83 protein-coding genes are annotated in these 87028 nt (G+C 35.9%); 22 read left to right on the top strand and 61 right to left on the bottom strand.

Annotated features, from left to right (window positions below; genetic code table 11):
- Positions 1–340 precede the first annotated feature (340 nt).
- From CD112_RS05740 to CD112_RS05660, 17 genes are all read right to left on the bottom strand, one after another.
- Entirely contained in the window at positions 341–700 is a 360-nt protein-coding gene (locus tag CD112_RS05740; protein WP_061054834.1) for a hypothetical protein, read from the bottom strand.
- An 81-nt stretch (positions 701–781) separates the two neighbouring features.
- Complete coding sequence (locus CD112_RS05735; RefSeq protein WP_060804156.1) at positions 782–1090, bottom strand: phage head closure protein; 309 nt, start codon at positions 1088–1090, stop codon at positions 782–784.
- Between the two features lie 59 nt (positions 1091–1149).
- Complete coding sequence (locus CD112_RS05730) at positions 1150–2793, bottom strand: terminase large subunit (RefSeq protein WP_061054835.1); 1644 nt, start codon at positions 2791–2793, stop codon at positions 1150–1152.
- Complete coding sequence (locus CD112_RS05725) at positions 2786–3106, bottom strand: hypothetical protein (RefSeq protein ID WP_060804154.1); 321 nt, start codon at positions 3104–3106, stop codon at positions 2786–2788. The genes CD112_RS05730 and CD112_RS05725 overlap by 8 nt, the downstream gene beginning before the upstream one ends.
- A 134-nt stretch (positions 3107–3240) precedes the next feature.
- Complete coding sequence (locus CD112_RS05720) at positions 3241–3534, bottom strand: hypothetical protein (RefSeq protein ID WP_060804153.1); 294 nt, start codon at positions 3532–3534, stop codon at positions 3241–3243.
- On the bottom strand, positions 3527–3808 hold the full coding sequence (locus CD112_RS05715) for a head-tail connector protein (protein ID WP_060804152.1): 282 nt from the start codon (positions 3806–3808) through the stop codon (positions 3527–3529). Before CD112_RS05715 ends, CD112_RS05720 begins: the two co-directional genes overlap by 8 nt.
- A 65-nt stretch (positions 3809–3873) precedes the next feature.
- Positions 3874–5106: a phage major capsid protein gene (locus tag CD112_RS05710; RefSeq protein ID WP_060804151.1), complete on the bottom strand. Its 1233-nt coding sequence runs from the start codon at positions 5104–5106 to the stop codon at positions 3874–3876.
- A gap of 1 nt (position 5107) precedes the next feature.
- Positions 5108–5674, bottom strand: coding sequence for an HK97 family phage prohead protease (locus CD112_RS05705; protein ID WP_103363990.1), 567 nt, complete (start codon positions 5672–5674; stop codon positions 5108–5110).
- Positions 5661–6863: a phage portal protein gene (locus CD112_RS05700; RefSeq protein WP_170121960.1), complete on the bottom strand. Its 1203-nt coding sequence runs from the start codon at positions 6861–6863 to the stop codon at positions 5661–5663. Before CD112_RS05700 ends, CD112_RS05705 begins: the two co-directional genes overlap by 14 nt.
- A gap of 122 nt (positions 6864–6985) precedes the next feature.
- On the bottom strand, positions 6986–7327 hold the full coding sequence (locus tag CD112_RS05695) for a pathogenicity island protein (RefSeq protein WP_103363989.1): 342 nt from the start codon (positions 7325–7327) through the stop codon (positions 6986–6988).
- 271 nt (positions 7328–7598) lie between these two features.
- Positions 7599–9077: a virulence-associated E family protein gene (locus tag CD112_RS05690; protein ID WP_103363988.1), complete on the bottom strand. Its 1479-nt coding sequence runs from the start codon at positions 9075–9077 to the stop codon at positions 7599–7601.
- Positions 9078–9995 (bottom strand): primase alpha helix C-terminal domain-containing protein, encoded by a 918-nt coding sequence (locus CD112_RS05685; RefSeq protein ID WP_070724661.1) that lies wholly within the window; start codon positions 9993–9995, stop codon positions 9078–9080.
- Between the two features lie 33 nt (positions 9996–10028).
- Complete coding sequence (tscT, locus tag CD112_RS05680; protein WP_103363987.1) at positions 10029–10325, bottom strand: type II toxin-antitoxin system toxin TscT; 297 nt, start codon at positions 10323–10325, stop codon at positions 10029–10031.
- Entirely contained in the window at positions 10326–10736 is a 411-nt protein-coding gene (locus CD112_RS05675; protein WP_103363986.1) for a TscA family type II toxin-antitoxin system antitoxin, read from the bottom strand.
- On the bottom strand, positions 10726–10941 hold the full coding sequence (locus CD112_RS05670) for a pathogenicity island protein (RefSeq protein ID WP_103363985.1): 216 nt from the start codon (positions 10939–10941) through the stop codon (positions 10726–10728). The genes CD112_RS05675 and CD112_RS05670 overlap by 11 nt, the downstream gene beginning before the upstream one ends.
- Positions 10942–10957: 16 nt before the next feature.
- Positions 10958–11203: a DUF771 domain-containing protein gene (locus tag CD112_RS05665; protein ID WP_103363984.1), complete on the bottom strand. Its 246-nt coding sequence runs from the start codon at positions 11201–11203 to the stop codon at positions 10958–10960.
- Positions 11204–11223: 20 nt separating this feature from the next.
- Positions 11224–11439 (bottom strand): helix-turn-helix transcriptional regulator, encoded by a 216-nt coding sequence (locus tag CD112_RS05660; protein ID WP_103363997.1) that lies wholly within the window; start codon positions 11437–11439, stop codon positions 11224–11226.
- A 58-nt stretch (positions 11440–11497) separates the two neighbouring features.
- On the opposite strand from CD112_RS05660, the gene CD112_RS05655 reads away from it, so the two are divergent.
- The 4 genes from CD112_RS05655 to CD112_RS05640 all read left to right on the top strand — a co-directional run bounded on the left by CD112_RS05655 (position 11498) and on the right by CD112_RS05640 (position 16990).
- A complete protein-coding gene (locus CD112_RS05655; protein WP_159081716.1) occupies positions 11498–12220 on the top strand; it encodes a helix-turn-helix domain-containing protein in 723 nt (240 codons plus the stop codon).
- A gap of 30 nt (positions 12221–12250) precedes the next feature.
- Positions 12251–13300 (top strand): site-specific integrase, encoded by a 1050-nt coding sequence (locus CD112_RS05650; protein WP_103363982.1) that lies wholly within the window; start codon positions 12251–12253, stop codon positions 13298–13300.
- Between the two features lie 936 nt (positions 13301–14236).
- Entirely contained in the window at positions 14237–15550 is a 1314-nt protein-coding gene (gene brnQ, locus CD112_RS05645) for a branched-chain amino acid transport system II carrier protein (RefSeq protein ID WP_002481560.1), read from the top strand.
- 255 nt (positions 15551–15805) lie between these two features.
- Positions 15806–16990: an MFS transporter gene (locus tag CD112_RS05640; protein ID WP_103363981.1), complete on the top strand. Its 1185-nt coding sequence runs from the start codon at positions 15806–15808 to the stop codon at positions 16988–16990.
- A gap of 54 nt (positions 16991–17044) precedes the next feature.
- Here CD112_RS05640 and whiA read toward each other — a convergent pair whose 3' ends face one another.
- The 19 genes from whiA to fakB1 form a co-directional block, all read right to left on the bottom strand.
- Entirely contained in the window at positions 17045–17989 is a 945-nt protein-coding gene (gene whiA / locus CD112_RS05635; RefSeq protein ID WP_103363980.1) for a DNA-binding protein WhiA, read from the bottom strand.
- Positions 17990–18007: 18 nt separating this feature from the next.
- Entirely contained in the window at positions 18008–19006 is a 999-nt protein-coding gene (mgfK, locus tag CD112_RS05630; RefSeq protein ID WP_002481557.1) for a gluconeogenesis morphogenetic factor MgfK, read from the bottom strand.
- On the bottom strand, positions 18993–19916 hold the full coding sequence (gene rapZ, locus CD112_RS05625) for an RNase adapter RapZ (RefSeq protein ID WP_002481556.1): 924 nt from the start codon (positions 19914–19916) through the stop codon (positions 18993–18995). Before rapZ ends, mgfK begins: the two co-directional genes overlap by 14 nt.
- Before the next feature lie 165 nt (positions 19917–20081).
- Positions 20082–21038 (bottom strand): thioredoxin-disulfide reductase, encoded by a 957-nt coding sequence (gene trxB / locus CD112_RS05620; RefSeq protein ID WP_023015366.1) that lies wholly within the window; start codon positions 21036–21038, stop codon positions 20082–20084.
- Between the two features lie 106 nt (positions 21039–21144).
- The gene (locus tag CD112_RS05615; protein WP_002481554.1) at positions 21145–22584 is read right to left on the bottom strand and encodes a tetratricopeptide repeat protein; all 1440 of its coding nucleotides are present in this window, start codon (positions 22582–22584) and stop codon (positions 21145–21147) included.
- A 20-nt stretch (positions 22585–22604) separates the two neighbouring features.
- A complete protein-coding gene (locus tag CD112_RS05610) occupies positions 22605–23087 on the bottom strand; it encodes an acyltransferase (protein ID WP_057510215.1) in 483 nt (160 codons plus the stop codon).
- Positions 23088–23098: 11 nt separating this feature from the next.
- On the bottom strand, positions 23099–23926 hold the full coding sequence (gene lgt, locus CD112_RS05605; protein ID WP_023015369.1) for a prolipoprotein diacylglyceryl transferase: 828 nt from the start codon (positions 23924–23926) through the stop codon (positions 23099–23101).
- A gap of 5 nt (positions 23927–23931) precedes the next feature.
- Positions 23932–24864, bottom strand: coding sequence for an HPr(Ser) kinase/phosphatase (gene hprK / locus CD112_RS05600; RefSeq protein ID WP_002481551.1), 933 nt, complete (start codon positions 24862–24864; stop codon positions 23932–23934).
- 188 nt (positions 24865–25052) lie between these two features.
- Entirely contained in the window at positions 25053–27902 is a 2850-nt protein-coding gene (gene uvrA, locus CD112_RS05595; RefSeq protein WP_002481550.1) for an excinuclease ABC subunit UvrA, read from the bottom strand.
- 10 nt (positions 27903–27912) lie between these two features.
- On the bottom strand, positions 27913–29895 hold the full coding sequence (gene uvrB, locus CD112_RS05590) for an excinuclease ABC subunit UvrB (RefSeq protein WP_002481549.1): 1983 nt from the start codon (positions 29893–29895) through the stop codon (positions 27913–27915).
- A gap of 329 nt (positions 29896–30224) precedes the next feature.
- On the bottom strand, positions 30225–30467 hold the full coding sequence (locus CD112_RS05585) for a CsbA family protein (protein ID WP_002481548.1): 243 nt from the start codon (positions 30465–30467) through the stop codon (positions 30225–30227).
- A gap of 6 nt (positions 30468–30473) precedes the next feature.
- The gene (locus CD112_RS05580) at positions 30474–31115 is read right to left on the bottom strand and encodes a YfbR-like 5'-deoxynucleotidase (protein ID WP_002481547.1); all 642 of its coding nucleotides are present in this window, start codon (positions 31113–31115) and stop codon (positions 30474–30476) included.
- 328 nt (positions 31116–31443) lie between these two features.
- Positions 31444–32379 carry a COG3942 and LysM peptidoglycan-binding domain-containing protein gene (locus CD112_RS05575; RefSeq protein ID WP_002481546.1) on the bottom strand — a complete coding sequence of 312 codons (936 nt, stop codon included), beginning with the start codon at positions 32377–32379 and terminating at the stop codon, positions 31444–31446.
- Between the two features lie 328 nt (positions 32380–32707).
- Positions 32708–33824, bottom strand: a protein-coding gene (prfB, locus tag CD112_RS05570) for a peptide chain release factor 2 (protein WP_096754524.1) whose coding sequence is annotated in 2 segments (ribosomal slippage) — positions 32708–33751 and positions 33753–33824 — 1116 coding nt in all. Because the reading frame shifts where the segments join, the coding sequence is not laid out codon by codon here.
- Between the two features lie 157 nt (positions 33825–33981).
- Entirely contained in the window at positions 33982–36510 is a 2529-nt protein-coding gene (gene secA, locus CD112_RS05565) for a preprotein translocase subunit SecA (RefSeq protein WP_023015375.1), read from the bottom strand.
- A gap of 337 nt (positions 36511–36847) precedes the next feature.
- Positions 36848–37411: a ribosome hibernation-promoting factor, HPF/YfiA family gene (gene hpf, locus CD112_RS05560; protein WP_002481543.1), complete on the bottom strand. Its 564-nt coding sequence runs from the start codon at positions 37409–37411 to the stop codon at positions 36848–36850.
- A 71-nt stretch (positions 37412–37482) separates the two neighbouring features.
- On the bottom strand, positions 37483–38163 hold the full coding sequence (locus tag CD112_RS05555) for a ComF family protein (RefSeq protein WP_103363979.1): 681 nt from the start codon (positions 38161–38163) through the stop codon (positions 37483–37485).
- Positions 38150–39457, bottom strand: coding sequence for a DEAD/DEAH box helicase family protein (locus CD112_RS05550; RefSeq protein ID WP_103363978.1), 1308 nt, complete (start codon positions 39455–39457; stop codon positions 38150–38152). Before CD112_RS05550 ends, CD112_RS05555 begins: the two co-directional genes overlap by 14 nt.
- Before the next feature lie 88 nt (positions 39458–39545).
- Entirely contained in the window at positions 39546–40442 is an 897-nt protein-coding gene (gene fakB1 / locus CD112_RS05545) for a fatty acid kinase binding subunit FakB1 (RefSeq protein WP_002481540.1), read from the bottom strand.
- A 157-nt stretch (positions 40443–40599) separates the two neighbouring features.
- On the opposite strand from fakB1, the gene CD112_RS05540 reads away from it, so the two are divergent.
- Positions 40600–41241 carry a YigZ family protein gene (locus tag CD112_RS05540; RefSeq protein ID WP_002481539.1) on the top strand — a complete coding sequence of 214 codons (642 nt, stop codon included), beginning with the start codon at positions 40600–40602 and terminating at the stop codon, positions 41239–41241.
- A 66-nt stretch (positions 41242–41307) separates the two neighbouring features.
- Here CD112_RS05540 and CD112_RS05535 read toward each other — a convergent pair whose 3' ends face one another.
- Positions 41308–42369 (bottom strand): glycosyltransferase family 4 protein, encoded by a 1062-nt coding sequence (locus tag CD112_RS05535; protein WP_002481538.1) that lies wholly within the window; start codon positions 42367–42369, stop codon positions 41308–41310.
- A 243-nt stretch (positions 42370–42612) separates the two neighbouring features.
- On the opposite strand from CD112_RS05535, the gene gdpS reads away from it, so the two are divergent.
- From gdpS to pepT, 4 genes are all read left to right on the top strand, one after another.
- Positions 42613–43677, top strand: coding sequence for a GGDEF domain-containing protein GdpS (gene gdpS / locus CD112_RS05530; RefSeq protein ID WP_103363977.1), 1065 nt, complete (start codon positions 42613–42615; stop codon positions 43675–43677).
- Between the two features lie 162 nt (positions 43678–43839).
- Complete coding sequence (locus CD112_RS05525) at positions 43840–44604, top strand: threonine/serine exporter family protein (RefSeq protein WP_002481536.1); 765 nt, start codon at positions 43840–43842, stop codon at positions 44602–44604.
- Positions 44605–44625: 21 nt separating this feature from the next.
- Entirely contained in the window at positions 44626–45120 is a 495-nt protein-coding gene (locus CD112_RS05520) for a threonine/serine exporter family protein (protein ID WP_031262607.1), read from the top strand.
- 14 nt (positions 45121–45134) lie between these two features.
- Complete coding sequence (gene pepT / locus CD112_RS05515) at positions 45135–46364, top strand: peptidase T (protein WP_060804128.1); 1230 nt, start codon at positions 45135–45137, stop codon at positions 46362–46364.
- A gap of 117 nt (positions 46365–46481) precedes the next feature.
- On the opposite strand, the gene CD112_RS05510 is transcribed toward pepT, so the two are convergent.
- The 3 genes from CD112_RS05510 to CD112_RS05500 form a co-directional block, all read right to left on the bottom strand.
- Positions 46482–47621, bottom strand: coding sequence for a glycerate kinase (locus CD112_RS05510; RefSeq protein WP_103363976.1), 1140 nt, complete (start codon positions 47619–47621; stop codon positions 46482–46484).
- A gap of 232 nt (positions 47622–47853) precedes the next feature.
- Entirely contained in the window at positions 47854–48174 is a 321-nt protein-coding gene (ytxJ, locus tag CD112_RS05505) for a bacillithiol system redox-active protein YtxJ (RefSeq protein ID WP_002481532.1), read from the bottom strand.
- A 133-nt stretch (positions 48175–48307) separates the two neighbouring features.
- A complete protein-coding gene (locus CD112_RS05500) occupies positions 48308–49210 on the bottom strand; it encodes an EMYY motif lipoprotein (protein ID WP_002481531.1) in 903 nt (300 codons plus the stop codon).
- A 107-nt stretch (positions 49211–49317) separates the two neighbouring features.
- Between CD112_RS05500 and CD112_RS05495 the strand changes: the two genes are divergently transcribed.
- From CD112_RS05495 to CD112_RS05485, 3 genes are all read left to right on the top strand, one after another.
- Positions 49318–49845, top strand: coding sequence for a GrpB family protein (locus CD112_RS05495; protein ID WP_103363975.1), 528 nt, complete (start codon positions 49318–49320; stop codon positions 49843–49845).
- A 76-nt stretch (positions 49846–49921) separates the two neighbouring features.
- The gene (gene murB / locus CD112_RS05490; protein ID WP_023015383.1) at positions 49922–50845 is read left to right on the top strand and encodes a UDP-N-acetylmuramate dehydrogenase; all 924 of its coding nucleotides are present in this window, start codon (positions 49922–49924) and stop codon (positions 50843–50845) included.
- Complete coding sequence (locus tag CD112_RS05485) at positions 50838–51164, top strand: CHY zinc finger protein (protein ID WP_103363974.1); 327 nt, start codon at positions 50838–50840, stop codon at positions 51162–51164. Before murB ends, CD112_RS05485 begins: the two co-directional genes overlap by 8 nt.
- Before the next feature lie 115 nt (positions 51165–51279).
- On the opposite strand, the gene CD112_RS05480 is transcribed toward CD112_RS05485, so the two are convergent.
- From CD112_RS05480 to nrdI, 7 genes are all read right to left on the bottom strand, one after another.
- Positions 51280–52308, bottom strand: a complete 1029-nt coding sequence (locus CD112_RS05480) for a ferrated catecholamine ABC transporter substrate-binding lipoprotein SstD (protein WP_103363973.1) — start codon at positions 52306–52308, stop codon at positions 51280–51282.
- A gap of 85 nt (positions 52309–52393) precedes the next feature.
- Entirely contained in the window at positions 52394–53152 is a 759-nt protein-coding gene (locus CD112_RS05475) for an iron ABC transporter ATP-binding protein (RefSeq protein ID WP_002481527.1), read from the bottom strand.
- On the bottom strand, positions 53152–54111 hold the full coding sequence (locus CD112_RS05470) for an iron chelate uptake ABC transporter family permease subunit (protein WP_002481526.1): 960 nt from the start codon (positions 54109–54111) through the stop codon (positions 53152–53154). The genes CD112_RS05475 and CD112_RS05470 overlap by 1 nt, the downstream gene beginning before the upstream one ends.
- Positions 54101–55057, bottom strand: a complete 957-nt coding sequence (locus tag CD112_RS05465) for an ABC transporter permease (RefSeq protein WP_174165801.1) — start codon at positions 55055–55057, stop codon at positions 54101–54103. The genes CD112_RS05470 and CD112_RS05465 overlap by 11 nt, the downstream gene beginning before the upstream one ends.
- A 317-nt stretch (positions 55058–55374) precedes the next feature.
- Complete coding sequence (gene nrdF / locus CD112_RS05460; RefSeq protein WP_002481524.1) at positions 55375–56349, bottom strand: class 1b ribonucleoside-diphosphate reductase subunit beta; 975 nt, start codon at positions 56347–56349, stop codon at positions 55375–55377.
- A gap of 112 nt (positions 56350–56461) precedes the next feature.
- Positions 56462–58567 carry a class 1b ribonucleoside-diphosphate reductase subunit alpha gene (nrdE, locus tag CD112_RS05455; protein WP_023015386.1) on the bottom strand — a complete coding sequence of 702 codons (2106 nt, stop codon included), beginning with the start codon at positions 58565–58567 and terminating at the stop codon, positions 56462–56464.
- Positions 58530–58931: a class Ib ribonucleoside-diphosphate reductase assembly flavoprotein NrdI gene (gene nrdI, locus CD112_RS05450; RefSeq protein WP_023015387.1), complete on the bottom strand. Its 402-nt coding sequence runs from the start codon at positions 58929–58931 to the stop codon at positions 58530–58532. Before nrdI ends, nrdE begins: the two co-directional genes overlap by 38 nt.
- A gap of 884 nt (positions 58932–59815) precedes the next feature.
- On the opposite strand from nrdI, the gene CD112_RS05445 reads away from it, so the two are divergent.
- From CD112_RS05445 to CD112_RS05430, 4 genes are all read left to right on the top strand, one after another.
- Complete coding sequence (locus tag CD112_RS05445) at positions 59816–60703, top strand: DMT family transporter (protein ID WP_002481521.1); 888 nt, start codon at positions 59816–59818, stop codon at positions 60701–60703.
- Between the two features lie 2 nt (positions 60704–60705).
- A complete protein-coding gene (gene queF, locus CD112_RS05440) occupies positions 60706–61209 on the top strand; it encodes a preQ(1) synthase (RefSeq protein ID WP_002481520.1) in 504 nt (167 codons plus the stop codon).
- A gap of 182 nt (positions 61210–61391) precedes the next feature.
- The gene (locus CD112_RS05435) at positions 61392–62915 is read left to right on the top strand and encodes a peptide MFS transporter (protein WP_103363972.1); all 1524 of its coding nucleotides are present in this window, start codon (positions 61392–61394) and stop codon (positions 62913–62915) included.
- Positions 62916–63209: 294 nt separating this feature from the next.
- Positions 63210–64712, top strand: a complete 1503-nt coding sequence (locus CD112_RS05430) for a peptide MFS transporter (RefSeq protein WP_002481518.1) — start codon at positions 63210–63212, stop codon at positions 64710–64712.
- A 126-nt stretch (positions 64713–64838) separates the two neighbouring features.
- On the opposite strand, the gene CD112_RS05425 is transcribed toward CD112_RS05430, so the two are convergent.
- From CD112_RS05425 to CD112_RS05365, 13 genes are all read right to left on the bottom strand, one after another.
- Positions 64839–65375 carry a 5' nucleotidase, NT5C type gene (locus tag CD112_RS05425; protein ID WP_002481517.1) on the bottom strand — a complete coding sequence of 179 codons (537 nt, stop codon included), beginning with the start codon at positions 65373–65375 and terminating at the stop codon, positions 64839–64841.
- Between the two features lie 141 nt (positions 65376–65516).
- On the bottom strand, positions 65517–66581 hold the full coding sequence (hisC, locus tag CD112_RS05420; RefSeq protein ID WP_060804120.1) for a histidinol-phosphate transaminase: 1065 nt from the start codon (positions 66579–66581) through the stop codon (positions 65517–65519).
- Positions 66582–66744: 163 nt separating this feature from the next.
- A complete protein-coding gene (locus CD112_RS05415; protein WP_103363971.1) occupies positions 66745–68259 on the bottom strand; it encodes an ABC transporter permease/substrate-binding protein in 1515 nt (504 codons plus the stop codon).
- Positions 68256–69212 carry an ABC transporter ATP-binding protein gene (locus tag CD112_RS05410; protein WP_103363970.1) on the bottom strand — a complete coding sequence of 319 codons (957 nt, stop codon included), beginning with the start codon at positions 69210–69212 and terminating at the stop codon, positions 68256–68258. Before CD112_RS05410 ends, CD112_RS05415 begins: the two co-directional genes overlap by 4 nt.
- Before the next feature lie 98 nt (positions 69213–69310).
- Positions 69311–71089 (bottom strand): DNA helicase RecQ, encoded by a 1779-nt coding sequence (recQ, locus tag CD112_RS05405; protein ID WP_103363969.1) that lies wholly within the window; start codon positions 71087–71089, stop codon positions 69311–69313.
- A 12-nt stretch (positions 71090–71101) separates the two neighbouring features.
- Positions 71102–72973, bottom strand: coding sequence for an ABC-F family ATP-binding cassette domain-containing protein (locus CD112_RS05400; RefSeq protein ID WP_103363968.1), 1872 nt, complete (start codon positions 72971–72973; stop codon positions 71102–71104).
- 224 nt (positions 72974–73197) lie between these two features.
- Positions 73198–75144 carry a polyglycerol-phosphate lipoteichoic acid synthase LtaS gene (gene ltaS, locus CD112_RS05395; protein WP_002481511.1) on the bottom strand — a complete coding sequence of 649 codons (1947 nt, stop codon included), beginning with the start codon at positions 75142–75144 and terminating at the stop codon, positions 73198–73200.
- Positions 75145–75709: 565 nt separating this feature from the next.
- Positions 75710–76714, bottom strand: a complete 1005-nt coding sequence (locus tag CD112_RS05390) for a 5-oxoprolinase subunit C family protein (protein ID WP_002481510.1) — start codon at positions 76712–76714, stop codon at positions 75710–75712.
- Entirely contained in the window at positions 76702–77409 is a 708-nt protein-coding gene (pxpB, locus tag CD112_RS05385; protein ID WP_002481509.1) for a 5-oxoprolinase subunit PxpB, read from the bottom strand. The genes CD112_RS05390 and pxpB overlap by 13 nt, the downstream gene beginning before the upstream one ends.
- Positions 77410–77425: 16 nt before the next feature.
- Complete coding sequence (locus CD112_RS05380) at positions 77426–77632, bottom strand: hypothetical protein (RefSeq protein WP_023015399.1); 207 nt, start codon at positions 77630–77632, stop codon at positions 77426–77428.
- Positions 77633–77685: 53 nt separating this feature from the next.
- Complete coding sequence (locus CD112_RS05375) at positions 77686–78294, bottom strand: aminotransferase class IV (protein WP_231911547.1); 609 nt, start codon at positions 78292–78294, stop codon at positions 77686–77688.
- A gap of 5 nt (positions 78295–78299) precedes the next feature.
- Complete coding sequence (locus CD112_RS05370; protein ID WP_037556546.1) at positions 78300–79436, bottom strand: chorismate-binding protein; 1137 nt, start codon at positions 79434–79436, stop codon at positions 78300–78302.
- A complete protein-coding gene (locus tag CD112_RS05365) occupies positions 79420–80013 on the bottom strand; it encodes an anthranilate synthase component II (RefSeq protein WP_023015402.1) in 594 nt (197 codons plus the stop codon). Before CD112_RS05365 ends, CD112_RS05370 begins: the two co-directional genes overlap by 17 nt.
- A gap of 365 nt (positions 80014–80378) precedes the next feature.
- Here CD112_RS05365 and queC point away from each other — a divergent pair, with 365 nt between their 5' ends.
- The 6 genes from queC (at position 80379) to CD112_RS05335 (ending at position 84266) form a co-directional block, all read left to right on the top strand.
- Positions 80379–81050: a 7-cyano-7-deazaguanine synthase QueC gene (gene queC / locus CD112_RS05360; RefSeq protein ID WP_103363966.1), complete on the top strand. Its 672-nt coding sequence runs from the start codon at positions 80379–80381 to the stop codon at positions 81048–81050.
- Between the two features lie 2 nt (positions 81051–81052).
- Entirely contained in the window at positions 81053–81478 is a 426-nt protein-coding gene (gene queD, locus CD112_RS05355) for a 6-carboxytetrahydropterin synthase QueD (RefSeq protein ID WP_023015404.1), read from the top strand.
- Entirely contained in the window at positions 81471–82184 is a 714-nt protein-coding gene (gene queE / locus CD112_RS05350; RefSeq protein ID WP_060804111.1) for a 7-carboxy-7-deazaguanine synthase QueE, read from the top strand. Before queD ends, queE begins: the two co-directional genes overlap by 8 nt.
- A 115-nt stretch (positions 82185–82299) precedes the next feature.
- Positions 82300–82887 (top strand): hypothetical protein, encoded by a 588-nt coding sequence (locus CD112_RS05345; RefSeq protein ID WP_070848287.1) that lies wholly within the window; start codon positions 82300–82302, stop codon positions 82885–82887.
- Between the two features lie 96 nt (positions 82888–82983).
- Complete coding sequence (locus tag CD112_RS05340) at positions 82984–83247, top strand: GlsB/YeaQ/YmgE family stress response membrane protein (RefSeq protein ID WP_103363965.1); 264 nt, start codon at positions 82984–82986, stop codon at positions 83245–83247.
- A gap of 179 nt (positions 83248–83426) precedes the next feature.
- Positions 83427–84266, top strand: coding sequence for an aldo/keto reductase (locus CD112_RS05335; RefSeq protein ID WP_373364857.1), 840 nt, complete (start codon positions 83427–83429; stop codon positions 84264–84266).
- A gap of 104 nt (positions 84267–84370) precedes the next feature.
- Here the strand turns inward: CD112_RS05335 and CD112_RS05330 are convergent, their stop codons facing one another.
- The gene (locus CD112_RS05330; RefSeq protein ID WP_174165802.1) at positions 84371–86674 is read right to left on the bottom strand and encodes a nitric-oxide reductase large subunit; all 2304 of its coding nucleotides are present in this window, start codon (positions 86672–86674) and stop codon (positions 84371–84373) included.
- Between the last annotated feature and the right edge of the window lie 354 nt (positions 86675–87028).

Genomic DNA, 87028 nt, shown 5'->3' with positions numbered 1-87028 from the left:
AAAAAAAAAACCGCCATATAGGCGGTTAAATCACTTTAATATAAAGGATTTTACAATGAATAGAAAAAACATTTTCCCGGGACATGAATCGTCACTGTTCGCTAAGCTACTATTCCCTAAAGTTACTATACTATATTTTAACCATATATACAAGCCCCCCCCATTCACACGAGAGAATAAGGGGGAGTCAATATAGGGATGCATTTACAAACAAATGCGTGTGTTTTGCAGTGTAGATTTGGTCAATATCTACACAATAAATATATTACCACTTATAGTAGAGTTTAAACATAAAAAATACATAACTTTTTAACCCATTTCTTCTGAAAAGTTCCTATAATCATTTAATACTATCTAATAATTCATATGTTTCGTTATACACTTTCGAATACATATTATACTCTTCTGTAATCCATGATATATTATTTTCTTTACCAGTAATAATATCAGCCAGATTATAGTAAAACAATCTTACATGCACAACGTAGTCCTCTATAAACCTATGAAATTGATCATCTGTCATACATAAACCTTCAATGACATCAATGGTTGAGTATAATTCTGATAATTTTAAAGTATCTGATCTACTATATTCTAGTTCTTCAGGTTCCATAATTATATTATACAATTTACCTATAATATAATCGACTTTTTTCACTTTATTTTTTAAATACTTACAATAGTCTATATTTATAGTCATAATTACCTCCTCATTTTAAATTACACTAATAATTGTGAGGCGTTTCTTTCCTCAATGCAACACAGACACTCTCTCAGCACACTATTTATATGCTTTAGCGTATATAGTTAGCGTCCTATTCAAGCCGTTATCATTTTGCACAGATTCAATATTGAAATCTAAATCTTTCCACTTAATACGTTGCTTTGAATTTATCCCCTCTCTATATCTAATAATGAACCTCACGGGGATTTCTGATGCTGTAAGTCCAGAACCCAGAAACTCATTGCCACGAATCGTTTTTATATCTGCCCACGGTTTTGCAATAGTTTTTTCTTCAAATTGATTTGGCATTGGCCCACTGCTGACTCTCTGGAAAATCTTAATTCGATTATTAAAATGATATGCCATTGTTAACCTCCTTAATCTCTCAATCAGACTTTTTTGTCCTTTTCTGACTAACCAATATCCTACATCGCTCTTAAAAAACTTTCATAGTTATCAAACAAACCCACATATGCATCTAATAAAGACGCTGTGCCATCAATACGACGTTTAGGTGATTGATTCTTAACAGGTACAATGTTACCGTTTCTATCGGTCTCTATGCCTGTATTGGTCAAACACCACTTTAATATAGGATGGTTATTATAATTCACTTTATGCTTCTTTAGATCAGCACCTAAATTCTGCATAGGCAAACTTAAGGTTCTAGCACCTTGTGGCGTACGCACCATTTTAAAGCCGTGTCCTTCCATCTCATCCACCCAATACCGTGCTGAATAGTTATCATAATAAATCCACAGTGGCGTTATTTCATAATCCTCAATCATTTCAACAAACCACTCTGTAATGTCGCTATAATTAATCGTATTACCACGACACAGACGCAATAAGCCTTGTTCATGCCATTTGTCATAAGGTATCTTGTCATTGTCCACACGTTCCCTCAGATTGTCCTCAGGCAACCAATACATCTGATGGACATAGCGCATTTCAGTTTCTGGATCTACAAATAACAATGTGGCACAACTAAGGTCAGTGGTAATTGAAAGGTCAGCTCCGCCTATTGCATACCAATCAGCAAAATCTTTAATATCGAATGTAGCTGTATTGTTAATCTGTTCAAAGGTCAACCATGCATTATGGCTAGTTTCACGTACGTTGAAATCTTTGGTGAGTATGCCTGTAAGATTGTTTGCGTCGTTCTCTGCACGTGCTACTTTACGCTCTAAATCTTCAACACGCTTCGATATATTTAGTGAAGGATTAGCTTTTTGCCAACATTCAGGATTTTTATATTCTTTCTTTTCATCCAATTCATACATAATTGGTAAAAAGTTATCATCTTTAAAATTACCATCTACTACATTACACGCATACTCATATAAATCATCAAAGATAGTTCCCCGATGAGTACCTGCTGTGGTAATCATGATAAGTAATGGCTGTGTACGTGCAGATTGTGATTGTTTCATCACTTCATAAAGGTTTCTATCTTGTATAGAATGTAATTCATCAATCACGACCAAATGCGCATTCAAACCATCTAATGAGTTTGAGTTCTTGCCCAGTGACTGCATTTTAGAGAAGTTGTGACTGAAATATAAATCACTCTTGCGTTTTCTGATGTTACGGCTCAAATCAGGGCTTTGCTTAATCATCTCATGTGCTTGGTCAAATAAGATATTCGCTTGGTCTCGTTTAGAGGCCACAGAATAAACTTCTGCTCCGCTTTCTCCGTCTGCTATCATCATGTATAGTGCTATTGCACTAAGCATTGTTGTTTTACCATTCTTACGCGCTACATAGAAGAATGACTCAGTATAACGGCGTTTACCTGTCTCTTTATCTACAAAGCCGAATAGTGCCGAAATATAGGCTTTTTGAAACAAGTCTAGTATTAATGGTTTACCTGCAAGTTCACCCTTTGAATGCCTGCAAAACGTTTCTATGAACTTGATAGGACGTTCTGCTTTAGCATGATCATAAATATATTGAGGGTGGTTGTACATATCATCAATGAGTTTTTCATATTGTTTTGTGATGCGTTTAGATGCCACAATATCCCCGCTTTTGATTTGACGGTAATATTCTTCAATATAATTAAGCATTGTTTACAAAATCCATAAACTCATTGGATTCTTCTACGTTATCAGGTAATAACGTCAGCAGCTGCTTATATGTGGCGTTGTATTTAGTCACAGTGGTATTGTATGCCTTCATTGCGGGGTTTTCTTTAAGATACGACTGTTCACCTTGTGTAAAGATATATGTTGCGCCATGCTCACGTACAGTATGCTTTAATTCTTCCATTGTAGCTTTCATAAAAGTTAACTCTTCTAACAAATCATAAGCGATATGTTTATTATTAACATTATTTTCATCTATATACTTTTTAAGTTTTTCTAAATTAATCGATTTCATATTTAATTACTCCTAACTTTATTTTTAGCCACCCCTAAACTTTGGAAAGTCGGGTGGAGGATAAGTTAACTCCCAGCACCGTTTCCCAAGCGTTCCTTTCATATCAAGGTTATAGGGGGTATCCTATTTTCATTTTATTTAATTTTTATAATGTTTCCTTTTTCATCAAATTGTAATCCTTCACCAATTGCGATACTTCCAAAATGTTCCTGATTATGACACGTTTGACACAATGCTTCCAAATGGTCGTGATTAAGTGATACATATGGATTCTTATAATTCTCAGCATTCAGATATACTTTATGATGGCAAATACTCGCTAGCGCCCCACATCTTTCACAAATATAATTTTGCTTAGCCATATAACTGTTTTTACACTTAATCCATTTAGCAGACTTATAAAAGGACTGCGGAATACTTCTAGCCATCAAAATCACGTCCTAATGCTGTTAAAGATACTAACAAACTATCAATCGTACGCTTCAATCGTTCACTATCTTGTGTCTGTGGATCAAACCATAGTTGTAATATGAACTTAGCTGTTGTCTGTGCTAATGGTTGTACTGATTCATCTAACCAATCACGCCCAGTTGTTAGGTACAAGTAGTTAGGTATCGCCTCGACTAATGGAATGATAATCTCATCGTTAAAGTCTCCATCCACTCTTAAAGTATTGCGCGCATCTTCAATAGATATAATCATTGTGAACACTCCTTTATGAATAAAGGACACCAGCTAATCACTGATGCCCTAACTGGTTTATAATATTATGCTGATGCTGATGATGTTGTAGATGAACCCGATAACTTCACAAATGCTTCATCAACTAATACACGTGTATCTGCAACTGCCATAGCACGATAATCAATCAGACCAGAACGGAATGATGACTCACGTGAACTTTCAAGCATAATACCTTGTGGCAAGTTATAACCGATATAATTAAAGTCACCTAATAGAATTGTACCGTCTTCGATATTGTCATCAATGATAACGGGTTTACCAAAGATATATCCGACATTCTCACGTTGTGCATCTTGGATAAAGATAGGTCTTTGGTTAGCATCCATCACACCGTATACTTGGTTATACAATGTTGCATTACTCATTGCGAACTTAGCATTTTGTGCATAACCACGTGCAAGCATTCCTAGCGCTTGTGTGAAGTCTGTGTACTTGCCTGTTAGTGTTAAGCTGTTTGACTTGTCCCATGTGATACCTGTTAAGATACCTTGACCTTGGTTTTTACCTGTACCATTGATAAGTGCATATTCAATTGCTTCAACAACACAGTTAGTCAATTCTTCAACAAGATATGATTCGAAAGCTGAGATTGACATTGTTTTAGCTTTAACTGAAATGCTGAAGATTTTAATAATCTCATTCGCTTCAAATGACACGGCTGTTGTAACTGCTTTGTCTGCTTCAACATATGCGCCTTCTGTATGCCATTCTGCACGTTCTTGTGGTGTACTAATTGGGATACGGATTTTAGTAGGCATATTGAATGAACGTACATTAGCTAGTAATCCGCCTTGTGTTCTAGCACGACGAATGACTTCATTCAATGTTTGTTCAGGAATCACCGCACTCGCATTTGATGAAGATGTAAACTCATCTGCGCGATGTTCAGTTTTTTGTAAATCCATTGCATGATTGAATGTACGTTGTTCCACGTTAGATAATTCTTGTCCTAACATTGTTTTGAAAAATGCTGATCTATATTCATCTGAACCAAAGATATTTTCTTTTGGTACATCTTGAGTTTTAAATTGTTGTCCTGTAATTGGATTATATGAACGTTGTTCCACTTGTTCCTGCTCCTTTTCTTTGATATTTTCTTTCGCTTGGTTTAATCCTTCAATCTCGATATTTAACTTAGTCACATCTGCCTCAGGGTCATTCTCGATTGTGCCTCTGATTTCCCCAGCGCGTGTTTCAATATCTTCAAGCGACGCATTGCGATAATGGTTAAATGCTTCTTGTACTGTATTGAACATATTATTTTAACTCCTTCATAAATAATTTATTTAAATTGATTTTCGCTTTATTAATTTGCTGTTGTCTCATTTCTGCTTCCTGCATTTGACTTCTGGCTTCAACAGATGTTTCTGAATAAGCAGGGAAATTTACCACAGAAAACTCTAATACTTTATCTATTTTTGTAATTGTACGTGTGCGTGTCTCTACATCGTATCGACTGCCGTCTGATACTGTGAAACCAAATGATACGCCTGACATATCTCCACGTTTGATAGCTTCATAAACTGAGCGAGCTTCTTCGGTATTTGCCAATACTGCCCTGAAATGCATGCCTGCATCATCTCGCCATATTTTCATCGTCTTAGGAGATTTAGCTAATGGTAAACGGTTATGATCATGTGACACTAATAAACGTGTGTCATTGAATTTTAAACCGTCCAGCGCATTACGTTTGATGACTTCAGTATATGAGCCTGTCGGTGTATTAATCAGTGCGGGTTTATCAAAGACGATTGCTGTACCTTCAAGCACCATTTCACCATTTTGGGTATCTGTCTGTATTTCTGCACTTCTAATCTCTTTCATCAGGTGTTGCCTCCTTATCTCCGATTTGATATTGTTTCGCTAATTGTTTTTCTATATAGTTCAATGATTGAATGCGTTCATCACCATCTTCTACACGTGGCAGATTAAGCAGATCTAAAGCTTGATTGATTGTGAGTACACCTAATGGTAACAACTCTTTTATCACAGTAGCTTTTGATTTGGTGCTTGCATACTGTAGACGTGACGCTTCAAAAATAATACGGTTGCTGAATGCCTGTTCACGTTCGGTAAATATCTTATCTGTCAATTCTGAGGATAACTGTATAGCGAATGGTTCAATGATAGATTCATAAAAGGATTGCCATTGGTCTTCACTATAGTTACCAGTCACCATAGCTTCATTAATGCCTAGATAATCATATATCTTTTGTTTGACGGCTTGAATTTGCGGTGTTTCAATATCAGCCTCATTTAAACTCAATGGGACATAATCTAAAGTTGCATCTAATGGAATCACACCACCGTTATTATCCATCGTCATATAATTATTCATGAACTCATCTTTGGCTTCTTTCAGCTTTTTAGGTGCTAATGTCTGATTGTATTTCAACAAACCTCTGATTTGCGCTGAGTTTTTAATGGTATTGCTGAGACCTTCTTGTTGTGTATAAGCAAGATCTAACGTGTTCATGATTGCGTCATTCGTATCGCCTAATAACTCATTTGAATTAAAGTGACGACGCAGCACCGCAATTTCTGAATGATGAAAATGTACAATATCACCACTGTTAAATAGGATTTTCAAATACATTTCACCTGAACCATCAACCACATACTCTACACTTGAAGCTGATAAAGGATATAGTCCGCTGAGATTACCTTTTGAGTCTTTCTGAATTAAGATAAATGCATTGTTATACAAATAGTAATGTGTGGCCACTTTATATAAAAAGTCATATCCGCTCATATAAGGATTCGGACGATTGCTTAATATTCGATTGATTTTTGAATAGTTATCATCACGCATACCATTTGCGACATGCTTTCCGGATAACTTGGCAATGTGTCGGGCGATGGTATCAACTGCACTGCGATATATATCATTACTCCATGCGTCACCGTTGAAACTGCCTAGTGTGCGGAAGTTGCCCGTTAACATTTCATATTGTTTTGTCGCTTGTTGTTCTAATTGTTTGATTCCAAGTATCTTATCTAACCACTTCGGCACTTTTTCACCTGCTTTCTACTAACAAGAACATTTGTTCTGTTTTAGTACATATGTTCGATTTATTTATCTAAATTATACCACACTAGGGTATATAACGCTAGTTGTGGCAAGGGTTTGGGGTATTATACAACTGAAAACGCAACCGGTAACCAATGTTCTGTTTTGATGTTCTTTGACTTTACAATAGGTAACTCTAAACATTTACCATCGATCATATAATATATTGGCGGACATATTGTCATTTCTATATCCCCCTCTCTTTTTAAATCAGAAATTATCTTGAACGCTTCCTCATTCCAACCAATCCAAAATACAACATTGGTATTTTCTTCGCTTAAATATGCTATATCCCCTTTGTAATTGAAGTTATTTTCTTCAAATATCCTTTCTATTTCTACAAATGATGTTTCTTTGTGAGTTTTGATATACTCCAATATTTTATTTTTTAATCTATTTTTGTTCATTTTCAACCTCCATTGTCTTGTTAAGTGTCCCACTGTCTTATGCCATGTTACAGCTATGAGACACCTTTAAACCTTACTGCCACAAAGGATAGAGCTATACTGTCTTACTGTCTTATGATTTCCTCCCAACACTTTGAGAATATATAGTAATTTTTTCTAAAGTTTAGAGGAAAGTTTATAAGACACCGAGACAGTTATAGCGTGGCACTTACTCCCACAAAGTATTGAGGGTGTCTTGTAACTGTCTTATATCTGTCTTACTGTCTCGCTCTTATGACTTTATATTGATTAATTCAGAATAGTACGAAGACATATCAACATCGAATCCATATTGTTTACCGATCCCTTCGCCGTATCGAGATTGTTTTTTACTTATCCCACAATAGCGCGTATTTCTAAGCGCTTCATCAATCTTACGTAAATAATGAGGTTGAGGCTGGTCATCTCTGCCCATCATCACTTTCCATATTTCTTTACTGCAAACCTTATCACGCCATACATATTGACCGGGCTTTGAACCATCTAATGAGAATAAAGTACCGTCGTTATAAAAAGAGAATCTGTGATTATCTGAATTTGTACCATTTACACCATTGAATAAAATCTGTTTATCATGTAAACTTAACGACCAATAATCAGATGGTATAGGTTGCTCTAGGAAGTCCTCTATTTCACCGATAAGTGTATCTTTCTCTGAATGTTCTGCTTGCATTTCTAAAGCAGTTTCTGAGGCTTCTTTGTCTAAAAGCAATGCTTTATCGATAGGATTTTTATCAAAATATACTTTAGCTTCTGCGTACATTTGTTGAACAACCTCAGGTGTTAGATCGTCAAACGGACTTTTAGTTGCTTTATCCTTATCAGTAGTAACCGGTAAGAAACGTCTATTACCTGTCTTATCTTTTAAAAACTCATAGTTGTTCGTTGTACCTACAAAAACACTTTGACGTGGGTGTCTCTCAGTACGTTTGCCGTATGAAGCTCTGTAAATATCAACAACCGCACTGATAAAACTCTTAATATCTTCAATAGTAGATTTTTGAAAGGCTGATAGTTCTTCAATTTCACAAATCCATGAACCTTGTAGCTTTTTGTATGCTTCATCACCTTTGAATGTATTAATACTTTGGTTATACCATTGACCACCCATACGGCTCGCCAGTGTTGATTTACCCCCGCCTTGTTTACCGTATAAAATAACCATTGTGTCATATTTAATACCGGGTTTGTATATTCTGGCAATTGCTCCCATCACCCATTTTTTAGCTACTTCACGATTATAATGTGTATCTTCTGCACCTAAGTAATCAATAAAAAGTGTTTCTATTCTTTTTACGCCGTCCCATTGTTTACTTTCAATAAGTGATTTGATAGGGTGGAATTTGTTTTGATAAGCTTCTTTTTCTATAACACTATCCATAACATCACGGCTGAACTGCACATGATAAACTCTGTCTATATGAGAAATAACATGCGTTGTGTCAATATCAGCCCAATAGTAATTTGTATCGTCTTTTGAACGCCAGTAAGGAAGGCGTTTAAGTTTAGTGACATTTTCAAATACATCATATTGAACTAAATTATTTAAACTTCCATCGTTGCCTAAAATAATCTCTGCGTTAGTTGTTGTCTTTTTTAATGCATTAGTTGTTGCTGTTCGTCTTAATTTACTGCGCCAATCGTCGTTATTGGTCATATAGTTAGTTTTTTCGATTAACTCGAATACATCTTCTTTAGTTACTTCACTCAATCAGAACCCCCCCTTCTTATTTTGATTGTCTCTTTTTAAAATACTTTCGAATGTTTTATTTACTTCTTTTTGTTCAATTGGTGGTGTACATGTCATTGCCCACGCACTTGCCAGACCATAGACCAAATATTGATCTACATATCTACGCAACAAATAACCTATTAATGAAGCTAAGGTTTGATTCCGTTCACCTTCACTAACTCCAAATGCAATATCACGCCAATATGCGCTGTCACGTCTCTTATATTTGACTATAATATTCTGAGATTCGCTCTGAGTTGCATTGAGAGGGAACTTAGCAAGGCATTTATTCAATTGGTCACGTGTGATGAAGGGAGCATCATTGTTATACCAATGATATGGTGCGTCTTTATTACTTATAACGGGTAATGCTGATAATTGAATTGGTTTAAAGCATGATTCATCAATCGGTTCTCCAATATACCTTGATAACGCTCCAGCATACTTTGTGTATTCGTCAGGCTCTAAAATATCGTCTACAGGGATCAATAAACGAAACCTAGGACGTAAGTTTTTATCATTCTCATCATGTATATCACGATGTCTGAATGTGCTATATATAAAATATGCAAAATGTTTCATCTTATCTTTAACGTTATTTAGAAATCGGTTCATATTGTCGATATCGTCATAATCCAAAGAAAACACTTGTCGATACATTACATTTTCATCTTTTCTACGATGGTGTAAAACCTCACCCGTTTTCTCATCTACACCATCGTCAATATCTCCATAAATCGCTAAACCGTTAGCATATTTATTAGGGCTGATAACTGGACGAGTTAAAAACTCGCACCAGTCAGACCATTTTATATTTTTTACGTTATCTGTTCCTTTTGATGTCAAACTTTGATATAATGTTACATGAAGTTCATCATCATAATTCAGATTAAACATAGAGAGGTTTCTCCTTTCTTTTGTGATTCATTTTTACGCGTTATCAGTTTCGTTTCCCGACTTCACTGATGACGCTTTTTCTAATTCATGGAACTTTTGAATGAGTTCGTCGAACCGCTCAATATATGTGTGCATTAAGTCAAATAATTGTTCACAGTGAATACGCTGCTCAACATAACGGAGTCCATGATTTTTTACATCTTTCATATTATCCAGTTGGTTATAAGGAAACGCTTTTGAAATAAACCAACCATGCGTACTTTTTAAATCCTCAAACTTTTCTTTGATCACTTCAATATCACAAATTAAGTCAATAATTCTTACATTCATTTAAATGTCCTCCACTTCGATATTTCCAACGATATAATCTAATGCCCATTCTAAAATCCCAATTACATGACCTTCACGATCTGTTGTATGTTCATGTTCTCCTGTACTGTCTTTGACGGTATAGTGGTAAATTTCTTTATCTTCGTTCATAACGTCGCTTAATGTCATAGTTACTTCATCAATGATTGGAAATGCCTCATCTTCAAAATCCAACTCTGCAAGAATGTTAAACAACTCTTTATGAACTAACTTTAAAATGTGTTCGTAAAATGCTGTATCGCTATATTTATGATAAGTAATTGAATGAAATCTGTCTTTTGCCGATAAAAATACATCTTTATCCTTTTCATCTAATACTTTCTCTAACACTTTAACTACTTTAGACAAATAATACTTTTGCTTAATTTTCAATTTGGTTACCTACCTTTTTCTTATTTTTAAGTTCTAATACTCTGTTAATATCCAACTCCATACATGCGATTGAAATATCTTCGCCCACTTCCGGAAAGTGCTTTTCAAAGACATCTGGTGCAATATTCAGTAATAGATTGTGGTTAGTGTCTTTTATGTTGTACCAACCTACAACTGACTTAGTAATAATCACTTGTTGTTTCATTTCAGTTACCTGCTTTCTAAAATATTTGATTGTGATTTTCTTCGATGTATTGCTTCATATACTTTGCAACAAAAGACCAATGGTCATTTTTATGTGCTGGTGCATGTGTGAAATCTTCAATTTTTGATTGGTGCTTTGGATTCAGCAACAACTTTTTCAATAATGTATTTCTGCTTTTGTTCGTATGTGCCATTAGATCGTACATTGTCCACAGTGTCTTATGTTCAAGCAGTGTGGTTGTGAAATCTTTAGTTTTAATCATTGGTTTATGCCTCCTTTAAATTAACGTACTTTAATTTCTTCACTAAATAATTCATCAATGGATTTGTCATATAAATCACTCAATATCCGTGCTTCTGGCAATGTGAAATTTGCCTTACCACTCTCTTTTAATTGATAACGTTGTGGCGAAATACTTAACTGCTGTGCCACGTATTTTTGAGTATGACTGTGTTCTCTTCTTGTGATGTATAAAATTGGATATGCTAAAGTCATCATTCCCACCTCCCAACAACATATATATATGTTATTATTTAAGTGGAGAGGTGAGAAAACAATGATTAAATTCAAGCTAAAAGAAATAATGGAAAATAAAAACATGAAAATTAGTGACCTAAATAAAAAGACTGGAATATCTAGAAACTCATTAAGTTTACTGATAAACGGTAAGAGTAGAGGAATTCAATTTGAGACTTTAGAAAAAATTATCGGTGCATTAAATGTTGAAATAGGAGATCTTTTTGAAAAAACTTTTGATAAACTAGAAATAGTTTTACATAATAAAACGAAAATTCACTACAATATGAATAACTCTTTTGCGCATAAGCGTGAGCGTCTTTCTAATAAAAAATATAACGCTTTAGAATCTACAATATATGAGGATAGCATTATTAGAAAAGGATACATTCCTTATGAATTACAATTAAATTTTGAAGAGAAACCATATTGGTTGATAGAAATAAAACTTCAATATAGTGAGTTTTATAAAATATTTAAAACATTATTTAAAAACAATAAATATTCACCTATTATTTTTTCACATTATTTTGCCAAGAAAATCATGAAGTATGAAAAAGAAAATATCGATAAAGTTAAAAAACAGTTTGAAGTTAATGATGATTTTCTTTATGTTTCTATACCGCCTAGTGTATACACTGGCCCTAGAATCTTCACTAATATCGAAGGTGAAGAAGAAATAAATAGACTTTTAAATCATATAAATGAATCAGATAATATCAAAGTTGAATATGATGATTCAATGGTCATTATTAACAAATAATATATATCAAAATATTAAGTAGGTGATCACATGGCATCATTCGAAAAACGAAATAAAACATGGCGCTATGTCATTTCATACAAAGATGACGACGGAAAATACAAGAAATATCAAAAAGGTGGTTTCCGTACCAAACAAGAAGCAAAAGCACATGCGAATGATATGGAATATAATTTGAAACATGGCTACAACATCAATAATGATGTGATATTTGAGGAATATTTTAAAAAGTGGTATGAGGTCACTAAAAAACCACATATTAGTGCTAAAACATTAACACGATATGAGGCTATGCATAATCATATAAGAAGGTTTTTCAAAAATACTTTCTTAAAAAACATTACACCGACAGACTACCAGCAGTTTATTAACCACTATGGCAGTAATCACAATATCGACAGTGTAAGAAAATTAAACAGTTCTGTACGTAATTGTTTCCATCAGGCAATTCATGAAGGTTTAGTATTACGAAATCCTACATTCAAAGCACAATTAAGCGGTGGTAATCCTAGTAAAAGCGAAGAATTGAAATATATCAGCCACACCGATTATAAACGCTTGAAACATTACCTTGAACAAAAGGATAGTGTATCATCACTGGTCTTACTGGTTCAGCTTGTAACAGGTGCTAGGTTCTCTGAAGTAGCCAATATGAAACGTGATGACTTTTATGTAGGTGAAAACAAGGTACATTTGCCGGGTACAAAAACTACGACATCAGATCGTACTATCAGTATTGATACGAAGACACTAAATAAGGTTAGAACATTCATTAATGACAGACCGGCTAATATTAACGGTTATGTTTTTACTTATAACGATGCTGTCATTGCTAATGCGTCAGCTAACAAAGCGCTGAAAATAGCTTGTAAGAAATTAGGTATCAAAAGTATTACCACACATGCACTACGTCACACACACGCATCTGTGTTAATACATAATGGTTATAGTGTGCAATACATTTCAAAACGTTTAGGACATTCTTCGACACTAGTCACACAATCCGTTTACCTGCACTTACTCGAAGAAACATACGAACGTGAAGATAAGCAATTTATTCAGTTCATGGATAAGTTATGACACGGGGAAATTTAGGGGAAAATGATTTGATATTCACTATAAACGAGTGATAACGATATACCTAAAAACCTTGATTTCAATCCTTTTTGATACCGAAAGAAAATGAGAAACAACCTGTTTTCTCCCTCCGAGGGGGTTATGTAGTTAATATTAATTAACTTGAAACCTTTGAAACGTTGATGTATCAGCGTTTCTTTTATTTTGCTATTTAAGTCATCGGGCAGTTGTTAAAAAATCAAAATAGCTATTAATAAAAAACACCGCTAATAGCGGCGTAAGTTAAAATATTCAAATAATTATTTTTATGTATATAATTTGAAACAATTAACACATAGTATTACTTAAGTTGTTCAATAGCTTTTAGTAAATTGGGTGCTGACTGAGCTGTAAATTTATATTCAGTTGTAAAACTTTTAGTAGCCATATAACTCACTTCTTTCATAATAAAGTTTAATCAAATCCATGAAATACAAAAGCCTGTTCTTATGATTAGTTTTTTAAATTCAACATTAACTTTTCAACAATACCATTGGTTGCTTGTACAAGCACATTTATATTGCAAGAACTACATCATTTTTGAAATTAAATTCAACTTCCTAATATGAACCTCAAAAGAAATGAACTCTCTTAAAAGCAGAGTAGTAATCCATTACACTAATAATAAACTAGGCTCACTTCTTCAATATATATTTTACACTCCAATTCCAATTTATTAATCATGCAATAAATTATCAATTCTACAATTTTTTAGTTACTCTTTTCCCTTTAACACGATATTTCCAATTAATTTCTTTCATTTCATCTAAAATATCTGAATATATGCTTTTTTAATATTTAGAAATGTGTTAAAGTTTATTTGTTTGAAAGAAATTCATCTACATAAATTGTCAGAAATTTTTGTAAATAGAGAGAAGTTTTCAACACCAGGAGGTTATTATGAAAAAAGTAATTCTAATATCAGGTTTAATGCTCTTCTCGTTATTCTTCGGAGCAGGCAACTTGATTTTTCCACCTATGCTCGGATATACCGCGCAAAGCAATATGTGGACAGGTATGACAGGTTTTGCGATTACAGGTATTTTATTACCTTACATCACAGTTATTGTCATTGCCTATTATGATGGTGGCGTGGAGTTTATCGGGGACCGCGTCCATCCTAAATTCGGGTTTATTTTTGCAGTTTGTATTTATTTATCTATCGGGGCACTATACGGGATTCCACGTGCTGCGAACGTGGCTTATGAAATCGGCGCAAAATCGATTCTGCCTATTCACAACACATGGACATTGGTAGGTTTCTCCCTTGTATTCTTTATTGTTGTAGGGTTAATCGCTTTATACCCAACAAAAATTGTCGATAACTTAGGGAAAATCTTAACACCTGCCTTATTATTGATTATTGGTGCTTTATGTATCGCAGCGATTATTAATCCTGAAGGAAAAGTCGGACAACCACATGATAAATATGCGGAAACACCTTTCATTTCAGGAATCTTAGAAGGTTACTACACAATGGACTTAGTAGCAGCTTTAGCCTTCTCAGTCGTTATCGTACAAAGCTTTAAACTCGCGGGTATTTCAGACAGCAAAAAGATAGTGAGAAACGTTATCTTATCAGGTCTGATTTCAGCGTTATTATTAACAGTGATTTACTTCTCATTAGCATACTTAGGTATCACGACAAGCAAACCAGGCTTTGATAATGGCGCAAGCATTCTAACATATAATTCAGTACGATTATTCGGATCATTCGGTAATATTTTATTCGGTATGATTGTAATTTTAGCTTGTTTAACAACTTGTATCGGCTTGGTGAACGCAAGTTCTGCATTCGGATTGAAGAAGTTCCCACAAATTTCATACAAGACTTATGTACTGTCATTCTCAGTAGTCGGATTCTTAATTTCAATCTTAGGGCTCAACATGATTTTACAAATCGCAGTGCCATTACTGACATTTATTTATCCGATTTCTATTGTGTTGGTACTGATTTCATTTGTCGCAATTGCGATTCCGACAAAATTAAAAATCGCTTATATTTTACCGACGATTTCAACATTAATTATTTCAGTACTTGAAATCTTCAACACATTTAAACTGATCAAACCACTAAATGCAGTCTATCAATTCTTGCCATTATCTGATTTAGGATTGGCTTGGTTACTACCATTTATTATCTTAACTGCAATTGGTATTGCGATAGACTTTATGCGCAATAAGAAACATACACAACAACCCGCAACATCTTAATATTGATTGAAATGCCTTTCTCATTTTACGAGAAAGGCATTTTTATTTGACCAAAGCTTATTGTCACAATATTTCAATAATATTTCTATCTATTTCATTATAATTTGTTTGTGTTAAAATGAATCATGCATTTTTAATTTGAAACAAGCATTGTTTCAATCTTCACACTTCCACAACATATATGCGATACACTTATATTAAGGTTCATCAATATAATCTTTATTAAACAATTCATCATAGAAAGGGAGGATATATTTGAAACAACCGTCGCTCAATTATAATTTAATTACGACTGTATTCTTTATTTCAGGTATTGCGGTTATGTGCAGTCTTTACTCTGCCATTCCTTTAATGCCGATTATGGGGAAAGAATTACATTTAAGCGAAGGTGCCACAACATTAATCGGTGTGGTATTCTCAGTTTCTTATTCAGTCAGCTGTATGTTTTATGGAATCATTGCCGACAAGTTTGGTAAGAAGAAGGTCATATTAATCGGCTTGGCTATGCTCACACTTACAACTTTTGCGATCGGCTTTATTCATAACTTTGCGCTATTACTGATTGTACGTGTTTTACAAGGAATAGCTACCGCAAGCTTCTCACCTGTGTCATTAACATATGTGACAGAAGTGTTCCCTATTCATAAACGTGTTACCGCAATCAGTTTTATTAGTACCAGCTTCATGTTATCTGGTGTTATCGGTCAAAACTTAAGTGATATTATCGCCGCACATATGAGTTGGCGTATCGTTTACTTCGTATTGACTGTTGTTTACTTATTGCTGATTGTTTGGATTTACCGAGCTATTCCGAAAAGTCCTTATCATATGCCTGATACAAAATTCTCAGTGTTCTTTAAAAACATGAGACATATTTTGGATAATAAAGGCATTGTATTATGTTTCTTTGTTTCATTAACTATCTTAACGTCATTTGTTTCTATGTATGCTCTGCTAAATGAATATTTGACATCTGACCCAATCAACGCTGATTTAACGACAATATCATCAGTGAAGCTATTTGGTTTAATTGGTATGTTATTAGCGTTATCTGCAGGTCGCTTAAGTGATTTCATCGGTGTAAAACGTATTATTCTAATCTCATTAATCACTGCAGGTATCTCATTGATACTGATGGGCGTGACGCACAATCTCATTATCATCACATTATTCAGTGTTATCTTTATCGCAGGTATCTCTTTTGTGATTCCTTCTGTGATATCACAAATCGGTCTACTGACTACTAAAGATAAAGGCTTCTTCTTATCTATCAATACCTTTATGTTATTTATCGGTACAGCGATTGCACCTGTATTGTCTATGCAGTTGTTAAACAATATGCAGTCATTTAAAATGATGTTCATTGTATTATCAATCGTGAATTTCATCGGCTTTATTATAGCTTTAGGAATTCCGAAAAAATCAGTCGTAGATCAATAACGATAAAAAGCAGTCACTCATTTCAATTTTCAAATGAGTGACTGCTTTTCTTTATCACATTTCAATATGTTCACCGCTTCTAATCTTATCTGCTAACTCATTCAACTTACGTAAACGATGATTAACACCTGATTTCGAAATTGTGCCTGTAGAAACCATTTCTCCTAATTCTTTTAGAGAGACATCTTGATTTTCCACACGCAATTTCGCAATTTCTCTTAAACGGTCTGGTAAGTTTTCAATGCCGATTTCTTGATCAATCAACTGAATACTTTCAACTTGTTTCATCGCTGCACTAACTGTTTTGTTTAAATTAGCTGTTTCACAGTTTACTAAGCGATTTACTGAATTACGCATATCTCTGACAATACGCACATCTTCAAATTTCAACATCGCTTGATAACCTCCGATTAAACTCAAGAAATCAGAGATTTTCTCCGCTTCTTTCAAATAAACGATATTTCCTTTTTTACGTTCTAAATGTTTCGCATTCAATTCATATTCATTCATTAAAGCAGTTAAGCCTTCTGAATGACTTTCGTATAAAGAAAATATCTCTAAATGATAAGAAGATGTTTCTGGATTATTCACAGAACCGCCAGCTAAGAATGCACCGCGTAAATAACTTCGTCTCATTTCATCGTCACGAATCAAATATAAATCAATAGCGTGTGTAAACACACCGTCTTTTAAGATACCAAGTTCATGTAAGATTTCACGAGACTTCATTTTCGTTCTGCAGATATAAATGTTGTTCTTCTTCAGCTTCATTTTCTTTCGAACAAGAATTTCAACTTCAATATTGAATACTTTCTTAATCAGAGAGTATATACGTCTGGCTGTTGTCGCATTTTCAGTTTGTACATTGATGACAAATTGCTGATTCGACAAACTGAGTGCACCATTCATCCGTATTAATGCGCTAAGTTCCGCTCGCGCATTTTTATCATCGACATCGATTCTTGTCAATTCATTTTTCATGTCTGATGCAAAGCTCATGCCGCGCCATTCCCTTCTTTAAAATTTTCTATTTTTCGGATTAAATTGGATTGTGCTTGTTAAATCAAGTGCCAATTCATAAATCATGCGTGCTAAGCGTGTTGTATTATGGCGCACACGATTTTTCGAAGAAACATGGACTAAATCTTGTGCAGTAATCGGTTCAATACCTGCCGCTTCAATCGATTCTTTATGATAAGTCACAGGTTCTGCCTGTTCTTTATGGTAATTTTCTAAAATGTCTTTACTGTACTGATGATTCTCACAACAAATCACATAATCAATAAAATTTGTTTTCATGTGATTATGCATTGCTTGAATATGATCCATCACATCAAAATGATCTGTTTCGCCATGTTGCGTCATCACGTTTGAAACATAAACTTTAGGTGCCGCACTATCCACAATCGCTTCACCGATACCTGGCACACATAAATTGGAAATTACGCTCGTATACAATGAACCAGGGCCTAATACGATTAAGTCCGCATCTTCTAATGCCTCTACCGCTTCTTCCATCGGCTGCACATCTGCAGGCTCTATAAAGACACGCTTAATTGTTTTTTGACGCTTCGGTATATTAGACTCACCATACACGATTTCTCCATCTTCCATCTCCGCATTTAAACGAATACTAGAATTCGTTGAAGGAATCACGCGTCCTTTGATATTTAAAATTTTACTTAATTCTTTAACCGCATGACCAAAGTCATCCATAATATTTGTCAGTGCCGCAATCAATAGGTTTCCTACTGAATGACCTTCCACTTGATTCTCTTTGAAGCGGTACTGAAACAGCTCCTTTAAAGTCGGTTCTGTATCACTTAAGGCCGCAATAACGTTACGGATGTCCCCAGGAGCGGGAATGTCCATTTCACTTCTGATTTTACCTGTACTTCCCCCATCGTCTGCTACCGTCACAATTGCGGTAATATCGATAGGATAATCTTTTAAACCACGAGCCAATACAGATAAACCTGTACCGCCCCCGATTAATACGATTTTAAGCTTTTTCATTTCTCTCGCCACTTTCGATATGTGCATCTCTATGATGAACGTAAACATTATAGTCGTAACTATCATTCAAGTCTTCGGCTAATCGTTTCGCTAAGGCAACAGAACGATGCTGTCCACCTGTACATCCGATCGCAATCACTAATTGTGTCTTGCCTTCTTTTTTATAGCCCGGAATCATAAATTTCAATAAGTCTAATAACTTATCATAAAAGATGGCTGTTTCTTGCCATTTCATGACATATTGATATACAGCGTCATCATTACCGGTTAAAGGACGTAACTCTTTTACATAAAATGGATTCGGTAAGAATCTCACATCAAAGACTAAATCTGCATCTTGTTGGATGCCATGTTTGAAGCCAAAGCTCGTTACACTAATACTAAATGTTTCGATATCATCTCTATTAAACAATTTGTTTATTTTTGCACGTAATTCTTTTGGATTTAAGTCTGTTGTATCTATGACAAAGTTCGCAAAACTACGGATTTCAGATAATGATTGACGTTCTTCTCTAATAGAATTAATCAATGAATTTTGACCGTTATCACTTAATGGGTGTGCACGGCGTGTTTCTTTATATCTTGAAATTAATTTTGCTTCACTTGCCTCGACAAACATCACGTCTACTATAATGCGATTCTTGCTGCGTAAAAAATCTACTTCTTTTACTAAGGATTTGAAAAATTCGCGACCGCGTAAATCAATCGCAATTGCTACTTTTTGTAAAGATGGTGTGCCTTGCTCCATCAACTCCACAAATTTCGGCAGTAAAATCGGTGGTAAATTGTCTACACAAAAGTACCCTAAATCTTCTAAACTCTGTAAAACTACAGACTTCCCAGCCCCCGACATACCAGTAACCACTAATAATTCACTCTTATTTACGACTTCATTTTCTTCATGTTGCATAACGACACCATCCTGTAATTAATTCGCTCATAATATCCTTATCTTTATCATAGTATCATATTACATTCTAACTTGAACATGATTACTATGGAATATGTAAAAAGGTTTGAATAGATGCATGGTTTAAACCGCTTCATGCACTACTCAAACCTTCTTCGTTTTTTATTATGCTTCTTCTGCTTCTAGTTTATCTTTCAATTCTTCGATATAGCCTTGCGCATTTTGAGCTGCGATACTACCGTCTCCAGTAGCTGTAACGATTTGTCGTAAACCTTTTTCACGCACATCGCCTGCTGCGAAGATACCAGGAACTTTTGTTTCCATTTCTTCGTTTGTTACGATGTAACCTGCTTCGTTTGTGATACCTAAATCAACAATCGGTGCAGTTAAAGGTTTCATACCGATATAAACGAATACACCATCAGCGTCTAATGTTTCTTCTTTACCATCTACTGTAGATTGTAAAGTAACTGAGCCGACTTTACCGTCTTTTTCATTAATAGATGCTAATGTGTGATTCCAGATAAAGTGCATTTTTTCGTTTTTGAATGCACGATCTTGTAAGATTTTTTGTGCACGTAATTTATCTCTACGGTGAACGACAGTAACACTGTCCGCAAATTTAGTTAAGAAGTTACCTTCTTCTACTGCAGAGTCTCCACCGCCGATAACGTATAAGTTTTTGCCTTTGAAGAATGCACCGTCACATACTGCACAGTAACTTACACCGCGGCCGCCAAGTTCTTCTTCACCTGGCACACCGATTTTTTTGTATTCTGCACCTGTTGCGATAATCACCGCATATGCAGTAACAGATTTATCTCCATAAAAGACTTCTTTAATATCGCCTTTATCTTCAATCGCTTTAATATCGCCGTACTGATAAACAGCGCCGAATTTTTGCGCATGATCAAACATTTTTGTTGATAAGTCAGGACCAGAAATTGATTCGAATCCTGGGAAGTTTTCAACATCTTCAGTGTTTGCCATTTGTCCGCCTGGCACACCACGTTCGATCATTACAGTTTTTAAGTCCGCGCGAGAAGCATATACGGCTGCAGTCATACCTGCTGGGCCTGCGCCGATAATTACAACATCATAATCAGGTTGTTGTTTAGTCATTCTTCTTGCCTCCTAGTATTTAATCACACTCATTATAAGATAGAGCTTTCTTGAAATATACTTTTATGCTCAAATTGTGAATTTTACTATTTTACATACACAACTTTTAAACTTCTAGTAGAATTTCAATTGATTTATTCAAACGGTACATAGATATACCGAACCATTCTGTAATAGCTTTTTTCGTATAAGCATCGGGTCGTGTTTTAAAGAAGAGATATACACACGCTGCCACATACCCTTCTACTTTTTCCAAATCATATTCTTGTGCAATGATTCCTTCAGCTCGATCAATCCAATGTACAAATAAAGATTGATATTCTCTTAAAGCCTCTTTCTCATACAAGGTTAACATGCCTCGATGAATGAAATCTAATTTGACTAATTTCAATCCTTTTATCAAATATGTCAGATATAGTTTTTCGTATTCATTCATCGTTTCTAATACATTCCAAATTTCTTCTGTAATTAATAGTTCTCTGCCATTCATCTGTTCTAATAAGAAAATCCCATAAATACGTTCATGGCTGTCTTCACTTATCAATAGCGGCGCAATATGCGAATGGAAATAGAGATTTTTCTCAGAAATCAACCAAGGTGGCGGTCCTGGAGGTGTATCTGTCATTGCTTCAAGCTTTTCCCAAAACACCTTACTTTGCTCTTTATTTCCCAGGTGATAAAAGTTGACGCTTAACGCATGAAACATTTGCATGGAAATGAATTTACCTTTTTTAAACAAAGGATACAATAATTTTTGCGAAGCACTGAACTTTTGTAGATAGCTGAGGACAATACCAAGTTTGAAACTTTCTTCATCATTCATTGGTACAACTTTAGACAATGATTGCAGATAGTTCGGATAAGCTTTGTCATTTGTGTTATAAAGTAATAACGTATAATGACATAATGCATAAACATCCGTCTGATTTTCTTTTAAAAGCTGTTTCAACATATTACGTGCGATATCATAGTTTCCTAAATACAGATGTATCATTGCTAATAAATTGCGTACACTTTCATGCGTACGTACTGTCATTTCTTGGCGTTGAATAAACTTTTTCGCTTCTTCTAGCTTGCCTTGAGAGAAAAGATATTGAAAAATAATCTGAACTGCGAATACTTGGCTCTCTTTTTCAAGTACATCTACATCCTTATAGACAACTTCAAAGGTTTCTTCTAGTTCTTTTCTATAGTCTTCATCCTCTGACAGCAGCACATAATTCATCCCGAAACAAAATGCTTTATTCGGATCTTGTAAATTCGTATATATTTGACTGAGTTGATAATAGGATGATTCTACATGTTCACCTTTCGCAATGAAATCATAATAACGTCCAACAACTTGCTTAGCTTGGCCCACTTCAGTCAGTGCGGTTGTATAATCTTGAAGCGCTTCAAAGTCAGAAGGCGACAATTCAAGGACTTTATGATAGTACTCTGCGGCTTTTTGATAATCTCTATGTTTTAGTTTTGACGCTGCCAGTCGTTTAAAAAGTGATGCATCTTGCGTCATTGGAATCACCTTTTTAGATGGTTCTGATGTCATTGTATTGCCCCTCCTCTCACTTATAATCTGATCTGCATGGGATTGCCGAAAGCTAAAGCGCCATCTGGTACATCTTTATTAACTACCGTACCTGCACCGATTTTGACATGACTACCAATTTTAACCCCAGGTAAAATTGTCACATTGGCACCGATTAATGTATGATGACCGATTTCAACTTTTCCCACTCTCAACTCTGAAACTAAAAATTCATGGGTCAATATTGTTGTATTATACCCTATCACACAATTATCTCCAACTTGAATTAGATGCGGATATAAGATATCCGGCATCACTTTATAGGCAAAAGCTGTGTGCTTTCCAACCTGCATACCTAAACAAGCACGGTAAATCCATCGTTTTAATTTCAACGATGGAATATACCGTGCAATTTCAATCATAATCGTTTGTCTAAACGCTTTTTTCACTGTGATAAAATGATACATTCTCCAAAGCGGATTAATCTGCGATTGACTGCCCGCTACTTTTTTATAACGTCTCATTTAATCTCCTCTTATTTCGGCCATGCCAAGTTTCTGGCATCTTTAAATTTAGGTGGTTGTTTCTTCATTCGACGATAGATAATCATAACGACACTGATAATAATCAAGATAACAGACATCACCTGTGCCACTCTGATATTGCTTGTCAACATTAAACTATCTGTACGCATACCTTCGACAAAGAATCTGCCGATTGAATACCAAATCAAGTATAAGAAGAATGTTTCACCAATTCTTAAGTGCTTACGTAAAAATAGTAATAACGCAAAGCCAAGCACATCCCAAACTGATTCATATAAGAAAGTCGGTTGATAGTACTGGCCATCAATATACATATTATCAATAATAAATCTTGGAATATGAAGGTTCTCTAGGAAACTTTGAGACACAGGTCCCCCATGTGCTTCATGGTTCATAAAGTTCCCCCAACGTCCAATACCTTGCGCTAAGATAATACTTGGTGCGACAATATCTCCAATTTGCCAAGGGTTATGATTGTTCATTTTACACACAATAATGCCTGTGATAAATCCACCAATCAAACCACCATGAATGGCGATACCGCCATGCCATATCATCGGTATCTCTGAAGGATTTGCGGCGTAGTATGGCCATTGGAAAATCACGAAATAAATCCGTGCTGCCACAAAGCCGAAAATAGCACTCCAAAAGATAATATCAATCAATGCATCTTGATGATAGCCTACTTTCTTTGCGGTCGCCTGCGCAATAAAATAACCTAATAAGATCCCGAAGGCAATAATAATCCCATACCATCGCACATCAATCGGGCCTAAGCTGAAGGCCACCGGATCAATATAACCTAAGTTAAACAACATCTAGCTTACTCCTCTTTGTGTTCATTTTTTCTAAGTATTTCGGCATTTAAACGTTCGTTAAATTCTTCAGCTGTATTGATGCCCATAATGTTCAAGCGATAATTCATCGCCGCAACTTCAATAATAACTGCCACATTTCTGCCCGGTCTTACCGGAATTGTTTTCTTTGTGATTTCAGTATCTAAAATACGTAAGGTTTCTTCATTCAAACCTACACGGTCGTATAGCTTATCTTTATCCCAGTTTTCCAAATTGATATTCAAACCGATTTTCTTCTCTGTCAAAATCGAACCTGCACCAAATAACGTCATTACGTTAATAATCCCAAGTCCTCTGATTTCTAATAAATGTTCGATTAATTTCGGCGGTTTACCAATCAATTCATCTTTCGTGATTTCACGAATCTCCACATTATCATCCGCAACAAGACGGTGTCCACGTTTTACTAACTCTAACGCTGTTTCACTTTTACCGATACCAGAATCACCAGTAATTAAAACACCTACACCATATACGTCTACTAATACACCATGTAAAGATGTTGTTTTCGCAAGTTCATGTTCAAGATATGTAGTTAATCGGCTCATTAAACTTGTTGTCGCATCTTTAGATGTGAGTAATGGTACACTGAGCTCTTGTGCCGCATTGACTAATTCTTCTGGCGGCTCAATATCACGTGTAACGATAATTGCCGGTGTATCAGGACGGCATAACTTACGTAATCTGCCTTGTCGTTCTTTATCTGGTAATAAATTATAAAATGATAATTCAGTTGTCCCTAATAATTGAATACGGTCAGACGCATAATGCGAAAAGTACCCCGCCATTTCCAAACCTGGGCGTGAAATATCTGTATTATGAATCGGACGATCCAATCCTTCTTCTCCGGCTACTAAATTTAACTTGAATCTGTTTACTATAGCTCTAGCACTTAACATATTTTCACCTCAATCAACATTCTTTGTTATATGCTCATCTCTATCATATCAAAAAAGAATGCAGAAACGTTATTGGTTTTATCTCTATTCATCTTATCATTTCTTATATGTGTTCAAAAATCAAACTTTTTTCTTTGAAGTCATAAAAAAAGACATTCCACTGCTTTAAGTGAAATGTCTTAATCTGGTTATTGACTTGTTTGTGCTGCATCACGTTCTAATACTGTTTTCAAATATTTGCCTGTATAAGAATCTGGAGATGCGGCGATTTCTTCAGGTGTACCTGTCGCAACGATTGTTCCTCCGCCATCGCCGCCTTCAGGACCTAAATCAATCAAGTAATCTGCTGTTTTTATGACATCCAAGTTATGCTCAATTATCACAACAGTATCTCCGTTATCTACAATACGATTCAATACTTTTAATAAACGACGAATGTCATCCACATGCAGACCTGTTGTTGGTTCATCTAAGATATAGATAGAACGGCCTGTTGAACGTTTATGCAGTTCTGATGCGAGTTTCACACGCTGAGCTTCCCCGCCTGACAATGTCGTCGCAGGTTGGCCGAGCTTCACGTAACCTAAACCAACATCGACTAATGTTTGTAGCTTACGTTTGATTTTAGGGATATTTTCAAAGAAATGTGTCGCATCTTCAGCGGTCATTTCTAATACTTCAGAGATATTTTTACCTTTATAAGTCACTTCTAACGTTTCACGGTTATAGCGTTTACCGCCACATACTTCACAAGGTACATACACATCTGGTAAGAAATGCATTTCAATTTTGATAATCCCGTCACCTTTACATGCTTCACAACGTCCACCTTTAACGTTAAAGCTGAAACGTCCTTTTTGATACCCTCTGATTTTCGCTTCGTTTGTTGATGCGAAAACATCACGGATATCATCAAAAACGCCTGTGTAAGTTGCTGGGTTTGAACGTGGTGTACGTCCAATTGGGGATTGGTCAATATCAATCACTTTATCAAGTTGATCAATACCTTCAATTTTATCCACTTTACCTGGTCTGATTTTCGAACGGTTTAATTTTTGTGCCAATGTTTTATACAGTACTTCGTTCACTAATGAACTTTTACCTGACCCAGAAACACCTGTAACAACAGTCATTGTAGAAAGCGGGAAGTCTACATCTACGTCTTTCAAGTTGTTACTGCTGGCACCGCGTACTTTTAGTTTACGGTCTGTCACAGGTCTGCGATGTTCTGGGACTTCAATACGTTTCTTACCGCTCAGATACTGACCTGTTAATGATTTAGAATTACGCATGACTTGTTTAGGTGTACCTGCTGCGACAATTTCACCACCGTAATCGCCTGCACCAGGGCCTACGTCTACAAGATAATCCGCTTCTCTCATCGTATCATCATCATGTTCAACCACAATCAGCGTATTACCTAAATCACGCATTTCTTTCAATGTGTTGATTAAACGATCATTATCTCTTTGATGCAAACCAATAGAAGGCTCATCTAACACATATAATACACCCGTTAAACGTGAACCGATTTGTGTGGCTAAACGAATACGTTGCGCTTCACCACCAGATAATGTACCTGATGAACGATTTAACGTTAAATAATCTAAACCGACGTTATTTAAGAAATACAATCTTGAGATAATTTCTTTCAAGATTAAATCTGCAATCTTACGGTCTTGTTCAGATAAATCGATATTTTCGAAGAAATGCAATGCTTCTTTAATGGAATACTCTACAACTTCTCCGATATTCAAACCTGAAACATACACAGATAATGCTTCTTGGCTTAAACGTTTACCATGACATGTTTCACAAGGTAATTCCGTCATATATTTCTGCATCATTTCACGAACATATTCTGATGGAGATTCATGATAACGACGTTCAATGTTCGGCACAACGCCTTCAAACTCCATCGTTCTTGTGCGTGATGCACCATTACGTTGTTCGAAAGTAAAAGTAATCTCTTTACCTTTTGAACCGTATAAAATGATGTCTTTTTGACGGTCAGTTAATTTTTTAAACGGTCTGTCCATATCAATTTTATACACTTCTGCGACACGTTTTAATAATGTCGGATAGAAGTCAGAACTTTTTGGTTCCCAAGGTACAATCGCACCTTCACGTAACGATACATTCGGATCTGGAATAACCAAATCTACGTCTACTTTTAATTTTTGTCCTAAACCATCACAAGTTGGACATGCACCGAATGGGCTGTTGAAACTGAACATACGCGGTTCTAATTCACCAATGCTGAATCCGCAAATCGGACAAGCATGATTTTCAGAGAATTTTAAAGGTTCTCCGCCAATCACATCGACTGTTAAGTTCCCTTCTGCCAGTTCTAGCGCTGTTTCAATAGAGTCAGCCAGACGTGATTCAATACCTTCTTTCACCACAAGACGGTCAACAACAACTTCAATCGTATGATTTTTATTTTTATCTAGTTCTGGCACATCATTGATATCATGAATGTCACCATCTACTCTGACACGTACATAACCTTTTTTACTGATATCTTGAAGCAGTTTTTCATGTGAACCTTTACGGTGATTCACAATCGGTGCCATTAACTGAATTTTAGTACGTTCTTCTAACTCTAAAATACGGTCAGCCATTTGTTGTACTGTTTGTGATTCAATTTCAATACCATGATGTGGACAAAATGCTTTTCCGACACGTGCATATAATAAACGAATATAATCATAAATTTCTGTTACCGTCGCAACCGTAGATCTCGGGTTTTTACTTGTCGTTTTTTGGTCAATCGAAATTGCCGGAGATAACCCTTCAATCGTATCAACATCCGGCTTATCCATTTGTCCTAAGAATTGACGTGCGTAAGCACTTAATGATTCTACATAACGGCGTTGTCCTTCTGCATAAATCGTGTCGAAAGCCAAAGATGACTTACCTGAACCTGATAGTCCAGTCATCACAATCAATTTATTTTTAGGCAATTCCACATTGACACTTTTTAAATTATTTTCACGTGCACCTTTGACCACAATAGATGGATCTTTCTTACTCACACATGTCACCTCACCCTTCTGCTTTCAGTTCAAACAACATGTCTCTTAGCTCTGTTGCTCGCTCAAAGTCTAAGTCTTTCGCTGCTTGTTTCATTTCTTTTTCTATATTTTCAATTGTTTTTTCACGTTCTTTTTTCGTTAATTTCTTAGGTACGACTTTTTGTTCTTTTTCATTTTCTTCATCTGTTTCCACTGTCGCACTAATAACGTCATGGATTTTCTTACGAATTGTTTTCGGTGTAATACCATGTTCTTCGTTGTATGCTTGTTGAATTTTACGACGACGTTCTGTTTCATCAATCGCATACTGCATAGAATCTGTAATCTTATCCGCATACATGATTACTTCACCATGCTCATTACGCGCAGCACGGCCGATGGTTTGAATTAATGAACGGTTAGAACGTAAGAAACCTTCTTTATCCGCATCTAAAATTACAACTAAAGAAACTTCTGGGATATCAATACCTTCTCTTAGTAAGTTAATACCGACAACCGCATCATACGTACCCATACGTAAGTCACGAATGATTTCAATTCGTTCTAATGTTTTTATTTCTGAATGCAGGTAATTGACTTTAATTCCCGCTTCTTTCATATAAGTCGTTAAATCTTCACTCATCTTTTTCGTTAACGTTGTAATGAGTACACGTTCATTTTTATCAATTCTATCTTGAATTTCACTTAATAAATCATCAATTTGATTCTTCGTCGGACGGACATCTATTTTAGGGTCTAATAAGCCCGTTGGTCGAATAATTTGCTCAACAACTTCATCTGAATGTTCTAGTTCATAAGGCCCAGGTGTCGCAGTCACATAAACTAATTGATGTGCTTTCTTCTCAAACTCTTCGAATGTTAATGGACGGTTATCCAAAGCACTCGGAAGTCTGAAACCATGGTCAACTAAAACTTGTTTACGTGCTTTATCTCCGTTATACATCCCTCTGACTTGTGGTAATGTAACGTGAGATTCATCAATCATAATTAACCAGTCATCACCGAAATAATCTAATAACGTATACGGTGTTGAACCATAATCTCTTAAACTCAAGTGGACTGAATAGTTCTCAATTCCTGAACAAAAGCCCATCTCTCTCATCATTTCAAGGTCATAGTTCGTACGTTGTTCTAAGCGTTGCGCTTCTAATAATTTATTATTCTCTCTTAAATACTTTAAGCGATCTGCTAATTCTTTTTCGATACGTTGAATCGCTAATTCCAATTTTTCATCTCTAGTTACGAAGTGGGATGCCGGGAAGATAGAGAAGTGTTCTCTTTCACGTAATACTTCACCTGTTAAATAGTTTACTTCGCTGATACGATCAATTTCATCACCGAAGAATTCTACACGGATACACATTTCATCTCGAGACGCCGGGAAGACTTCTACTACATCACCGCGAACTCTGAATGTCCCGCGTTTAAAGTCGATGTCGTTTCTTGAATATTGAATATCTACTAATGCACGTAGAAATTGACTGCGATCCATTTCCATTCCTTGACGGACGTTAACTACTAAACTGCTATATTCAGAAGGATCCCCTAAACCGAAGATACTGCTGACACTGGCAACAACAATGACATCGTCACGCTCAAAGAGTGAACTTGTTGCTGAGTGACGTAATTGGTCAATTTCATCATTGATTGTCGCATCTTTTTCGATAAATGTGTCAGTAGATGGCACATAAGCTTCTGGTTGATAATAATCATAGAAGCTGACAAAGTACTCTACTCTATTTTCTGGGAAAAATTCTTTGAACTCATTATATAATTGACCAGCTAAGGTCTTGTTATGGGCTAATACTAATGTCGGTTTGCCCGCTTGTTGAATGACATTACTCATCGTAAAGGTCTTACCTGTACCTGTTGCTCCGAGTAACGTTTGGTGACGTTTACCTTCTTTAATACCCTTTGAAATTTTTTCGATAGCGGCTGGTTGGTCACCTTGCGGGGTAAACTCAGAAACAATTTTAAATGGATGATGTTCCATAAAATTCGGTATCCTCCTTTATTGACACTTCTATAGAAAAATATGAGTTTTAAAATATAAATAGGTTGAGACACTTGTCGTCTGTCCCAACCATATACTTCATGTTGAGATTGCAATTAAGCTGGTTAATTCGCAACTTCCCAAAATCTCATTTCATCGTTCTATTTAGTCTTTCTATACTCTCAATTACTCTATTTCAAACTTTTTACATCACTATATATTGTAACAGATTCTGTCAAAAAGATACAAACATCTGTTCGTAAAACTACTCTTTTTCCCCAAACAAAAAGCACTTGTCTTTTTTAGACAAGCACCTGTTTCATTTCTATTCAACGATCATCTTCATGCTGTTTATGAAGACGCAATTGATCTACAATCACAAAACCAGCCAGCAGAGATACAACATCTATAAAAATAATCCATTCACTATGAAAGAATCCTTTATATATAGAACCGCCGATCAGCATTAATGTCACAATTGCGCCGACCCATTTATTTTTCGTTACTACACTAAATAGTACAACAAGTATACATGGGAAAAATGAGGCACAAAGATACCAAATGAGATGCATAAGCGGTCACCCGTCTCTTTTATTTAAAATCGACATTGTTAATTCTCGTAACTCTGAACGTGGAATGAAGTTTTCCGTTAACATTTCAGGGATGACGTTCTCGATAAAATCTTGAACGGACACTAAGTGATCAAACTGCATAATAGTTTCTAAAGACATTTCATAAATTTCAAAGAAAAGTGAGTCTGGATTACGCTTTTGAATTTCACCAAATGTTTCATATAACAAGTCGATTTTATCAGCTACTGCCAAAATTTGACCTTCTAAAGAATCATCTTTGCCTTCTTGCAGACGTTCTCTGTAAACATCTTGATATTCTTCCGGAAATTCTTCTCTAATAAAATTATCTACCATCTCTTCTTCCACTTGCGAGAACAATTTCTTCAAATCACGGCTGGCATATTTCACAGGCGTTTTAATATCCCCTGTAAATACTTCCGCAAAGTCATGATTCAAAGCTTTTTCATATAAGCTTTTCCAATCAATTTCATTGCCATGATGTTCTTCTACTGTGGCTAAGTATTGCGCTATTTTCGTTACTTTAAATGAATGTGCTGCTACATTATGCTCAAAATACTTGAATTTACCAGGCAAGCGTATCAGCTTTTCTAAATCAGATAATCTTTTAAAATATTGATGTACACCCACGTTGAGCTCACCCCTTATCTATTTAATCAAATATTATACCCGCATACACGAATATATATCAAGCACTTTATCACGATTACTTTCAATTTTATTAAAACACTTTTCTTTTACTAGCGGAAATATAACGAATAAAGAGTTTATATTTATGAACTTTATAATAATATATGTGGTTTTCCTTCACACAATGTCTGAAGTTGCTTTAACTTTACCATTTTTCTTTCTGTAATTTAAAGCATTTATTTCCGATTTACTTAACCTTTACATTTAACTTGTACCAATAAAAAAAGCACCATCCTCTTAATAGAGAACAGTGCGAATCATTTTTTAATTAGTGAATGAAGTTATAACCGCTTGCTTGACCAGCTGAAATCGTACGTGAAGTTACGACACCTGGACCATAGCCGTAGTTCATTTCAGATACACGAACTGAACCGTCGCTGTTAACACCTTCAACATATGCTACGTGACCGTATGCACCTGCTGAAGATTGCATGATTGAACCTGCTGCTGGAATATTGTTTACTGTGTGTCCCGCTGCTGCCGCTGCGTTTGCCCAGTTATTTGCGTTACCCCAAGTTGAACCTACTTTACCGCCTGCGCGATCGAATGCGTATGAAGTACATTGACCTGCAGTGTAAAGGTTTGCACCTGAATAATAAGATGGTGCACTTGTTTGATATGAAGGTGCACTATAAGAAGTTGTTGGTGCACTATATGATTGTGAATAGTTATAAGATGGTGCTTCATAACTAGTGTAGCTTGTGTTATAAGCTGCATCAGCAGTATAGTTTACAGGAGCTGATGTTGTGTGTGCTGGTGCATCATAGTTTGCTGTTGCTTGACCAGATTTTTGTTCTGTTTGTGGTACAGCTTTACCAGTATGTAACGCTTCTAAATGCGCTGCACCTTTGTCAGAAACTGCTAAAATATCGCCAGGTAAAATGATGTGTGTCACGCCTGGGTTTAATTTGTATAATTGATCTAAAGAGATTTTATGTGCTGCTGCGATTGATTTTAAAGTGTCTCCTGCTTTAACTTCTACAACGTCTGTGTCAGGTAATACTAAAGCAGTGTCTTTTTTAACTTCGTCTTGGCTTAATTTATTAAGTGATTTAATTTCATCAGTAGTAGTGGCAAACAAAGCTGCAACTTCGCTTAACTTAGCATCTTCTTTAACTACATGCGTTTGTTCTGCAGATGCAACACCATTCAATGCTGTTAATAGAGTTAATGATGATGCTGATAGTAATAAAGCTTTCTTCATTTATTATTTCATCCTTTGCTGTCATTTTTTAATCATTAATTGATAAATCCAATATAGCACAACCCTTCCGCTCTAGGTGGAATGTTATAGAGTTGTAATATAAACGTTATACTATCGTTTAATCTCTAAATCAAAGAAACTTTCTGTCAATTAAACTAAATCATTGGCACTAGTACGCTTATTAACCTTTTTAATAGGATTCTTTGTAACATAACAGTAATATTAACTCATGCATTTAACATCTAAATTTACTTTTATCAATAATGTTTTTTGTTTGATAAAAAATAAAAGACCAAAGTATATTATACTCTGGTCTTGATTTGTGACATTACGCGTCACGGTTATCCATTTGTGTACGTAAGTACGCTTCAATGAATGGTCCTATTTCTCCATCCATTACTGCGTTAACGTTACCTGTTTCTTCATTCGTACGGTGATCTTTCACCATTGAATATGGATGGAAAACATAAGAACGAATCTGACTGCCCCAGCCGATGTCTTTTTGTTCGCCTCGGATTTCAGCCATTTCTTTTTCTTGTTCTTCTAATTTCAATTGATACAATTTAGATTTCAACATTTTCATAGCCGCTTCACGGTTCTTAATTTGTGAACGTTCGTTTTGGTTATTTACTACAATACCTGTTGGATGGTGGGTAATACGGATGGCAGACTCTGTTTTGTTGATGTGCTGACCACCGGCACCTGATGCTCTGAACGTATCGACTGTAATATCATCCGGGTTAATATCGATTTCGATTTCATTATTATTGAATTCAGGGATGACATCACAAGAAACGAATGACGTATGACGTCTGCCTGATGAGTCGAACGGTGAAATACGTACTAAACGATGCACACCTTTTTCAGCTTTTAAATAGCCATACGCATTATGACCTTTGATTAACAATGTCACACTTTTAACGCCCGCTTCATCACCAGGTAAATAATCTGCTACTTCTACTTTAAAGTTTTTATCTTCAGCATAGCGTTGATACATACGAAGCAACATGCTCGCCCAGTCTTGTGATTCTGTACCGCCGGCACCTGGATGCAATTCTAAGATTGCATTGTTATCATCATAAGGTCCATTTAATAATAACTGTAATTCAAATTCGTCTAATTTACTTTTAAAGTTTACAGTTTCTTCTTCTAAGTCTGCTTTTAAATCTTCATCATATTCTTCTTGCAGTAATTCGTGCGTCGCGTTCATATCTTCGATTTCTGCTTCTAAATCACGATAGCCTTGCACTACTGACTTTAACGCATTATTTTTATCGATAATTTCTTGCGCTTTATTTTGATCATCCCAGAATGTCGGTTCTGTCATCATTTCTTCATATTCTTGGATGTTTGTCTCTTTTTCTTCTAAGTCAAAGAGACCCCCTAAGTTGTTCTAATTTTTCACTATAGTTCGCGATATTACGCTTAATTTCAGATAGTTCCATCTTTTTTCTCTCCTGTACATTGATTGATTAGTTTGTTCTATACTTTTCCTATTTTAGCATAACTTAGAGATATGCTTGTATGAAAAAAGAACCGACTGCCTGTAAGGAAGAACAAATTTTCTTCCTTACAATACGCAATGGTTCTTAGAAATGCATACTATTTGCCGCAGCAGTTTTTGTATTTCTTGCCGCTTCCGCATGGGCAGGGATCGTTACGGCCGACTTGGTCGCCTTTCACAATCGGTTTCGCTTTGACTTTCTCTTTACCGTCTTCAGCTGAGACATGCTGCCCTTTATACTCCTTTGCTTTATCACGTTCCACATCATCTTCTACTGTGATGACAGACTTAAGGATATATTTGCTGACATCTTCTTCGATATTCATCATCATATTATCGAACAGTTGATGTCCTTCATTTTGATAATCACGAAGTGGGTTTTGTTGTCCGTATGAGCGTAAATGAATACCTTGACGTAATTGGTCCATCGTATCGATATGGTCTGTCCAACGACTATCGATAGAACGTAATAAAATCATACGTTCGAACTCATTAAATTGCTCAGGAATATTAGCTTTTTGTTTTTCATAAGCAGCTTCAACTTTTTCCCATACTGTATCAAAGATATCTTCTCTATCTTTACCTTTGATTTCAGAGATATCTAATTCACCTTCATGTAAGAAGACATCTTCTACATAATTAATGAACGGATCGTAATCTACTTCATCTAAGTCATCATTTACATAATAACCGATGGCGCGATCTAGTGTTGAACGCATCATTGTTTTTACAAGATCAGAACTTTCTTCATTATCGATAATGCTGTTACGTTCACCGTAAATAATTTCACGTTGCTTACGTAATACTTCGTCATATTCAAGGATACGTTTACGCGCATCGAAGTTATTACCTTCTACACGTTTTTGTGCAGACTCTACAGCACGAGAAACCATTTTAGATTCAATCGGTGTAGAATCATCCATACCTAAACGGCCCATCATATTTTGAAGACGTTCTGAACCGAAACGTACCATTAATTCGTCTTGAAGTGATAAGTAGAAACGACTTTCACCTCTGTCACCTTGACGACCAGAACGACCACGTAATTGGTCATCGATACGACGTGATTCATGACGTTCTGTACCGATAACTGCTAAACCGCCCAGTTCTTCGACACCTTCGCCAAGTTTGATATCTGTACCACGACCGGCCATGTTTGTCGCAATCGTTACAGCACCTTTTTGACCTGCAGTAGAAACGATTTCTGCTTCACGCTCATGGTTTTTCGCGTTTAAGACGTCATGACGTACGCCGCGTTTTTTCAATAACTTAGAAATATATTCACTGGTTTCAACCGCTACTGTACCTAAAAGAATCGGTTGACCTTTTTTATGTTTTTCTACAACATCTTCAACCACCGCGTCGAATTTACCTTTTTGACTAATATAAATTAAATCAGGTTTGTCGATACGTTGTACAGGACGGTTCGTCGGAATTTGCGTAACTGTCATATTATAGATATTACGGAACTCTTCTTCCTCAGTTTTCGCTGTACCTGTCATACCAGATAATTTGTTGTACATACGGAAGAAGTTTTGGAACGTAATCGATGCCATTGTCTTAGATTCATTTTGGATTTGCACGCCTTCTTTTGCTTCAATCGCTTGGTGCAACCCTTCTGAGAAACGACGACCTGGCATTGTACGACCTGTAAATTGGTCAACGATTAATACTTCACCATCTGTCACCATGTAGTCGACATCACGTTGTAGTGTATAGTTGGCACGTAATGCTGTATTGATATGTGTAATAATATCTACGTTGTTTAAATCATATAAGTTATCCAGTTTAAACATACGTTCAGCTTTATCTGCACCTTGATCTGTTAATTGAACAGATTTTGTTTTCTCATCATAGTTATAATCATCTTCAGCTTTCAACATTTTCGCAAATACGTTCGCTTGTGTGTAAAGTGATGTTGATTTTTCTGCTTCACCAGAAATAATTAAAGGTGTACGTGCTTCGTCGATTAAGATAGAGTCGACCTCATCAATGATGGCGAAGTGAAGCGGACGCATAACACGTTCTTCTGCATAATTCACCATGTTGTCACGTAAGTAATCGAAACCAAGTTCGTTGTTAGTACTGTACGTGATATCTTCATTATAGGCTTGGCGTTTCTCCTCTGTTGATAAACTGTTTAAGTTTAATCCTACAGATAAACCTAAGAAGTTATATAACTCAGCCATTTCTTCACTTTGTACACTTGCTAAATATTCGTTGACTGTAATAACGTGTACACCGCGACCTGCTAAAGCGTTCAAATACGTCGGCATTGTCGCTGTCAACGTTTTACCTTCACCGGTTCTCATTTCTGAAATGTCACCGTTATGAATCGCGATACCACCCATAACTTGGACACGGTAAGGTGACATATTGAACACACGTTTAGCCCCTTCTCTTACTAAAGCAAAGGCTTCAGGAAGGATTTCGTCTAATATTTTATCTTGTTTAACTACATCTTCTTCAGCTTGAACTCGTTCTTTAAGTTCTTGTGTTTTATTTCTAATTTCTTCATCAGTAAGAATCGACATTTCCTCTTCCAATGCGAGTACTTTGTCCGCTTGCTTACCTAGGCGTTTAATTTCTCTCTTATTGCCGTCAACAATTTTTGATAAAAAACCCATTCTGTTCGCTCCTTTGGTATAAAAACTGTTTGGCTTACAACAATTCATCTTACCATTTATATCGTAAAAGTTACACTTATATACTCATTCTAATAGTTGATAACTCTTTATTTATAAGTATCAGTGCTTATGATTTTCTTCACTTAATCCAAAGTTTCTATTTGTGTTGTTGGTGCATTACACGTTTCAAACATATCCTCTATATTTTGACACGTTCAACTTACTGAAATCAATCAAATACAATCTTATTAATACAAACTTAATCTTTGAAATTAGTAGTCATTAAAAAAGAGACTCGCAACCTCACAGCTGCGAGCCTCTCATGAGACATTAATTATTAATTTTCAACTGTTTCAATTAAACCGTATTTTCCATCTTTTCTGCGATAAACGATGCTTGTACCATCTGTATCACGGTCTGTAAAGATGAAGAAGTCATGACCTAATAAGTCCATTTGTAATACGGCTTCTTCAGAATCCATCGGTTTTAAGCTGAATTGTTTAGAACGAATGATTTCGATTTCATCATTGTTATCTTGATCAGCAGTTTCTGGTGTAGCTGCTGGGATTGATGGGAATGGTTCTTTCTCATTCTCTTTACGTTTTTTACGATTAACGCGTGTTTTGTACTTACGCACTTGACGTTCTAATTTGTTAGTGATTAAATCAATGCCCGCATATAAATCGTCGTTTCTTTCTTCTGCACGAAGTGTCACGTCTTTAAGCGGAATTGTCACTTCAATTTTAGTGCTTGAATTGGCGTAAGTTTTTACTTTAACATGTGCATCAACGTTCGGCACATTTGTAAAGTAACGTTCTAGTTTACCAACTTTGTCCTCAATGTAATTACGAATTGCGTCTGTAATAGTGAGGTTGTCTCCATGAATTTCAAATCTAATCATAGTGATCGACTCCTTTAACCTCTATATATGTTTTGATTGGTAATGCTCACCTTTATAATAACATGTTTCAACTATCTAGCAAAAGCAAATACATCTATTTTTCCAACTTTTCTGATAAATAAAGCTTCAATCGCATGATGGGCCGTTAGCCCTGTTGTATAAATATCATCTACGAGTAAAATGCGCTTATTTTGTAAATCTACATCTTGAAATGCAGGATTAATATAAAATGGATTGGGAGCTTTGGCACGCATCGCTTTATTCAAAGTGGATTGTTTCGGTCTAACGTCTGTTTGCAGTATCAGATGATACTTAACCCCTTTTGCTGTTAAAACCATTTCTACTGGATTAAATGTTCTTTGTTGATCCCTAACGATTGGTGAAGGAATCGGAATGATATAGTCATACTGTTGCTTCGGCAATCGAATAAGGTTTGCGATGACTTCACATAATGCCGTATCTCCAGCAATTTTATATTGATGAATCGTCTCGCGTACTTTCCCTGTATAACGGTAATCACAATAAAGTTGATGCATTAAGTTGAATTTGCGAGCTAAAAACTGACAATCTAAACAAGCTTCTTCACTTTCGTCTAACGGTTTTAAACAACGCGGACAGCGTTTCACTTTTTCTAGACGACATGTTTCGAATGCCTGTCGACAATGTTCACACAGAATTTCAGGTGATTTATAAAAATTCGCGGCAGTTAAAGGTTCCGAAAATAGAGTTAAGCATAGTTTACATTTCGGCATCCAACCACCCCTTTTGTAACCCTAATTGATTCAATTGTTTAATTTGGCGTTTAGCTTGCACCATAGATAAGGTGACCCCATTATGCAAAAACAAAACTAAGCCGCTGGTATCTTGTAATTTACGTCCTGTACGTCCTGCAATTTGAACTAAAGCTGCAGTTTGGAAACTTTGGCTGTCGATGACAATGACATCTAAATGTGCCATCGTGAAACCCCGTTCTAAAATCGTGGTCGTGAAGATAATCGGATGTTTACCTGCTCTTAAAGCTTCTACTTTCTCAAAACGTAAAGCATCTTCACTATGAACTGCCACCGAGTCTTTGAAATATTTTTGATAGTGTACCAAGGCTTGTTCCATCACTTCAATTTGATTAAAGAAGACTAAAGTGACGCGTTGGTTTTCAAGTTGTTTTCGAAGAAGTTCGAGTAAATAGCGCTGCATGCGTTTCGGTTTGAATTTGAAGTAGTGGAATTTGGGGACGGGAAGCGGTTTACGATGATATCGCGCTGGTAATGTAATGATATTCTCTTTTTTGAATTGTTTTAATAAACGTGAGGAAGGCGTAGCTGTCATATAAATATGACTATAAGCAGAAGCTGAAGCTTGAATGAGTGTCTGCATCAATAAAGGATCCATCGCAAGCGGAAATGCATCAACCTCATCAATATATATCACATCAAAGTGTTGTTTAAAGCGATATAATTGATGCACCGTCGCAATGACAAAATGGCCTTGATACGTCTGGCTTTGTCCTTGGTACAAGACGTCTATATGTTCACCTTTAAACGATTCGATAATACGCTTGCTGATTTCAATGACCACATCGACACGCGGTGATACAATCGCCACATTCATACCTTGTTGTCTGGCATGTTGAATTCCCGCAAACATCATTTCTGTTTTTCCTGCACCTGTTACCGCATATAGTAATAAATTTTCCTGCTGTTGAATCGCTCGAATAATATGTGAGGAAGCATAGGCTTGTTGTTCAGACAGTTCAAAGTCCAAATGATATTCCCCTAAGCTTATTTGATGTGCAGTTTTGGTAATATATATTGGCTTAAAGCTATCCATACGACCGAGTGATAAACAACTTCGACAATAAGTTATCGGTTGATCGTGAATTTTTGAATGATACGTATAATACTCGTCTTGATGAGGTGTTCCACATTGCTGACAATACCATTTTCCTTTGCCATTTTGTATCACACCTGGTCCTTGATAGATAATCGTTTCATCAGTCAGATGTTTCGTACTTCTGACTAACTTTCCATAATGCTTAATTGTTGTCAGTATAATCCCTCCTAAATAAAAAAAGACAAATCAAGTCACTGTCTGAGACAGTGGACTTCATTTGCCCGAAAAATTGTATTTAAATTTATTATTGTTCTACATAGTCCTCTGGACGATTTTCTAAAGATGGAATACGTTTATTAGTGAAACCTAATGCGACACTGCCGACACCTAAATGGGATGCGATAACCGGACTGAAATCCGAATAGTTGATCACATAATGATCAGGGCAACGTTTTTTCAAATTCTCATAAAGTTTCAAGCCATCTTCTCTTGAATCACCATTAACGACATAGAGTGTAACCTCATCATAATCTTTCACTTTTTCTAACACACCGTCTTCAATGCGTTTGACAGCACGTTTTTTCGTACGCACTTTATCTAATGGTACAATCACGCCATCCTCGAATTTTAAGACAGGTTTCATTTTTAACAATGTACCGATAAACGCTTGTGCACCTGTAATACGGCCGCTCTTTTGTAAGTTCTTTAAGTCATCTACAACAACTTCTGCCCCTGTATGTTCACGCATCTCTAATAATTCATCGATGATTGTTTCTGGAGATGCACCTTCTCTTACGCGTTCAGCAGCATAAACCACATATCCGCCTAAAATCATACCTGATAATTTTGAATCGAATGTGTGCACGTTAATGCCTTCGACCATTTCGCCAGCTTGTGTTGCTGATTGGTATGTACCACTGATACCTGCTGATAAGAATAAACCGATAACATCTGTATATCCTTCATCTTTGAGTTTCTCATATTCTTCTACGACTTTACCAATAGCGGGCTGACTTGTTGTCGGAATTTGCGTTTCTGAACGCATACGCTGATATAATTCACTTGGTTGAATATCCTCTCTTTCAATAAAGGAATCTCCATTTTCAAATATCACACTTAATGGCACAACCGAAATATCATATTCATCTAATAAAGCTTGTGTTAATGATGTTGTAGAATCCGTCATTACAGCAATCTTCATGATTTTCCTCCTCAAATATACTCATTGTCAATCATACCCTATTTTATTAAAAAAGAAAATTGATTCTTCCATTTAGAAAAAATATCCGGAGCATGTATAATAGAAGCAAAGACAAGCAATTCTATTGTCATAGGAACTAGTTAAAGGATGTCATAAAATGGAGAATCATATTATTACGATTAAACAAGAATACGTGATTGAAAACGTGATTAACAAGTCACGTTTTATCGCTCATATTAAGCCAGTAGAAAGTGAAGATGAGGCAAAAGCTTTTATTGATGAAGTTAAAAAAGAACATCGCGATGCCACACATAACTGTTCAGCGTATACCATCGGCGATAGTATGTTGATTCAAAAAGCAAATGACGATGGAGAACCAAGTGGTACAGCTGGCGTACCAATGTTAGAAATTCTAAAAAAACTTGAGACACATAATACTGCAGCTGTAGTGACACGTTACTTCGGCGGCATCAAACTTGGTACAGGCGGCTTAATCAGAGCGTACAGTGGCGCCGTTCGTGATGCGATCAAAGAAGGCGGACGTGTTGAATTACGTAATGCGATACCCACTACAGTTACAATCAGTTATGAACAGACAGGTAAATTCGAATACGAACTGCAATCAACAAACTTCATTTTAAGAGATACGATGTATACAGATAAAGTGAGTTACCGTATCGATGTATTAGAAGATGATTACGAAGACTTTATCAACTTTTTAAATCGAATTACTGCAGGTACATTCGAATTAGATGAAGAACAAGTAACGCGCCTGCCTTTCGATATTGAAACAAATTAGATATAAAAAACCGCTTGAATTTCACAAGACGAAACTCAAGCGGTTATTTTTATGTGATTTTACATATTATTCTTTGTCGTGTCTGCTGCCACGTTTCTCAAGCATACTCAGTAACGGACGATAATTGTCATCAATTAATCCTGTAAATTCTACAATCAATTCAATCGTGACTAGAATTAGGATCAACATCATCACAACGCCCCATGGTTGTGATAAGTATAAAATAACACTTGAGATACTGAACATAATCGCAATCGAATAAATTAAAAACACGGTTTGACGGTGTGTATAACCAAGTTTTAATAACTTGTGATGTAAATGCGATTTATCCGGCTGCATAATACGTTGTCCCTTTTTCGCTCTTCTGATCATCGCAAATAATGTATCGATAAACGGTACGGCTAAAATCACCATCGGGAACAGTAACGAGAAGAAAGTAATATTTTTGAACCCGAGTAAAGAAACAAAGCTAATAATAAAGCCGAGTTGTAGTGAGCCGCTGTCTCCTAAGAAAATCTTTGCGGGATGTGAATTATAAAATAAAAAGCCGAGCAACGAACCAATCATGACTGAACAAATCATCATGATAAAAATATCCGCTTGTAATATCGCAATAAAGCCAATCGTCATAAATGCGATAGTTGAAACCCCTGCGGCTAAACCATCTAGCCCATCGATTAAATTAATCGCATTGGTAATCGCAATAATCCAAAAAACAGTAATCGGAATACTTAAAATACCGAACTGAATCGTGCCTGGAACGAACGGCAATTGAATGAAGTCAATTGTGACACCGTGATACACTACCACTAGTGCAGCTAAAATCTGGCCTGCAAGTTTGTACAACGGTTTTAAGTCATGCACATCATCAATCAAACCGACAAAATACATAATCATCGTTCCAAGAATTAAAGGAATAATTTCACGTTCAATAGGATGACCAATCCAAATTCCTAAAATAAACGCAAAGAGTATCACCGTTCCCCCTAGTACAGAAACAGGTTTCGTGTGCACTTTTCGATAATTCGGCTTATCCATAATATCCAGCTTTTTGGATATTTTAATCACAATCGGCGTCAAAATCACACTTACCGCCATGGTAACTAATATCAGTAAAAGTGTTATCATTTTATATCCATTGCCAAAATACTGTTCAATCTATGTCATACTTAAAGAGAACACGCTGTTATCTGCCTTTTGACAAGGGAACCTCCCTTCAATACTCATATGTATACAATATCAATAATCTATTTTAACACGAATTATTGATTATTGTAGTAGATTATAATAACAGTTATCAATGTTTCAGATGACAAAATGTATATTTTCACTTACAATAACTAAGTGGTTATACAAAGGAGCAGATCAATTATGATTGAAGCTATCATTTACAATACTTCGGTGACTGTTGCAGGTATCTATCTCTTTCATAGACTGCAATATTCAGAAACGAAACAAATGAAGTTTTCACAAACTTATGTCACGATTCTTATGACTGTCGTCGCACTTTTACTTGCGGGCTATCCGATACCAGTTCATAATTATTTACTTTATTTAACATTTGTGCCACTCTTATTCTTAGGACGTTATACAAACGTCTTCTTTACTATGGTGGCTGCAGCTATTATTTTTGTCGTAGATGTTTTCGTTTACGGCGATCCTTTGGCATATAATATTGCTTTATTAATTATCGCCTTAGCTGTAAGCATCATCGGACCCTTTATCAAACAAAATGATATTGTGTCTCTTCAAATCTTGAACGTCGTAAGTTTAGTTATCTTAAGTGTCGTTTCAATGATTACGCACTTCTATACATTACAAGAAATTATATACTTAATTCCGATATCATTTATCGTTACTATCGCATCTTCCATTATCTTTGTAGATATTTGGCGTTTCTTTACACTTGTCCAACGATATGAAAACGAAGAACGTTATGATTATTTAACTGGACTTGGCAATGTAAAAGAATTTGATCGTCATTTAAATAAAATGACAGACAAAGCAGATGATAAAAATACAAGTTTAGGTTTACTTTTAATTGATATCGACGGCTTCAAAGATGTAAACGATGCCTTTACGCACCGTTCAGGAGATGCAGTCTTAAAACAAATCTCACAACTATTAATCAACTATGTGCCACCGAACATGAAAATATTCAGAAACGGCGGCGAAGAATTCTCAGTAGTACTGCTTGGTTATTCACTTGACCAAAGTGTAAAACTGGCTGAAAGTATTCGTGCAGGCGTGGAACAATCAACATTCCACTTGCCGAATAAAGAAGTCATCAAACTCTCTGTATCTATCGGTATCGGTTATTTAACCGCAGACGATTACAAATCACAACGTAAAGTCTTTAAAGATGCAGATGATATGTTGCATATGGCTAAAAATGAAGGGCGTAACCAAGTGATGTTTAACCCAATTGTTAAATAAACCATTTGTTTCAAAAAATGACATATTGAGACAAGAATCTATTACGGTTCTTGTCTCTTTTTTTCATTTCTATTGCAATCATCGATGTTCTATTGCAACTTTTTACTGTTCCCTGTAAACTTTCAAGTGTCAACAAAATCAAACGAGAAGGAGCGCAAAAAGGTGCCTGAAGAAGCAATTACCATAATAGATGAGAACAAAGTGATAGACGTTGTACTCACTGCAGGAAAGATATTACTTGAAAGCGGCGCAGAAACATATCGTGTTGAAGATACGATGTCTCGCATCGCTTATAGTTTTGGTTTAGATAATACCAACAGTTTCGTGTCGAATACTGCGATTATATTCTCATTAAACGACCGAACGAACACACGATTGATTCGTGTGCGTGATAGAACAACGGACTTAGAAAAAATTGCCCTAGCCAATAATATTTCACGTAAAATCGCTAAAAATGAACTAACGATTGATGAAGCAAAATCAGAATTGATTCATTTAGAACATGCTTCACTGCAATATTCATATTTAACTAAATTTTTAGCCGCTTCTATTGCCTGTGGATTTTTCTTATTTATGTTTGGAGGCGTTGCACAAGATTCCATTTTTGCCATTTTGGCGGGTGCAGGTGCTTTCTTAACATTCGATTTCGTTCAACGTTTTATTCAAATCAAATTCTTTTCTGAGTTTATCAGTGCCATTGTTGTCATTAGTGTCGCCGCCATCAGTCATAAACTCGGACTATCCATCAACCAAGATATTATTACCATTTCAGGGGTCATGGTCTTAGTACCAGGTATTTTAATCACTAATGCAATCAGAGATTTAATGGCCGGTGAATTGCTTGCTGGGATGTCACGCGGTATGGAAGCTGCATTGACTGCCTTTGCGATCGGTGCCGGTGTTGCGATTATTTTACTCTTCTTTTAAGAAAGGCGTGTTACAGAATTGATCTTACATTATTTATTTCACTTTGTTATCAGCTTTTGTTCTACATTGCTATTTTCAATCCTATTCAACGCGCCGCGTAAACAATTGCCGGCATGCGGTTATGTAGGCGCAATGGGATGGACCATCTACATCATTTCGATGGATTTGAACTCAGGTAAAGTGGCTGCTTCTTTCCTAGGCAGCTTTATCTTAGCAATTATGAGTCATGCGATGGCAAAACGTTATTTCCAACCTGTCATTATCTTTATTGTGCCAGGTATCATTCCCCTTGTACCTGGGGGCGCTGCGTATGAAGCCACACGTTTCCTAGTCACAAATCAATATACCCATGCAGTCAACACCTTTTTAGAGGTTACCTTGATTTCAGGTGCCATTGCTTTTGGTATATTATGTGCAGAAATCAGTTACCATATTTATAATCGTATTAGAATCAACTATGGTAAAATGAAAGGTAAATCCTATAGGAAACAATTTAACATGAATAATAGAGGTTAAGGGGTGCATATCAAGTGAAAGAACAATTAATCGACAGACTGAAACGTTATGCGGAGATTGATACACAATCTAATCCAGACTCAGAAGCAACACCATCAACTGAGAAACAATGGGATTTGTTAAATGTGTTAAAACAAGAATTAGAAAATCTTGGTTTAGATACAGACTTAGATGATAATGGCTATTTATTTGCGACATTAGAGAGCAATATCGCAAAAGAAGTACCGACTGTAGGCTTTTTAGCACACGTTGATACTTCACCAGACTTTAATGCGACAAATGTTAAGCCGCAAATTATTGAAAACTACGACGGCAAGCCAATTCAACTCGGCGATACGGACCGCGAATTAAACCAAACTGTCTTCCCTGCTTTAAAATCAGTAGAAGGCCACACTTTAATGATTACAGACGGTACATCATTACTTGGCGCAGACGATAAAGCGGGTGTTGCTGAAATTATGACTGCTTTAAACTATTTAGTTGAACATCCAGAAGTGAAACACGGACGTATCCGTGTCGCATTTACGCCAGATGAAGAAATCGGACGTGGACCGCATAAATTCGATGTAGCTCGTTTCGGGGCTGACTTTGCCTATACAATGGACGGCAGTCAATATGGCGAATTACAATTTGAGAGCTTTAACGCAGCTGAAGCAACGATTACTTGTCATGGTGTCAATGTACATCCAGGTTCTGCGAAAGATGTCATGGTTAATGCGATTAAATTAGGCGAACGCTTCGATAGTCAATTACCACAAGATGAAGTGCCAGAAGAAACAGAAGGCTATGAAGGTTTCTTCCACTTGATGAACTTCAATGGTACAACTGAAAAAGCTCAATTGAAATATATCGTACGTGATCACGACCGCAATCGCTTTGAAGCACGTAAAGCATTGCTTGAAGATATTAAAAATGAAATTAACGCAGATTATTCAAATAATCCAGTTGAAGTAGAAGTCCATGACCAATACTTCAATATGGCTGAAAAAATCAATGAAGTACCTGAAGTCATCGAGATTCCAAAACGTGTCTTCAAACAATTAGGTATTGAACCTAATACCGAACCGATTCGTGGTGGTACAGACGGCTCACAACTATCATTTATGGGCCTACCGACACCAAACATCTTCACAGGTTGCGATAACTTCCATGGTCCATTCGAATACGCTTCTATCGATGTCATGGAAAAAGCAGTACAAGTGATTGTAGGTATCGCAGAAGAAGTAGGCAATACCGAAGCATAATACAACTTTAACGTTACTAAAGAGACGTCACTATGTACGTATAAATATAAAAATGGCTGAACCTAAATTACAAAGGGTTCAGCCATTTTTGATTATGCATTTAAGATTATTAGTTGATTATGCTTTTGTTTGTGATTTTTGCGTATTGAATGTTGTTGTTAGGAGCTTTAAAGCTTGGACAGCGTAGAAGCGGATTTGTAAACCGGCTTCAAAACTTGTATAGCGCTTCGGCATTGTCATAAATAAGTTGAACATACCAGTAACACCTAACGCTTCATAACGATCGAATTTATCTGCTGTCGCATTAATCGCAATGCAAGGCTTATGATATTTTGTCGCAAGCTCTGCAATTCTTAATGATGTTGTTTCTAATAAATGATCTTGTTCATTGATACCTTCACCGAACATAATTAAATCTGCTTGTTCAATCAAGTTTTCTAAGTGCGTAATTTGATCCACTAAGCTATGACTTGTTAAAACTTCTGCGTTATAAAGTGCAGCTAAGACAGCCGCAATACCGCCACCTGTACCACCGCGTTCTACTGTACTTGTCACCGTACGTGTTTCATTTTTTAAGATTTCGCTGAAATACCAAACTAAATTATCAATTGTCGCAGCTTCTTCTCTAGAAATCTCTAACAATTTATAAACTTGCATGATTTCACTTTCTTTACCATACATCTTGCTGGCAAAGTCAGAGACGAGTTGGATACGCGTTTCTTTTAATCGTTGGTCAAGGCCTGAGAAATCTACACGACGAATGTATTTTAATACGCCTACGCCTTCTTTCGCATCGACAGGTTCACCTTCATCGTTGTAATATTTGGCACCTAACGCTTGCAGCATACCAGCACCGCCGTCAAAACTTGCGATATTACCGAGTGAAATCACTAAATGCTTGGCATCATTATCTAATGCTGCCGCAATCAATTCACCTAAACCATAGCTGGTACGCTCTGTCAGCGGTCGATTCCCTTGTAAGAATAAATCCGCTTCAATAATCGTCATGCCGCTCTCAGTCTTACCATAAACACCTTCAACTTGTTTCATATCTGCATCATGGACATTCACACGATATTTCGTGCCAGACTGCCATAAGAAGACAGAGTCCATCAATTCATGACGCCCATTGAACAGCGGCACTTGGACAATATCCGCTTCTTCAATTTGACTAGCGACCGCTTCTTCTACATATCGATTCGCCTCATAACTTGAAACGATTCCATTAAATTCATCCATTGCGACTAATACTCTCATTTTGTCACCTCAAATAAAGTTTCCCAATGTTTGTTCAATTCACTTAAATATTATACAGGTCTTATTTCAAAAAACCTACTGTAACGCCTAATGCTTGTTTTGCTTTAAATTAAAAAAACTCCAAGCTTTCAGATTGTGTTGGAAACATATACCCTTCATGTCCAACGTCTAAAAGCATGGAGTCCGCTTTTTACTTTATGTTATTAGTGCTTGTGTCCCCTGACAAGCAAGTTTACTCTTCAGCTTGTGCAAGTGAAGTCACATTAATGTCATCATGACTTGCATGCCATTTAACTTCACCATCAACAAAATAAAAAGCTTGTGGCGATTCATGCTTCACGCCAGTTTGTTCTGCAATGTAATCAGATACATCTCTTTGTTCTTGCACAATTAAATAATACCCATCGATATCACGTTCATATAAGAATTTATTGAACTGATCGTAAGCATTTGCTGAAATTGGGCAAGTGTTACTGTGTTTCATAATAAATACATATTTGTTGTCGTTAATTACTTGTTTAAACTGGTCAATTGAAGTCAGCTTTGTAGCCATTCTATTCACCTCTAAAAATATTTATCACCTAAAGTGATAGTCCCATTCATTCCATTTCCTATTTCAATGTGTCTAATTATACACACTTTATATTTCAATGTTAACCAAAATACTAATATTTTTCTTGCTTTTTTCAATCATTCTGATGTACATCGTTCTTTAAGCCCTTGAAATCATTACGGAATTGATGGTGGTACTTATCTAATTCATTCCCTGTTAAAGGAGTTTTATTCATATCATATTGCTCCAATTTACGGCTGATGTCAATGGTTCTTTGTCGTGTCTCGTAATAATTTTGCAGACTATAATACATTTCGATTGCGGTCTGATGCGCTTTTGCAGTCTTTTCTTCTGATACACTTGCTTGATTCAACTCTTCAATTTGTTTGCTGATTAAAGGTTGAATTTTTTCTTTGATGACTGTTTTAGTGTTTTGAGGATTGTCAGCATCTAAATATTTCTTCGCAATCTTCTGCAACTCCTTATTATGATGTTTTAATTTACTTGTAAATTTATCTATACTCTCAGTTTCACCATTTTGACGTGCTTCTGTTACTTGCTTCTCTAAAAGTGCACGATTCTTCTCAAATAATCTCGTGTAATTTAAAATATCTTCATTCGCTTTGATGGATTGATTACATAAATGTACGAAGCTACGAATATCTTTTAATGCTTTTTCTTGTTGGTCTACCTCATGCAAATACGTGTGACGTAATTGTTTCACCTTTTTAGTTTCTGCAGGAAGCTGTTTTGCGGCTTTTTTATAAGATTTAAAGGCCGGCATTAATTTCTTATCGATATCTTTCTCCATTTGTTGAAAGTCTGTTTTGTTTCTATCTGTTAAATCTGATTTGCTTAATTCACTTAAACGATTTAAATGAATATCATCCATGACTTGTTTAACATGTTTCTCTTCTTTATCCACTTCATGCTTCGCTTTTTCAAAGTGATTTAAATCTGACTGTGTTTTACTATTGCATGCCGCAAGAGACAGCGTTAGACAAACAATCGTTATTGCGAGAAGCCATTTTTTCACATTGTCCACTCCTGTCTTTTTATCTGTATAGTTTGCATGATTAATGTTTGAGTATGTCAGAATTCATAATATAATACTTTTAGAACTTTTACAAAGGACGGTTGAATATGTATTCTAAAACGCAGCCCTTAATCAAAGATAGGCAAGCGCTTCAAAATTATCAAAATCAATTTCAAGAGTTAAGCGACTTATTACTCGGTCTACTTAATACACCTGTTAAGACAGTCCACCATATCGGCGGTACTGCACATTTTAATTATACAACAGAACCGATTTTAGATTTATTAGTCGGCGTTACTAATTTACATGATATTACAGCTTTAGATGAAAAACGATTAAATTATGCCGGTTTCTATCGCTTGCACCACCGTTATAAGAAAAAAGTAGTAATGGCGCAATTCAATAATATGAAAGAACTTAAACAAATCGTTCGTCTGCACATATTACAAATTGAATCTGATCAATATGACCACTATTTAACGATGCAAGAGGCTTTAACCCATAATTCTGAGTTACAAGCAGAATTTGCAGAAGCAAAACAAGCTTTACATGCTAAATCAGAGACTATTCGTGACTATGAAACAGGTAAATCAGCTTTGTTTGAAAAGTTGTCACGAAGATACGGGTTGAATTAAGCGGATTGTATTTCACAAAAAGCCTGTTTCATTGCTATAATAAGAAAGTGAAAATAATTGAAAGGGAGTTCTATCGTTGCACAAAGATGACATTCTTACAGAACTGAAAAAAGTTCTGCCAGAAGAAATTATTAAAGTTGATGAACCATTAAAACGCTATACTTATACGCAAACAGGAGGAAATGCTGACTTCTATCTCAGTCCGACAACTTTTGAAGAAGTTCAAGCCATCAATCACATTGCTAGAATCAACAACATTCCTGTCACTTATTTAGGCAACGGCTCTAATATTATTATTCGTGAAGGTGGTATTCGCGGGATTGTATTGAGCCTATTGTCTATGGATTATATTAAAGTTGAAGATAATGTCATAATTGCAGGAAGCGGTGCAGCGATTATTGATGTCTCCCGTACTGCACGTGATGAATCTTTAACTGGCTTAGAGTTTGCTTGCGGTATCCCAGGATCAATTGGCGGTGCTGTCTTTATGAATGCCGGTGCTTATGGCGGCGAAGTCCGTGATTGTATTGATTACGCGGTATGTGTTAATGAACGCGGTGAACTTGTACAACTTACACGTGATGAATTAGAACTTGGCTACCGAAGCAGTATTGTTCAAAAACAACACTTGGTTGTGCTAGAAGCTGCATTTAACTTAACACCTGGCAAACAAGATGAAATCCAAGCCGTTATGGACGACCTAACAGAACGTCGTGAGTCAAAACAACCTCTTGAATATCCTTCATGCGGCAGTGTTTTCCAAAGACCACCAGGCCACTTTGCGGGTAAATTAATTCAAGACTCTGACTTACAAGGCCACCGTATCGGCGGTGTTGAAGTTTCAACGAAACATGCTGGATTTATGGTCAATGTTGATAACGGTACTGCGACAGATTATGAAGACTTGATTCACCATGTACAACAAGTCGTTAAAGAAAAATTTGATGTCGAATTGCATCCAGAAGTACGTGTTATTGGTGATCATCCAGAAGATGAATAATAAACATCATACTGTTCATGGTATCGGTCTAGACAATGAGACGCGTTGTACGCATTACCATACACCTATTGATGTTATCGCCATTAAATTCAAATGCTGTAATAAATTCTATGCATGTATTCATTGCCATAATGAATCAGAAGAACATGCACCTGTGCCATGGTCAAAATCAGAATTCGATGAACATGCGATTTTATGTGGTGTATGTGACACCACATTGTCAATCAAGGAATATATGGAAACAGATCATTGTCCGCACTGTGATGCGCAATTCAATCCAAGATGCGCTGCACATTATCCTTTATACTTTGACGTTTAAAGTAACAGTATACAAATTAATGACAATTTAAACTAAATAAAACCGAGCCGGAAATATATTGCATTCCGACTCGGTTTTTTAATTACCATCTTCCCCCTATTAAAAACGGTAATTATTATTTAACAACCTCTTTTAATTCGTCAATTTGTTTCATTGTTGTAGTTGTTGAACCTGAAGCAAAGTACCATAATTTCGGATCAAGTTCATAAATTTCATCGTCTTTAACTGCTTTAACATTCTTAATTACATCGTTTCCTAAGACTTGTTTCGCAGTTGATTTACTACCAATAGCTTGACCACGGTCCATTGCTAAAATCACATCTGGATTTTTCTCATTGATGTATTCGTTTGTTACGTTTTGACCATGTGAGCTGCCTTTGATTTTGCTGTCAGCTGGTTTAAAGCCTAATGTGTTATAAACTAAGCTGCCGAAACGTTCTTTAGGACCGAAAGTAGATAATTCACCTTCGTTTACTAATAAGTACATTACTTTTTTATCAAAATCTTTTGTTTTATCTTTCATGTCAGCGATTTTTTTGTCTAATTCTTTATTTAATGACTTCGCTTTATCTTCTTTATCGTAAATTTCACCTAAGTTTTCAGCATTTTTCTTCACTGAATTGACATAGTCTTTATCATCAGCACCTACATAAACAACTTTAGCGTCTGGTGCTGCTTTTTTGAATTCATCTAAATTCTTTTGGTTAGCTGTACGTGATGAAATGAAGATAACTTCTGGTTTAGCTTGCGCAATTTTATCGAAGTTCACTTCTTTTAATGAACCTGTGTTGATGTATTTGTCATCTTTAAATTCTTTTAAGAAGTCTGGTAATGTGCTGTTGCCTTCACCTTTAGGTACTGCTTTAACTTTATCTGCGACACCCATAGCTTTAAGTGTATCTAATGCACCATAGTCTAAAACGACAGCATTTTTAGGGTTCACTGGTACTTCAACTTCATTTTTAACCCCTTTTTCGTCGCCGCCTTTAGGATCTTCACTTCTTAATTGGTAATTATTTTCAATTTTAACTGTCTTTTTATCTGATGAACCTTTTTCTGAACTTTCTTTTGAATCACTGCCATTACCACACGCAGCAAGTAAAAACATAATACTAACTAAAATAAATAAGCCTAATTTCTTCATTTTTCTTTATCCTCCTGAAATGTGTTAGACCCCCGTCTTGATATGCCGTAAAAAATCGGCATCACCCCTTTCAAATGGTCAGTGTTTAACTATAATATAGGCAAATTCTTTGGCCTCTGATGCATTCGATATCGACATCCATGTCATAAAGATGTCTTAAGATGCTTGGTTGAATAACTTCGTCTCGTTCACTCGCTTTGACGATTTCGCCATCTTTCATCGCAATTACATCATCTGAATAACTAGACGCAAAGTTGATATCGTGTAATACAATTACAATTGTTTTGCCATGTTCTCGTGTTAGCTTTCTCAATGTTTTCATAATTTCTACTGAATATTTCATGTCTAGATTATTCAGCGGTTCGTCTAATAAGATACATTCTGTATCTTGTGCGATTGTCATCGCAATATAAGCACGTTGACGTTGACCACCTGAAAGTGTTTTAAGATTACGATCTCTGATTTCTTGTAGTTGGAGTAAATCTAAAGCTTCATTGATTTTTTCTTTATCTGTATCGTCTAATCGGCCTTTAGAGTATGGGAAGCGACCGAATGCGACTAATTGTTCGACTGTAATATTTAGTTCAGTATGATTCGTTTGTTTTAAAACTGAAAGCTTCTTCGCAATTTCATTACTTGTAAATGCGCCAATACCTTCGTGTTCAAGTTCTATAGAACCTGTATCTATATCCATTAAACGGCTGACCGCAGATAATAAGGTACTTTTACCTGCCCCGTTTGGACCTATTAATGACGTCAAACGTCCTTTACGAATTTCTACGTTAATATCTTTAAGAATCGGTTTATCATGAATCGTTTTATTTAAATCTTGAACTTGTATCATCATGAATTTCTCCTTTTAATCAATAAGTATACGAAGTAACTTCCTCCGATTAAGTTGATGAGGATACTTACTTCTGTCGTGGCTTCAAATAAATGTTCTACAATCCATTCTGCAGTAAATAAGCTGATCCAGCTTAAAAATATTGTCGCAGGTAATAAGTATTTATGTTCATATGTTTTCATGACTTCATGCGCAATGTTCACAGTTAATAACCCTAAGAATGTAATCGGACCAACAAGCGCTGTAGCGATTGAAGTTAATAACGCGACCATAATCATTAATAAACGTGTCATTCGTGTATAGTTGACACCTAAGTTCAATGCCTGTGCTTTCCCTAATAGTAATACGTCTAAATAAGGCAAGATTTTAATTGTAATTAAAATTAGAATAACTAAGACAATGCTGCTGATGGCAACTAATTTTGAGTTCGATGCATTAAAGTTCGCAAACATTGAACTTTGTACAGCTAAGAAATCTTCAGGGTTGATTACGAGTTCGATAAAGCCAGTGATACTTCTAAAGAATGTACCTAAAATCACGCCGATTAATAAGATAAAGTACACTGAGAAGTTACCGTATTTAAAAACACCCTGGAATAGAATAAGTGCGAATATAATCATTGCGACTAATGTTAACGCAAAGTTGAGATAAATATTTGTCACTGCCATTGATTGAATACCAAAGATAAAGACTAAGACAACTTTGACAAACATATAGACCGCATCTAATCCCATCATAGACGGTGTTAATAATCGGTTGACTGTAATCGCTTGGAATATAATGACAGAGGTACCAATCGCTGCACCGACTAAAATCATTAAAATCAGTTTCCTGATTCGACTTTGTATCTGATACGCAAAGATATCAAAGTCAATGCCTAACAAGAGATATAAAATACCTGTTACCACAACTACACCCAATAATATAAATAATCTGATATTACTTTGTTTATGACTCATAGTTGCGACTCCCTTTAAATAACATTACTAAGAAAATTAATGTCCCGAAGACACCGATAGTCAATCCGATATTGATTTCATATGGATAAACAATCACACGTCCTAAGATGTCGGACACCAATACAAAAATCGCACCTAAGACTGCAGTGTGCGGCAAGGCATTTTTTAAATGGTCTCCTCTATAGATAGACACAATATTCGGCACAATTAAGCCTAAGAACGGTAAAGTACCAACTGTCACAACGACTAATGCGGTCATTGTTGCGGTAATCGTTAAGCCGAACATCATAATTCGATCGTAGTTGACTCCTAAGTTATGGCTGAAGTCTTTACCCATACCAGCAATAGTGAAATAGTTGGCAAAAATATACGTAACAATAAGCAATGGGATGCTTAAATATAAGACTTCGTATCGACCGCTTGTGATAATCGCAAAGTTACCGTTCAACCAGTTCCCAATACTTTGCAGTGCATTCGTCCTTAATGCCACAAACGTTGTTAAACTAGATATAATACCGCCAATCATAATACCGAGTAACGGCACGAATATAACATCTTTAAAACGTATAATTTGAATCAATTTCATAAAGAAGATTGTTCCGCCGATACTAAGTACCATAGCGAATAACAGCTTAATTAAAATATGCGCTTGCGGAAAGAAGATTAATGAGATGAGGATCCCTAGTTTCGCCCACTCCATCGTCCCTGCAGTTGTCGGACTGACGAACTTGTTTTGCATCATCTGTTGCATAATCAGTCCAGCCAGTGCTAAAGAACTGCCTGAAATGATAATACTGACTGTTCTTGGAATACGGCTCGAAACAAGTATATTTTGCTGATCTGCGGTTAAATGAAAAATTTGTGTAATAGAAAGCTGACTAACGCCCACAAACAATGAAAGGATAGTCAAAAATATAAAAAGAATTAATAAAACTGGAAAGCGCATGAGTTGTTTAATCATTTGAAACTCCTATCCCCTCTAAAAACAATTAATGATTAACTGTAACTGATAATCATTTTCACTTACTTTCTATCGTATCAGTTTCTCTCGTTTTATCAATGCTTTTCAAACATTTTCAGGAAAATTCTTTTAAAAATATAGGCTATTCCCTGAGATAGAATGTATTTTTTCTCTCTTTATTTCGATTAACTCTTTTGCTTCAACATATTTTATTTTCAATTACATTTTTTTAAAACAAAAAAAGAGCAATGACTTCAAACTGTTTTCACAGTCAGAATCAATGCTCTTCAAAATGATATTATTTATTTTTCATCATCAAAAATAAAGTCTTCATCACGTAATGCTTCTACGTTTAACGCTAACGTATAACCGTCACCTTTAACTGAGAAGAAGTCATGGTTTTTCGTTGACGTATCTAATGCGTTTTCGATAATTGGGTTGAATTCGCGTTCTTCGAAATAAGGTTCAAAACCTAAGTTCGATAATGCTTTGTTTCCGTTATAACGTACATAGTTCAATACATCATCTGTTAAACCAATTTGGTCATATAGTGAATGTGTATAAGAAACTTCGTTTTTGTATAACTCATCTAATAGTTTATACATTTCTTGATCTGCACGTTGTTTTTCATTTTCTGAAAGTTCATTACGCATGTGTTGCGCATCTAAACCAGTGAACACACCGTGGATAGACTCGTCTAATAAAATCTTACGGATGATTTCACCAGATGTTGTCATACGACCTTGTCCAGCAAGATAAAGTGGATAGTAGAATCCAGAATAGAATAAGAATGTTTCTAAGAACACACTAGATACACGTGCCATATATTGGTCATATACTGATGCATCTTTTCTCCATAATTTATGATAGTTACCCACAATTTTATCTGATTTGAATTTTAAATGTGGTTCTTCAAGTACCCATGTATCTAAAAGATAGTTTGTCTCACTAGATGGTAATAATGTTGTGAAAATGTGAGAATAACTTTTCGCATGGATTTGTTCCATCATACCCATAAATGAGTAGACAGCTTTTTTACGTAAATCTTTTGTATGCATCATGACTAAAGGCATGCCGTCATCAGCTTGATGTGTATCTAAACCTGTTAAACCTGCAAGTGCCTTCTTAAATGTATCTTGTTCTTCTGGTGTTAATGTTTTCCAACTCGCAATATCTTTAGAAACTTTAAATTCAGTTTCTACCCACATTTGGGAGATGTTTTGTCGCCAAAACATGTTTGTCATATCTTCTTGCGTGTTCCAATTGACAGCAATCATCAAAGTGCATTTCCCCATTCTTGATTTTTAATTTTACTCGTTCAAATTCCGTTTAAAAAATTTATATGATTAGAGGAACAACCTCGTTAAGATTGTTCCTTGATAGGCTTCATTAGATTGCGCAGCTTGTACATTCTTCTACGCTTAATAATTTGTTACGTGTATAATAAAGTGATTTTAGACCTTTATGATGTGCATAGACATATAAACGTGCTAATTCACGTGTAGAGATTTCTGAGTTAACGTAAAGGATTGTTGAGATACCTTGGTCAACGTGTTGTTGGATTGTTGCTACTAAATCAATTAAACGCATTTGATCTGTATTGAATGCTGATTTGTAGTACCACATTGTTTGTGGTGATAAGAATGGCATTGGATAGAATGTTTCTGCGTTGCCATACGTACGACGTTCGATTTGGTCAACAATCGGCATTACTGAACTTGTTGCGTTTTGCACGTAAGAAATACTTTGTGTTGGCGCAATCGCAAGACGATAAGCATGATATAAACCATATTGCTTAACATCTTCTGCTAAAGCTTTCCAATCTTCTGCAGTAGGGATTTCTAAACCTTCAAATAAAGGTTTAACTTTTTCGTATTCAGGCACGATATCCGCTTCTGTATACTTTTCAAAGTATTTACCGCTCGCATAATCTGATTTCTCGAATTCTTTATAAGCTTCGCCGCGTTCTTTCGCAATTTGCATTGAACGCTCGATTGAGTAATAGTTCATCATCATAAAGAACACATTTGCGAAGTCTTTTGCTTCTTCAGATTCATAACCGATTTGGTTCTTCGCAAGGTAACCATGCAAGTTCATAACACCTAAACCAACAGAGTGCAATTCACTGTTTGCTTTACGTACACCTGGTGCGTTTTGGATGTTTGCTTCGTCACTTACAACTGTTAAAGCATCCATACCTGTGTGTACAGAATCTCTGAATTTACCTGATTCCATCACATTGACAATGTTCAACGAACCTAAGTTACATGAAATGTCACGTTTGATTTCATCTTCCACACCATAGTCATTGATAATAGATGTTTCTTGTAATTGGAAGATTTCAGTACATAAGTTACTCATTTTGATTTGTCCAATGTTTGAGTTGGCATGTACTTTGTTTGCGTTATCTTTAAACATTAAATAAGGATAACCTGATTGTAATTGTGTTTGAGCAATTGTATTTAACATTTCACGTGCATCTTTTTTACGTTTTAAGACATTCGGATTTTCGACCATTTCATCATAGTATTTATCAAGATCGATATCATCTAATGTTACACCGTATTCATTGTAAACTGTGTGTGGTGCGAACATGTAGAAGTCTTTACCTTCTTTTGCAAGTTCAAAGAATTTAGCAGGTACGATTAAACCTGTAGAAATTGTTGCTAGACGAAGGTCTTCATCTGCGTTTACTTTTTTCGTATCTAAGAATTCTTCAACATCATAGTGGAAGATGTTTAGGTAAACAGCACCAGCACCTGGTCTTTGACCTAATTGGTCTGCGTAGCTGAAGCCGCCTTCAAGTGATTTTGCTACAGGTAAGACACCTTTTGCGACACCTTTGATTCCTTTGATTGCTTCACCACGTGCACGAAGTTTAGATAAGTTGATTGCGACACCGCCGCCGATTTTACTTAATTGTTTCGCTGTTGAATCAATAAAGTTGATAGAGTTTAAGCTGTCATCTACTTCTAATAAGAAACATGATACAAGCTCACCTCTACGGGCACGGCCTGCGTTTAAGAATGTTGGTGTTGCAGGTTGGTAACGTTGTTCAATCATAGATGAAATAAATTGTTTTGCTTGCGCTTTGTCACCATCTGCTAAATAAAGTGCGACAATAGTCACGTGTTGTGTATAGTCTTCTAAATATTGTTTTTTATCGTTTGTTTTTAATGCATAATCTTTGAAGAATTTACTTGCTGACATATAGCTCGCAAATGTAAATGGAATACTGCGTGCATATTCAGTAATTTCTTTTAAGTCTTCTTCACTATATGTTTGGAATACATCTACATAGAAATCATTATCTACAAGATAGTGCAAACGTTCGATTTCTGAATCGAAATAAATCGTATGATCTTTGATTTCTTCTAAATAAACTTCTAGCGCTTCTTGGTCTTTTTCTAAGCTGAAGAAACCATTTTCTTTACGCTTTGTAACCTCATTATTTAACTCAATATGATTGTATTGCTTTTCGTTCATAGTCTTCATATAAATGCCCCACCTTATCTTTAAACTCTTCTACGTCTTTCTTTGTACCTTGTACTTCAAATTTCATTAATAGCGGAACGAGATATTCTCGAGAAATGGTCTCGCTGGCTTTCGCAAAGTTTTGACCCCAGTTACGGTTACCACTGCCGACCACTGCTCTGATCATGTTTCCGTTATGACTTAAAAATGTTTTGACAACATCTGGCACTTCTCCAAAGCCGATTGTACTAGTGACCAATACATAAGGCTCATCCAAGCGCACATCCGCGCAGTTATCATTTGTAATCTCTAAAGTGTCCTCAAATTCAGTTCTTGCAACAAATCGTCTCACGTTACCAGTAAATGAAAAATATACTACCTTCATTGAATCACCCGCTTTCTTACAAAGAACGCGCTTAATCGTCACATAGCGTCATGCACATATTATTCATAATTAAAAAACATGCCAGGCTGCCGTACTGGTATTGCTGTTTCTAAAAAGAAGTTGTGACTGCTGCATGTTTTAGTTTATTTCGATATGTTAAATGCATTGCTCCCTGCCACTACATATTGTGTTGGTAATCAGTTAACCGAGTATTCCTTCACAATACTCTTGTCCAAATAAGTACAATTACTCATATTTCTATTTGCTTAGACATGACTTGTCATCACAACTTTGAACACGATTTCTCAACTATACAGAACATATTGGTTAAACCCCTAACCAATCTGTTCATCTTGCAAATTCTGTGTGAAATTGCCTTAAAATAGTGAAATATAATTTTCTTATTTTTGGACTCGACCACAATATATAGTGTTAGGTTCCGTTCTTCAATACTATATTATGTGATTCATTATACCGAACACCTATTATAATTTCAAAGAGATTCACCCGCTAAAATTTTCTTTAAATTTGTCAAAATTGATGAAAGTAGCGTCATCTCTATGCTTGGCGTTCTTAAATTTTCCCAAAAATCATTTTAAAATAAATAATTGTAATTTTGCTCTTGATTTTTTGAGAATTTGTGTACCGCTTGTCATCACAAGATTCCGCTGATTTGCGTCATGAAAGGCTTAACACAATTTATTCATCAACACAAAATAATCATTCCTTTCAGTTAGTGACGTGTCATTTAATCTAATGGATAGAACGTACGTTCGGTTTATAGTATACCATGTTCATTTTCTTTAGCAAGTCTATATAGGCACTTATTTCTATATATGCTAAGATGATATACGTTAAGTTTTGAGGAAAGTTGAGGAAAGTATATGGATCCAAAAATAAAAGGAATCATTGCGATACTTGTTTCAGCTATAGGATTCAGCTTTATGTCCCTATTTTTCAGACTTGCTGGTGATTTACCCGTCTTCCAGAAGTCACTCGCTAGAAACTTAGTCGCAATGCTCATTCCACTGTATTTCTTATATAAATACAAACAACCCATGTTTGGTAAATTAAGCAGTCAGCCCTTATTAATTGCACGTTCAACCCTTGGTTTAATCGGTGTCTTATTCAACATTTACGCTATAGACCATATGCTGTTAAGTGACGCAGATACATTGATGAAGCTTAATCCTTTCTGGACGATTTTACTCAGTATGATTTTCTTGCATGAGAAAATCCGTAAATATCAAATTACAGCGATGTTAGTCGCAATTGTCGGTATGTTATTTGTTGTACAACCGCAATTCTCTTCAGAAATGATTCCAGCTATCGTCGGATTATTCTCAGGTATTTTCGCCGCATCAGCTTATACTTGTGTACGTGCATTAAGTACAAGAGAAGCACCTTATACGATTGTCTTTTATTTCTCTTTCTTCTCAATTATTGCTTTAATTCCATTCGTTATCTTTACGTATGTACCGATGTCAGGCCTGCAAATGATTTATTTAGTAGGTGCCGGCTTATCAGCTGCTGTCGGTCAAATCGGAATTACACTCGCATATAGTTTTGCACCTGCAAAAGATATTTCAATCTTTACGTATGCTTCCATTATCTTTACAGCGTTAATGGGTATCATTATTTTCGGAGAATCACCGGATTTATATGCTACACTAGGTTATGTCATTATTATCAGTGCCAGCTACTATATGTTCGAAAAAGCACGCAGACAAAGCAGAAAACCAGTACAATCGTCTCATAGAGGAGGAAAATAAATATGTCACAACAAGGCAGAAGCAAAGAAGATTTAGAAGATCTTACATTGCTTGGTAATCAAAATAACCAATATGACTTTAATTATCGTCCAGATGTGTTAGAGTCTTTCGATAATAAACATCAAGGACGCGACTACTTTGTAAAATTCAATTGTCCTGAATTTACATCATTATGTCCGATTACAGGCCAACCAGATTTCGCTACTATCTACATTTCATATATTCCGAATATCAAAATGGTAGAATCTAAATCATTGAAACTTTATTTATTCAGTTTTAGAAATCATGGTGATTTCCACGAAGATTGTATGAATATTATTATGAATGACTTAATTGAATTAATGGATCCGCATTATATTGAAGTTTGGGGTAAATTCACGCCACGCGGCGGTATTTCTATCGACCCTTATACAAACTATGGCCGTCCTGATTCTAAGTATGAAAAAATGGCTGAATATCGCATGATGAATCACGATTTATATCCAGAAACGATAGATAATAGATAATTGCAGATTTATTTGAAGAACAACCTGATTAAATTCGGGTTGTTTTTTATTTTGTGGGAAGCGGATACATAACTTTTTATTACAAAAAATGTAAAAGGTAGCTTCATTAATTTTCAGAATTTTCTTGTATATACACTTTTAATAGCTTAAAATTATTTTAAGTCATTCTTAGGGGGAAATTTATGAACAAGAAACAATATACACGCGAAGAAGTTATTCAAAGCACACCACGAACTGGTTTCTTTGGTCATCCGAAGGGATTAAGCACACTATTCTTCACTGAGTTTTGGGAGAGATTCAGTTACTATGGTATGAAAGCTATTTTAGTTTACTACCTGTATTATTCTGTGGCTAAAGGCGGATTCGGATTAGATGAGTCTGTAGCCATGCAGATTGTTGCTTTATACGGAACGTTAATCTATATGTCTGGGGTTATCGGGGGCTGGATTGCTGACCGTATCACAGGAACACAACACGCTGTGTTCTTCGGCGGTATTCTCATTATGTTCGGTCATATTATTTTAAGTTTACCGGGCAGCCTAACCGCCGTTATGATTGCTTTATTACTCTTGATTATCGGGACAGGTTTGTTAAAACCAAACATTTCTACAACAGTCGGCGAATTATACGATAAAAACGACAACCGTGTTGATGCAGCTTTCACTATTTTCTACATGGGAATTAACTTAGGTGCTTTAATTTCACCTATTTTAACTGGTTACTTACAAACACGTGTTGGTTTCCATGCTGGTTTTGCAACAGCAGCTGTCGGGATGTTTATCGGTTTAGTTGTATACTGGTCTAAACGTAAAAAGTATTTAAATTTAGCAGGGTTATCTGTACATAATCCATTAACAAAAGAAGATACTAAGAAATTCTCTTTAATCGCTTTAGCAATCGTCGCAGCGTTTGCCATTTATTTAATCGTTTTAAAGTCATTCAATGCATTAACAATTGAAAACTTCAGTTTATTAGTTACATTTATCGGAATTGCTTTACCAATTTACATTGTAGTTTACATGCTTGTCAGCAAGAAAGTGACACCAGAAGAAAAATCTCGTGTCGGCAGTTATGTACCGTTATACATCACTTCTGTAGCTTTCTGGATGATCCAAGAACAAGGTTCTACAATCTTGGCAAACTTTGCAGATAAGAAAACAGAATTAAGCTTAGCTAAATTAACAGGCGGCACGATTCATTTCGATATTCCAGCTGCTTGGTTCCAATCATTGAACCCTATCTTTATCGTAGCGTTAGCACCACTCTTTGCGATGTTATGGGTCAAACTCGGCAAACACAACCCACCTACTGTCATTAAATTCGCATTAGGTGCCATCATCGGTGGGGTTTCATATTTAATCATGGTCGTTCCTTTAGCTGGTGGATTAGCACCTGGAGAACTGATTCACCCTATCTGGTTAGTCTTAAGCTTCTTATTAATCACAATCGGTGAGTTATGTATCTCACCTGTCGGTCTAGCTACTACGACAAAACTTGCACCATATGCCTTTACAGCACAAATGATGAGCTTATGGATGTTAAGTAATGCGACTGCCCAAGGTCTGAATGCGCAGCTAGTTGTTGTATACGCTAAAATGGATTCAGGTCAATATTTCTTATACTCTGGTTTACTGACACTAGCTATCGGGGTATTGCTTGTGATTATTTCACCATTTGTACGTCGTGCAATGAAAGGTATTCACTAATACAAAATCGAACAAATTTAGTCTGAAATCTCTCAGAGGTTTCAGGCTTTTTCTATGGTCAATTTTTCACTTTCACTTTTTTGCCATATTTCAATCTGCATACCTTCTTTAGTTAAAATCTTCTCAAATTACGCCTTTTCTTCTAATTAAGCTTGATTAATCATGTTTTATATCTTATTCTTTTCAGAAAATTGTTAATATTTTTATTTTTAGAAAATTATTGAAACTCTCTTTTTTACATAGTAGAATCGAATATAATCCACTCCGTTATAGGATAGAAAGGTCGGGGTTAGTTTGCAGAACAATTTACATCAAAAGCATGTCCAAGAAATACCACAGAAAGGGTTCTTTGGACATCCAAAAGGATTAGGAGTCCTCTTCTTCGTAGAATTTTGGGAGAGATTCAGCTATTACGGAATGCGTGCACTCTTAATCTTTTACATGTTCTTCGCTATTAAAGATGGCGGATTAGGCATGGATAAAACGACTGCACAGTCAGTCATGTCAGTATATGGGTCACTGATCTTTATGACCAGTGTACTTGGCGGCTGGGTCGCAGATAGAATCACAGGTACACGCAGAGCGACAATGTATGGTGCTATTTTAATTATTATCGGTCATGTTTTCTTAAGCTTGCCGTTAGCACAAACAGGACTATTCATTTCAATGTTCTTTATCATCGTAGGTTCAGGACTTATGAAACCGAATATCTCTAATATTGTAGGTCGCTTGTATCCTGAAAACGATAAACGTATCGATTCAGGGTTTGTTATTTTCTACATGTCCGTAAACATGGGTGCCCTTGCTGCGCCATTAATTTTAGACCAATTCTCTAAAGGTCATATGTTCCACCAAGGTTTCTTAATCGCAGCAATCGGTATGACACTCGCATTGGTTATTTATCTTTTATTCAACAGACGTAACTTAGGTAACGTTGGTTCAGCGCCGACAAACCCATTGAACGCAGTTGAAAAGAAACGTTATTCAATGATTACAGGTATTGTAGTCGTAGTCATCGCACTTGTATTAATCATCACTGGTTTAACTGGTACATTATCATTCAACTTAGTCAGCACAACTGTCTTAATCTTAGGTATTGCCTTACCAGTCTCTTACTTTACAACTATGATTAGAAGTAAAGAGGTTACAGATGATGAACGCTCACGTGTTATTTCATTTATTCCGTTATTCATTATTGGGGTAATTTTCTGGTCTATCCAGGAACAAGGTTCTAACGTTTTAAACATCTACGCATTTACAGGCACAGATATGAAATTGAATTTATTCGGTTGGACAACTGATTTTGGTAAAACATACTTCCAATCAATCAACCCATTATTCATTGTATTATTTGCGCCAGTATTGTCTTATGTTTGGAAGAAAATGGGAGATCGCCAACCAAGCCTTGCGACTAAATTTATTTGGGGTGCTTGGTTAGCAGGTATTTCATACATCTTAGTAGCGGTAGTCATGATGACTTCTGGCGGCAGCACAGTATCCGTAAACTGGGTTATTCTGTCATACATCATTTGCGTAGTCGGTGAGCTTTGCTTATCACCAACAGGCAGCAGTGCTGCAGTAAAATTAGCACCAAAAGCTTTCAACTCTCAAATGATGAGCTTATGGTTATTAACAAACGCTACTGCACAAGCCATTAACGGAACACTTGTTAAATTAATCGAACCGTTAGGCTATCAAAACTACTTCTTATTCCTAGGAGTTCTAGCAGTAGTTATCGGCTTAATCGCATTTATGTTTGTACCAAAGATTATTAAAGGTATGCGCGGCATACGTTAACACATAAAAGAAGCATCAAATGCTATTCAAAATAGTGGTTTGATGCTTCTTTTTTTATGTCATTACTTAATTCAACTATAAATGTAGAATAAGAAAAAGACGGGTGACCCCGTCTGTAAAATTTCCTTATTTATTTCCTAAGAAATATTGTTCAACTTCTTTCCAGTTATTGACACGATCGAAGTCTTTATTGTGGATGTTATGTTGTGCTGTATACATCACTGGTTTCCCTGTAAAGCGTGCAAGTTGTCTTGGATTGTCATCGATTAAATAATCTGCTTTGACAATATTCTTTCTACCGCAGAAGACAAATTGTTGCGGATCTAAGAATGGGAAGTGTACTCTTAACCATTCATATTTTTCATGGAATGAAGTCGGCACATCCATTGCGGCTGTCGCAATATAAATATCATAGTGTTCAGCTAACTTCTTCACCACTTCTTGTGAATCTTTAATAACTTCTAAATTCTTAAAGAATCCTGGTTGTTTTAATACTTCATCAAGTACCCCTTCATGTTCAGGCATAAAGTGACGTAGTTTATTTCCATCTAATAACGCCTCTTTAATACCTAAATCTGTGCGTTTATTCACTTCTTCAATCAATGCTTTGATTGTATCTGCTAAAACTTCATCCATATCAATCGCTATTGATTCTCTCTTCATTACTGATAGCAACTTCCTTTCCTTTTCTTCTCTTCGAGTATAGCATATTTATTTTATAGAGTTGTGAAGTCTGATTTGAAAATATGTAAAGTAAAAACAAGTATCAACACGAAATTATGTTGATACTTGTTTTGTTATCGGTTATGCTTCAAAATCAAAGTCTTTAAGCACTTCGATCATTTTATCATTTTGTTCTGGGAAGCCAATGGTAATACGTACACCAATTGGGAACTCACGCGTAATACATCCGACTTTTAATAACGCTTTATATAAGTCATGCGGACGTTTCGTATTCACAAAGACAAAGTTCGTTTGGCTGTCAAAGAAATGTTTGCTTTCTGGAATTTCAAAGAATTTTGCACGTTCCTCAGCATTTTTTTGTTGAATGTCTTTTAAGTAATCTTGATCTTGATATGCTGCGACTGCCGCATATTCTGATAAGCGCCCTACGTTAAACGGTGGACGAATAATATTATAGTTATGAATTGCTTCTTCAGTCGCAATGATATAACCGACTCTTAGACCTGCTAGACCATATGCTTTAGAGAACGTACGCATTAAGAACGCATTTGGGAAACGTTCTTGTAACTTTAATGTATCTGGGAAATCTTCCGCAGTCACAAATTCAAAGTATGCTTCATCAACTAAAACTGGAATATGACTTGGCACTTTTTCTAAGAACGCTTCTAAATCATCATGTGTCACATATGTGCCTGTCGGGTTATTTGGATTACAAATCCATACTAATGCAGTGTCTTCATCAATCGCTTCTAAAATACCATCTAAATCGAATTGACCATTAGATTTTAAAGGTACTTGTACGACCTCTGCCGCTTCTACAATCGCATTATGATAATACTGACCAAATGTCGCTTGGCTTGTCACAATCTTGTCTCCAGGCGTTAATACCGCACGAGAAATCATTAAGATAACCTCATCTAAGCCAGCTCCAAATAAAATACGATTTTCATCAATGCCTAACCCTTCCGCAATTTCCTTGCGTAATGTCGGTGCACCTGTTTCAGGATAATACAACACTTCATCTACATGCGCTTTAATCGCTTCTTTCGCTTTAGGTGAAGGACCATATAAGTTTTCGTTTGATGCTAGTTTATGTAATTCAATGTCTAAACCGAATTCTTCTTTTAACGCTCTTGGTGATAAGCCTGGTTGATACGCTGAGAGCTGTTTAATTTGTTCTTTCATAGATACATCTGCCTCCTCAAAATGTTGTTTCTAATAATTTTAAATTTACTGACAATTATATACCTTTAAGTAACCCTTTGGCAACGACAAATTTATTGTACCTCGATTATGTTAAAACTAAAAAGAAAGCCTGAGTTACAATACCCAGACTTTCTTATTCATATTACTTAACTAAATTGTGTTTCTCTAAATACTCTTTTGCCACATGATACGGATCTTCATCTTTCACTGTGACTTTGTAGTTCATTTCTTGCATTTCTTCATCAGTGATTTTACCTGCTAATTTATTGAGCGGTTTGATGATTTCAGGATGTTCTTTGAGATATTTCTCTTTAAACATCGGTGCACCTTGATATGGTGGGAAGACGTGTTTGTCATCTTCTAAAATGACCATATCGTATTGTTTCAACTCTGCATCTGTTGAATAAGCATCAATTAAATTGATGTCACCTTTTTCAACAGCTTGATAACGTAATTTCGGTTCCATTGTACGAACTTTATTAAAGTTTAAATCATATGCTTTAGAAATGGCTTTATAACCGTCAGGACGGTCATTAAATTCTAAAGTGAAACCAGGTTTGATATCATCTTCAACTTTTTGTAAATCACCAATTGTTTTCAATCCGTGTTTCTTCGCAAAGTCACGCTTCACAGCTAATGTGTAAGTGTTGTTGTATTTCATCGGTTTCAACATCGTCATGTTTTCTTTTTTCTCTAGACTTTGTTTTGCCTGTTCGTACACTTTAGCTTCTTCTTTGGATTTCAGTGGTTCTTTAGTTAATTCACCTAAAACTGTTCCTGTAAATTCTAAATAGCCATCAATATCGCCAGATTTTAAAGCATTGAATAAGAATGATGTTTTACCCATGCCATCTTTAACATCCACTGTGTTGTCTGTTTCTTCTTCGATTAAAATCTTATACATATTCGTAATGATTGATGGTTCTGAACCAAGCTTGCCGGCAATCGTGATTTTATCGCCTTTGCCGCCTAACATTGGGATAACAATAACAAGCGCTACAACTAACACGATAGTGCCTAAAGTAATCAACAATTTCTTATATGATAGTTTCTGCATGAAACGTAAGGCTAAGTCAAAGACAATCGCCAAAATAGCAGCTGGAATCGCACCTAATAAAATTAACGAACTGTTGTTACGGTCGATACCCAATAAGATTAAATCACCAAGGCCGCCTGCACCGATTAATGCTGCAAGTGTTGCAGTACCAATGATTAACACCATTGCTGTACGAATACCTGCCATAATAATCGGCATCGCAATCGGCAACTCAACTTTCGTCAAACGACGTCCAGGTTTCATTCCGATACCTTTCGCTGCTTCAACAAGAGACGGATCAACTTCCTTAATACCAGTATATGTATTGCGTAGAATTGGCAGTAACGCATATACAACTAATGCAATAATCGCTGGCACTGTTCCAATACCAAACAATGGAATCATTAGTCCTAATAAAGCTAGTGAAGGAATCGTCTGCATCACAGCGGCAACGTTGATGACCGCTTCAGAAAAATGTTTTGTTTTCGTCAGTAAGATACCAAGCGGTACTCCGATTAAACAAGCAATTAACAATGCGATAAAGGAAATTTGTATATGTTCTAACAGCGTGCTCAGCAATTCCCCTTTTCGCTCTGAGAATGTTTGAAAGAATGCATTCATGATACGTCACCTCTCTTACTTTGAGCTAAAAACTTAAAGACATCTTCTCGTGTTAAGAGATGGTGTTGATCATGTTGTTTAATTACGACACTAGGATAGTGTGTTAAATCTTCATATACCTTGTTTAAAGGTGTATCTGGCAACAACACCGGTAAATCGTTTGGTGTATCAACTGTTTTAAGTTGTTTGCCTTGCAGAAGTTTTTCAAGCGTTAATCGAGACGTATCCGCATGGTCATATTGATTAATAAACTGTCTTACAAAATCATTCTTAGGATGTTGCATAAAGCCATCAGGTGTATCGATTTGTTCTACACGTCCATCATTAAATAAACAAATGCGATCTGCTAATTTCATCGCTTCATTAATATCATGTGTCACAAAGACAATGGTTTTTCTGATTTTAGCTTGCAGCTCAATCAAATCTTCTTGTAAATTCGTACGACTGATTGGATCTAAGGCACTAAATGGTTCGTCCATTAAAATCACTGGCGGATCTGCAGCTAATGCACGTACAACACCGACACGTTGACGTTGTCCGCCTGATAATTCATCTGGTTTGCGATCGCGATATGTATCAGGATCTAGATTCACCATCTCAAGCAACTCATCAATACGCTTGTCTATCTTAGCTTTGTCCCAACCTTTCATTTGCGGTACTTGCGCAATGTTTTCCTTAACCGTCATATGCGGAAATAACGCGATTTGTTGAAGGACATAACCCATATCCCAACGCATTTCATAAACAGGAAAATCACTGATTGGTTTGTCTTTGAAATAAATATAGCCTTTCGTTAAAGGAATCAATCTGTTAATCATCTTTAATGTTGTTGTTTTACCACTGCCGGAAGGACCAATTAAAACGAAGAACTCACCTTCTTCAATGTTAAAACTGACATCTTCGACAGCCATTTTATTACCGTATTGCTTCGAAACGTTTTTTAACTCAATCATGCATAGGTCACCCACATTCTATTTCTATTTAAAAAAAAGAACAGCAAGCTCACACTATCGTTAGCACAGTGAAACTTGCTGTTCTGTATTTAAATCTATTAAACTTGCGCTTTATAATTATGAATCGTTTCAATAAATTGAGGACAGTAATGTTTCAATTTATAACTACCGACACCGTCAATCGCAATCATTTCTTGTTTAGATTCAGGTTTACGTTTGGCGAATTCTTCAAGTGTAAAATCAGTAAAAATACTAATCGGTGCTACATTTAATTTCTCGCTGAGTTCTTGTCTGACTTGTACTAATGCGTCAAACAATGCTCTATCGACACCTTCAATAGTATTGATATTGACTTTTTCACGAGATTTTTTCTTGAATGGTACAGTATAAATTTTTAAATCCTCACTTAGTATTTGCTTAACCTTTTTATCACAAGTTAAAACCTCATCATTTTCGTTTAAGAAGCCTTTGAAGCGCAATTCATCAATTAAATGACTACATTCTGATGTCGTATACTCTTTCATAATACCGAAAGTTGATAATTTGTCATATCGGTTATACTTGATGTAATCAGACAACTCGCCTCTCAGCACTTGAATAATCACACCATAAGTCTCTTGTTGACCCATACGCACCACACAACTGATGATTTTCTTCGCTTCATTCGTCATATCATACGTTTTATTTTCATTACGACAATTACTGCAGCGGCCACATTCTTCTAATTTTTCATTTGGCTCGAAATAATGAACCAATGTAGCTTCTAAACACTTCTTTGTTTTGGTATATTGAATCATTTTATTGAGCTTCTCACCCATTTTTTCTTTATAGTCATCATCACCCTTAGAAGATGAAATAAAGAATTGATGCAGATTAATATCACGTTCACTAAACAGTAAGATACATTCACTTGTTAAGCCATCACGTCCTGCACGCCCAGCTTCTTGATAATAAGATTCTAAATCTCCTGGCATATTGTAATGAATGACATATCTCACGTTAGATTTATCAATCCCCATACCAAACGCATTCGTCGCAATTACAACTTTAATGCGATCAAAGACAAAATCATTTTGTGCTTCATCACGCTCTTTATTCGTTAAACCTGCATGATAAATGGCACTGCTGATATTTTGATCTTCAAATACTTGTTGAAGTTCTTCAACTTGTTTTCTTGTTGAACAATAAATAATCCCTGCTTGTTGTTTGTGTGCCTTTACATAATCCATCACAAATTTTTGCCTCTGATATGTCGGATTGACTTTAAAGACTAAATTAGGACGTTTGATACTTGTTTTTACTCGGTTCGCACCTGAGATATGCAGGCGTTCCATAATATCTTTTTGTACTTCAACAGTAGCTGTTGCGGTTAAAGCAGCAATCGCAAAGTCCTGCGGCAAGCAAAGGACTTTATCAATGACTTGTTGGTAACTTGGTCTGAAATCATGTCCCCACTTAGAAATACAGTGTGCTTCATCAAAAGCAACTAAGTGAATATCTAATCCGAATAACAACTGCATAAATTGACGATTCTCAAAACGTTCAGGCGCCGCGTATAAGAATTGAATCTTACCTTGACGTAAATCTTCTTCAATCGCTCGTTGTTCTTTTTGCGATAAGCTGCTGTTTAAAAATGCAGCGTTAATGCCCATCGCTTTTAATTGATCGACTTGGTCTTTCATTAATGAAATTAATGGGCTGATCACAATTGTCACGCCGCCCGTTATCAATCCAGGCACTTGATAACATAATGATTTACCGCCGCCAGTAGGTAATACCCCTAGCACATTCTTTTTGTCTAGTATTTTGGAAATAATCTCCCTTTGTCCTGGACGGAAATCTTTATATCCAAAATAATGCGATAATGTCGTTTCCATAAAATTGACCCCTTATTGTTCTTTTAATTCTTCTAATTCGCTCCATCGTGTCATGTCTTCTTCATATTGTGATTCTAATGCTTCTTTTTCAGTATTCAGTTCTTGAATTTTCGCATAATCATCACTTGCGTCTACCATCTCTTGTTCAATCACTTCTAGACGCGCTTCAGTCTCTTCAATACGTTCCATAATCGTATCGTATTCACGTTTTTCTTTATAAGACAATCCCTTACGTTGTCTTTCTTTTTGAACTTTTGGTTGAGCTTTAGCAACTGCTTGTTGTTTCTCTTGTTCTTGCTTATAAGCTTCATAGTCTTCAAAACTTCCAATAACACGCTCAATTTGACCGTCATGCACATACCAATATTCTTGTGCAACTTTATTTAAGAAATAGCGATCATGGCTGACAGTAATAACTGTGCCGCCGAAAGTTGCGATATAGTCCTCAAGAATAGTTAGCGTTTCAGTATCTAAGTCATTTGTCGGCTCATCAAGCAACAATACATTCGGTTGATGAACCAATAATCTTAGTAAATACAAGCGTTTTTGTTCGCCACCGGAAAGTTTATATACTTTTTTACCGTGTGTAGCACTTGGGAATAAGAAACGCTCTAACAATTGTGTTACTGACACCGTCGTACCATCTTTTTCTTTCGCAACTTCACTTTCTTCTCTTAAGAAATCTATCACACGGATATCTCTATCTAAACGTTCATCCGTTTGTTTAAAGTAAGCTGTTTTGACTGTTTGGCCGATTTTCAGTTCTCCACTGAAGTCAGTATCTTCACCAGCAAGAATATTTAACAACGTCGTTTTGCCTGCACCGTTAGGTCCGACAATCCCGATTTGTTGACCGTTTTGTATGATTTGCGTCACATGTTCAAATAACGTTTTATCCGCAATGCTTTTAGATACATCATCTAGTTCAAAGACTTGTTTACCTAAACGAGAATGCGCTAGGTTCAATTGTCCGCTTTCACGTGTTGTTTGATTTTTTACTTGTGATTCTAAATCACTAAAGCGGTTAATACGTGCTTGTTGTTTTGTTGTTCTTGCTTTTGCACCTGCACGCATCCAAGCAAGTTCTTGTTTATATAAAGCACGTGCTTTTTGGTTTTGTTGCTGCTCTATTTGTTCGTTCTCCGCACGCATCGCAATATAGTCTTCATAGTTACCTTGATAAGTCGTTAATTTACCTCTATCCAATTCAATAATGCGTGTTGAAACTTCATTTAAGAAATAACGATCATGCGTTACAAACAACACAGTATGCGGATATTGTTTTACGTAGTTGATCAACCATTTTATTGAATCGAAATCTAAATGGTTGGTCGGTTCATCTAGTAATAATAAGTCTGGCTGTTCAATTAATGTTTTTGCTAAAATGACACGTTTTTGTTGGCCGCCTGATAACGATTTAACCGATACAGATGTATCATGAATACCGAGTTTAGATAAAATCGTTTTAACTTCTGCACTATAGTCCCATGCTTCTGCTTGGTCCATCGCCTCTTGCATTTTCATCATGTGGTTTAAGTTTTGGTCATTTTGCGTTTGGCTATACTCTTGTACTGCTTTTTCATAGTCTCTGATTAACTTCACCGTATCTGTATCTGCACTCAAAACTTCTTCCAGCACTGTTCTGTCTTTCGTTAAATCTTGCTTTTGAGAAGAATAACGAATGCGATAATCATTCGGACAATTCACTTCTGCTTCAAAGTCATCATCCAGCCCTGCGATGACTTTTAGTAATGTACTTTTACCTGTACCGTTAATCCCTACAAGTCCGATACGTTCATGTGCTGAAACAGATAAGTGCAAGTCATCAAAAATCACTTTATCTGCATAGGATTTATGTAAATGTTCAATTTTATACGCTTCCATGTCATGCCTCCACTTATGTTCAGTCCGTTCATTTAATTGAGTTTTCAACCTTTATCTCAATTTTCAGTTCTATATATTATACACCCTTTGCACGTCAAAAGATACTGTTACAGGTTCATCTTAAGCGGATAATTGTGTAAGTTTTGTAAAGGTTCGCACCAAAAAAATACAGCGGGCAAATCCATAAGAGGATTCACCCGCTGTTGAAATGACTAAGTCATTGTTTATTTTTTCTGAGAACCTTTAGGTCCTGTTTTATATTGATATTTAGATGGATTTACTTTATCGAAATCCGGATTTTTGTAGAATCTGAATAAGTCACCATTAAGAACACTGTCGCTCATTTCTAAGTCTTTTTCAACTTGTTGTTTATTTTTCTCTAAGTCAGCAGGTTCTTTTTCTAATGGTTCATTTGTTTTATTATCAAATGCTCTACCATTCACATATTTATATTCAGGTGTAATAAAGTCACCGTTTCTGAATGGTACGACTTGTTTATGATCCTTAGATAATAAATCTGTACCTAACATTAAGAAGTTCTTAGTATCGATACCTTCTAAGTGAAGTAATGTCGGCATTACGTCGATTTGTCCACCGTAAGTGTTGTCAACGCCGCCTTCTTTACCAGGCACTTTCATCCATAAACCAGTACGGTTCAAGTCCATAAATTTCGCTGGTGTAATTTCTTCACCTAATAATTTTTCCATTGCTTTATTATGGTTTTCAGAAATACCATAGTGGTCACCGTAGATGACAATCACTGAGTCATCATAGATACCTTTTTTCTTCAATTCGTTGATATATTCTTCTAAAGCACTATCCATGTAGTTCGCTGTTTGTACATAGCCATCTACTGTCGCATCGCCAGTGTTAGGTTTTTCAATTCCCGCTTCATCTGGTGATAATGTGAATGGATAATGGTTTGTCAATGTAATCAAGTGTGAATAGAATGGTTTTTTCATTTTAGATTGATATTCTGCTGATTCTTTAAAGAACGGTTTATCTTTCAATCCTAAGTTTTCAATGTTTTCAGGACTCATATCGTAGTAAGTCGCATCGTAGAATTTATCAATACCGAAATGTTTGTAAACTTGATCACGGTTCCAGAATGTTTTGTAGTCACCGTGCATAACGTTGCTTGTGTAGCCACGTTTTTGATCAAGAATTGCTGGTAATGATTGATACGTATTAGAACCTTTCAATGAGTACGCTGAACCTTGTGGTAAACCATACAAGCTGTTATCCATTGTGAATTCCGCATCTGATGTTTTACCTTGTCCAGTTTGGTGGAAGAAGTTTGGATAATATTTATAACCTTCTTGTCCTGAAGACAATTTGTTAAGGAAAGGTGTCACTTCTTTACCATTGACTTTTTTGTTAATCAAGAAAGTTTGGAAACTTTCTAAATGAATTTTAATAATATTTTTCTTTTTACCTGCACCGTAGTATTCCGGATTAGGTTCTACTTCTGCTTGTCTTTGTTTTGTGTAGTTCAATACTTTTGTTAAATCATCTTCAGAAGCCATTGCTTTCTCTTGATGGTTTTGAATTGATTTCACACCATCATAAACTGTGAAGTTATATGGTCCAAGATATTTAACTAAGTATTTATGGTCGAATGTACGAGTTAATAATTCAGGACGATCTGTTTCTGCAAATGCTAAGTTCAAGAAGAACAAAGCAACTGAAACTGCCATTACGACTGGAACAAATTTCTTGCTGAAAGTACGTGTATCTAACCATTTTGATTTAAAGATCAAAATAAACAGATAGATAATTGTATCTAAGAAATACACGAAATCATACCATTTGAATGACGCAGATACTGCGCCTCCCATAGACTCAACGTTACCTACTTGGTTTAAAGTACTGAATGTTAAAAAGTCTGAGAAGAATCTAAAGTAAACAACGTTTGCATAAAGCAAGAAAGTTAATAAGAATCCGCCGATGAGCATAAACCAAAACGCCTTCTTACCTTTAAAGAACAAGAATACGCTAAGTATTAATGCGAGTAAGCTGTATGGATTCATTAACAAAATTAAATTTTGGACTAATCCCTTAACTCCTAAAGAAAAATCAACATAATAAGCAAAATAGGTCTTCAAACTAACTGTTAAAACAGTGAGTAAGAAAAAGACAAAAATGCTTATTTTCTTTTTCTGCAGACTCATGTGTGTCTCCCCCGTTATTGTTATTTAGTATTCAATCAATCATCAAACAGTACCATTTCCCGTCTACTTTTTAATGTTTCTTATAGAAAAGATTGCTGCTCAATGGCCAATCAATTAAAAGCGAAGCAGTCTCGTGCTGCTTCTTATCTCTGTATTTTCAATAATTGCGTCATGTTTCATTTAAATTGCTCTAATTTATATTCATCAAAAATTTACATTGCCTACTTCTTTGTAACACTATTGTAACAAAAATTACGTAGTACAGTAACTAAATATAGAACATTTCACACGACATTTCAAGCGAAAACCTATCCAAAATTGACATATTACACTATATTTTTTCTATGTTAATTTATTGCTAAGAAAAGATAAAATGCTTTCATCATGCATGTTAAGCTTGTTCACTTTTATTTTGAATTCGCGTTAATATTATAAAATTATACAGGAAATCACACACGATTAAATCAGACTCCAGCCTTAGAATGTAATTGTGCATTTTGCACATTAAAAAACTGAGAAAGTAACCAGCTTTCTCAGTTGAATACATTTAAATTAATGTGTCATGTTATTTATTCATTTCTTGCATCATACGATATTCAATACCATGGAATAGCTGTTGTAACCAACTGCTGTATTTCATTAAGTTATTTTCTGCAGTATAAATATCAATATATTGAAACTTTAAGCGCGCACCTTGTGGTTTTTGCGCAAGTTTTGTTAAATGATAGCTCGCAATTGTACCTAATTGCGGATAGCTTCCTAATGTATAGTGGTCATTTAATAAGATGATTGGTGAACCATCACGTTTCACTTGAATCGTACCACGTTTTACAGATTGATGTGGCGGCATGTCTTCATAAAAGGCCTTTACTGGATCGCCTTCTAGAATCATCCCTGCACGGTTCGCTTTGCTGGTTACTTTATATTCACCATATGTAAAGCGATTTAAAGTTTCTTCATCAAAGTCTTCTGCTCCTTTATTTAACACTACATGGAACATATCAGACATATAGTTGAAAGAAAGTGCGTAACCATCAATACCCCAATCCGTTTTATGTGTAACCTTCAAGTTATCAAATAATTTCAGATGACGTTTAGTATAGTTACGTTTCATATTAATCGCATCACCTGCTTGCAATGCGCGTCCTTCGTAACCACCTATTTTAGAGAGGAAGTCTGTTGAAGTTGAACCTAGCCACTCTTCAAGTTCTACTCCGCCGCCGATTGCTAAGTAAACACGAGATGTACGGTTAGATTCAGAGAACTGTAGGACATCTCCTTTTTCTACTAAATACAATTTGTTCGGTAAAATACGCATGTTTTGTGTCCATGCTTTGAAGTTGCCGCCAGAAAGTGCAATTAAAGTCGGCTCAGTGAAGCGAATACGCGCCATTTTTGTCGTCATCTCTAACGTTGCTTCATTTTTATCATTCGCAACCAAGCGATTCGCAATTTCATGTGCTAAGAAATCAATTGCACCGCCAGGAATAACGCCATCATGCTCGTAACCTTGTCGTCCAAAGTCTTGGAAGCTTGAAAAAAGTCCTGGATTTTCTATTATGATTGACATGATTCACTGCCTCCTTCACTTTCATTTTCAGGTTCAGCTGGTTTGAACCGTACAGTATCACCTAACTTCAATAAAGTGAAGTCTTCTTTTTCTGGGTTGAATAAACGGACAGGTGTATAACCGATAACAAGCCAGTCACCGTATGTATCAGTTGTGACTACACCACATTTCTTACCTTCAAGGATGACAGATCCTGCTGGAATAAATTTTTGTTCATCTCCTGTATGGTTAACATAAATACGTTCATTTAATCCTGTTAGATACGGGAATCCTGGTGAATAGCCCATCATCGATACGAAGTATGTTTTATTCGCATGCAATGAAATAAATTCTTCTTCACTCATTCCGAAGTATTCTACCAACTCTGCTAAATCTGGACCGTATTCGCCACCATAGTAAACAGGTAATTCTACAGGCATTTTTACAGCATCCCCATGTCTGACTTCGATTTTGATAGAGTGCAGTAAATCCGTCATATATTGGAACGGTGATGTAATATGATGATGTTTCATCATATCTCGCGCATTATAGACAATCATCATATCAGATTCAGTCGGCACGATTTCTGTAATAAATGGATAGTTTTGTTCTAATAAATACGAACGTAATGCTAACAGGTCTTCTGTTGTATGTTGCGTGACTTCTTTCTCCACAGAAACCACAATTGCTTTGTCACCTTGACTATAAATTTTCATAATGCACCTCTGGTCTTCATTGATTATAAAAGATATTTAGTAACCTTAAAATATACGTCATCATCATCTTCATAAAGTAATATACGAGCACGAGTTGGATAAGCAGCATTATACCTACGACGGCTTTTGCTGCTAAAGGTTTCTGCTGTTGTAGGAAATAGCGTGCCAGCCGCTTCGCAACCCAAATTACCACAATGATTAATATCAGGACTATTCCAATCATGCTGCCACCTTTTTAAACCCTTCTGCTACTTATAAGTTTAATCATACTTAATTTTAAAGATTAATCTGTATCTCGGCAACCTCTCGCAAGCTATTTATCAAGAAAAGCTCCGCTTCATGTGCCTCCAATTTTTCTCTCAACTCATCTATTGTATAATCTCTTTCTTCTGCTTTACCTTCATCTAATAACTGTGCACGCATGCACCCTTTTAAGAAATCATTATTAAAACAAGGTGTGTAGAATTTACCTTGTTCTTTGATCAGCACATTACCGATATCAAACTCTAAAATTTTACCTTGCAGATTATAAAAAAGAACAACATCTGTCTCATGAAGATGTTCTACATGTTCACGATGAGACGTTTTATTGACATATTGCCACTTTGGGTAATCCGAACGCATCAATTGCGCTTGAGCAGTGAAACTACTTTTTTCAGGTAAGTCGACACATTGATAAGTCAATTCGCCAGATTCATCTGCCATGACTTTCAAACGATAAGTGCCTGTTGGATATTCCTTTTTAATATCTGCGATAAATGCTTCCCACTGAATTTCAGGTAATGGAATAGAAAGCTCCTTAGCTGACTGTAAAATACGTGCTTTGTGATAATCTCGACGTGGAATTTTACCTTCTGATAAACGCATTGTCTCAAATAAGTACATCATTATCACTCCAATATTTTAGTTTTCGCTTCAAACTCTGCGACTTCTGCTTCTGGATCTGAATCAATCGTAATACCTGCACCTACACCATAGACTGCTTCGTCTTCAATATATTGCACCGTACGTATCGGTACATTAAATATTGAGGGACCGTTTGGAATCATTAACCCGATGGTACCACAATATACATGTCGCGGTGTGCCTTCTAATGCTTTAATATAGCGCATCGTATTTAATTTAGGTGCACCAGTAATCGAACCGCATGGAAAGAGTGCAGTCAAAATACGTTGTAATGACGTTGCTTGCGGTAATTGTCCTGTGACCATACTCGTCATTTGAAAGACAGTTTGATAACGTTCAATATGAAACGGTTGATACACTTTCACACTGCCTGGTTTTGAAATACGTGCAATATCATTACGTAATAAATCTACTATCATCACATTTTCCGCTTGATCTTTTTTAGATTGTGCGAGTTGTTGATAATAATAGTCATCCTCTGCTTTATCTTTCCCTCTTGGCATAGTGCCTTTCATCGGTTTACTTAATACCACGTCCTCCATCGTTTTAAAAGAACCTCTTTGAAAGAACAATTCAGGTGAAATCGAGGCGATTTGTAATTCATCGGTATCAAGCAACGCTGTATAATTACCGTGACTGCTTCGTGTTAAATAATCATACATTTCGCTGATAGGCATACGGATACGATCATACATACGTGTTGTATAGTTCACTTGATATGTATTCCCTTCTACAATCGCATCTTGAACTTGTTGGATATGTTGAATCATAGTTGGCTTCGACAAACGAAAATGAAAGTGCGGACGTGCTGATACAGCCTTATCTTTTACTTCTTCCCTTGTTTCAGGTGCTTCAAATATATAGGCTGCCGCATAAACATAATTGGAAGTTTCTGGTAGATGTACTGCCATTTCAGAATTAAAGGCAGGTGCCGCTTCGTAAGGTAAATACAGACAAACAAAATGACCTGCCTGATGTGCTTGTTCAGCAAAATCAATGACTTCATGTACCTCATTTAAATCATAAGCAATCTTTTGATCAAGAATTGTCTTGAAACAATATTGGTACTGCTTATAATCTGTTTCATCTGTGTAATATCGATAATTAAAGTGCGCGCGCAATGTTTTCACCTGCCTGTTGAAGAAATAGTCGAATTTGCGCATGGCCATATTCACTCAATATAGATTCAGGATGATATTGCACACCATAAATCGGATAACTTCTATGCGCCACTGCCATCACAATTTGTTCTTCATTATATGCTGTGACTTCTAGCGCACTTGGCATGCGTAATGCATCTGCACATAAGGAGTGATAACGCATCACATGAAATTGTTTAGGCAGTCCCGCAAAAATACCTTGCTCATTTGTGGTAATCAACGTAGTGTGGCCATGTACAGGACGTGAACTATGAATAATAGCACCACCGTAATGTTCAACAATAAGTTGAAATCCTAAGCACACACCTAAAATAGGTACACTATCTTCAAACGTGCTAAGGACTTCATGTAAAATCGGATAATCACTTGGACTTCCTGGACCTGGGGAAATCACAATCGCATGCGGCTGCATTGTTTTTAATGTTTCTATATCTACGTCATCTACATCGATAACTGTCACACGTTCATTACTTTCTGTTTTCAGATAATCTACTAAGTTATATGTAAATGAGTCTTTGTTATCTATCATTATAATCATACTCAACTTGTCCCCTTACTCAACATTCTATTTGTTTCGTCGAACAATGCTTTTAACTTCATTTTACAAGATGTCACACGATTTTGTAATAGCAGAAGCAGAGACACCTTGATTTTACTTAGGAAATATATTATTCTATCTATCGACATAGAAACACAGAGGTTCCTAGCTGATACCCTCTATAAAAAACTAGACTTTTACTTTCAATCGTCTATCTTTTATAGAGATAGTCAATATACTACGTCATTGTCTATATCAACTCGAACCTAAAAGCGTTATTTTGAATCATCAAGATACACGCACTTTAGCGTTCGAGTTTTTTTATTGATCGAGCTAGGTCATCACTTTAAAGGAGAGATTGACTTATGGCACCCCATAAACTTGATGATGATAAAGCACTCGTCGTTTTCAGCGGCGGACAAGACAGTACGACTTGTCTCTTTTATGCGAAAGCAAAATTCAAAGAAGTAGAACTTGTGACTTTCCAATACGGTCAACGTCACGATACTGAAATTGAAGTCGCTAAACAAATCGCACAAGAACAAGGATTAAAGCACCACATTTTAGACATGTCTTTATTATCTCAACTCACACCGAATGCGTTAACCCAACATGATTTACAAATTGTAGATACTGATGATGGTGTACCAAACACCTTCGTTCCAGCACGTAACTTATTATTTTTATCGTTTGCGGGCGCGTTAGCTTATCAGATTAAAGCACGTCACATTATTACAGGTGTCTGTGAAACAGACTTCTCTGGTTATCCGGATTGTCGCGATGATTTTGTGAAATCCATGAATGTCACATTGAATTTATCGATGGATAAAAACTTTGTCATTCATACACCATTAATGTGGTTAGACAAAAAAGAAACTTGGGCATTAAGTGACGAACTTGGTGTCTTAGATTATGTAAGATATAACACATTGACTTGCTATAACGGGATTATCGCAGATGGCTGCGGTGAATGTCCGGCTTGTCAATTACGCGCACGTGGTTTAAATGCTTATTTAGCAGAAAAAGGAGTGAACTGATTTTGTTACAACAAATTTATCCAACAGTTGCCCATCCCTATGCTTTCGAATTAAATAAAGATTTCCATTTTGCAGCTGCACACTATATCCCTTGCGAAGATGCAGGTAAATGTGTACGTACGCATGGTCACACTTATTTCGTTAATTTAACTATCGTTGGTGACGAACTTGATCATAGCGGTTTCTTAATCAACTTTGCAGCATTAAAAAAACAAATTCATGAGCAGTTCGATCATTATTTATTAAATGATTTACCGCAGTTCAAAGATAAAATGCCATCTACTGAAGTGGTCGCACAAACGATTTGCCAACTTACAGAAGAAATTTTAGAGAAACAGCCGAACCGTCCTAAATGTGCACAAGTCTATTTACGTGAAACTCCATCTAGCTATGTGGTTTATCGTCCTAAGGAGTTCCGTCATGGCTAAAATTCCTGTATTAGAAATTTTCGGACCGACCATTCAAGGTGAAGGCCGTGTCATCGGACGTAAAACAATGTTCGTACGAACTGCTGGCTGTGATTATCGATGCAGCTGGTGTGATTCCAGTTTCACTTGGGATGGCAGTATGAAAGATGAAATTCAAATGATGACTGCAGAAGAAATTTATGACCGACTTTATGAAATCGGCGGCGATTGCTTTAATCATGTCACAATTTCAGGCGGTAATCCTGCATTAATTAAAGGTATTCAAGATTTAGTGGATCTCTTTGAAGAAAAGAACATTGAAAGTGCATTAGAAACACAAGGAAGTCGTTTCCAACCGTGGATGCGCCAAATCAATGATTTAACAATCAGTCCTAAACCACCGAGCTCAGGTATGAAACCAAACATACAAATACTTGATGAAGTAATTGAACAATGTGTTAAAGAAACATTAAATCTTAAAGTTGTCGTTTTTGATGATGACGACTATGAATTCGCTAAATATATACATCATCGTTATCCAGATCTCCCATTTTATTTACAAGTCGGCAATCCTTACTTAGATGATGAAGTAGAAAATCATACAGCACGTTTGCTTGAACGTTACGAAAATCTTGTAGATAAGGTTATGCAAAGCAATGATATGAACCAAGTCTATGTTTTACCACAATTGCATACATTACTTTGGAGTAATATGAAAGGTGTATAAGTTTCGGGCTGCAGAATGCCCGAGCTTTTTTAATTTTAAAGTGTTTTCAAATGCTTAAATGTACTGAAATTGGTATAATATTCCAGTGAATATTAGAAGTCAGGAGACGCACCCTATGCTCATCTACATAATTATCAACATTGCGATTATATCAGCTTCCATTTTGATTGATATGTATTTACAATCTAACAATCAAGTCAAATTAAGTACGATTCTTATTGCAGTTTCAATAAACAGTGTGATTAATCTTATCGTCATCGGAAAGTATGATTTTATTTCGCATGCGATGGTTGCGTTTATATTAATTTGGACATTACTCGCACTGTTGACTGATCGAAAATTTAAGCCCATTGTCTTTACGACACAGAAATTCATGGCTTTTATTGTCTTTACTTTATTGAGTCTTTCTTTGTTCATCGTATTCAATACGAGTGAAAAATCTTATTATATGTCCGTTCCATATTTAGCACCTGTTTTCTTCTTAATCGGAGCATCTTTCATCTTCTTAACCATTTTTGAAAGCTCTGAAGATACAAGCTTTCGTAGTCATTTCATGAAGAATAAGCCTAAATCACTGACAATCGGCACATTATTAATTATTATTTCATTTCTTGTAATGAATTTATTAACTCCTTTCTGGTATGTTTACCTAATTATTTACTTAATATTAATTTTATTTATCTTGTGGACAAAACCTTTTTAAAAAAATTGATTTAAGATGATTACTTATCATGTATTAGTGGTAAACATTAACAAGCACAATAAAAAAGTATTGTCAGTATTGAATTAGGAGGCTACTATTATGGGATTAATATTAATGATTATCGTCGGAGGCCTAATCGGTTGGTTAGCCGGCGCAATTTTAGGTAAAGATATTCCAGGAGGAATCTTAGGTAACATTATTGCTGGTATTGTCGGCGCTTGGCTTGGCTCAGCAATCCTTGGTGATTGGGGTCCATCACTAGGCGGCATTGCGATTTTCCCAGCATTAATCGGTACAATTTTATTAATTGTAATCCTTTCATTAATCTTGGGTGCAATCCACAAAAACAAAAGAAAATAAGTCTTAATACTTAATGTGTATTAACATACGACTTGCAGCAACATCATTCAATGGTGTTGCTGTTTTTTTATTTCATTTGATTAAATAACCTTTAATTAAATTGCGCATCATTTTCTCTTTAATAGTATTACATATCTTTGGTTTGATATAATGAAGAAAAAGTAGAAGGAGTGCGAATCATCTTGAAAAAGAAAGTAAAGTTGAATAACGATGTGAAAATTCCTCGTATAGGTTTAGGAGTCTACAAAATTGACGAAAAGCATATGGAATCTGCAGTCAAAGCTGCTGAAGATTCAGGCTATCGTGCTTTTGATACCGCTTATTTCTATTTCAACGAAAAAGAATTAGGTGAAGCAATTAAAAAAAGTAAAGTCCCCCGTGAAGATCTCTTTATTACGACTAAGCTATGGAATGATTATCAAGGTTATGACAGCACAAAAGCTTACTTTGAAAAATCATTAGAGAATCTTGGTGTAGATTATTTAGATATGTTTTTAATTCACTGGCCATGTGAAGCAGACGGCTTATTCATTGAAACATATCAAGCAATGGAAGAACTTTATAAAGAAGGATGCGTTAAAGCAATCGGTGTCTGCAACTTCCAGCAACATCACTTAGAAAAATTAATGGAACATACTGAAATTGTGCCGGCGGTTAACCAAATCGAATTCCACCCATACTTAAACCAACAAGACTTACAAGACTTCTGTGATAAACATGGTATAAAAGTTACCGCTTGGATGCCTTTAATGCGTGGACGTGGTTTATTTGAAGATCCGGTTATCGCAAAGCTAGCTGAAAAATATGAAAAAACACCTGCGCAAATCATCTTAAATTGGCATTTAATGCATGATAGAATTGTGATTCCTAAGTCTCAAACTCCTTCAAGAATCAGCGAAAACTTTGAAGCAATTGACTTTGAATTACGAGATAAAGACGTTAAAAAAATCGATCAGTTAAATCAGAACTTACGCCAAGGCAAGCACCCTGATGACGTTAAAATCGGTACGTTAAAATAACTTAATTCAAGTTCATATATAACGAAAGGACAGTGCAGAGCGCGAAACTCTGTACTGTCCTTATTTTTACTTTTTCCGCTTATGTGAAAGCTATTTACTGTCTATCAGATTTTATTTTGATATTCATTATTTTTAACTTTTTTAAGATGCATGACTGCACGAACTGTGATTACAAGTAAAATAATTACACCGGCTGTGAAGATTAAGTCCCAAGGCAATCTGCCCCATAATAACCAAAAGACTGAGTCTTTTTGATAGAACTCCGTCAATCTTGCATGCCAGTAACCATGTTTCAATGCATCTGTAAGTTGAATATAACCTACTGGAAGCAATGTCACAAAGACCATGCCAGCTAAACCAATATTTAATAACCAACATGAAATAGAAATCCATTTTTCAACTTTCTTCGTCCAGAATTCAGGTTTAGTAATACTTCTTAATACATATAACATAATCGCAATTGAGAACATACCATACACACCGGCCATTGAGCCATGTGCGTGCGCAGATGTCCACTGTGTTCCGTGTTCAAAGTAGTTAATGGCTGGCGCATTAATCAAGAATCCTAGTGCACCCGCACCAATTGCGTTCCATAATCCTGTAGAAGCTAAGAAGATGAATGTACCTTTGTATGGGAATTCAATTTTACTGAATTTATAAACACGATAATGGGTGTAAGCTTCCCAAATTAATAAACATAACGGTACAACTTCTAAAGCAGAGAAGCTTGAACCTAATGCTAACCAAATTGAATGGTCGCCTTGCCAGTAATAATGGTGCCCCATTCCTACAATACCTGTACCTAGTAATAAAATGATTTGGAAGTACAATGCACGAATTGTAGAATGTATTGTCGTTAATTTCATATCTACCATTAAGAAACCAATTAAAATAACCGCAAAGGCTTCAAAAATCCCTTCTACCCATAAGTGTACAATCCACCAACGCCAATAATCTGCGAAAGTGACATGTGAGTTAGGCATAATAAAGAGTGATGCTAAGTAGAACATTGGAATTGCGATTGCGCCAATAAACAAGAGCAAGATTAAACGTTTACGATGTTGTTCACTGCCATCTTTAATCGCTGGGATGAAGCCCCTGGCTAAAATAATCATCCATAGCACCATACCGATGATAAATAGAATTTGCCAGAATTTACCAAGCTCAATATATTCCCAACCGAAATGACCGAATAACCACCATTTTTCGTTAATCCAGCCAAGAATATTGCCCCATTCACCTATCATACTACCGCCAGCAACAATCAATAATGCGACGAATAAGATATCGACTAATTTACCTTGATGTTTAGGCTCTTTACCGAGCACCCTCGGCACAATATAGATCCCTGTCGCAAGCCATGTTGTAGCCACCCAGAAGATCACCAACTGCAAGTGCCATGTCTTCGCGATGTTGAATGGGAATAGTTTTTGAAGCGGAATACCAAAGAATTCATTTTCCACATAATAATGGACCATTAATTCACCTAATAAGATTTGAATTAAAAACAGCACCATCACAATCACAAAGTATTTGGCTGTTTTGGCCTGACTTGATGAAATTGTATCTTGAATTTTAATTTCAGGTAAACGACGTTCACTATCATATGTTGATTCCATGTCGAATTGATAACGTCTTTGAAAGTAAATAATAATCGCAACACCAGCGACTAATATCGCAACGGAAATTGCTGACCATATCAATGCTTCACTTGGCATTGTATTACCCGCTTGTTCATCAAATGGCCAGTTGTTTGTATATGAGAAATCTCTATCTGGACGATCTGTTGAAGATAACCATGCACCCCAGAAGAAGAAATCACTCAAATGCTCAATTTTATTCCCTTTGACCATATAATCATCTGTCTTGATTTGATCAATCATATTTTGTGGTAACCCTGCTTGCTTGGGATTATTCACAAACTCTTTATGATAATAATCTCTGACATAATTCAAGCCTGCAACTTGTGCATCTGTTAATACAAGTTCATCTTTAGCTTTTGAATAGCGATTCACCCGTATTTCTTTTTTAACTTTGTCTTCAATGCCTGCTTTCTGCATTTGGTTTAATTGTTTAAAAGGTTTATCATAAAGATGTTCAGCATAATAGTAATGCATCCCTTTTAAATAATGATGCAATGTTTCTGCAGTATAATCAGGACCTAAATAAGATCCGTTTCCTAAATATGAACCATAATCCGTCAATCCATATTTTTCATAAATGGCTTGACCACTGATTAGTTCGGATTTAGAAATGACCGTCTGTCCACTTTCGTTCACCACTTTTGTTGGACGAGGCGCTTCATTTTTAAATATCAACCAACCACCAGCTAGCAAAATACCGAATACGACGACTAAAATTGTTACTAAGACCTTCGACAATCTACTGTATGGATTTTTCATCCCGATTTCTCTCCTCAGTAACTTCGACTCTCAACTTCAGAATACGCCTACTGCAATTGATAGTAAATATCATTCTCAATTAGTTCTTAATTTTGTCATAAATGTATTTATACATAAATTGTTGTTTTCTTCGATTTTAGTTTTATTTTAATATGTTTATTGTTAAGCAAACTTTGTGTTCTACAAATATTTTAATAAGCAGTATGGTCTCTCCTTCTTAATATTTTTTATTAATCTACTGATATTGGGAATCATTTTCAATTATTCAGAAATTTGTCACAAACGATTGATTTAAAGTCTATTTATACTTATAGTGTTTAAAGTAATTTTTATGACATTTATTTTAATATTAATACTCCT

Origin of the sequence: Staphylococcus simulans (assembly GCF_002902285.1) — a bacterium.
GTDB lineage: Bacteria > Bacillota > Bacilli > Staphylococcales > Staphylococcaceae > Staphylococcus > Staphylococcus simulans.
The sequence above is the reverse complement of the archived record's forward strand: the minus strand, read 5'-3'. Positions and strand labels throughout refer to the sequence as shown.

Bases quoted from the DNA above. Each gene is read 5' to 3' on its own strand.
- CD112_RS05740 (WP_061054834.1), bottom strand. From the start codon at position 700: ATGACTATAAATATAGACTATTGTAAGTATTTAAAAAATAAAGTGAAA.
- CD112_RS05735 (WP_060804156.1), bottom strand. From the start codon at position 1,090: ATGGCATATCATTTTAATAATCGAATTAAGATTTTCCAGAGAGTCAGC.
- CD112_RS05730 (WP_061054835.1), bottom strand. From the start codon at position 2,793: ATGCTTAATTATATTGAAGAATATTACCGTCAAATCAAAAGCGGGGAT.
- CD112_RS05725 (WP_060804154.1), bottom strand. From the start codon at position 3,106: ATGAAATCGATTAATTTAGAAAAACTTAAAAAGTATATAGATGAAAAT.
- CD112_RS05720 (WP_060804153.1), bottom strand. From the start codon at position 3,534: ATGGCTAGAAGTATTCCGCAGTCCTTTTATAAGTCTGCTAAATGGATT.
- CD112_RS05715 (WP_060804152.1), bottom strand. From the start codon at position 3,808: ATGATTATATCTATTGAAGATGCGCGCAATACTTTAAGAGTGGATGGA.
- CD112_RS05710 (WP_060804151.1), bottom strand. From the start codon at position 5,106: ATGTTCAATACAGTACAAGAAGCATTTAACCATTATCGCAATGCGTCG.
- CD112_RS05705 (WP_103363990.1), bottom strand. From the start codon at position 5,674: ATGAAAGAGATTAGAAGTGCAGAAATACAGACAGATACCCAAAATGGT.
- CD112_RS05695 (WP_103363989.1), bottom strand. From the start codon at position 7,327: ATGAACAAAAATAGATTAAAAAATAAAATATTGGAGTATATCAAAACT.
- CD112_RS05685 (WP_070724661.1), bottom strand. From the start codon at position 9,995: ATGTTTAATCTGAATTATGATGATGAACTTCATGTAACATTATATCAA.
- tscT (WP_103363987.1), bottom strand. From the start codon at position 10,325: ATGAATGTAAGAATTATTGACTTAATTTGTGATATTGAAGTGATCAAA.
- CD112_RS05670 (WP_103363985.1), bottom strand. From the start codon at position 10,941: ATGAAACAACAAGTGATTATTACTAAGTCAGTTGTAGGTTGGTACAAC.
- CD112_RS05665 (WP_103363984.1), bottom strand. From the start codon at position 11,203: ATGATTAAAACTAAAGATTTCACAACCACACTGCTTGAACATAAGACA.
- CD112_RS05660 (WP_103363997.1), bottom strand. From the start codon at position 11,439: ATGATGACTTTAGCATATCCAATTTTATACATCACAAGAAGAGAACAC.
- CD112_RS05655 (WP_159081716.1), top strand. From the start codon at position 11,498: ATGATTAAATTCAAGCTAAAAGAAATAATGGAAAATAAAAACATGAAA.
- CD112_RS05650 (WP_103363982.1), top strand. From the start codon at position 12,251: ATGGCATCATTCGAAAAACGAAATAAAACATGGCGCTATGTCATTTCA.
- brnQ (WP_002481560.1), top strand. From the start codon at position 14,237: ATGAAAAAAGTAATTCTAATATCAGGTTTAATGCTCTTCTCGTTATTC.
- whiA (WP_103363980.1), bottom strand. From the start codon at position 17,989: ATGAGCTTTGCATCAGACATGAAAAATGAATTGACAAGAATCGATGTC.
- mgfK (WP_002481557.1), bottom strand. From the start codon at position 19,006: ATGAAAAAGCTTAAAATCGTATTAATCGGGGGCGGTACAGGTTTATCT.
- rapZ (WP_002481556.1), bottom strand. From the start codon at position 19,916: ATGCAACATGAAGAAAATGAAGTCGTAAATAAGAGTGAATTATTAGTG.
- trxB (WP_023015366.1), bottom strand. From the start codon at position 21,038: ATGACTAAACAACAACCTGATTATGATGTTGTAATTATCGGCGCAGGC.
- CD112_RS05615 (WP_002481554.1), bottom strand. From the start codon at position 22,584: ATGACATCAGAACCATCTAAAAAGGTGATTCCAATGACGCAAGATGCA.
- CD112_RS05610 (WP_057510215.1), bottom strand. From the start codon at position 23,087: ATGAGACGTTATAAAAAAGTAGCGGGCAGTCAATCGCAGATTAATCCG.
- lgt (WP_023015369.1), bottom strand. From the start codon at position 23,926: ATGTTGTTTAACTTAGGTTATATTGATCCGGTGGCCTTCAGCTTAGGC.
- hprK (WP_002481551.1), bottom strand. From the start codon at position 24,864: ATGTTAAGTGCTAGAGCTATAGTAAACAGATTCAAGTTAAATTTAGTA.
- uvrB (WP_002481549.1), bottom strand. From the start codon at position 29,895: ATGGAACATCATCCATTTAAAATTGTTTCTGAGTTTACCCCGCAAGGT.
- CD112_RS05585 (WP_002481548.1), bottom strand. From the start codon at position 30,467: ATGCATCTCATTTGGTATCTTTGTGCCTCATTTTTCCCATGTATACTT.
- CD112_RS05575 (WP_002481546.1), bottom strand. From the start codon at position 32,379: ATGAAGAAAGCTTTATTACTATCAGCATCATCATTAACTCTATTAACA.
- secA (WP_023015375.1), bottom strand. From the start codon at position 36,510: ATGGGTTTTTTATCAAAAATTGTTGACGGCAATAAGAGAGAAATTAAA.
- hpf (WP_002481543.1), bottom strand. From the start codon at position 37,411: ATGATTAGATTTGAAATTCATGGAGACAACCTCACTATTACAGACGCA.
- CD112_RS05555 (WP_103363979.1), bottom strand. From the start codon at position 38,163: ATGCCGAAATGTAAACTATGCTTAACTCTATTTTCGGAACCTTTAACT.
- fakB1 (WP_002481540.1), bottom strand. From the start codon at position 40,442: ATGAAGATTGCTGTAATGACGGATTCTACAACATCATTAACACAAGCT.
- CD112_RS05540 (WP_002481539.1), top strand. From the start codon at position 40,600: ATGGAGAATCATATTATTACGATTAAACAAGAATACGTGATTGAAAAC.
- CD112_RS05535 (WP_002481538.1), bottom strand. From the start codon at position 42,369: ATGATAACACTTTTACTGATATTAGTTACCATGGCGGTAAGTGTGATT.
- gdpS (WP_103363977.1), top strand. From the start codon at position 42,613: ATGATTGAAGCTATCATTTACAATACTTCGGTGACTGTTGCAGGTATC.
- CD112_RS05510 (WP_103363976.1), bottom strand. From the start codon at position 47,621: ATGAGAGTATTAGTCGCAATGGATGAATTTAATGGAATCGTTTCAAGT.
- ytxJ (WP_002481532.1), bottom strand. From the start codon at position 48,174: ATGGCTACAAAGCTGACTTCAATTGACCAGTTTAAACAAGTAATTAAC.
- CD112_RS05495 (WP_103363975.1), top strand. From the start codon at position 49,318: ATGTATTCTAAAACGCAGCCCTTAATCAAAGATAGGCAAGCGCTTCAA.
- CD112_RS05485 (WP_103363974.1), top strand. From the start codon at position 50,838: ATGAATAATAAACATCATACTGTTCATGGTATCGGTCTAGACAATGAG.
- CD112_RS05480 (WP_103363973.1), bottom strand. From the start codon at position 52,308: ATGAAGAAATTAGGCTTATTTATTTTAGTTAGTATTATGTTTTTACTT.
- CD112_RS05475 (WP_002481527.1), bottom strand. From the start codon at position 53,152: ATGATACAAGTTCAAGATTTAAATAAAACGATTCATGATAAACCGATT.
- CD112_RS05470 (WP_002481526.1), bottom strand. From the start codon at position 54,111: ATGAGTCATAAACAAAGTAATATCAGATTATTTATATTATTGGGTGTA.
- CD112_RS05465 (WP_174165801.1), bottom strand. From the start codon at position 55,057: ATGCGCTTTCCAGTTTTATTAATTCTTTTTATATTTTTGACTATCCTT.
- nrdF (WP_002481524.1), bottom strand. From the start codon at position 56,349: ATGATTGCTGTCAATTGGAACACGCAAGAAGATATGACAAACATGTTT.
- nrdE (WP_023015386.1), bottom strand. From the start codon at position 58,567: ATGAAGACTATGAACGAAAAGCAATACAATCATATTGAGTTAAATAAT.
- nrdI (WP_023015387.1), bottom strand. From the start codon at position 58,931: ATGAAGGTAGTATATTTTTCATTTACTGGTAACGTGAGACGATTTGTT.
- CD112_RS05445 (WP_002481521.1), top strand. From the start codon at position 59,816: ATGGATCCAAAAATAAAAGGAATCATTGCGATACTTGTTTCAGCTATA.
- queF (WP_002481520.1), top strand. From the start codon at position 60,706: ATGTCACAACAAGGCAGAAGCAAAGAAGATTTAGAAGATCTTACATTG.
- CD112_RS05435 (WP_103363972.1), top strand. From the start codon at position 61,392: ATGAACAAGAAACAATATACACGCGAAGAAGTTATTCAAAGCACACCA.
- CD112_RS05425 (WP_002481517.1), bottom strand. From the start codon at position 65,375: ATGAAGAGAGAATCAATAGCGATTGATATGGATGAAGTTTTAGCAGAT.
- hisC (WP_060804120.1), bottom strand. From the start codon at position 66,581: ATGAAAGAACAAATTAAACAGCTCTCAGCGTATCAACCAGGCTTATCA.
- CD112_RS05415 (WP_103363971.1), bottom strand. From the start codon at position 68,259: ATGAATGCATTCTTTCAAACATTCTCAGAGCGAAAAGGGGAATTGCTG.
- CD112_RS05410 (WP_103363970.1), bottom strand. From the start codon at position 69,212: ATGATTGAGTTAAAAAACGTTTCGAAGCAATACGGTAATAAAATGGCT.
- recQ (WP_103363969.1), bottom strand. From the start codon at position 71,089: ATGGAAACGACATTATCGCATTATTTTGGATATAAAGATTTCCGTCCA.
- CD112_RS05400 (WP_103363968.1), bottom strand. From the start codon at position 72,973: ATGGAAGCGTATAAAATTGAACATTTACATAAATCCTATGCAGATAAA.
- ltaS (WP_002481511.1), bottom strand. From the start codon at position 75,144: ATGAGTCTGCAGAAAAAGAAAATAAGCATTTTTGTCTTTTTCTTACTC.
- CD112_RS05390 (WP_002481510.1), bottom strand. From the start codon at position 76,714: ATGTCAATCATAATAGAAAATCCAGGACTTTTTTCAAGCTTCCAAGAC.
- pxpB (WP_002481509.1), bottom strand. From the start codon at position 77,409: ATGAAAATTTATAGTCAAGGTGACAAAGCAATTGTGGTTTCTGTGGAG.
- CD112_RS05380 (WP_023015399.1), bottom strand. From the start codon at position 77,632: ATGATTGGAATAGTCCTGATATTAATCATTGTGGTAATTTGGGTTGCG.
- CD112_RS05375 (WP_231911547.1), bottom strand. From the start codon at position 78,294: ATGTACTTATTTGAGACAATGCGTTTATCAGAAGGTAAAATTCCACGT.
- CD112_RS05365 (WP_023015402.1), bottom strand. From the start codon at position 80,013: ATGATTATAATGATAGATAACAAAGACTCATTTACATATAACTTAGTA.
- queC (WP_103363966.1), top strand. From the start codon at position 80,379: ATGGCACCCCATAAACTTGATGATGATAAAGCACTCGTCGTTTTCAGC.
- queE (WP_060804111.1), top strand. From the start codon at position 81,471: ATGGCTAAAATTCCTGTATTAGAAATTTTCGGACCGACCATTCAAGGT.
- CD112_RS05345 (WP_070848287.1), top strand. From the start codon at position 82,300: ATGCTCATCTACATAATTATCAACATTGCGATTATATCAGCTTCCATT.